Source organism: Amaricoccus macauensis (assembly GCF_014201905.1).
Taxonomy (GTDB): Bacteria; Pseudomonadota; Alphaproteobacteria; order Rhodobacterales; family Rhodobacteraceae; genus Amaricoccus; species Amaricoccus macauensis.
The window spans coordinates 109,210-224,552 of record NZ_JACHFM010000003.1 but is presented as its reverse complement, the minus strand read 5'-3'; the positions used below and the strand labels follow the sequence as shown (position 1 = coordinate 224,552).

Genomic DNA, 115,343 nt, shown 5'->3' with positions numbered 1-115,343 from the left:
CTATGGCGGCGACGGTAGCGACACGATCTACGGCGACTACGGTGCGCTTGACTTTGCGAACGTTTCGCTCGGTTCGTTCCGGTTCGGTGATGACTATGTCAACGGCGGGAACGGCAACGACCTGATCTATGGCGACTACGGCGACGTCCTGATCGGCGACTACGCTTCGTCGCTCGGACTCACGGCCGCCAGCCTGCTCGCGTTCGGCAACGACTCGATCTCGGGCGACGCCGGCAACGACACGATCTACGGCGACAGCTCGAACAACTCGCTCGCCGGTCTCGGCGCGGGGCAAGACACGATCAACGGCGGCGCCGGGAATGACGAGCTGTGGGGTGACTATCCCGCGCTGCTCGCGACCGGCACGAGGGACTTCTTCGTCTTCGCTCCGGGCGGCGGCGCGGACACGATCAAGGACTTCCACCAGGACAATCTGGCGTCGTCGCTCGCGGGCTACAACGACAAGATTGACCTCACTGCCTATGCCGCTTCTGGCATCCACAATATAGGCGATCTCTCGATTACGTACAGTGGTGGGGATGCGACGATCAACCTCGGTGGCGGTGACACCATTCGGGTTGAAGGTCCGGACAATCTGACTGCCCCCGGCATCCTGGGCAATCCGCTTCATTCAACTGACTTCATCTTCGGTTGAGCCGCACCTCGGCGAAGTACGCCGTAACTGCTAACACAGCGTGGGAATGAAAATGACGCAACACTCGGGTAATGACCGCGACACCCTCGAAGTCGCGGCCGAGATCAGCGAAGCGGACGCGGAGATCAAGGCGCGGCGCGCGGTAGTGAAGCGGGTGCTGACGGTCGCCGCGGCTGCGCCGATGGCCGCACTGCTGTTCGATCCGCGCAAGGCTCGCGCGGACGGCACTGGTGTCCTGGGCCAGGCCGACGGCATCCGCAAGACCACTGACGTCGGATAAACCCGACGCCGTGGGGATAGCCGTCTCGTCTGCACGTCGCTTCCGGTTCGACCAAGGCGTGGTCGTCCACGACAGTGAAAGCGGCCGCATCTGGTTCCTTGAAAGGGAGTTGGCGGCCGCTTCGTCCGAACTGAGTGACGCAGATCTTCTCGGCCTGCTGAACGAGCAGGCCGAGGGAACTGACGAGCCGCAGGTAGAGCGAATTGGCGAAAATTGGACGGCGCCCCACGGGGCGCCGTCCTTCGATTGCGTGCTTGCCGGCGACGGTGTCGCGCCGCGCGTGCGGGTCTGGGGCGACCTGCTGGCGGGAGTCCTCCGCCGGATGCTTGCCCCCCTCGTCATCCCGGGTCCCCCCGCGGGCCCGACGATCGACCTCTTCACGACGGACGACGACCGATCCGCCGTCGCACTTGACGGGCGCGTCGTGCAGGAGGGCCTCGGCATCGGCTGGTGGCTGCTGGTGCGCCAGCTCGCCCGTTCCCTGAACCCGGATCGCGAATGGCTCGGGATCCTGCACGCCGCCACTGTCGCGGCACCCGGAGGCGGAGCCGTTGCGATCGCCGGCGTCTCTGGATCGGGCAAGACGACCCTCTCGGGCGCACTGCTGGCCCGGGGAGCGATCCTCGTTTCCGACGACGCGACGCCGATCGAAGCCGGAACCCGGCTCGCCTGGCCTTGCCCTCTCGCGATGGGGGTGAAGGAAGGCAGCTGGCCGGTCTTCTCGTCGTTGTTCAACGATTTCCTGAAGACCGAGCCCGTCAGCGTCGGGGGTCTGTCGATCCGCTACTATCCGGCTCCCCGGGTGGCGTGCAGCGGGTACCCGGTGGCGGCGCTGCTGTTTCCCACGTGGACGCCGGGGGCCGGGCATCACGCCGAGCGGCTGGCACCTCGGGAAGCCCTCGCGCTTCTCGCAAAGAGCGGGATGCTGCCACCTGCCTCTGGCCACCATATCTCCGAGCTTCTCGCTTGGCTTGAGTGCGTTCCCGCCTGGCGCCTCACCTACTCCGATCATGACGAGGCAGCGTCCTTCGCATGGCAGCTTTGTGCCGACGCTCCCGCACTCGTTTCCCCATGACGGCTTTCGCTGACCTCTGCCTGCTGACCCGCATCGCGCTTGGAACCGAAGCTGATCCGGCAGCAGCGATTCGGGCAGCACGCCTCGATCCGGACGCGACGATCCTGCTCGCTTTCCAGCATCGCGTTGCGGCGTTCCTCGGTCGACTGACCCACGATCCGGCGGCCGCGCCACTCCTGCCGGCGACGCTTTTCGACGCGTTCTCGCTGGCGGAAGAGGCGAATGGCGCGCGAAATGCGATGATCCGCGAACAACTCGCTGAAACGCTGGCGCGACTCAATGCGGCGGGGATCGTGCCGATCGTGCTCAAGGGCGGAGCTCGGCTCGTCGATGGTACGTTCACGCTGTCGGAGCGTTTCATGGAGGACCTCGACCTCCTGATCCCGGAGCCGCAGATAACGGAAGCGATGGCGATACTCGAAGCGGCGGGCTACGCGCCCTTCGGAGACGAAAGCCGCCTCGCCGAAGAGCATCACCATCTACCCGCTCTCTGGCACGACGAATGGCCTGTGGGCCTCGAGATTCACCGGATCGTGACGCACGACTGGTATCCGGCGCTGCTTTCTGCCTCCGGAATCTTCGAACATGCGAGCCCCGTTGCCTTTGGCGGGGCCACCGCGCGGATCGCCTCCCCCTCTGACAGTCTGCTTCATCTCGTCGTGCACGCGCAGGTGAACCACAAGCGCCTGCTCAGCGGGAGCGTGCTTCTGTCGGAAGTGGTGGAATTCGCCATGCTCGCGCGCCGCCACGGAATGGCGGATGTCATTGCCGCAGATGCCGAGGCCCGGGCCGGCGGGGTCGGGCTCGGCTTCGCCACCTTCGCGCATGTCTGTGAAAGATCGGTCGGCACGCCTCCCCTTCCCCGAGTTTCACGCATGGCGCGAGGACTGGGACACCGCACGCTCTGGCAGCAGGAACACCCCTGGGCACAACGCTCGGGCGAAGCGCTTGCCTTTGTGGCGGAACATGCCCTCTCACTGCGACACCGCCCCTCGGTGCGGCGGCGGTTTCCCGGCCGCTTCGGCGAGCGTGCGTTCTACCAATCCCGCTGGCGCGAGATCCGGCGCATTCTGGCGCGGTAGACCTCCGGCTCACCATTGTGACAAGGCACGCCCGGGGCTCGGAGCAGGTCAGGGAGACTCCGCCCAAGGGTCCGACATGGCTTTGGCGCGGAAAACGCCGACGTTCAGCGGGGGACGACCGCGAACGTCACTCGTTCGCTCTCGGGCGCGGCCGGGTCAATCAGCGCATAGCTCAGCTTGCCCGTCGCATATGCACCGGTATCGAGCGCCAGTCGGCCAGCACGCATGTGCGCATGGTCGACCACAGTATGGCCATAGGCGACACAGATCCCATCGCTCCGGGAGTGCGTCGTAAAGTCGCGGTGGCCCCAGACATGGTTGCGACGATCCTGCCCTTCAGGCGGACGGTCCGGATCGAGGCCCGCGTGTACGGCAACAAGATTGCCACTTCGCCAGAAAGGCGGGAGCGCCCGCAGCCAGGCCTCGGTCTCCGATCCCATCTGGACGCGCAGCGCATCTCGCGCCTTCTCCCGCGCGCCCGCATCCGAAGGCAGGCCGCGCAGATCAAAGCTCGCCAGCGTGCTCAGTCCGCCGTGGACCAGCCAACGCCGACCCTGATCAGCGGGATCGTCCAGAAACTCGATCAGCATCTCCTCATGGTTGCCCATGAGGCAGATCGCACCCAGATCGCTCTCAGCGCGCAGAAGCCGCAGGGCATCGGCACTCGCCTCACCGCGATCGATCGAATCCCCGAGCGAGATCAGCCGATGCTCGGGAAAGTGGCGTCGTCGAAGTGCCAGAAACCGCTCAAGCAAATCGGCGCGGCCGTGCAGATCGCCGAGCAGACAAACCGGCTCCTCTGGTGCCGGAAACAGTCGCGGCCCTTCGGCCGCTGGCCGAGGTGATGAGGCACCGAGGAACTCAGACAGAAATCGGCGAAGGGAGTACGAGGCGCTCATGATACCGACCATTCAGACGACAAGCCGATCCCCCATCCGAAAAAGTGAAGATCGAGCTCTACGCGGAGAACGGACATATTTTCTGGTTGGGGCCTTCAGGTCAAGCTGGCATGCGTCGTTTAAGGCGAGTGAACCAGCGCGTCTGTGGGTCATCCGTCAGTTGATCCTGCCGTCGCGGATCAGGCTGCAATCCGGAAGAAGGACGTCCCGCCCGCCCCACGAAATCCGGCGCATGATCATCGTCCGGTACACGACCATCGTCGGCTCTCCAGCGCTAAAACCGCGCTCAATCCAAGGCCTTCCGGGCAATCCCGTGGGCGAAGCGACGACGGCCCTCTTGCAACAGACATGAGTTCTCCATAATCTCATTGCGATCGATAAAAGCTAAAAAGGAGATCTCGATCATCGAAATGCGATATGCTAAAGGAAGCAAAGTCCTGTAGGAGGAACACCCATGATGCAGAAGCTTCTGGCTGCGGCATTGGTCCTGGCCGCCACGTCCGCCCTGCCCTTGACTGCCGCAGCTGCAGCGCAGGAAAAGCAAGAGGCCGGCTTTGAGCCGATCGCGCGCAACTCCGCTGCGGAAACGGTGGCCGAGGTCCTGCTGAACAGCATCGCCACGACCTCCACCAGTACCACTTCTACGACTAATACCACCTCCTCGACCGGGCACCACTGCGGTTGCGGCCATCACTGAGGGTGCAGTCGCTGCGCGCCGGACAGAACCACACCTCCGCCGCGGAGAGGGCGGAGCATGCGTGGTTCTGTGATGCCTCCCACTATCACCGCATCTTGCCCAGTCGGCCGTCCGCGGCCGGCGGCGAGAATGCGGCCTTTCGAGCCCTTCCCCCCCCGGGGGGGAGGAAAAACACCTCTGCGCACGCAGCTAGATAGCTAGTAACTGAGTGTTAGGTCGACATGAAGAATAAGATGAGCTCTATGGCCGTGCCAGATTCCGATGACGCTTCGGTCGACATTCTGAAAACTATAAATATTCTTTTACGAAAAAAGTACTACATCATTCTTACCTGCGCAGCATTCATCGCACTGGCATTTGCATATGTGGAGTTCCTGGCAACTCCGACCTATCGGGCCACAGCCACAGTCGTCATGGAATCCCGAGAGGCCCAGGTCATGGGCCTCGATGTGGAAAGCATTCTCGGGAGCCTTTCCAGCGACAGCAGCGTCGTGAACACGGAAGTGCAGGTCCTCCGCGGCCGCGTTCTGATGGGACGGGTGGTCGATGAACTGAATCTCGTCGAGAATCCGGAATTCAACACGCGGCTCAAGCCCAAGGGGCTTCTGTCGCGAATCAAGACTTTCGTACGGGGTCCCGCCCCCGAGCTTTCAGAGGCCGAAATCCGCGACGCCGTCGTGACCGCCCTCCTCGAACAGGTTACGACCTCGAACATTGCGCAAAGCCTCGCGTTCCAGATTCAGGTCGAGACTGAATCTGCGGCGCAATCCGCGCTCATCGCCGATACGATCGCGCGGCTCTATATCGATGACCAGGTGCGGGTGAAATTCGAGGCCACCAAACGCGCCGCGGACTGGCTCACCGGCCAGGTGGCGGATCTCAAGGCAGAGCTTGAGACGGCCGAGGAGAAGATGCGCGAATTCCAGAGCAACATGAGCATCGCGAGCGGCGTCGAACTCGCGGCGCTCGATCGTCAGCTCAAGGATACACGCGACCGCCGGGCAGCGAGCATCGATCAGGTCAGCGGTCTCGTCGCGCGGCAGGAGGCTTCCCGGAACGCAATCGGCCGCGCCGCCCAGGCGTCCGCGCTGGCAGATCCGCAGCTTATCGAACTCGCCGTCGCTGCCGATCGCGAGGGCAGCACTGCGGTCCACGCGTTCGACGCTCGCCGGACCCTGCTGGGGCAGCAGATGGAGCAGGATCTCCTGCGCCTGCGCAGCCAGATCTCGTCCTATGATCTGGCCGAGACGAACTTGCTCGACACGATCAACCGCGCATCTCAGGAGTTGACCCAACTCGAGCAGATGACGCGCGAGGCCGAGGCAAGCAAGCTGCTCTACGAACACTTCCAGACGCGATTGAAAGAAGCTGTGGCCCAGCAGGGCATTCAGCAACCTGACAGCAGGGTCCTCTCCCAGGCAGTGCGCCCCCTCTTTGCATCAACGCCGCGAAAGGGATTGACCCTCGCCATGGCAGCGATCTTCGGAGCTATGCTCGGGGCGGGACTGGCCCTGCTGCGCGAGGCCGCCGCCTCCGGCATCCGGACCTCCAACGAACTCGAAAGCCTGTCCGGTCGGGTCGTGCTCGGGCAGATCCCGCTCCTGCCGGTGGGGCAGCGTACCAAGGTCATCGAATACCTCGCCAAGAACCCGACCTCGGCGCTTGCGGAAGCGGTGCGGAATCTGCGCACCTCGATACTCCTGTCGAACATCGACCGGGTGCCCCAGATCATCGCCCTCACCTCGCCGGTTCCCGGCGAGGGCAAGACAATGCTCAGCCTCGCGCTTGCCCAGAACCTCACGCAGATGGGCAAGAAGGTGCTGCTGATCGAGGGCGACATCCGTCGCCGCACGTTCAAGCGCTACTTCGAGGCGCCTCACGGCAACGGCCTGGTCAGCGTCCTTTCAGGCGATGTCAGTCTCGCTGAAGCCGCATGGCCCTCAGAGTCCATGGGCGACGTCCTCTTCGGCGAAAAGTCCCTGGTCAACGCAGCGGACATCTTCTCGTCCCAGGCTTTCCCGCGCCTCCTCGACGAGGCACGCAAGCACTACGACGTCATCCTGATCGACACGCCGCCGGTGCTGGTGGTGCCCGACACCCGGATCATTGCGCAGCATGCCGACACGGTCGTGTTCATCGTCCGCTGGGACAACACGTCCGAGACTCAGGTGCAGGATGCCCTGCACATGCTCGATACGACCAATGCGCGGGTCGCCGGCATGGTCCTGAGCCAGATCGATCCCAAGGGCATGCGTCGCTATGGCTATGGCGAGCGCTACGGCGCGTATGCGGCATACGGAAAGAAATACTACAATTCAATATCTTAACCTGGCGGAAACCGGAACTCAACACCGCACGGTGCCAGATGGGGAATGTAAACATCTCGTCGCAGCGCATGTTGTCGTTTGCTGTCGGAAACGACCCCAATAGCGGGAACGGTGGCCGCTCACTGCTTCTCAGCCGGGCGACGCCAGGCGCATTCTTCGCGGACGCGACCCTCGGATATCGAGGGTCCGGGGCCTCGGTCGGTCCGGGGACGTGGTTTCGTGCCGGCGACCACATGTTCGAGATCGCAGATCCGGATGCGACGGATCACCAACAGGCCACGGCAATCACAGTCAGGCCCGAGCCTCGAGGCCGTCCTACGGGGCCTCCTGCCGTCCGCTACCGTGGCATGAAGTCTGGACATCGCCCAACAATACCGTACGATAGTGCAACACTTCGCATTCAATGGGACCGTGGGCCGCAAGGTACTGCCCGACAGGGGTAGGCCTACAGACGAAATCCAGAACGCCATCCGCGCTGGCCCAGGAAGAATATCCGGCACTGTGAAGTGACCGGCAGCGCCGCCTCGTCCGAATGATGGTTCCTTGCTGACTTATATCAGGAGGATCAGGAACTTCATGACTGCTTCAGCCCCCTGGCCCCTAACAGTTCGAGTTGTCCCGATGAGTAATCCTGTTCGCGTCGCTGTTATCGTCAATCAGTTTCAAGGGTATGAAAAACTGATCCCCAAGGCGATCGAGGACCTCGGATTCGAAGCAAAGTGGATCGATGCGCGTATAGGGAACGGGTTTCTCGTAAAGCTTCTGACCCGGCTCGGGATCCTGCAAAGCATCGGTGGAATTACGAAATCGTATGTCGAGAGGCTTGCGCGGGATATCCTTGCATATGGAGCCGACAAGGTTCTCATCATCAGTCCGGAAATGCTGCGCGGCCGCGAACTTGAGCAGCTGAGGGATCACCTCAAGAAGAAAGCTCCGGATACAAGAATTGTTCTGTATCTGTGGGATTCCTCATCGAACCGGCGGCTGGATCAGCGGATGATCGACGCGGCAGATGCGGCATACAGCTTCGATATGGTCGACTGCGACAACTTCAACGGACTGCACCACACGCCGCTGTTTCACTTTCATTCCGTCGACACTCCTGAACCGCCCGAGAGACATCCCTCAAAATATGACTACTGCTTCGTCGGCACCGGACGGGTGCGACGAGTGAAGATTTTGGCAGAAATCATTCGCAGGCTGAAGTCCGACAAGAAGAGCTTCTATATATACCTTTATGCTCCAAGCTTTTTACAATACGTAATGTTCAGGATTTGCGCGATACGTTATCGTTTCGACGCGCCGATTTCCCGGGTGCGCGTGCCCTACGAGACCTATCTCGACATCATGACGCACTCGGCTTGCGTCATCGACGTCGAGCAGGAGAACCAGAACGGCCTGACGATCCGCACGATCGACGCGATCTTCTCCGGGCTGCCGTTGGCGACGTCGAATCGTCACGTCTTCGAACATGACTTCTATGGCTACGTTCCAGTCAAAGTGTTCGACCCAGAGAATCCGGTCCTCTCGATCCCGGCTGCACCGAATACCGAGAAATGGAGGGATCTCCTGAAGAAATATCATGTGGGAACTTGGGCAACTACTATTCTTGACGAGAGGCGCGAGAACTACCGCGCGAAATTTGGCAAGATATATAGTTAGCTCCATGGGCACAGTATCGCGACACTTGCCAGAGCCTCGCCCTTCAACCGCAGCGGACCGCCAGGGCGGGGAGCGTCCGGTATCGAGGGCTCCCGGCGTAGGCATTATTGCCACGCTCCCAAGGGAAAAGCCCGAGTGCCGAAACTGATGACGTTTCCCGCCTTGGCTTAATGCGAATGAAGCATTTAAACCTTTTGCGAGAGCAGATACTCGTTATAAGGGCAGCAAAAGTTCGGCTTGGGTGATATGCGTTCTAGATCGCTCCTCTTTTGGATAACAAGCTTCGGGGTTCTTGCGGCGTGCCCGACGGCATGGAGTCAGGACCGGGTCGGACTGTCACACTATGGCGCGCCCGGCTATCTTGAGATGCCCTCCGGCTTCGCGCTGCCGGATGGCACGCTGGCCTTCTCCGCGAACTACATGACCCAAGGTGCCCTCAGGACCGTGGGGACCTTCCAGATCACGCCGCGGCTGCAGGGAAGCTTCCGGTACTCGTACCTCAGGGACTACGTGCCCTTCGAGGACGGGCGGCACGATTCCCTCTACGACCGCAGTTTCGACGTCCGCGTGCTGCTCTCGCAGGAGGACTACACCGGGTGGTGGCCGGCCATGACGGTCGGCTTGCAGGACTTCGGCGGCACCGGAATCTTCAGCTCGGAGTACATCGCGGCGTCGAAGCACATCGGGCCGGATGTTACCGCGACGCTCGGCATCGGATGGGGGCGGTACGGGACCCACAACGGCTTCAAGAACCCGTTGGGACTGATCTCCGACCGCTTCAACCATCGCGATACCGACCGCACCATCGAGGACACCGGTCAGGTCGCCTTCGGCAGCTTCTTCCACGGACCCGCGGCGATCTTCGCAGCTGCGGACTGGAAGGCGACCGACCATTTGCGGCTGATGGCGGAGTACTCGTCGGACTCCATGGATGCCGAGGTCCTGCGGATGGGGTACAAGTACCGGATCCCGCTCAATTTCGGCGCGCAGTATCAGTTCGACAATGGCGGGACCATCGGGGTCTCCCTGCTGAGCGGCTCCTCCGTCGCGGTCAGCGCGAGCTTCATGTTCAATCCGAAGGATCCGCCTGCGCCTTCAGGACGCGAGGCCGGCCCCCCTGCGATCTCTCACGGCTCAGGTGAAAGCCTGGCGCTCTGGACCCCCCGGCCAGACGCGGCGCGCCACGCGCGGCTCGAGGCGGCGCTGAACGATCAAGGTGTCGCCCTGGAGGGCTTCGAGGTCACAGGCACGACCGCGATCGTCTCGATCACCAACAACGGCTGGCCGGCGATGGCGCAGGCCTACGGCCGTACCGCGGCGGTGCTGAGCGCCCAGTTGCCCGCCGAGGTCAGGAGCTTCCGGATCCGCAGCCATGTCCTGGGCATGGAGGTCACGGAGGTCACGCTGAAGCGGAGCGACCTCGAGGAAACCCAGTACGCCCCCGACGGCGCGTGGCAGAGCTACACCCGGGCGGGCATCATCGATGCCGCGCGGACGCCGGCACCAGCGGGGACCTGGGATCCGTACTTTACCGCCGGGGTCGGGCTCTACGCGACGCCATTCCTCTTCGACCCGGACAATCCTGTGCGGATAGACATCGGCGCCGAAGCGAGTGCCTCGTGGTCGCCGTGGCGGGGAACCTATTTCTCCGGCGCCCTGCGGCACAGCATCATCGGCAATCTCGACGAGGGCAATCGGCCGTCGAACTCGACGCTGCCTCACGTGCGCTCCGATGCATGGCTCTATGCGAGGGACGCCGGCGAGATCACGATCCCCTATCTGACCGCGGCGCAGTTCGAGCGCCTCGGTCCGGACCTCTACGGCCAGGCGCAAGCGGGGCTGCTTGAGCCGATGTTCGGCGGGGTCTTCAGCGAAGTGCTCTGGGCCCCTCCCGGTCAACGCCTCGCCCTTGGCGGGAACCTCGCCTATGCGAGGCAGCGCGCCTTCGACGGCGGGCTCGACTTCCAGGACTACGACGTCGTCACGGGCTTCCTCTCGGGCTACTATGATTTCGGAGAAGGCTATTTCGGTCAGGTCGACGTCGGACGGTATCTGGCGAAGGACTGGGGCTCGACGTTCACGATGAGCCGTCGCTTCGGCAACGGCTTCGAGCTCAGCGCGTTCTTCACCCTGACCGACGTCAGCTTCGACGACTTCGGCGAAGGCTCCTTCGACAAGGGCTTCTCCTTCAGCGTTCCGCTCACCTGGTTTCTCGGCAAGCCATCGCCCAATCAGATCGGCATGGTGATCCGACCAATCCTGCGGGATGGCGGCGCGCAGCTCTGGGCGCAGAACCGGCTCTATCCGATGACCCGACCCAGCCGTCAGGAAGAGCTCGGCGCGCGTTGGGAAAGGTTCTGGCGATGAGCTCTGGCCTTCGTCGCCTCGGCCGCGTTCTGACCTTGCTCTGCCTGGGGCTTGCGGGCTGCAGCGTGAGCACCGAGCGGGCCCGCAACGGCCAGCAGCTCATGCCGCCCGCGCCCGGCGTCGACACCGCCGCGGCAGAGCGGCTGATCGCCGCAGGGGCGCCGAGGCTTCGGATCACGCTGCTCGACGACGGCCCCTCGGTGCTCATGGTCCAGACCAACGCGCGCAACGGAGTTACCCGCTGGCGCACGATCGACAACGCACAAATCTTTCTGCGCGACGGGGTGCTCATCGGCACGCGCGGTCTTTCGTTCGACCTGATGACCGCGGACACGCCTGGTCTCGCCGGCGCGATCCATCAGATGCGGCCCGCCCGGATCACCCGGATCCACACCTATCTCAACGGGCAGGACCAGATCCGCATTCGGGCCTTCGTCTGCGACGTGCGCCCCGCCGGACAAGAAACCATCCAGCTGCTCAATGACGTGACGACACGAAGCCAGCGGATCGAGGAAACCTGTCAGGGCGCGGACGACAGCTTCACCAATCTCTACTGGCTGAGTGGCGATCGCATCCTGCAGTCAGTCCAGTTCATCAGTGAGGGCGCGGGACGCGCCCAACTTCTGTTCCCCAATTCCTGAAGCGCGAGATGGGAGAGGCCATGCGGCAACTGTACACTCTGGGTCTTGCCCTCCTCATAGGCGGCTGCGGCGTCGCCTATCATAGCCCCGTCATCCGGGATGGCGTGGTCGACGGAGGCAAGGTGAGGGTGATCGACGTGACGCCCGAGACCGTCTTCGCGGCCAATCGTGACCCCTATCAGCCGCGCGCCCTGCCGGCGGCCTTCCATCAGACTGCCGGCAGCGGCGGCGGGTCGCCCGTCGCCGAGGCCGGGCCGGAAACCGCGTTCCAGCCCGAGACCCGGCCCGAGGAGCTTGTCGCGCGTCTGCCACCCCCGGTGCCGCCGGAGCCCTATCGGATCGGAGTCGGCGACGTCGTCCTGCTGGCGACCAAGACCCCCGGCACCTCGGTCGAGGAACTGACCGGCCTGCTCGCGGCGGAGAACCGGCGTCAGGGCTATACGGTGCAGGACGACGGCTCCATCGCGATCCCGGACGTGGGCCGCGTGCGCATCGCGGAGATGACGCTCGAGGAAGCGGAAGCAGTGCTGTTCCAACGGCTGCTGGAGCGCCAGATCGACCCGTCGTTCAGTCTCGAGATCGCTGACTTCAACGCGCGCAAGGTGTCGATCGGCGGCGCGGTCGCCCAGCCCGGCGTGGCGCGGATCACGCTGATCCCGCTCACCCTCGACAACGCGCTGGCCGCCGTTGGCGGCATCACCGCCGCCGACCGCGACGCCGCGGTGATCCGGATCTACCGGGACGGGTCGCTCTATGAGATCCCGGTGCGGGATTTCCTGGTGTCGCCGCGCTACCAGAAGCTGCGCCTGATCGACCGCGACTCCGTCTTCGTCGACACGGAATACGATCTGGGCAAGGCGCAGGCCTACTTTGCCGAGCAGATCCAGCTTCGCGAGTTCGAGCAGGGCTCGCGCCAGAACGAGATGCAGATCCTGACGCAGGCCACCGAGCTCCGGCGCGGCGAGCTGGCGGAGGAGCGCGAGAACTTCTCCGCGCGCGTCGAGATGGGCGCGGAGCCGCAGGATTACGTCTATCTCAGCGGCGAGATGTTCAAGCAGGGCCGCTGGTCCCTGCCCTACGGCCAGGTCGCGACCCTCGCCGACGCCCTCTATCAGGGCGGCGGGGGCGCTCCCAACCGGACGGCCGATCCCCGGCAGATCTATGTGCTGCGCAGCTCCACCAATCCGCTCGAGTTCAGCGGGATCACCGCCTGGCACGTGGACGGCAGCTCCGCCGTGGGAATGATGATGCTGACGCGCCTCGAACTCCGGCCGCGTGACATCGTCTTCGTCTCCGAGCAACCGGTGACCCGCTGGAGCCGGGTGATCGAGCAACTCTCCCCGAACTTCCTCCAGCTTCCGGGGGCGTACTCAAACTAGGGACCGGCATCAGGGGCGAGCGATGCCCGCCCCTGATCCCCCATGGAAATTGGCGCAGAAAAAGGAGTTCAGAATGGGACGGAAGCTTACGACGATCCTCGCCGCAGGTGCGATGCTGGGAAGCATGGCGCTGCTCCCCGGCATGGCCCGGGCGCAGGACGTCTACATGAAGCTCCTCGGTGGCTGGACCATTCCCCAGGACCAGGATTTCGATCTCCGCGACGAGACGAGTGGCGTGAGCGCGCCGAACGGTCTCGATTTCGACAGCGGCTATGCGATCGGTGCTGCCGTCGGCTTCACCTACTCCCCGAACGTGGCCATCGAGGCCGAATATCTCTACCGCAAGTCCGACGCGGATTGGAAAGAGACGGACAACAACGACAGCGGCGATGTGGTCTCCAACGCCTTCATGCTGAACGCGTTCTACAAGTTCGTTCCTGACGGTTCCGCGACCCCGTTCCGTCCCTACGTGGGCGCTGGCCTCGGAGTTGGTGACTTCAGCGTGAAGCAGGACGACCTCAAGCTCGAGTCCGACTATTCCTTCGCCTATCAGGCGATGCTCGGCCTCAGCTACGAAGTCTCGCTCCAGGGCAGCCTCTTCGCCGAAGTTCGCTACTTCGGGGCGTCAAGCCAGACCGTCGAGGACGACGACTTCAGTTTCAGCAGCGGGTACGACGCGATCAACGTGCTGGTCGGCTACACCTACACATTCTGATCGCAAAGCGACGGCCCGCCCCGCGGGTTGATTTTCGGGGCGGACCGGATGCATTGTGTCCTATAATATACCACTCTAAATACGAGTGAACTGCGGCTGCGATCTTTAATCGTATTGCGCATCTCTGATTGCAAGAGGTATAAGCCGCCAAGGGAAGTGACCCCAGCGGCTGCAATACTCTCCCGACGAGGGAGATGATTGCTCAGGTATGATAAGCGGTAAGAGTTGGCATGTCGCTTTTGAAGAGGTCTGCCGGCGCGATCGCCATCAAGTTCGTCAGTCTCCTTGCCGGATTCATATCGGTCGCCATCCTGGCGCGGGTCCTGCAGGCCGAGGAGTATGGCGTCTATTCCGTCGTCTTCGCGACGGTCACGATCCTTGCGGTTCCTTCCCAGCTCGGTCTGCCCAACTTCGTCGTCCGGGAGGTCTCGCGTGCTGTCGTGGATGGCAGCCCCGGGCGCATCCACCGGATCGTTCGCGCGGCAACGCAGCTGGTGCTGATCTCCTCCGGCGGCGTGGTCGCTCTGGCTTTCGTCTGGACCTACCTCACCAATGCATCACCGACCTACGCCGAGACCCTGATCATCGGCTTCCTCATCGTCCCGGTGATGGCGATGACCGCGGTGCTGGGCAGCGTGCTGCGTGGCCTTGGCTACCCGGTCTCCGGCCTGCTGCCCGACCAGGTGCTCCGGCAAGCGGTGTTCTGCGTGTTCATCCTTGGCTGGGTCCTGCTCGTCGGCAGCTTGACTTCGCTCAGCGCGATGTCGCTGCACCTTGCCGGCGCGTTCGTCGCCCTGGCGATTGGCGCGGGTGGCTGGCTCTGGTTGCGGCCACGAGGCGAGGATCGGAGCCCTCCCACCGATCTCAGCATGAGGACGATGATCCTCTCGACGGGGGTCCTCGGCATCGTCGCCGGAGCGCAGGTGATCAGCTCCAACCTTGATGTCATCATGCTGGGTGTCCTGAGCGACGCCCGGGCCGCCGGCCTCTACAAGGTCGCCTCGTCAGTGGCGCTGCTACCCGTGGCAGGGCTTCAGGCGATCAACATGGTGATGATGCCGACGTTCGCCCGCCTGCACAAAGAAGGTAACCGGGAGAATCTGGAGAACGTCGCGATCCGCACCGCGCAACTCACCTTCGGGATCGGCGCGCCGGTTTCGCTGGTGCTGATCCTGCTCGGGCCATGGATTCTCGAGCTTGGCTTCGGCGCCGAATACGCCGTCAGCTATGGCCCGATGGTCATTCTGGTGATCGGGCAACTGGTCCACGCCTGGTTTGGTTCAGTCATGGTCATCCTGAACATGACGGGCCATGAACTCGACACCCTGAAGGGGGTTCTGGTCGCGTTCGTGATCAACATCGTCCTGAACGCAGTCCTGATCCCCTTCTTCGGGGCCTGGGGCGCGGCGATCGCCTCATCGGCCACGGTCATCGCGTGGAACATCATCCTCTTCCAGTACGTGCGACGGCGGCTGTCGATCACGTCACTTCCCTTTCGCTTCTGAGTAAAGCGGTGCAAGAAGGAACGACTTCATGAAGAATACCCTGATCATTGGTGGCGCAGGCTTCATCGGCAGCCGATACATGAACGATTTCGGCACGAAAGACGTCACGGTCTTCGACTCGTTGTCTCCGATCGTGCACAACAGGAAGTCGATCGCGGACTTCGTCTCCCTCGGTGTGGACTTCGTCCCCGGAGATGTATCCCAGCCGGACGACGTCCGAGCGCTGTTCGAAAACGGCGTGCCGGAGAACCTGATCCTGCTGGCTGCGGAAACCGGCACCGGGCGCTCGCTGCACAACTGCGCGCTCAACACCCGGATCAACGCCATGGGCACCGCGCTCGTCCTCGATACCCTGTCGGGCATGGGCGTCTTGCCAAAGCGCATCGTGCTGACCTCGAGCCGCGCGGTCTACGGCGAGGGCCCCTTCCGTTCCGCCTCCGGCGAGACGGTCTATCCCGAGCAACGCGACGAGGCGGACCTGAAGGCGGGCAAGTTCGAGTTCGAGGCGCTCGAGCCGCTCGCCATGTCGGCGGCGGCCCACCTGCCCAATCCTTCCAACATCTATGGCGCCACCAAGCTCTGTCAGGAAAACCTCGTGCGGAACTGGGCGCGGTCGTTCGGCGTCTCGGCCTACGTGCTGCGGCTGCAGAACGTCTATGGCGCGGGCCAGTCGCTGACCAATCCCTACACCGGCGTGCTGATCCACTTCCTGCGCAACCTGAGCCGGAAGGAGCCGGTGAAGATCTACGAGCAGGGCGGGATCACGCGGGACTTCGTGCATGTGGCCGACATCGCGAGCGCAATCAATCTCGCGCTCACCGGGAACGCCCCGGCCGGCACCTACGACATCGGTTCGGGCGAACGGCTCACGCTGGAGGCGGTCGCGCGCGAGATCTGCGTGCTGACCGGCGGGCCGGAGCCGGAGTTCTGCGATCTCTACCGCCTCGGCGACGTGCGCCATGCCGCCGCCGACATCGGACGCGCCCGCGCGGTGCTGGGCTACGAGCCGAAGGTTTCCCTGCAGGAGGGACTGGGTGGGCTCATCAAGTTCTTCGAGGCCTAGAGGCATGGCCGCAGACCATCCGATGGAGCGTGACTTCTTCTTCAACCTCGGGGGAAGCCGTCCAGCCCTGACCTGGGCCCGGTACAAGTTGAAGGAATGCTGGACACTGACCCTGTGTGTGGCGAAGCAGCGTCACCGCCGGGGACCTTACGTCGCGCACAACTGGCTTGCGGGACGCCAGATCCGCTTCAGCCGCGAGTTCCTCGCCCGCCGCGCCGTCGCGGTTGATCCGCGGCTCGCGGCCGCCGGGCTGGTCGAGCCGCACGTGACCCCCATCGTCTTGCGCCTGCTGGCGCTGGTGCCGGCGGCGCTGCTCGCACTGCTGCCAGTGCCCTGGATCATTGCCTGCGTCGCCGCGCTTTCCCGGAAGGACGGCGAGCCGCTCGTGGTCTATTGCGACGGCCACCTGTCGGGCTTCGCGCTGGCCCTCGCGGCCCGACGCAACGGGTCCGCTACCTGCACGCTGCATCACGGCCTCTACCGGATGGATGACCCGGGTTCTCTCATGGGCATCCGCAACTTCGTCTCCGACAGGATCTGCCTCTGGGACCGCTGCACCGAGAAGGCATTCCTCGCCGCGGGCTTCGCCCCGGAGCGGCTGGCTCTGGTGGGCGAGTACGGCTTCGGCGCCCTTTCAGCGGACGGCCCGGTTGATGAAGGCCTCGCGATCCTCTGCCCGCCCTACGACGCGCGGCAATTGCCGCTCTTCAGGCATCTCCTCACCGTCCTGCCGCAGGGCTTGCGCGCCGTCTGGTCGCTGCACCCGTCCCTCCGCGGCGGACATCCGGAACTCGCCCTGACCAGCGTCGCCGAGGCCAGCCCGCGCCCGGGCCTGGCGATCTGCGGTGACAGTGGCGCGTTGATGGATGCCCTCGCACGCGGCATTCCGGTCGTGACGATCTCCGATCGCCCACTGGCCACTGCCCATCTGACCCTCGAACAAGCGGCCGCGGTCGACACGGATACCCTGATCAAGCTGGCTCAGCTTGCCAAGGCCTCGCTAGATGGTGATCGGGCCTGCTTCGGCTTCGATCAGGCGTTCGAGGCAGCGACCCCGGAAAGAGACACCTGATGCGGCTGGACCGAAAAATCCTCTGGGCGGTCAACGCGGTCGGCCTCTTCCTGCGCGGGACGTCGATCAAGTTTCCCGGCTTCGTCGGCCCGACTCTCTTCATGCTGGGCCGGCGCAACATCAGGATCGGCAAGCGCGTCCGGATATGGCCCGGATTGCGGGTCGAGGTCTTCGACGGCGCGACGCTGACCATCGAGGAGGATGTCGTCATCGGCGCCAACTGCCACATCACGATCGCCGCGGACCTGACCATCGGCGCACAGTCGAACTTCACCGGCGCCAACGTCATCACGAACATCACCCATGCGCCGCGCGACCTCGACAAGCACAGCCTTGATCGGCCCTGGGACATCGCCGAGGTAACCCTCGGGAAACGTCTCTTCGTCGGACACGGCGCAAAGATCCTTCCGGGCGCCTCCCTCGGAGACGGGTGCATTGTCGGCGCCAACGCCGTGGTCGCGAACCTGACGGCCCCGCGAAATGCGGTGGTCGTCGGAATCCCGGGCCGGGTTACCAGGGTTATCGAATGATGAGCACCACCTGCAGACAACAGGACAGGCGTGGCCGATTCAGCTCGGTTTCATGATAACTTGTCGCTGCCGTTCGGTGTATCAAAGAGGGATGCCAACCTGCGGGAGCAGGACGAACACGTCACTACGATACGGCAGCGCAGATCTCTGCGGCCGCGCAGGTTGCCCGGCTCAGGTGCTGACGCGCTCTGTGATTCACCGTCGAAGTGGCGGGAACGGTACTTGATGTCCTGATCCGCTCAGACGGCCCAATGAAACTGGCCGCGATCGCGGCAGAACTCGGGTTCCCGTCCGCGAAGGTCCACAGGTATCTGGTGAGCCTGATCAGGACCGGCCTTGTGCAACAGAACAAGGAATCATCGAAATACGATCTGGGACATGTCGCATTCCAGCTTGGATTGAAGAGCTTCGCTCGATTCGAACCGCTGCAGCTCGCCGAATCGATCCTGACGGAGCTGGTCGAGCAGGTCGGCGAAACCTCCGCCCTCGCGATGTGGACCGACAAGGGGCCGACCATGATCCGGGTCATGGAGGCCCGACACGACTTCGCCACGACGATCGCCCCGACCCACCACTGCCCGCTGACGTTCTCCGCGACCGGCCTCGTCTTCAGCAGCTTCGAGGAGCCTGCACGCACCGAGGGACCGATCGAGCGCGAGCTGGAACAGAACCGCGCCACGGGACGCGTCAACACCCCGAAGGAGCGCGCGGCACTGGCGGAACTGATCCGCGAGACGAGAGGTCTCGGCTTTGCGTGTGTCAGGGACGGCGGCGGCGATGGCTTCGGAGCCGTCAGCGCCCCGGTCTTCGACGCGACCGGACGGCTCTTCATGGCTCTGACAGTGTTTGGTCGGACGAGCCGCGTGGACAGCGGCCCAGACAGCGCGCTGGCACGAATCGTGACTTCTTCGGCGAGGCGGCTCTCCGAGGCTTTCGGCTATCACGCCTGAACACCGAGGACGCCGCTCGCGTGCGGAGCGATCGCGCCAGCGTCGCGACCGGCGGTCGGGGAAAAAAGTTGAACGGTTCTCTGGATACCCATAGCCTGGGAGTGCCGACTAGCGGGGGGAGCGCGTGAATTCCAGTCCGTCGAGAAATACAATAGATCCTGATACTTCGCGACTTGTTCTCGTCGATGTGCAGGAACGTCTCGCACCGGCGATGAGCGAACCCGCGTCGCTGATCCGGAATTGCACGATTCTGCTGACCGCGGCCCGCGAGCTTGGCATTCCGGTCACGATCTCCGAGCAATATCCCCGGGGACTGGGACCAACCCTCCCGGAACTCGCCGGCCTGACGGAAAGCCACCCTCTGCCGAAGCTCGATTTCTCCTGCCTCCGCAATCAGGCGCTGCGCGACGAACTCGGGAGCCGGCCGGATGACGCGTTGATCATTGCCGGGATCGAGGCCCATGTCTGCGTTCTCCAGACGGCGCTGGAGGCCGTCGGGTCGGGTCATGCCGTGTACGTGGTCGCCGACGCCGTCGACTCGCGGCGGGAAGAGAACAGGGACCGCGCCCTTCGACGCGCCGAGAGGGCGGGCTGCGTCATCGTCACGACCGAGATGGTCGTCTTCGAGTGGCTCGGGTCCGCGGACGCCGCAGCCTTCAGGAGCCTGAGCAAGCTCGTGCGGTGATGCCCGCGCCCCTATGACGCCACGCCGCCTCCCTCAGCGGAGCCCGCCGACGGCTCATCCCCGCGCGTGCGGGGAACAGGGACGGCGCCGGTCGTGCGTGGAGCACCATTGTGGCGCTGGACTACCGGGGCGCGGCGAAAAAGTGGGTGGTTACTCACCATCGCCGCCGGAAGGGAGATGCCCGGCGGTCGCAGTCAGTCGACGGGCCGACCTCCAGCGCGCCACCGCGGGTTCCTGGCGCGACCGGGCGCCCCATAGATAGCACCGGCGGGGCAGCGGGCCAAGAGGGCGCCGGGCTTTCGATTGACGGGCCGCCGGTTCATCCCCGCGCGTGCGGGGAACAGGGATTCGTGAACTGTTGTGACCAAAACTGTCACGGTTCATCCCCGCGCGTGCGGGGAACAGTCGGAGTGGCGCAACACTTACGGCGGCAAAGACGGTTCATCCCCGCGCGTGCGGGGAACAGCACTCCCATTCCCAATCGGGATCGGCGGGGAGCGGTTCATCCCCGCGCGTGCGGGGAACAGGACGAGCCTCCCGGCTACGATGCCGTGCAGCGCGGTTCATCCCCGCGCGTGCGGGGAACAGTGCTTCTCGCCGTAGACCTTCTGGTTGCGCACCGGTTCATCCCCGCGCGTGCGGGGAACAGGCTGAGGGCGTCCCGGCCTACACCTACTTCTCCGGTTCATCCCCGCGCGTGCGGGGAACAGTAATTTGCCATAAGATAATTATGAAAATCACCCGGTTCATCCCCGCGCGTGCGGGGAACAGAACTCCGGGATCATGTGCTCGGCGTGCGCGAGCGGTTCATCCCCGCGCGTGCGGGGAACAGTGCCTTGCCTCGCTTTCGAGCGATGTACACCGCGGTTCATCCCCGCGCGTGCGGGGAACAGTCATGGCCTGCCTGACGGGCGCTCAGGCCGAGCGGTTCATCCCCGCGCGTGCGGGGAACAGTGCGGCGAGGTGGCTCGCAGGCGTTCGATCAGCGGTTCATCCCCGCGCGTGCGGGGAACAGAGCCGCTCGTCCAGCCCGGCCTCTCGGGCGTACGGTTCATCCCCGCGCGTGCGGGGAACAGCAAGCCGGAACGGAAGTTGCGCCGCCGCGCGGCGGTTCATCCCCGCGCGTGCGGGGAACAGAGAGCTGGTCGAAGAAGCGGCTCAGTCCGATGCGGTTCATCCCCGCGCGTGCGGGGAACAGTCTGGCTGGAAGGTATTGAATCCCTGTGGTTTCGGTCGCGTTGAAGAACCTACCGACTTTGGAGCGGTTCCTGATCGCGGGTCAATCCTTCGCGATGCTCGCAATGAGGACCACCGCCCGGAGGACGCTCGTCCCGGTGGCATCGTGGCAGACGAAGCGCGCGGCTGGCCCTGCGGACATTCGAAAGGCTCAGCAAGGCCGACATCCGCGACAGACGCGCGGGCGGGCACCGCTTTCTGCCACGTCAGCGGGACAGGCGGGGCGAGCGTCGTCTTCAGCCCGCCTGCATCGACGATGCCCCGGGGCCGGGAGCGGGCAGCGCGAGTACCGGGAGGCACCCCGACGGTCGCGAGGACGAGCGCCCGAACAGGAGAGCTCCGGCCCCGTGTTCGCGGCATCTCTCGCCGCGGGCAGAGGGGCCGGGGACGGCAGGAATGGACGCCGACGCCTCGCCTCGGCTGCGTCCATTCCGGACGACGCGGCCTATGGGTTCGCGAGGTGGGGCGGCCGGAACAGGTATTCGGTTCCGTTGGCGTAGACCATTTGCGGCGCCAGACCGGGATTCCAGTAGATCCCGTATTTCTCCTGACAATCCGCCCATGCCGACTTGAGTTCGGTGATCTTGTCCGGGTTCCCGGCGGAGACGTCGGACAGCTCGGTGGGATCGGACGCGAGATCGTAGAGTTCGAAATCGCCCGTTCCCCACGGCTGGTTGGTGTGGACGAGCTTCCAGCCGTCCTTCCAGACAGCAACCCGACCGAAGAGCTCCAGGCACACAGGCTCGGCTTGCGGCCGCGCGGCCTGCTGCCGGCCTTCGAGCCAGGGAAGGATCGAATGGCCGGTCAGCGGCGCCAGCGCAACGTCCCCGCGCCTCTCGGGCCATTGGGCGCCGGCGATCTCGATGAGGGTCGGGGCGATGTCCGTGACGTGGATGAAGTCATCCGCCTGTCGACCACCCTGCCATCCCGCGTAGGTGATGAACGCCGGAGCCCTGGTGCCGCCCTCGTAGGGATGCCCCTTGAACATCCGGAACGGCGTCTGGCTCACCTGTGCCCAGCTCGGGCCGTAGCCGGCGTACGACCCCTTCTTCCCGAGGTTGTCGAAAGAGTTGTCGAAGTTCTGAGCGATCCAGTCCCGATTGCGGCCGCCCATGATGTTTTCGGGGAGCTCACCCTCGGCACCGTTGTCCGAGAAGAAGATGAAGATCGTGTCGTCGAGCTCTCCGATCGCCTCGAGGTGCTCCACGAGGCGGCCGACATTCTCGTCGATCTTGTGGACCATTGCCGCGTAGATCTCCATCTTCCGCGCCTCGGTCTTCTTCTGGTCGGCGTCAAGCTCGTCCCAGTGCGGCCAGAGGTCCGGCACCGGATTGGGCGCGACGCCGGGCACCAGGAGGCCGAGGTCCCGCATGCGCTCCGTGCGCGCCTGCCGGATCGCCTCATAGCCTCCGTCGTATTTCCCGGTGTACTGGCGGATCGTCTCCTCCGGCGCCTGCAGAGGCCAGTGCGGCGCCGTGTAGGCGAGATAGCCGAAGAACGGCGCCCCATCCTGAACCGAGTCGATCTGCTCGATCATCGCCGTGGTGAAGTAGTCAGTGGTGTAGAAATCTTCCGGCAACGTGATAGCCACGTCATCGCGCGTGTAGCTCGCCTTCGCAGCCTTCTCGATCATCCCGGTGTCGTCGAAGTGATGCGCGGCCGCGTTCAGCAGCGCGACGGAATGCTCGAACCCGCGTGCCTTCGGACGCTGACCCTCCTGCATGCCGAGGTGCCATTTGCCCGACATCAGCGTGTGATAGCCGTTGTTGCGGAGAACCTCGGGCAACGTCGCAACACGATCGGTGAGAAAACCCTCATAGCCGGGACGGCCCCGCTGCTCTTCCAACACCTCCTCGGCCATGTTGCCGAGGCCGGCAACATGGTTGTCAGTGCCTGACATCAGCATCGACCTGGTGGGAGAACAGGTCGGTGCCACGTGATAGTTGGTGAGCTGCAGCCCGCCTTGCACGAGACGGTCGAGGTTCGGCGTGTCAATTTCGCCGCCGAACGCGCCCAGGTCGGAAAATCCCAGATCATCGACGACAATCACGAGCATGTTCGGGCGCGCGTCCTGAGCGTAACTTGCGCCGGCAAGCATGGCTAAAGAGGCACTCAGGCCGGCGGTCAGTCCGGCAATTGTCACCAATGCTGATGTCATCATGTTCCCCCGTATTTTTTGCAATATTTTTACTTGCAACAGAACTCTTCGACGCACCGGAGCCAATGCGCGCGGCGCGATTCACCTGTCGATCGAATTGCATTCAACATCGCGCGCGCTCGAAATGCACGCACCATCTTATCTGTCAGCCTTGAGTTCTACAGTCGCGAAGGTATCCCGTGTTCCAGTCCGTCCGGATTGCCCCACGGGACGTCGTTCTTCTTCGGTCTCAGGCGTCAATCTGAACACTGCGCGCCAGAACAAGATGCTGGATTTCTCACTTTTGGTCATCACCCGGACCCGTGCGCAGGGCGCCCCCCGGCAATCCGGCACAAAGCCGAGCCCTCCCGGATTCGGATCAGACATCCGCGATCCTCGCAACGGACATTGCACAACACGGTTGACTTGCAATGTTGCGAATGAGATATCTTCGCAATAACCATTGCATTCAATGGCCGGAGGCTCACCTCGGGGGGAAATCAATGCCGTGCCATCCGCGACCCGGACCATATGCGAGGGATTGGTGCGACCGAGGTCGTCGCGTCGCCGCGGGCCCCTCTCTTCCGATTCCTCAGCGATGAATCACCGTGTGTTGCGGCATCCGGGCAGCTGGCGCCGCCCCGATTGAATGCCCCGGCGGGCTCACCGAATGCCGGCTGTCGGTAACGAAGCAGAGCAGCGTCGTCCGCTTCCGGGCGGCAGCCGCGGGCGGATCCCTTCGCCGGGATCACGCCACAGTTGGCGGGATACGAAACACCAACGTGGAGGAAGACAATTGAGGACCTTTCTGACCGGCGCCGTTCTCGCGGCGCTTCTGGGAACGGCCGCCCACGCCGAGACCTTCGGCGTCAGCATGGCGCTGTTCGATGACAACTGGCAGACGGTGCTCCGGAACAACATGCTCGACCACGCTGCGAGCCTGCCGGACGTGACCCTGCAGATCGAGGATGCCGGCGGCGACATCTCGCGCCAGCAGAGTCAGATCGAGAACTTCATCGCCTCCGGGGTCGACGGGATGATTGTCCTGCTGGTCGACTCGGATTCCGGCGGCGCCATGTCGGCGACCGCCAACGCTGCGGGCGTTCCGCTGATCTTCGTCAACCTGATGCCGCCGAACGGCGACAGCCTGCCCGACAAGCAGGCCTGGGTCGGCTCGGACGAGGTTCTTGCGGGCACGCTTCAGGCGACCGAGATCTGCAAGGAACTCGGCGGCAAGGGCGACGCGGTGATGCTGCTCGGCCAGCTTGGCACCTCGGGCCAGCGCGGCCGGACCGAAGGCGTGCACAATGTGCTTGCGACGCCGGAATGCTCCGGCATCAAGCTCGTCGACGAGCAGACAGCGAACTACATGCGCACGCCGGGCCTCGATCTCATGTCGAACTGGCTGACGAGCGGCATTCAGCCGAAGGCGGTCTTCGCCAACAACGACGAGATGGCGCTCGGGGCGATCCGGGCGCTGAAGGCCGCTGGCGTGCCGATGGATCAGGTGATCGTCGGCGGGGTCGATGCGACCAAGGACGCCCTCGCGGCGATGAAGGCCGGCGATCTCGACGTCACCGTCTTCCAGAACGCCAAGGGCCAGGGCGTCGCCGCGATCGACACCATGCTCGAGATCACCAAGGGTGAGCCCTACGAGAAGAAGACCGTCGTTCCGTTCGAACTGGTCACGCCGGCCAACCTCGCGGACTACGAAGCGCTGAACTGAACCACGGCGGGGGCCGAGTTGATCCGGCCCCCGCACCCGCCAGGCCCCTGTTCACCGGGCCCCCTGATCACCGGGTCTCTCCCGAGGCAGACCCGCGCCACGCTCCGCCGGTGGCTGCGTGACGGCCTCAGATGCTGGTGTAGCCGGCATCCGCCGAGACGATCGAGCCGGTCATCAGGCTGGATGCGTCCGAGGCAAGGAATTGCACGATCGACGCGATCTCGTAGGGCTTGCCCATGCGACCCGCCGGGGTGAGGTCGAGCCAGCGCTCGATCAGGCCACCCGCGCCTTCGACGCCGTCGAGGAGCGGGGTTTCAACGTAGGTCGGGGCAACCGCGTTCACCCGGACCCCGCGCTTCGCCCACTCCACCGCCAGCGAGCGCGTAAGATGGTGAACGCCAGCCTTCGAGGCGTTGTAGTGACACTGCGGTTGCGGCACGTTGACGATATCGGCCGACATCGAGCCGATGTTGACGATGCTTCCCCGACCGGCTTCGAGCATGCGGCGACCAAAGCCGCGGCAGCAGCGGAAGACCCCCGTGAGGTTCACCGAGATCACCCGGTCCCACTCGTCATCACTCATCTCTTCGGCGAGGACGTTGCTGACGACCCCGGCGTTGCAGACGAGAATGTCGAGGGGCGGCAGGCGTTCGGCCAGAGCATCGATTGCCGCCGTGTCGGTGACATCGAGCGTCGCGGCCCGTGTGACGTAGCTCCGGGAAGCCAGAGCAGCGGCCGTCGCCTCGGCCAGATCACCACGCCGATCGGTGCAGATCACTTCGGCTCCGGTGGCGGCGAGCGCCTCGGCAACGGCCGCGCCGATCCCCTGCCCGGCGCCCGTGACGAGAGCGAGCCGTCCTGTCAGGTCCAGCCGCGCGCGATAGTCCATGATACCCCCCGGTCTTCCTGTTAGTAGCTAAACTACATCAGAACCACCTGCCCGATCAAGAGCGCAGCGTCGCCCGCGCCAAATGTGCCTCACGACTTTGAGCCGCGACATATTACTGATATTACTGTTATAATCTCTATCGGAAATGGGGGAAACAACCCCCTTCCGCCAGCTCGCTGAAGGCGCCCTGGAGAAATATTGCAGCGACGGCTTGCGGTGATGTAGTTATGCTATATCATGCGCGGCGACTCGCTGCCCGGAAGTGCGAGAGGGGGAACGGATGGACGACGCAGCGGTTGCGCCGAATAAATTGCTCGACGGCGTGCATTTCATCGCCGGTAGTTTTCGCGACGGGGCGGGCGAGCGCCTGCCTGTCCAGGACCCCGCAACCGGCGAGGTGATCGGCCACATCGCGGCGGCGACGCTGGAGGAAGTCGACGCCGCCGTTGCCGCGGCACGCGCGGCCTTCCGCCCGTGGGCCGCCCTGCCCCCGAAGGCCCGCGCAGCGGCTCTGCACCGGCTTGGCGATCGGATCGCATCCGACGCACTCGCCATGGCGCGGCTGATGACGCGGGAACAGGGCAAGCCGGTCAACGAGGCGAAAGGTGAAATCCTGAAACTCGCCGAGGCCTGCCACTTCTACGCGGAAGAGGCGACGCGGGTTCACGGCGAGATCATCCCGAACGACCAGCCTGGCTTCCAGAGCCTCGTCGTCCGCGAGCCGGTGGGCGTCGTCGGCGCGATCACGCCGTGGAACTATCCGGCCGAGCTCGTGGGATGGAAGCTCTGCGCCAGCCTCGCGGCCGGCTGCACCATCATCATCAAGCCCGCCGAACTCACCCCCTTCACCGCCCTCGCGATCGCCGCCAAGGCGGCGGAGGCCGGCATCCCCTCCGGGGTGGTGAACGTCGTCACCGGCAAGGGCTCGGTGGTCGGTCAGGCGCTGGTCGATCATCCCGACGTCGACAAGATCGCCTTCACCGGCTCGAGCGCCGTTGGCCTGCACATCCAGCAGACCTGCCCGCGCATCAAGCGGCTGTCGCTGGAACTGGGTGGCAACTGCCCGATGATCGTCACCGCCAGCGCCGACATTGCCGCCGCGGTCAAGGGCGCCGTCCGGCGGGGCTTCCGCAACTGCGGCCAGATCTGCATCGCGATCAACCGCATCTACGTTGCCCGCCCGGTCTACGACGCCTTCGTGGAACAGCTTGGCGCTGGCGCCGACGCGCTGAGCGTTGCGAACGGCCTTGTGCAGCCCGACGCGGATCTGGGCGCCATGGCCTCGGGCGAGCCGCTTGCCAAGACCGAGGCACATCTCGCCGACGCGCTCGGCAAGGGCGCCCGGCTGGTGGCGGGGGGAGCGGCACCCGAGGGGGCGGAGTACGCCGACGGCCACTTCTTCCGCCCGACCGTCGTCGCCGACTGCACCCACGCCATGCAGGTGATGACCGAGGAAACCTTCGGCCCGCTCGTCGGCGTCGCGCCCTTCGACGATCTCGACGAGGCGATCCGGCTCGCCAACGACACGCCTTACGGCCTCGCGTCCTACGTCTACGCGCGTGACCTCGTGGAGGTGCAGACCCTCTCGGCCGGTCTCGACTACGGCAACGTCGCCATCAACAACGTCGACGCCGGGATCATGAACGCGCCTTACGGCGGGCGGAAGCAGAGCGGCGTCGGCTACGAGCACGGGCGCGAGGGGCTGCTCGAATACTTCAACTTCAAGCATGTGCGCCTTCACCACGGCGTCGGTGCCTGACATGACCGCGGCGCTCCTCGGGATCGATATCGGCACGTCCGGGTGCAAGGCACTGCTCCTCGCCACCGACGGCAAGGTGATCGCGACCGACACGGCGAGCTATCCGCTCTCCCGCCCCCGACCGGGCTGGACCGAGCAGGACCCCGCGCTCTGGATCGAGGGGGTCCGGGCTTCCGTCGCCGGCGCACTGGCGAAGGCCGGAGCGGTGGAGGTGCTCGCCATCGGCCTCTCCGGGCAGATGCACGGCCTGACGCCGCTCGACGCCAGCCACCGCGTGCTGCGCCCGGCGATCCTGTGGAACGACCAGCGCAACGGGCCTGAGTGCGCGGCGATGACAGAGGCGGCGGGCGGACTGCCGGCGCTGCTCGCTGCCACGAACAACCGGATGCTGCCCGGCTACACCGGCGGCAAGATCGTCTGGATGCAGCGCCACGAGCCCGACCTCTTCGGGCGGATGACGCTGATGCTGAACCCGAAGGACTATCTTCGGCTCGTCCTGACCGGCGAGGTCGCGACCGAGGTGAGCGACGCCTCGGGCACCGGGCTCTTCGACACCCGCGCCCGCGTCTGGGCGACCGGGCTCGCGGAGCGGCTGGGGATCGACCCGGGCCTCCTGCCGCCCGTCTTCGAGTCGCCGGAGGTGACGGGCCGCCTGTCGACCGACGGCGCCGCCCTCCTCGGGCTGCCGGCCGGCATTCCCGTGGTCGGCGGCGGCGGTGACAGCGTCATCCAGACGATCGGCTCCGGTGTGATCGCGCCCGGCGAACTCCAGACCACGATCGGCACCGCCGGCATCCTCGCCGCGGCCCTCGACGCGCCGCAGGACAACCCCGATGGGCGCTTGCAGGTCTTCTGCAACGTGGTCCCCGGCAAGTGGCACTGCATGGGCGTCTCGCTCAACGCCGGTGGCGCGTTCTCCTGGCTGCGCGACACGGTGCTGTCCGCTGCCGGCGGCGCGCCCGTTCCGTTCGCCACGCTGGTCGACGAGGCGGCGGAGTCCGTACCCGGCGCCCGGGGCCTCCTGTTCCTGCCGTACCTCTACGGCGAGCGCTGCCCGCACCCCGACCCGGGCGCGCGCGGTGCCTTCGTCGGATTGACCGCGCGCCACCGCCGCGGTGACATCGTCCGCTCGGTCATGGAGGGCGTCGTCCATGCCTTTGGCGACATGCACGCACTGATGGCGACGATGGGCATCGACGGCCGCGTCATCAAGGCCTCGGGCGGCGGCGCCCGCTCGCCGCTCTGGCGCCAGATGCAGGCGGATCTCTTCGGCTGCGAGGTCGTCACGACCGAAGGCGCGGCCGAGGGTGCGGCCTTCGGCGCGGCGCTCGTGGCCGGCATCGGCCTCGGAGTCTGGCCCGACGGCGACGCAGCGGCCGCCTGCTGCCGCCCGCTTACCCGCGAGACGCCCGACGCAGCGGCCGGCGCGATCTATCGGCGCGCCCATGCGATCTACCGCACGCTCTATCCATCGCTCGCCCCCGCCATCGCCGAGCTTGGCGATCCCGCCTTCGACAGCTGACAGGAACACCGGTGCCCCAGCTTTCCGCTTTCGTCTTCGATCTCGACGGCACGCTGATCGACAGCGCCCCGGACATTGCCGCGGCCCTCAACGTCGGCTTCGCCCGGCACGGATGGCCGGAAGTCGGGGCGGACGAGGTGGGCCGCTTCATGGGCGGCGGTCCGATGCGGCTCATCCTCGATCTCCTTGCCGAGCGCGGCATCGCCGGATCGGCCGAAGAGGTCGCACGCGCCCACGCGCTCTACCGCGAGGCCTACGCGGCCAGCCCGGCGGAGCGCACGCGCATCTACCCGAACGTCCGCGAGGATCTCGCCGCGCTGCGTCGCTCCGGCGCACGGCTCGGCGTCTGCACCAACAAGCTCCAGTCGCTCGCGGACCTGGTCATTCGCTCGCTCGGGCTCGACTCGAGCATCGAGATCGCGGTCGGCGCCGACGCGGTTCCCGCCTGCAAGCCCGATCCGGGCCACCTGCTGGCGGTCGCGGAGCGCATGGGCCTCGCGGAAGGCACCTGGGGCTATGTCGGCGACACCGACATCGACCGCGCGACGGCCGAGGCAGCCGGCGTTCCCTTCTTTCTCGTGCCGTGGGGCGCGAGTGCGGAGGTGAACGTCGCACCCGAGCGGCGGCTGACGCGGCTCGGCGACCTTCTGGCATACCGCGGCGTGGAGGCCGGATGATGGATGGCGCGAGAGACGCGACCAGCATCCTGCAAAAGGTGCTGGCCACCATGCCGGAGATGGGCGCCGCCGAGCGCCGCGTCGCCGACTTCGTGCGGACCTCGCCGTCGGACGTGATCCGCATGAGCATGGCCCGGCTGGCGGAGGAGTGCTCGGTCAGCGATCCGACGATCATCCGGTTCTGCCGGCGGCTCGGCTTCGAGGGTTATCAGGAGTTCAAGCTTCAGCTTGCCCAGAGCCTCGTCCCCTCGGCACCCTTCGCCTATGAGCAGATCATTCCGGGCGACAGCATCGACAACGTCGTCCGCAAGACCTGCCGCAACTCGCTGAACGCCGTGCAGCGCCTGCTCGAGGATCTCGATCCGCGGCAGGTGGAGGAAGGCGCGGCGCTTCTGCGCAATGCGACGTGGACCGGGATCTACGCCACCGGCATCTCGGAGGTGACGGCGGTCGACGCGGAGCACAAGTTCCAGCGGCTCGGCCTGCGCTGCCAGGCGCTGCTCGGACCGAAGCGCCAGTGGATGCATGCCGAGAGCGCCCGCCCGGGCGAAGTCTCGCTGATCTTCTCCCAGTCCGGCCACACCAAGCAGATGGTCGAGGTCGCCGTCGCCACCCGCTCGCGCGGCGCCCGCGTGGTCTCGGTCGCCGCCGGTGACAGCCCGCTGGCGCGGGTCTCGGACGTCGTCGTCGCCGTCCTGCCCTACGACCGCACCGAGCTGATGACCCCGCTCGCGTCGCGCTTCAACCACCACCTCGTCATCAACATGCTGGTGACCGCGATCGCCATGGCCTCGGGGAGCGAATTCCCCGACCAGCTGCCGGCGCTCGACTCCTGGCAGACCGACAAGATCTGAGCCCGGCTCCGGCCCGGGATGCACCGAAAAGGAGGCTTTGAATGAACTCGCAGGACGAGGCCAAGAAGGTTGCCGCACGCCGCGTGATCGCGGATTTCGTCCGTGACGGCATGACGCTCGGACTCGGTTCGGGCACGACGTCGCACTTCTTCGTGCGCGAGCTCGGACAGCATGTGGCGAACGGCATGCGCCTGACCTGCACCGCGACCTCGCGCTCGACCATCGACGTGGCGCGCGAGGTCGGCATCGAGATCACCGACCCGAACGACATGGGCGAGATCGACCTGACGATCGACGGTCCCGACGAGATCGACCGGGCGATGAACATGATCAAGGGCGGCGGCGCGTGCCTGCTCTGGGAGAAGATCATCGCCCACGCCTCGAAGCGGATGATCTGCATCTGCGACGAGACCAAGATCGTCGACCGGCTCGGGGCCTTTCCGCTGCCCGTCGAGGTCGTCCAGTTCGGCTGGAAGCAGACCGAGCGGCTGGTGGCGCGGACCCTCGCCGAGGCCGGCATCCCGGACGCCGCCATCACCCGGCGGCTGCGGGACGGCCAGCCGGTGGTCACCGACAGCGGCAACTTCATCCTCGACTGCGCGTGCGGGGTGGTGCCGGACGCGGCGCTGCTCGAGACCGAGCTCAACCGCATTCCGGGCGTCGTCGAGAACGGCCTCTTCACCCGCGAGGCGGCGGGAATGGTGGTGGGATGCTTCAACGGTTCCTCCTACGTCGCCATGCGGCAGGCGTAGTTAAACAACACTATCCCGCCAGCGCGTCATCCACGGGATATATGCGCACACCATCCTGAAATATCTTAGATAAACTCCTGAATCGCGCGCAGCCGGCAAGATGCGCCGCGCCGCGACTCAGTTGACGCTCGTTCCTATCATCTAGTATAACTACGCAAACCAGCCAGGGAGGCAACTCAATGAACAGCAAGGTGAAAATGGACCGCCGCAGCGTGCTGGCAGGCGGCGCGGCCCTCGGCATCGGGGCGCTGGCCACGGGGATGTCGGGGCGCATGGCGATGGCGGCCGACCGGCTCTTCATTCCCTATTCCAACAAGAGCCTCGACTACTATTTCTTCGTCATCCAGGAAGAGGCGGTGAAGCGGGCGGTCGAAGCCGCCAGTGGCGAGTTCGCGGCAACGAACGCCAACTTCGACAATACCCGCCAGCTCGAGCAGTGGCAGAGCCAGCTCCTTAAGCAGCCCTCCGCCATCGTCTCCGATCCGATCGACAGCCAGGCGATCGTCAGCGCGATCAAGCGCTACAACCAGAAGAACATCCCCGTCGCGATCATCGACACCCCGGCCGACGGCGGTGACGTGGCGATCACCGTCAGCTTCGACAACCGCGAAGGCGGCGTGATGGCGGCGAAGGAGATCATCAAGCGGCTGGAAGCCAGATACGGCAGCCCGAAGGGAACCGTCCTCAACTGCTACGGCGCGCTGGCCTCGTCGGCCTGGCGGGCCCGCAAGGAGGGCATGGACGCCACCTTCGCCCAGTACCCGGACATCAACTACCTCGCCCGCCCGACCGAGGGCCAGCTCGACCAGATGCTCGCTGTCACCCTCTCGACGCTCTCGGAGTACCCCGACCTCGACGCGGTCCACGCGCCCTCGGACTCCCCGTCCCGCGGCATCGCCACGGCGCTCCAGCAGAAGGACCGCTGGAAGAAGGTCGGCGAGGAAGGCCACGTCATCTTCATCAACATCGACGGCGAGCCGGTGGCGGTGAACTGGATCAACGAAGGCTACATGGACGCCTGCGTCTCGCAGGACCCGATCGCCTACGGCGAGATCGCGGTCGAGATGCTGACGACCCATGCCCTGAAGGGCAATGCGGTGCCGCTCGGCGTCTATGAGAACAAGAAGTACTTCTGGGAGAAGGGCGAGATCGTGCAGGGCACGACCGGCCCGACCCTCGTCATCCCGCCGTTCGTCATCGACGGCGACAACGCCAAGGACGAGCGTCACTGGGGCTACATCTCCGAAAAGGTCTGGAACATCCCCTACGCCTGAGTTTTCGCCCGGGGCCCAGATCAGGAGGCTAGCCGCATGCCCGAGCCAATTCCGCACGCCCAGCCGGCGCCCAGGGGCACCGGAGACGTCATCCTCCGCGTCGAGAACGTCACGCGCATCTACGGAGCGGTGACAGCGCTCCGCGACGTGACCGTGGAGATCCGCCGTGGCGACATCCACGGCCTGCTCGGGGAAAACGGCGCCGGCAAGTCGACGCTTGTCGGCATCATCTCCGGCCAGCGCTCGCCAAGCTCTGGCCGGATCGTCATGGACGGGCGCGAGCTCGACCATGTCGACGTGCGCTCCATGGAGGAGGCAGGCGTCTTCCTCGTCACCCAGGAGCCAATGATCATCGACAGCATGACCGCGGCGGAAAACCTCCTCCTCGGCATCTGGCCGAACCGCGGCGGCTTCGTGAACTGGAAGACCCTGCACGCGCAGGCGAGGCGCATGGTCGAGGGCACGGGCATCGACCCGATGGCCCTCGCCGGCAAGCTCGACGCCGTCACCCGCCGCAAGCTCAACATCCTGCGCGCCATGTTCTCTGGCGGCCGGGTCATCATCCTCGATGAGCCGACCGCGGCGCTGACCGTCGCCGACCGCCGGCAGCTCTTCGACTTCATGCGCCGCCTCAAGGCGGAGGGCGTGACCTTCATCTTCATCTCGCACTACAATGACGAGATCCTCGAAATCTGCGACGCGGTCTCCGTGCTGCGCGACGGCCGCCTCGCCGGCGGCTCCGACGACGTGGGAAGCCTCACCTCCGAGCGGCTGACCGAGCTCGTGCTCGGCCGCGGGCTCGCGCTCTTCCAGCGGGAGCGTCGCGACCACACCGGGGTGGCCCCGGCCGTCTCGCTCCGCAACGTGCGCGCGAGGGACGTCGACATCGCCGCCCTCGACATCGCCCCCGGCGAGGTTGTCGGCTTCACCGGACTGCCCGGCGCCGGCGCCAAGGAACTCGCCAAGGCGGTCTTCGGCCTCAACCACGGCTCCGGCTCGCTGTCGCTCGGCGGCGTCGCGCAATCGCTTCCCGCTAGCCCGGCCGAGGCCATTGCCGCCGGCATCGCCTACCTCTCCGACGACCGGCGCCGCGAAGGCTCGGTCGGGCAGATGTCGATCGGCGCCAACATCTCGCTCTCCTCCCTCGGAGATCGCAGCCGCGCCGGCTTCATCGACCGCGCCGCCGAGAGCGGCGTCGTCCAGCACTACTTCAAGGCCATGGGCATCAAGGCCCCGACCCCCGACTACGCGGTCGACACCCTGTCCGGCGGCAACCAGCAGAAGGTCTGCCTCGGGCGGGTGCTCGCGACGAAGCCGCGTCTCCTTATCGTCGACGAACCGACGCGCGGCATCGACATCGGGGTCAAGCAGGATGTCCTCGCCATCATTGACGCCCTCAGCCGCGAGGGCGTCGCAGTCATCATCGTCTCGACCGACACGGACGAGCTGGTGCGCGCCGTCGATCGCGTGTGCATCTTCGAGCACGGCCGCGTCCGCGAGACGCTCTTCGGCAACGAGATCACCGTCGAGCGCGTGCGCGCCACGGTCCAGGCCTGACAGGAGACGAGGCGAATGAACGAAGGTACCCTCACCGCCGCGACTCCCGCAGCGCCCGCCAAAACCGGCCCGAGCCCGTTGCTCGGCTGGCTGCTGCACAACGTCGTCTGGATCTGGCTCGTCGCGCTCGTGATCTTCTTCGGCGCGTTTAACGAGTATTTCCTCACGCTCTTCAATCTTCAGAACGTGCTGGTCCAGGCCACCGTCCTCGGGATGCTCGCCCTTGCCATCTCGCTGCCGCTCCTCGTCGCCGAGATCGACCTCTCGATCCCGGCGAGCGCCGGGTTCTCGGCCGCGATCGGTGTCCTTGCCTATTCGTCGCTCGGGCTGCCGTGGCTGCCGGCGATGCTCTGCGGCGTCGGCGCCGCGACCGCCATCGGCTTCTTCAACGGCCTCTGCATCACCCGTCTCCGCATGGTCTCGCTCATCGAGACGCTGGCGATGATGATCATCCTGCAAGGCGCGCTTCTCGCGATCACCCAGGGCAAGACCCTGACGACGATGGCCGACGGCTATACGTGGATCGGCCAGGCGGCGTTCTTCGGCGGCTGGCCGGTCATGCCGCTCGTCTTCCTCGCCGCGCTGATCGCCATGGGCGTGATGCTCCGCCGGACCGTGCTCGGCCGCAGCATCTACGCCGTCGGCGGCAATCCTGTCGCGTCCAACTCCGCCGGTATCCGCGTCGATCGCATCAAGATCGCGGCCTTCACGATCTCGGGGTTCCTCGCCGGAGTCGCCGGGTATCTGCTCGCCTCGTGGCAGATGGCCGTGACCTCGAACCAGGGGTCGAGCTACCTGCTCTACGCCATCGCCGCGCCGATCATCGGCGGGGTCTCCGTCTTCGGTGGCCGCGGCAACGCCGTCGGCGTTCTCGGCGGCGTCCTGCTCCTCACCGTGATCCAGGTCGGCCTTGCGATCATCTCGGTCCCGTCGTTCTACGTCGGCATGATCGGGGGCGTGATGATCTTCATCGCCGTCGCCATCGACGCCTTCCGCGTCCGCTACTTCGGCTGAAAGACCCCTCCCCGATGCTGCATGACACCCAGACGGCGGAGGGTGCGCGAAACGCCTGCCTCTCCGCCCTCGCGTCCCGCTTCTCCGCCTCTGCCCTGCTGGCGGGAGAGGAGATCCCGGAGCGCAACCTTCAGGACTCGAGCTTTCTTCCCCCGGTCCGTCCGCTCGCCGTGGTGCGGCCGGACACCGCCGAGGGCGTCGCCGACGCCATGCGGATCTGTGCGGAACACGGCGTTCCGGTCGTGCCGCAGGGCGGGCTCACCGGCCTCGCGGGCGGTGCGCGGCCGATCGAGGGCGCGGTCGTCGTCTCGCTCGAACGGTTCACCGGCATCGAGGAGATCGACCCGGACTCGGCGACCATCACCGTCCGCGCCGGGACGCCACTCGAAACCGTGCAGCGCGCCGCCGACGAGGCGGGCTTCCTGATCGCCCTCGATCTCGGGGCGCGCGGCTCCTGCCAGATCGGCGGCAACCTCGCGACCAACGCCGGCGGCAACCGCGTCATCCGCTACGGCATGGCGAAAGAGATGGTGCTCGGCCTCGAATACGTCCTCCCCGATGGCACGCTGGTCACCGGGCTCAACAAGATGCTGAAGAACAACGCGGGGTTCGATCTGAAGCAGCTGTTCCTCGGCTCCGAGGGCACGCTCGGGATCATCACCCGCGCGGTGTTGCGGCTCTATCCCAAACCCGGCTGCACCCATGCGGCGATCTGCGGCCTCGCGAGCTACGCCGACGTCACCGAACTCCTCTCCCGGGCGCGCCGCGGCCTCGGGCCGATGCTCTCGGCCTTCGAGGTGATGTGGCCGGACTACTGGGAAGCGGCGACGGTTCGCGTCAGGGGCGTGCGCGCGCCGATCAACGGGCCGCATGGCTTCTACGTGCTGGTGGAGATGCAGGGGCTCGACGCGGAGATCGACGGCGCGCGCTTCGAGCGCTGGATCGAGACGGCGTTCGAGGATGGCGTGATCGAGGACGCGGCCGTCGCCCAGAGCACCGCCGACATCACCGCCTTCTGGCGGACCCGCGACGCGGCCGGCGAGTTCGTCACCTTCCTCGGGGCGCACGCGGCCTTCGACATCGGCTTGCCGGTGCCGGTCATGGACATCTTCGCCGCCGCCTGCCGGGAGAAGCTCGCAACCGCCCTGCCCGACGTGCTGTCGCTCTTCTACGGCCACATCGCCGACGGAAACATGCATGTGGTCGCGCTGATCCCCGGTGCGGCGTCGCAACCGATGTCGGAAATCGACGCCATCGTCTACGATCAGGTCCGCGCCTTTGGCGGAACGGTCTCCGCCGAGCACGGCATCGGCCTCAAGAAGCGCAAGTACCTCCGCTACACCCGCACCGAGGCCGAGATGTCGCTCATGGCACGCCTGAAGCGTGCCCTCGACCCCGCGAACCTGCTCAACCCGGGCAAGGTGCTGGAAGCGGAGCCAGAGTAGAAATGGTCTGCGCCCACGGAGCCGGGAAGCTCCGTGGGCGCGCCTGCCTGCGATTGCTGGCCGTTACCTGCGGACTTACTTGCGGCGATCCATCTCGTCGACGCTGACCGGTCCCGCGCCCGCGACTGAAAGGTAGAGGAAGATGAAGGAGAACAGGATCGCGGCCACGCCGCCATTCTGTGCCGGGAAGAAGTTCTGCGGCGCGTGGGCCAGGAAATAGGCGAACGCCATGACGCCGGAGAGGACGAAGGCGGCGATCCGGGTCTTGAGGCCGATCAGGACCAGGAAGCCCAGGACCAGTTCGAAGACGCCGGCGATCCACGGCAGCGAGCCCACGGGCGGGCCTTGGACCGCCGGAAAGCCGACGATCTTCTGAAGACCGTAGCTGAAGATGACCAATGCGGTCACGATCCTCAGCGCGCTCAGGGCCAGCGGCCGGTAGTTTTCAACAGGTTGCATTTTCGGTTACCTCGTTTACTCGGTTTCTCAGAGATTTGGATTGGTCGTTGTTGATTTGGCCGCAGGCGGCCGCAGTCAGCGAGGCCGCAGCAGGTGGCGGACCACCGGCGGCTGTTCGTCCAGATGGAACTCGTGCAGTTCGGCTTGCCGAAGCTTGTCGGTTCCGGTCGTGCGCTGGTGCTGGCGCTGATGTTCGAGCCAGCTTTCGACGATGAAGGCCTCGACCACCCTGCCCGGCTCGGCCACGTCCTCCCACACGTCCCAGCGCAGCGCGCCGTCGCGCAGGCGCGTCAGGCTGAACTTGCGCAGCAGGGCCACGAACTCGGCCTCCCGGTCCGGGTCGACGCGATACTCGATCTCGATCAGCACCGGCCCGCGATCGTCCACGTCCGGCAGGGCGACGACTGGCTCGGCCCAGTGGTTCGAGGGCGCGAGATCGGCCGGCTGTTTCGGCAGCCGCCAGAAGGCCGCGAGCCCGAGCGCGACGAGCTGTCCGACCGCGGCCGACACCAGCGCCACCTCGATCGACGTGCGGGAGGCGAGCGTGCCCCAGATCATGCTGCCGAGCGCCATCGAGCCCTGAAACACCAGCAGATAGATCGCCAGCGCCCGCGCCTTGACCCAACCCGCCGAAGCCATCTGAGCCGCGACGTTCAGCGAGGTCATCATGCCGATCCAGGCAAGGCCCGCGACGAACATCACCGCACCGCCGACCCAGGGATTGGGGACCAGCGCCAGCGTCAGCGTGACGCCCGCGAACAGCGCCGTCGCCACGATGGAAATCAGGTTCGACGAGACTTTCGCCCGCACCCGCTTCAGGAGAATCGCGCCGACGACAGCGCCGATGCCCATCGCGCCGAGCAGTGCCCCGTAGCCCGCCGCATGCAGACCGAGGGTGTTCCGCGCGATCAGCGGCAGCATCGCCCACATGGCACTGCCGAAGACGAAGAAGCCGGCGGCGCGGATCAGGACCACATGCATGGCGGGCGAGTGGCGGGCATAGCGCAGGCCGGCCTTCATCGCCCCCCAGAAATGTTCCGGCGGCAGGGTGCTCTCGGCCGGCTTGCGATCCCAGCGCCAGACCACGAAGATCACCGCCAGAACCGAGACCGCGTTCAGCGCGAAGACCGCCGGGATCCCGGCCACGGCAACGATGATCCCGCCGAGCGCCGGGCCGATGGCGCGGGAGATGTTGATTCCGAGGCTGTTGAGCGCGATCGCGTCGGGCAGCGCCTGCTTGTCGATCAGTTCCGGCACGATCGCCTGAAAGATCGGCGCACTCAGCGCGGCCGAGACGCCGAGCCCGAAGGTCGCGACCAGCAGCACCCAGGGCGTCGTCAGCTCGAAGAACGTGAGCAGCGACAGCGTGCCCGCCACGACGACGGCCAGCAACTGCGCGACGAGGAGCATCCTGCGCCGGTCGACGATGTCGGCCATCGCGCCCGCCGGCAACGACAGCAGGAACATCGGCAGCGTCGTCGCCGCCTGCACCAGTGCCACCATCAGCGGGCTTGGCGACAGCGACGTCATCAGCCAGCCCGAGCCGACGTCATTCATCCACGTCCCGATGTTCGAGACGATCGTGGCGATCCAAAGGGCGCGAAAGACCGGATAGGCCAGCGGACCCTTCGAGGTTTCGGCTGACGTACTCATGTCCCGGCACTCCACAATATGGCAATGACGATGAGCCCCCCGATCAGGCCGACATTCGTCATGAATATATTCCGCGCGGAGAGGCGGGCGGCCGCGTCGGCGAGCCGCCAGAACCGGTGCGCGATCAGGGTGGCAGTGGCGGTGAAGACCGCGAGCGCCCCTGCCCCGAGCCACGCCATGGCGCCCGATATCACCAGTGCCGAGCCGCCGACCTGTACGAGCACCGTCGCCGCGACGACGAGCCACTCCGGCCGAAGCCCGAGTTGGCGCGCTTCCTCGCGCGCCCCACGCAGATCGGCGAGCTTCGCGATGCCGCTAAGCCAGAACGGACACGTCAGCAGGATGGCCCCGACGCGCGCCAGCCAGCGCGCGTCGAGAAGGTCGGCGATCAGCACCGGCGTCATGTCAGGCCATCCAGCACGAGCAGCCGAACGAACCCCAGAACGTCCCGGCATCACGAGCGGGGACGCTGGCGCCGAGCGCGGCGGCGTGGTTGTGCCCATGGACACCACAGCTCGAGCCGCAACCGCAGGCGGCGGCGAAGCGGGTGGCGTTGTCCGCGCTCTGGTAGTAGCCGCCGAACTGACGCACCGGCGACCAGTCGGGCATCGGCGCGGGCAGGTCAGGCGCCATCGGGCGATAGTCGCCATCCCCGTGCACCACCTTGCCGCCAAGCACGGTCAGCACCGCGCGGAGATGCGGGATCTGCGTCTCGGGCACCGAGAAGTAGTCGTCCGACAGAAGCGCCAGGTCCGCAAGCTGGCCCTCCCTGATCTGCCCCTTCTTGCCGATCTCGTTCGAGAACCAGGTGTTCGCCTCGGTCCAGAGGCGAAGCGCGGTCTCGCGGTCAAGGCGATTGGCGGTCGGGTAGAGCTTCAGCCCGCCCACGGTCGAGGACGTGACCAGCCACGAGAGCGACACCCACGGATTATAGCTCGCGACCCGCGTCGCGTCGGTGCCGGCACCGACCGGCAAGCCTGCCTCCATCATGCGCCGGATCGGCGGCGTACGCTCGGCCTGCTTCGCGCCATAGCGCTCGACGAAGTACTCTCCCTGATAGGCCATGCGGTGCTGAACCGCGATACCGCCGCCCAGCGCCGCGATACGGTCGATATTGCGATCGCTGATGGTCTCCGCGTGGTCGAAGAACCAGTTGATCCCGGTGAAGGGGATGTCCTTGTTCACCTTCTCGAAGACATCGAGCGCCCGGTCGATCGTCTGGTCATAGGTCGCGTGCAGACGCCAGGGCCAACGGTTCTCGGCCAGCAGGCGCACCACGGGCTCCAGATCACTTTCCATGTTCGGCGGCATGTCCGGGCGCTCGACCCGGAAGTCCTCGAAGTCGGCGGCGGAATAGACCAGCATCTCGCCCGCGCCATTGTGACGATAGGTGTCGTCGCCGGTGCCCGGCGAGATCATCTTGACCCAGTTCGAGAAGTCCTGAAGCTCTTCCTTGGGCTTCTGGGTAAAGAGATTGTAGTTGATGCGGACAGTCATCTCGCCGTCATCATGCAGCTTCTGGATGACCTCGTAGTCGTCGGGATAGTTCTGGAAGCCGCCGCCCGCGTCGATGACCGAGGTAACGCCGAGCCCGTTCAGCTCGCGCATGAAATGCCGCGTCGAGTTCAGGGCATAGTCCTGTTCCAGCTTCGGCCCCTTGGCGAGCGTCGCGTAGAGGATCGTGGCATTCGGCTGCGCCAGCAGCAGACCGGTCGGGTTGCCCTTCGCGTCGCGCTGGATCTCGCCGCCCGGAGGGTTCGGCGTGTCCTTCGTATACCCCACGACCCGCAGTGCGGCGGCGTTGAGCAGCGCCCGGTCGTAGAGATGCAGGATGAACACCGGCGTGTCCGGCGCGATGGCGTTGAGCTCGTCGAGCGTCGGAAGGCGCTTCTCGGCGAACTGATGCTCGGTGAAGCCGCCGACCACGCGCACCCACTGCGGCGCCGGGGTCTTGTCGACCTGCGCCTTCAGCATCCGCATCGCCTCCGCAAGGCTCGGCACGCCGTCCCAGCGCAGTTCCATGTTGTAGTTGAGCCCGCCCCGGATGATGTGGGTGTGGCTGTCGATCAGGCCGGGGATCATGCGGCGGCCGCCGGCATCGATGATGTCGGCCTCCGGCGCGGCCGCGCGAACCTCGGCTTCGGAACCGACGGCGAGGAACTTGCCGTCCCGGATCGCCACGGCTTCCGCGACCGGGTTCTGCCGGTCCAGGGTCGTGACATTGGCATTCACGATGATCAGGTCGTTCTGAGCGGTCTTCTGGGGCATCGAGGCCTCCTGAGCGCGTGTTCCGTTCGGCATGAGAAGTGAGGTGGCGGCACCGGCCAGTGCCTGTCGTCTCGACAGTCTCATCGGTTCTCTCCCGTTTCAGTGGGCGGTCTGGTCAAGGCCGGGGGGTCTTGGCAGGGTCTGGTGCATGATCAGGACCGCGAGCGCGACCAGCGGCGGGATGACATAGCTCCAGAGGCCCAGGGCGACGTAGCCGAGCGCCGCGAGGGCACAGCCCGCCGCGAAGACGACGACGGCGATCAGGAAGCGGTGCATCCGCGCCCTGACCACGGCAGGATCCTCGCTGGACTGCGGATAGAGCAGCTGAGCCAGATCCAGCATGATCTGCGTTGTCGTGCCGGTCATCAGGGTCGTCGGCGGTGCGTCCTTCAGGTGGACGCGGTGGATGCCGTTCTGGATCGCCATGGCGGCGACCAGCACCATGCCGGTCAGGATCAGCCCGGGGCTGTCCGGCACGTCGAACGGCCCGTGCCAGATCGCAAACGCGGCGGCCACCGCAAAGAGCGCCACCTTGACGAGCAGCATGGCGCGCAGCGCGCGATGATCGGAAGGGGCCAGCCGCAGCATGATGGAGCGGCTGATCAGGATGGTGATGCAGAACACGGGCAGCGCCAGAAGCTTGGCGTAGATCCCGGAACTCCCGTTGGCCAGCGCGTCCCCGATCATGACGAAGTTGCCGGTGACATGGGCGGTGAAGAGGTTCTGCAACGTCAGGAAGCCCATCGTATCGACGTAGCCGCCATTGAAGCTGAGGAGGGTCGGCACCGAGTTTTTCATCGTGTACGGCTTCCCATGGCTTTCGGTAATGCGTGAGGGCATCCCCGGGCAGGCCCGGGGATGCTGGCCGGGACGCTGACCGGATCAGGCGTTCTTCGCCGGGTTCGGATCCATCCGCTTGCCCTTGTGCAGGCTGCGCGAGGCGATCTTGTGAACCATGGTCGCGGCGTAATCGACACCCATGCCGTAGGCGCCCGCGTGCTCGGCGACGACGGCGATCGTGCCGTCATACGTGTCCTTGCGGGCCCAGTCGCGCTGCCACTCCAGCAGGACCTGCAGCCAGGTCACCGGCACGACGCCGGCCTGGACCATCCGTTCCATCGCCCACTGATGCGCCTCGACCGAGGTGCCGCCCGAGGCGTCGGCGACCATGTAGATCTCGTAGTCGGTGTCCTTCATCGCCGAGAGCGCGAAGGTCAGGTTGCAGACCTCGGTCCAGAGGCCGGCGACGACGATCTTCTTGCGGCCCTCGGCGGCGTTCTTCGCCAGCGAGTCGCGGACGTTCTGATCGTCCCACGAGTTCATGGACGTCCGCTCGAGGATCGGCGCTTCCGGCAGGACGTTCAGGATCTCCGGGAAGGTCTCACCGGAGAAGCTCGAAGTTTCGACGGTGGTGATCGTGGTGGGAATATCGAAGATCTTCGCGGCCTTCGCGAGGCCGACGACGTTGTTCTTCAGTGCCTGCCGGTCCATCGACTGCACGCCAAACGCCATCTGCGGCTGGTGGTCGATGATGATGAGCTGGCTGTTCTCGGGGGTGAGGACTTCGAGCTTCGACATGGGGATTGTCTTTCCGTTGGGGAGGGTTGAGGCATCCGCGTGGGCCGTCGGGGCGTTCGGCGAATCCCGGTTTTCGGAGGCAATCGGCGAAGTCTTCTCGTGCTGGCACGATAAGACGACGTTCATGTGACCCTGCGCGCCTGCATTCCGGCCGGACACACGGGGAAATCTCGGGCCATGCCGGCGCGTCCCGCCGGCATGGTCCCCGTGGCCGGTTCACCGGCCCACGGAGCGAGCGAGATCCACGCCGGCTCAGCCCGCGAGCGGCGTCAGGTTCTTCTCGATCTGACTGCGATAGGGTTCGTACTTCGTGGGCAGCTTCAGCGCCTCGCCGAGATGCGCGCTGTCCTCGTCCCGGTCGAAGCCGGGCTCGTTGGTGGCGACCTCGAACAGCACGCCGCCCGGCGTGCGGAAGTAGATCGCCCAGAAGTAGTCACGGTCGATGACCGGGGTCACCTGATAGCCGGTGTCCATCAGCGCCTTGCGCACTTCGAGCTGAGCGGCGCGATTCTCGACGGCGAAGGCGATGTGGTGGACCGACCCCGCACCCTGACGGGCAACCTGCGCATCGGGCAGCGCCTCGAGGTCGATGGTGTCGGCGCCGTTGCCGCCGGGCATGATCAGCCGCGTGGTGTTGCCACGCTTCTCGGCCTCCTCGTAGCCCATGTACTTCAGAAGCTCCGCCGTCGCCCCCGCATCGTGCAGCCGCAGGTTCGCGCCGGTGAAGCCGCGGATCGCCTCGTCCTCGCCGACCCCATTGCCGGTCCAGCCGTCGCGTGCGTCGCCGTCAGTCTCGATCAGCGCAAAGCCGTCGCCGTCCGGCCCGCGGAAGCGCAGGCGGTTCGCGCCGAAGCTCTGGTCAGCCTCGATGCCCGTCACGCCCTGTGCCGTGAGACGATCCTGCCAGAAGCCGAGCGATCCCTTCGGGACGGAGAACTGCGTCTCGGCCACCTCACCCACGCCCGGACGGCCCTGGATGATGTTCGGGAACGGGAAATAGGTCATCACCGTGCCCGGGGTGCCGATCTCGTCACCGTAGTAGAGGTGATAGACGCTCGGCTCATCGAAATTGACGGTCTGCTTCACACGACGCAGGCCCAGCGTGTCGGTGAAGAAGTGGTTGTTCTGGCGGGCATCGGCGGCCATCGACGTGACGTGATGCAGGCCTTTGATCTGATTAAGCATCTCATTCACCTTTCTTCGGGCGCATCGCCCAAATTTGCTGTGGTGAAGATAGGCCGATTGATCATTGCGGAGAATTGCCTTAAAAGTTGTGAGTGCGTTGCACGAGGCGCAATAATCCATGCATGAGCTGAAAGCCCTTCACACCTTCCTGCTTGCGGCAGAACGCAAGAGCTTTGCGCAGGTCGCCCGTGAGCTCGGCGTCACCCCGGCGTCCGTCACCCGCACCATCGCCGCGCTCGAAGAGGAACTCGGCGTTCAGCTGTTCGTCCGAACGACGCGGACCGTCTCCCTGACCAGCGACGGGGCCAGCTTCGCGGCGCGGATCGCCCCCGCGGTCCGCTCCCTTCAGGAAGCCCGCGCCGACATCCTGAACGCACATAGGGCAGATGAGGGGCTGTTGCGCATCAACGCCCCCATGTCGCTGGGCCAGAAGGTCCTGCCGCAGATCATCGGGTGGTTTCGCAAGCTCTACCCGAAGATCGACGTACAGATCGTGCTCACCGACCATTTTCTGGACGTGGTCGAGGAGGACTTCGACCTGGCGGTGCGCGTGTCCGGGCCGCCTTCGGACAAGTTCACGATCTGGCGCAAGATCTGCGTCGTTCGCCGGATCCTCGTGGCTGCGCCGGGCACACCCTGGGCACGAGTCACTCATCCGTCCGAGCTTCCCGCGGACGCCTGTCTCGCGTTCAGCGGCGACAGCCGCAGCGAGCAGTGGCAGCTCAGTGACGGCAAGTCGAGGTACACCGTCGATGCCGGACAGTGCATCAGCGCCAACAATGGCGAGGTGCTGGGACGTTTCGCGGCGGACGGATCGGGCGTGGCCCTGCTGCCGACCTTCATCGTGGCCGAACTGATTCGCCAGGGACGGCTGGTGCGGGTGCTGCCGCAGTGGCACCCGCCCGAATTGTGGCTGACGCTGTTCTACCCGCCCTACCACGCGCTGCCGCCCCGCATCGCGACGTTCTCGTCCTTCTTCGAGGCCCACATCGGCCGGCTGGTCACGGAACTGGAGTGAAGGCGGCCGCGGCGTCGGGCTGTCCGGCCGGCTCCGGGCAATCCCCGCCGGCCGGTTCGCGCCTCAGGCTTTCCGTTCGACCCGCAGGCTCGCCGGATTGATCTTGCCACCGCTGATCGGGGTCAGGTCCTGCGGGCAGGAGGAGAAGGCGACGATGCAGTCGCGGAGCGCGCGCAGCGTCACGAGGTCGCCGGCCTTGCCGCTCGGGCTGCCGTTCTCCAGCGTCAGGTCGCCGTGGACCGGGATGTTCATGAAGAGGTTGAGCGGCTCGGGCACCCGGGAGAACGGGAAGTCGATGGCCGCGAGCGCCTCGCGCAGGTTCTCCGCACACGACCGGTGCGGCCCGGTGCAGCCGAGCGCGGCGTAGCGCTCGGGATCGCAGGCGGCCAGCAGCGTGTCGTGGGTGCCGGGCGAGGTGTCGCGCTCCACCCGCAGGATGGGCTCGCGCCGGTCGGTGACATAGCTTCCGCCCTCCGGCGCGCAGACCCGGCCGTTGTGCACGCGGCTGTGCGACATCGACATGAAGTGGCTCGGATCCTCGGCACAGAACGCCCAGGTGTCGACGACTTGCGTGCCGGAGTCGTTGATCACCGTGACCGCGTCGCCTTCCGCGAGGCGAATGGCAAATCCATGGGCGGCGGGGATGACGTGTTCTTCCATCTCGGGGGGGCCTCTGCGGTTGCGCGGGGCTCGGCCCGCTGTGGTCGGTGAAAGGTTTAGCCGACGAACCCGAGCCGGAGCAATCAGGTCGGGCGCCGGGACTTGCGGAACCAGAACGGGCTCACGAAGCTGAGGCCGATGATCCTGAGCAGGTGGTGCCCGCCGACGAACGCCGGCTCGAGGTTCAGCACCAGCGCCATCGCCGACATCGCCTCCACGCCACCGGGCGCATAGGCGAGCCAGATCTGGCCAAACGGCGCGTCGAGCACCCATGCCCCGAACGCGGCAATCCCCGCCGAGATGACGAGCGCGATCAGCACGCTGGCGATCGCGCCGGGCATGGTGCGGGCAATGGTGGCGAGCGTCGTGCCGCGAAACCGCGCCCCGATCACCGCCCCGGTCGCCACGAAGCCGAAGATCAGCAGCGGCTGCGGAAAGCGGCCGTGCACGACGCCTGTGGCGTGGAGGGTGGCGCTCGCCAGCATCGCCCCGAGCAGGCTGCCGGCCGGGACACCGAGTCGGTTCAGGAGGAGCGCCAGCACGAGACCGCTGGCGGAGATCACGAGAACCTCCGTGAGGCTGTTCGAGACACCGCTGCCCGGCGCCGCCGAAGTGGTCAGGCCGCCGTTGACGAGGGAGATGACAAGCGGCATCAGCGCCACGAGGATGAAGATGCGGCTGCTCTGCGCGAGCATCACCCGGGGGATGTCGGCGCGGCTCGTCGAGGCGATCGCCGCCACCGAGGAGAAGGCCCCCGGCATCGAGGCGAAGCGCGCCGTAGCGTCATCCCAGCCGTGAACCCGCCGCAGGTAGCTGGACGAGGCGTACATCGTCGCCGCCACGGAGATGAAGAGCAGCGCGAGGCTCACCGGCCAGTCCAGCATCGCGCGCACGCTCTCGGGGGTCACGCTCGATCCGATCGAGATGCCGAGAAAGAGAAAGGCGACCTCCCTGAGCCGCGGCGGCAGATCGAGCGGCAGGCCCGCAAGCGCCCCGACCGCCGTGGCGAACATCGCCCCCATGAGCCACGATGTCGGCATGCCGAGCGCCGTGAAGATCGCCCCGCCGCAGGTGGCGATCGCCGCCGTCAGCAACGGCCAGACCAGCGACTTCGGCGTCAAGGCAGGCGGCATGGGCCAAAGCGCCTTTCGGTCATGGCTCGGCGTGCGACGCTCCGCGAGCAGCGGCATCACGCGGCTCCCGGATCAGCCTTGGAATATCGGGAGGATGCCGCCCGAAGTCGAGCCCGGCAATGGCCGCGCTGCCCGGCACGCCCGGGTGCCTCCCCTGCGGCCGGCAGGTGACGCCGTGCCGCCGCGCCGCTATGCCGAGTCTGACAATGCAAGACACTCTGGGCCTGACACTCTGGGCCTGACACGCTGGCGAAATTCCCGCAGGGAGGGACCGACTTGACCGCATCAGACCCCGTCGCGCTGCTCCGGCGCCTGTTCGACACCGCGGTGGCCGCCGCCCTTCCCGCCGGCATCGTCGCCCGCCACCTGCCGGAGCGCCCGCAGGGGCGCACGATCGTGCTCGGCGCCGGCAAGGCGTCCGCCGCCATGGCCGCCGCAGTCGAAGCCGCCTGGGACGGCCCGCTCGAGGGTCTCGTCATCACCCGCTACGGCCACGCCGTGCCCTGCGAGCGCATCGAGATCGTCGAGGCGGCGCACCCGGTCCCCGACGAGGCGGGTCGCGCGGCGGCTGCACGCATGCTGGCGATGGCAGAGGGCGCGGGGCCGGACGATCTGGTGCTCTGCCTGATCTCGGGCGGTGGTTCGGCGCTCATGGCGCTGCCGGCCGAGGGCATCCCGTTCGCCGACAAGCAGGCGGTGAACACCGCCCTCCTCCGAAGCGGCGCCGACATCGCCCAGATGAACACCGTTCGCCGCCACCTCTCGGCGATCAAGGGCGGCCGGCTCGCCGCGGCCGCCTACCCCGCCCGGGTGGTGAGCCTCATCATCTCCGACGTCCCCGGCGACGATCTCGCGGCCATCGCCTCCGGCCCGACGGTTGCCGACCCGACGACCTTCGCGGACGCGCAAGCGATCCTCGCGCGCTACCGGATCGAGGCTCCGGCCTCGGTCAGGGCGCATCTGGCCGCCGCCCGGGACGAGACCCCGAAGCCCGGCGACCGGCGCCTTGCGACCGCCGAAACGCTGATGATCGCCACGCCACGGATGTCGCTCGATGCCGCGGCGGAAGTCGCGCGGGTCGAGGGCGTCACGCCGCTGATCCTCGGCGACGCGCTCGAGGGCGAGGCCGCCGAGGTCGGCAAGGTCATGGCCGGGATCGCGCGCTCGGCCGCCACCACCGGCCACCCCCTGCCCGGCCCCTGTGTCCTGCTCTCGGGCGGCGAGACCACGGTCACGGTTCGCGGCGCGGGACGCGGCGGGCGCAACGTCGAGCTGCTCCTCGCCCTCGCCGTGGCCCTGAACGGCGCGCCCGGCGTCTTTGCCCTCGCCGGCGACACCGATGGCATCGACGGGGGCGGCCCCGCCGCCGGTGCTCTCGTCACCCCCGACACCCTCGCCCGCGCCCGCGAGCGCGGCCTCGACCCGCGAAAGATGCTGGCGGAGAACGACGCGCATCCGCTCTTCGAGGCCTTGGGCGATGCCATCGTGACCGGCCCGACGCTGACCAATGTCAACGACTTCCGCGCCATTCTGGTGGCCGCGCCGGGAACGCGCGACATCCCGGCGTGACCGCCGCGCGCTCCGGTGGAAGCCGTGATAACCGCTTGACCTCTGGCTCGGGAAAACCTAAGGCAACCCACGCTGTAGGGGTGTAGCTCAGTCGGTAGAGCATCGGTCTCCAAAACCGAGGGTCGTAGGTTCGAGTCCTATCGCCCCTGCCAGCGTAAGAGGCGGCTTTCAGGTCCGCCTCACCGCCTCTCCCTTTGCCCGAGCCCGCCGTGACAGACGCAGCCCGCTGAGAAGCGCGGCGGCAATCGCGAGCCCCGTGCCGATCGCGAGCCCGACAGGCTCCGCCCGCTCCGGCGTGAGCAGAAAGACCAGCGCCACGACCGTTGCGCCGATCGTCATGCCGAGCAGCCGGGCCGTCGCAAGCATGCCGCTCGCCGCCCCGGCCCTTGAACGCGGCGCCGACGACAGGAGCTGCCGGTTGTTGGGCGCCTGAAAGAAGCCGAACCCGAAGCCGCAGACCGCCATCCGCCAGCTGATCCCGAAGGCGCCAGTCTCCGGCCCCGCGAACGTCAGCAGCGCGAGGCCCACGGCGAGGAGCACCATCCCAAAGGCCCCGAGCCCGCCGGCAGAGACCCGGTCCGAAAGCCATCCGGCCAGCGGTGCGGCGAACCCGAGCGCCACCGGCCACGGCGTCATCAGGAGCCCGCTCGTCACCTGATCGAGGCCGAGAACCGACTGGAAGTAGAAGGGCAGCGCGACGAAGGCGATGGTGAACGCCGCGAACGCGCAGATCGACGCCGAGACCGACAGCGCGAACACCGGATCACGGAAGAGATCGACCGGAATGAGCGGCGCCGTCTGCCGGCTGCCGCGCCGCACCAGCAGCACAGCCAGCCCGATGGAGACGACGATACCGATCGCCGCCGGTACCGCAGCGGCGGCGCCCCGGATGACGGCGTCCGCGCCGATGAAGAAGAGCCCGAGCATCACCGCGCTCAGGACCGCGCTCGTCCAGTCGAACGGCTGAGTCGATTCCTCGGAGCGCGGCAGGAAGCGCAGTGCCAGCCAGAGGTTCAGGAGTCCGAACGGCACATTGACCGCGAAGAGCCAGGGCCAGTTTCCCACGGCGAGAATCCCCGCCGCGAGCGACGGCGCCACCGCCGCCGACAGGGACACCACGAGGCCGTTCAGCCCGACGCCACGGCCGAGAAGCGCGTCGGGATAGGTGTGGCGCACCAGCGCCCCGTTCACGCTCATGATTGCCGCGCCGCCGACGCCCTGCACGACCCGCGCAGCAATCAGCGCCGGCAGTGTGCCGGAGAACGCGCAGACGAGCGAGCCGAGCGTAAAGAGCGCGATGCCGACCTGATAGACCCGCCGGTAGCCCACCCGCTCGCCCAGCGAGGCGAGCGGCATCAGCAGCGCGACGATCACCAGCTGATAGGCATTGATCACCCAGACGCCGGCGGCCGGGGTGGTTCCGAGCTCGGCGACGATGCTCGGGAGCGCCACGTTCACCACCGTGCCGTCGAGCACCGCCATCGCGATGCCGATGGCAATCGCGAGCACGGCGAAGTGACGGCGCGGCGTTGGCAGGCCGTTCGAATGGATCTCGTCGGTCATGGGCGTCCCTTGTCCCTGCCGCCGGACGATGAGGCTCGAAGCCGCAACGTCAAGGGCAGGTCACCCGGCGATGTGCCAGGTCGCGTCTCAGCCAGCCACGGAAGACCCGGCCAGATCGGGTTCGGGATCAGGATCGGGATCGGATCGCGACAGCGCGACGAGATCGGAGCGCAGACGCCCGGGCTCGGGCAGTCCCGCCTCAAGCGCCATCTGCACGCTCCGCCAGATCGGCAGCGCCCGGGCGAGAAGCGCCCGGCCATCCGGCGTCAGCCGCAGCAGCCGCGCGCGCCGGTCCTTCGGATCGGCCTGTGTCTCGACGAGACCCCGCCGCTCCAGCGGCTTCAGGTTGGCGGTGAGCGTCGTGCGGTCCATCGCCAGCAGCTCCGCGACGCTGCCGAGGCCGGGCGGCTCCGGGCGATTGAGCGACATGAGCAGCGAGAACTGCCCGCTGGTGAGGCCGACGGGCTTCAGGGCCACGTCGAAGCGCCGAGCGATCACCCGCGCCGCCCGCTGGGCATGCAGGCACAGACAGCTGTCGCGCACCAGAAGGGTGGTCTCGAAAGTGGCCTCCAGGGCACACGGCATTGCAGGGGTTGACATGCTCAGGCCTTCTATGTTGATATCAACCTATCACGACGCAGCGAATTTGGAAAGGGCCGGCCACATTGAGGCGGCCAACCCAACGATCAGCGGCAGATACTCCCCCGACAGCCGCTACGACCCCAGGGCGACGGCGATCGACCGCCGCCACCTGCAACCCTTGTCGGGGATGGAGGATACGACCATGAAGATCGTGACCAGCCTGAGCTTCCAGGGCCAGTGCCGGAAGGCGTTCGAGTTCTACGCCGACGCGCTCGGCGGCAAGATCACCGCCGCCATGCCCTACTCCGACGCGCCGCCGGACATGCCGGTCTCCGGCGAGAAGTACAAGGACTGGCTGATGCACTGCTGGCTCGAGGTCGGCGACCAGGCGCTGATGGGCGCCGACATGGACACCCAGTGGGCGCCGAACGTCGACAAGCCGAAGAACGGTTTCGACGTGACGTTGCACACCACCGACATGGACGAGGCAAGGCGCTGGTACGACCGCCTCTCCGAGGGCGGCAAGCCGGGGATGCCCTTCGGCGAGACCTTCTGGTCGCCCGGCTTCGGCACGCTCACCGACAGGTTCGGCATTCCGTGGATGGTCAACGTCATCCCGACCGGCGACTGGAAGCCCGCCGCCTGACAGCCCGCTGTCCGGCCTCGACGGGTCGGGCCTTGCAAACTTCGGACGGTTGTCCTAGGTGGCAGCCGTCCGAACGAGAGAGACCGATGGCCCGCACCAATCCCCTGCAGTTCATCCAGCAGGTTCGCGCCGAGACGGCCAAGATCGTCTGGCCGACGCGGCGCGAGACCGTCCTGACCACCATCATGGTGATGATCATGGCGACCGTCTTCGCCATCTTCTTCTTCACCGTGGATCTCATCATCCGGTTCGGGCTCGAGGCGGTTCTCAAGATCGCCTCTTGAACCCCGCCCCGCGCGGGGGTATGTGCGCGCTTCCCCAACGAGCGCTGGCGAGTGGCGATTCGGCCGCACGCCAGCATTTGCTTGGGCGCCGCGCGTGGGAAACAACCGCAGGCTGAAACCGCGGCCAAGGATTGAGGACGAGAGAACGGATGGCGATGCGCTGGTATTCGGTGAGCGTGCTGTCGAACTTCGAGGAGAAGGTCGCCGAGGCCATCCGCGAGGCGACCGCGCAGCATCATCTGGAAGACGAGATCGCCGAGGTGATCGTCCCGACCGAGGACGTCATCGAGATCCGTCGCGGCAAGAAGGTCCAGACCAAGAAGCGCTTCATGCCCGGCTACGTGCTGGTCAAGATGGAGATGTCGGACCGCACGTATCACGTCGTCACCTCGATCAACCGCGTGACCGGCTTCCTCGGGCCGCAGGGCAAGCCGACGCCCATGCGCGACGAAGAGGTCGCCCGCATCCAGAACCAGGTGGTCGAGGGCAAGGAACGCCCGCGCTCGATCATCACCTTCCAGACCGGCGAGCAGGTGAACGTGACCGACGGACCGTTCGAGGGCTTCTCCGGCATGGTCGAGGAAGTCGACCAGTCGAACAGCCGGCTCAAGGTGTCCGTGTCGATCTTCGGCCGCGCGACACCGGTCGAGCTTGAATTCGCCCAGGTCGCCAAGGCGAGCTGAGCACCGGGGCACGACTGGGAAAGGTCATCGCCTGTCCCGATCGTGCCCTTCCGAGAAGCGGACCGGAATCCCCGAGATTTCGGCCCGTGGTGGGAGGTGACCCGGGCGCGCCCGGAAATCCGTACCACCCCATGTAACGCCCCAGGGTCGCGACCCGCGGGCATGGAAGCAAGGAGGCCATCATGGCCAAGAAGGTGGCGGGGCAGCTCAAGCTGCAGGTTCCCGCCGGCAAGGCGAACCCGTCCCCGCCCGTGGGCCCGGCGCTCGGTCAGCGCGGCATCAACATCATGGAGTTCTGCAAGGCGTTCAACGCCCGGACCCAGGAGTTGGAAGTCGGTCAGCCGACCCCGGTCATCATCACCTACTACACCGACAAGTCCTTCACGATGGAAGTGAAGACGCCGCCGGCGTCCTACCTCCTGAAGCAGGCGGCGGGCGTGAAGTCGGCGTCGAAGACGCCCGGCAAGGCGACCGCGGGCACGGTGACGCTGGCGCAGGTTCGCCAGATCGCCGAAGCCAAGATGAAGGACCTGAACGCCAACGACGTCGACGCCGCGATGCAGATCATCGCCGGCTCCGCGCGCTCGATGGGCATCGAGGTGAAGGGGTAAGGCGATGGCGAAGATCGGTAAGCGCACCACCGCCGCTCGCAAGGCATTCGAGGGCAAGACTGACCTCAGCGTCACCGAGGCGGTCGAACTCATCAAGGCGAACGCCTCGGCGAAGTTCGACGAGACCCTCGAGATCGCCATGAACCTCGGCGTCGATCCGCGTCACGCGGACCAGATGGTCCGTGGCGTGGTCAACCTGCCGAACGGCACGGGCAAGACCGTCCGCGTCGCCGTCTTCGCCCGCGGGGCGAAGGCCGAGGAGGCGCAGGCCGCCGGGGCCGACATCGTCGGCGCCGAAGACCTGATGGAGACCATCCAGGGCGGCAAGATCGAGTTCGATCGCTGCATCGCCACCCCGGACATGATGCCGATCGTCGGCCGGCTCGGAAAGATCCTCGGGCCGCGCAACCTGATGCCGAACCCGAAGGTCGGCACGGTGACGATGGACGTTGCGACCGCGGTGAAGAACGCCAAGGGCGGCGAAGTCCAGTTCAAGGTCGAGAAGGCCGGCGTGATCCACGGCGGCGTCGGCAAGGCGTCGTTCGACGCGCCGAAGCTCGTCGAGAACGTGAAGGCTTTCGTGCAGGCGGTGAACCGGGCGAAGCCCGCGGGCGCCAAGGGCACCTACCTGAAGAAGATTTCGCTCTCCTCCACCATGGGGCCGGGCGTGTCGGTCGACGTGTCGAACGCGACCGCCGAGTAACAAGAGATTCCCTCCGGGCAACCGGAGGGATGTTCCGGGCCAGTAGCTTCCCGAGGGAAGCGACCGCCCGAACTGTCCGAGACGGTGGGTGGAGGGAAACCTCGGAAATCCTGCCTGAGACGGGGAACGATCAGGATCCATCGGAGGCGACCCCTCCGGGCGATGTTGGCGGGACCCGGGTTAAGGACCCCGAGCGCCGGGGAGACCCGGCGGAAAACTGAGCGGGTGCCGGAGGGAGAGACCCCGAAGGTGCCAAACTTGGAGCAATACCGTGGATAGAGGCCAGAAAGAGATCGTGGTCGCCGAGCTCGGCCAGATCTTTACTGACTCTGGTGTCGTCGTGGTCGCGCACTACGAGGGCATGTCGGTTGCAGAGATGACGGATTTCCGTCTCCGGCTGAAGCAGGCCGGGGGCAGCGTCCGCGTCGCCAAGAACAAGCTCGCCAAGATCGCTCTGAAGGGAACCGCCGGCGAAAGCATGGGCGGTCTTCTCAAGGGCATGACGGTAATCGCCTTCTCCGAAGACCCCGTCGCCGCGGCCAAGGCCGTCGACGATTTCACCAAGACCAACAAGAAGCTTGTTGTGCTTGGCGGGGCCATGGGGGCGACGCCGCTCGATGAGGCCGGTGTGAAGGCCGTGGCACAGATGCCGTCGCGCGAGGAGCTTATCGCTTCCGTCGTGGCTTGCATCGGCGCTCCGGCCGGCGAGCTGGTTTCGGCGATCGGCGCTCCGGCATCGAACATCGCGGCGATCCTCACGACCCTCGAGGAACGTGAGGCGGCTTGACGCAACCGACTGGCCCGCGTGGTGGCGACCCCTTGTCACACCGGACCTGACACCTTATGTGATGGAACCTGAAAATGGCTGACCTGAAGAAGCTGGCGGAAGAGATCGTGGGGCTCACCCTCCTCGAGGCCGCTGAACTGAAGAAGATCCTGAAGGACGAGTACGGCATCGAGCCCGCAGCGGGCGGTGCCGTGATGATGGCTGCGGGTCCCGCGGCCGGCGCTCCGGCGGAAGCCGCCGAGGAGCAGACCGAATTCGACGTCATCCTGAAGTCGGCCGGCGCCCAGAAGATCAACGTCATCAAGGAAGTCCGTGCCATCACCGGCCTGGGCCTCAAGGAGGCGAAGGATCTGGTCGAGGCTGGCGGCAAGGCCGTCAAGGAAGGCGTCTCCAAGACCGAGGCCGAGGAGATCCAGAAGAAGCTCGTTGCCGCTGGTGCGGAAGTCGAGCTGAAGTGATTTCGGTGGGCGCCGTCCGGCGCCACTGACCCAAGTTCAGGCTGGAGCCGCGGCAACGCGGGTCCAGCCCTCATGCGTCTCTGCGGGCACCTGCGAGCGGGTTTCGGCAAAGACGCAAGATCGGTCCGGGTGTGCGAGGTGGGAATTCGCACAAGCATAGGGCCAACGCGTCTGGCACAGCCGAGGCATCCGTTACCCACCGGATGTCTCGCGATGCAAAGAGGTTCGAGCATGGCTCAGCGGTATTCAGGTCACAAGCGCATTCGGCGATTCTACGGCAAGATCCGCGAGGTCGCGGAAATGCCGAACCTCATCGAGGTTCAGAAGTCGAGCTACGACCTGTTTCTCGCATCCGGCGACGGCCCGGAGCCCCGCGACGGCGAGGGGCTGAAGGGCACGTTCCAGTCGGTCTTTCCGATCAAGGACTTCAACGAGACTGCGGTTCTCGAATTCGTGAAGTACGAACTCGAGTCCCCGAAGTACGACGTCCAGGAGTGCATGCAGCGCGACATGACCTATGCCGCGCCGCTGAAGGTCACCCTGCGCCTGATCGTCTTCGAAGTCGACGAGGAGACCGGTGCGCGGTCCGTGAAGGACATCAAGGAGCAGGACGTCTACATGGGCGACATGCCGCTCATGACGCCGCACGGCACCTTCGTCGTGAACGGCACCGAGCGCGTCATTGTGTCGCAGATGCACCGCAGCCCCGGCGTGTTCTTCGACCATGACCGCGGCAAGACCCATTCGTCGGGCAAGCTGCTCTTCACCTCCCGCGTCATTCCCTACCGCGGCTCCTGGCTCGACTTCGAGTTCGACGCCAAGGACATCGTCTTCGCCCGCATCGACCGCCGCCGGAAGCTGCCGGTGACGACGCTGCTCTATGCCCTCGGCATGGATCAGGACGCGATCATGGCGTCCTATTACGACACCGTGACCTATCGTCGCGAAGGCAACGGCTGGGCCACCCGCTTCTTCCCGGAGCGGCTGCGCGGCTCCAAGCCGACCTATGACCTGATCGACGCGGCCTCCGGCGAGGTGATCGCGCCGGCGGGCAAGAAGGTCACGCCGCGCATGGTCAAGGAGTGGCAGGAGAAGGGCGACATCGCCGAAGTGCTGGTGCCCTTCGACGCCATCGTCGGCCGCTTCGCGTCGCGCGACATCATCAACGAGGACACCGGCCTCATCTGGGCCGAGGCGGGCGACGAACTCACCTGGGACATCGACGCGCGCTCCGGCGACGTGACCGGCGGCGTGCTGAAGACGCTGCTCGACAACGGCGTCACCGAGATCCCGACCCTCGACGTCGATAACATCACCGTGGGTGCGTACATCCGCAACACGATGCAGGTCGACAAGAACATGAACCGCGACCAGGCTCTCATGGACATCTACCGGGTCATGCGCCCGGGCGAGCCGCCGACGGTCGAGGCCGCCGACGTCATGTTCCAGAGCCTGTTCTTCGATCCCGAGCGCTACGACCTCTCGGCCGTGGGCCGGGTGAAGATGAACATGCGCCTCGACCTCGACGCCGAGGACACCGTCCGCACGCTCAGGAACGAGGACATCATCGCCTGCATCAAGGCGCTGGTGGACCTGCGCGACGGCCGCGGCGAGATCGACGACATCGACCACCTCGGCAACCGGCGCGTGCGCTCGGTCGGCGAGCTCATGGAGAACCAGTATCGCGTCGGCCTGCTCCGCATGGAGCGCGCCATCCGCGAGCGCATGTCCTCCGTCGAGATCGACACGGTCATGCCGCAGGATCTCATCAACGCGAAGCCCGCGGCGGCGGCGGTGCGCGAGTTCTTCGGCTCGTCGCAGCTCAGCCAGTTCATGGACCAGACCAACCCGCTCTCCGAGGTCACGCACAAGCGTCGTCTCTCGGCGCTCGGGCCGGGCGGTCTCACCCGCGAGCGCGCCGGCTTCGAGGTCCGCGACGTTCACCCGACCCACTACGGCCGGATGTGCCCGATCGAGACGCCGGAAGGCCCGAACATCGGTCTCATCAACTCGCTCGCCAGTTTCGCGCGGGTGAACAAGTACGGCTTCATCGAAACCCCGTACCGCCGGGTGAAGGACAGCACGGTCACTGACGAAGTGGTCTACATGTCCGCCACCGAGGAGATGCGCCACACCGTTGCGCAGGCGAACGCCGACCTCGACGCGGAAGGCCGCTTCACCAACGACCTCGTCTCGACCCGCAAGGCCGGCGACTTCATGCTGAACCCGCCGTCGAACGTCGATCTCATCGACGTCTCGCCGAAGCAGCTCGTCTCCGTGGCCGCCTCGCTCATCCCGTTCCTCGAGAACGACGACGCGAACCGCGCGCTCATGGGCTCGAACATGCAGCGGCAGGCGGTGCCGCTCCTCCGTGCCGAGGCGCCGTTCGTCGGTACCGGCATCGAGGAAATCGTGGCGCGCGACTCCGGTGCGGCCCACACCGCGCGGCGCGCGGGCGTGGTCGACCAGGTCGACGCCATGCGCATCGTCATCCGCGCCACCGAGGACGTGGCGCCGGGCGATCCGGGCGTGGACATCTACCGTCTGCGCAAGTTCCAGCGCTCGAACCAGAACACCTGCATCAACCAGCGCCCGCTGGTGAAGGTGGGTGACACGGTCAACCGCGGCGAGTTCATCGCCGACGGCCCCTCGACCGATCTCGGCGAGCTCGCCCTCGGCAAGAACGTGCTCGTCGCGTTCATGCCGTGGAACGGCTACAACTACGAGGACTCGATCCTCATCTCCGAGCGCGTGGCGAAGGACGACGTCTTCACCTCGATCCACATCGAGGAATTCGAAGTGGCGGCCCGTGACACCAAGCTCGGGCCGGAGGAGATCACCCGCGACATCCCTAACGTCGGCGAGGAAGCCCTGCGCAACCTCGACGAGGCCGGCATCGTCTACATCGGCGCCGAAGTCGGGCCGGCGGACATTCTCGTGGGCAAGATCACGCCCAAGGGCGAAAGCCCGATGACGCCGGAGGAAAAGCTCCTGCGCGCCATCTTCGGCGAGAAGGCGTCCGACGTCCGCGACACCTCGCTCCGGCTGCCGCCGGGCGACTACGGCACCGTCGTCGAGGTCCGGGTGTTCAACCGGCACGGCGTCGACAAGGACGAGCGCGCGCTGCAGATCGAGCGCGAGGAAGTCGAGCGTCACAGCCGCGACCGCGACGACGAGCTCGCCATCCTCGAGCGCAACATCTACGCCCGCCTGAAGGACCTGATCCTCGGCAAGACCGCGATGAAGGGCCCGAAGGGCATCAAGGCCGGCTCCGAGATCAACGAGGAGCTCCTCGGCACCCTCAGCCGTGGCCAGTGGTGGCAGCTTGCCCTCGGCGACGACGCGGATGCCCAGTCGCAGGAGGCCCTGCACCAGCAGTTCGAGATCCAGAAGAAGGCTCTCGACCGCCGGTTCGAGGACAAGGTCGAGAAGGTCCGCCGCGGCGACGACCTGCCCCCCGGCGTGATGAAGATGGTCAAGGTCTTCATCGCGGTGAAGCGCAAGCTTCAGCCCGGCGACAAGATGGCCGGCCGTCACGGCAACAAGGGCGTCGTCAGCCGCGTGGTGCCCGAGGAAGACATGCCGTTCCTCGCGGACGGCACGCCGGTCGATCTCGTGCTGAACCCGCTCGGCGTGCCGAGCCGCATGAACGTCGGCCAGATCCTCGAGACGCATATGGGCTGGGCCGCCCGTGGTCTCGGCCGCTCCATCGAGGCCGGGCTGCAGGACTATCGCCTGAAGGGTGACATGACGCCGCTCAAGGAGGCGATGAAGATCGCCTACGGCCCGGACGTCTACAACGAGGCCATCGCCGACATGCCCGAGGAGCAGTTCCTCGAGGCGGCGGGCAACGTCACCCGCGGCGTGCCGATCGCGACCCCGGTCTTCGACGGTGCCAAGGAAGCGGACGTGAACGACGCGCTGGAGCGCGCCGGCTTCGACACCTCGGGCCAGTCTGTCGTCTTCGACGGCCGCACCGGCGAGCAGTTCGCCCGCCCCGTGACCGTCGGCGTGAAGTACCTCCTGAAGCTCCACCACCTCGTGGACGACAAGATCCACGCGCGGAGCACCGGCCCGTACAGCCTCGTGACCCAGCAGCCGCTGGGCGGCAAGGCGCAGTTCGGCGGCCAGCGCTTCGGTGAGATGGAGGTGTGGGCGCTCGAAGCCTACGGCGCCGCCTACACGCTGCAGGAGATGCTCACGGTGAAGTCGGACGACGTCGCCGGCCGGACGAAGGTCTACGAGTCGATCGTCAAGGGCGAGGACAATTTCGAAGCCGGCGTGCCGGAGTCGTTCAACGTTCTCGTCAAGGAAATCCGCTCGCTCGGCCTGAATATCGAGCTTCTGGACTCGGAAGCGGAGTGAGGGCGGCCGCCGCCCCCACTTTCCCGCAACACGGATAGGGATTCGAAATGAATCAGGAACTCACCAACCCGTTCCAGCCAGTCGCTCCGGTCCGCACGTTCGACGAGATCAAGATCTCGCTGGCGTCGCCGGAAAGGATTCTGAGCTGGTCCTACGGCGAGATCAAGAAGCCGGAAACCATCAACTACCGCACGTTCAAGCCCGAGCGTGACGGTCTCTTCTGTGCGCGCATCTTTGGTCCGATCAAGGACTACGAGTGCCTGTGCGGCAAGTACAAGCGGATGAAGTATCGCGGCGTCGTCTGCGAGAAGTGCGGCGTCGAGGTGACGCTCCAGAAGGTCCGGCGCGAGCGCATGGGCCACATCGAGCTGGCCTCGCCCGTCGCGCACATCTGGTTCCTGAAGTCGCTGCCCTCCCGCATCGGCCTGATGCTCGACATGACGCTGCGCGATCTCGAGCGCATCCTCTACTTCGAGCAGTACGTCGTGGTCGAGCCGGGCCTCACCGACCTGAAGCCGAACCAGCTCCTGACCGAGGAAGAGTACCTCGACGCGCAGGACCGCTTCGGCGAGGACGCCTTCCGTGCCGGCATCGGCGCGGAGGCGATCCGCGAGATGCTGGCCGCGATCGACCTCGACCAGGAGGCCGAGCAGCTGCGCGCCGATCTGGCCGAAGCCACCGGCGAGCTGAAGCCCAAGAAGATCATCAAGCGGCTGAAGCTCGTGGAGTCGTTCCGCGAGTCCGGCAACCGTCCGGAGTGGATGGTGCTGACCGTCATTCCGGTGATCCCGCCGGAGCTGCGCCCGCTCGTCCCGCTGGACGGCGGCCGCTTCGCCACGTCCGACCTCAACGACCTCTACCGCCGGGTCATCAACCGCAACAACCGCCTGAAGCGCCTCATCGAGCTGCGCGCGCCCGACATCATCATCCGCAACGAGAAGCGGATGCTGCAGGAGTCGGTGGACGCGCTCTTCGACAACGGTCGCCGGGGCCGCGTCATCACGGGCACCAACAAGCGCCCGCTGAAGTCGCTCTCCGACATGCTGAAGGGCAAGCAGGGCCGGTTCCGTCAGAACCTGCTCGGCAAGCGCGTGGACTTCTCCGGCCGTTCGGTCATCGTGACCGGCCCGGAGCTGAAGCTGCACCAGTGCGGCCTGCCAAAGAAGATGGCGCTCGAACTGTTCAAGCCGTTCATCTACTCGCGGCTTGACGCCAAGGGTCTGTCCTCGACCGTGAAGCAGGCGAAGAAGCTCGTCGAGAAGGAGCGTCCCGAGGTCTGGGACATCCTCGACGAGGTGATCCGCGAGCATCCCGTGCTGCTGAACCGTGCGCCGACCCTGCACCGTCTCGGCATCCAGGCGTTCGAGCCCGTGCTGATCGAAGGCAAGGCGATCCAGCTGCACCCGCTCGTGTGCTCGGCGTTCAACGCCGACTTCGACGGCGACCAGATGGCCGTGCACGTGCCCCTTTCGCTGGAAGCCCAGCTCGAGGCGCGCGTCCTGATGATGTCCACGAACAACGTGCTGTCGCCGGCCAACGGCAAGCCGATCATCGTGCCGTCGCAGGACATGATCCTTGGCCTCTACTACCTCTCGATCGCGCGTGAGGGGCAGCCGGGCGAAGGCATGGTGTTCGGCTCCATCGAGGAAGTCGATCACGCCCTGCATGCCGGCGTCGTCAACCTGCACACGAAGATCACGGCCCGCATCGAGCAGTACGACGAGAACGGCGAGGCTGTCCTCCGGCGTTTCGAGACCACGCCCGGCCGCCTGCGGCTCGGCCAGCTCCTGCCGAAGAACTTCAAGACGCCGTTCGACATCGTCAACCGGCTCCTGCGCAAGAAGGAAGTCGGCGAGGTCATCGACACCGTCTACCGCTACTGCGGCCAGAAGGAATCGGTGATCTTCTGCGATCAGATCATGGGTCTCGGCTTCACCGAGGCGTTCAAGGCCGGCATCTCGTTCGGCAAGGACGACATGGTGATCCCGGATGAGAAGTGGCCGATCGTCGAAGAGACCCGGAGCCTCGTGAAGGACTTCGAGCAGCAGTACATGGACGGCCTCATCACCTCGGGTGAGAAGTACAACAAGGTCGTCGATGCCTGGTCGAAGTGCAACGACCGTGTCACGGACGCGATGATGAAGGCCATTTCCGCCACCCGGCGGAACGAGGCCGGCGCCGAAATGGAGCCGAACTCGGTCTACATGATGGCCCACTCCGGCGCCCGCGGCTCGGTCACGCAGATGAAGCAGCTTGGCGGCATGCGCGGCCTGATGGCCAAGCCCTCGGGCGAGATCATCGAGACTCCGATCGTGTCGAACTTCAAGGAAGGCCTGACCGTGCTCGAGTACTTCAACTCGACCCACGGCGCGCGGAAGGGTCTCTCCGACACGGCGCTCAAGACCGCGAACTCGGGCTATCTCACCCGGCGTCTCGTCGACGTGGCGCAGGACTGCATCGTCAAGATGGACGACTGCGGCACCGAGCGCTCGATCACCGCGCGTGCGGCGATCTCCGACGGCGAGGTGGTGTCGTCGCTCGCCGAGCGTATCCTCGGCCGCGTCGCGGCGGAGGACGTGCTCGACCCGAAGACCGGCGAGGTGATCTTCCGGCGCAACGATCTCATCGACGAGCGCGATGCCGACCGCATCGAGGCGTCCGGCGTGCTCGAGATGCAGATCCGCTCGCCCCTCACCTGCGAGGCCGACGACGGCATCTGCGCCCAGTGCTACGGGCGTGATCTTGCCCGCGGCACCAGGGTGAACCCGGGCGAGGCCGTGGGCATCATCGCGGCACAGTCGATCGGCGAGCCGGGCACCCAGCTCACCATGCGCACGTTCCACATCGGCGGCATCGCCCAGGGCGGCTCCCAGAGCTTCCTCGAAGCGAGCCAGGGCGGTCAGGTGGAGTTCCGCAGCTCCAATCTGCTCACCAACATGGAAGGTGAGCAGATCGCCATGGCGCGCAACATGGAGATCGCCATCATCGACGGCAACGGCGTCGAGCGGATGGTCTCCAAGCTCGGCTACGGCACCAAGCTGCTGGTGAAGGAGGGCGCGGAGGTGAAGCGCGGCGACAAGCTCGCCGAGTGGGACCCCTACACCCTGCCGATCATCGCCGAGAAGGCCGGGGTGGCGAAGTTCGTCGATCTCGTGCCGGGCCTCTCGGTCCGCGAGGAGATGGACGACGCCACCGGCATCAGCCAGAAGATCGTCTCCGACTGGCGCGCGGCCCCGCGCGGCAGCGACCTCAAGCCCGAGGTCATCGTCATGGACGCCGAGACCGGCGAGCCGGTTCGCCTCTCGAACGGCAACCCGGAAGTCCATGCCATGTCGGTCGACGCCATCCTCTCGGTCGAGGACGGCCAGCAGCTGAACCCCGGCGACGTCATCGCGCGTATCCCGCGCGAAGGCGCGAAGACCAAGGACATCACCGGTGGTCTGCCGCGGGTGGCCGAGCTCTTCGAGGCGCGCCGGCCGAAGGATCACGCGATCATCTCGGAGATCTCGGGCCGGGTGAAGTTCGGCAAGGACTTCAAGAACAAGCGCCGCATCATCATCGAACCGGCCGAGGAAGGCGCCGAGCCGGTCGAGTACATGGTGCCGAAGGGCAAGCACATCCCGGTGCAGGAGGGCGACCTCATCCAGAAGGGCGAGTACATCATGGACGGCAACCCTGCCCCCCATGACATCCTCGCCATCATGGGTGTCGAGGCGCTCGCCGACTACCTGATCGAGGAGGTCCAGGAGGTCTACCGGCTGCAGGGCGTGAAGATCAACGACAAGCACATCGAGGTGATCGTCCGCCAGATGCTGCAGAAGTGGGAGATCGCGGAGTCCGGCGGCACGACCCTTCTGAAGGGCGAGCAGGTCGACAAGCAGGAGTTCGACGAGGAGAACGAGAAGGCGATCGCCGCCGGCCGCGAACCGGCCAAGGGCGCACCGATCCTGCTCGGCATCACCAAGGCGAGCCTGCAGACCAGGTCGTTCATCTCGGCCGCGTCGTTCCAGGAAACCACGCGGGTGCTGACCGAGGCGGCGACCCAGGGCAAGCGTGACAAGCTCGTGGGCCTGAAGGAGAACGTCATCGTCGGCCGCCTGATCCCGGCCGGCACCGGTGGCGCGACCCACATGATCAAGAAGATCGCCACCGATCGTGACGCGGCGATCATCGCCGACCGCCAGGAGCAGGCGATGGATGCGCTGACCGTCGAAGAGACGTCCGAGCCGATCGGGTTCGACGTCGAATAACTGTCCTCTCGACAGGAAGGCCCGCCGATCTCCAATCGGCGGGCCTTCACATTTGCGGCGCCCGAATTGGCAATCGTGCGCAGGAACAAGACCCTACGAGGTCCACGCGGCCAGTGCCTCACGCCCCCGTGACGGGGTTTAACCCTCGTTGGCTTGCGAAATGGCACCCGTTGTGTTGACCATGCCCCGCGCCCGGGCAGGGGAACGGTCTGAAGGTGGGGGTTGAGGGCTGCACATCCTCGATCAACCATAGGAGGTGATTGATGCCACGCTTTATTGGAACGCCAGGTCCCGACAATCTCGCCGGCGGGCCGGTCAACGACTTCATCAGCGGTCTCGGCGGCGACGACACGATCGCCGGCCGCTTCGGCAATGACCGGCTGGTCGGCGGCGTGGGAAACGATTCAATCCACGGCGATCAGGGCAACGACTTCCTGAACGGCGGCTACGGCGACGACCAGCTGTTCGGTGACGATGGCACCGACCGGATCTATGGCTGGCAAGGCAACGACCTGCTGCGCGGCGGCAACGACGCCGACCTGCTCGACGGCGGCGAAGGCAACGACACGATCTTCGGTGACGGCGGCAACGACACGATCTCCGGCGGCGCCCACCACGACCGGATCAGCGGCGGCTGGGGCAACGACTGGATCGACGGCGGCGTCGGGAACGACACGATCTACGGCAATGACCACAACGACCGCCTGCTCGGTGGCGCCGGTGCGGACTACCTCTACGGTGGCTCCGGCCGCGACTTCCTTCTGGGCGGCACGGGCCGCGACGTCCTCGAGGGCGGCACCGACAACGACCGGCTGGTCGGCGGCATGCTCGCAGACACGTTCGTCTTCAGGACGGGCAGCGGGACCGACCTCATCGTCGACTACGGCCGCGGCAACGACAAGATCGACCTGACCCACTTCGGTTTTGCGACCGCCGACGACGTTCTGGCCACCGCATATCAAAATGACACAGAAGTCGTGTTTAATCTCGGGTCGGGAACACGCATGGTCGTGGCCGATCACCTCCTGGCGGACTTCACCGCCGATGACTTCATCCTGTAAAAGTAAAGAGGAGCAGTACTATGCCCGTCATAGTTGGAACCGCGCGCGGCGATAACCTCGTCGGCGGACCCCGTCAGGACATCATCTTCGGCCTTGAGGGCAACGACACCCTCTCGGGCCGCTTCGCGAACGACAAGCTCGTCGGCTACTCGGGCCACGACGTTCTCTACGGCGATCAGGGTCTCGACACACTGCTCGGCGGCGTCGGCAACGACTCGCTCTATGGCGGCAACCTGCAGGACTCGCTCGACGGCGGCGCCGGCGACGACTACCTCTCCGGCGGCAACCGGGAAGACCTCCTGATCGGCGGCGCCGGCAACGACACCGTCCAGGGTGACGGCTGGAATGACACCATCTTCGGTGGCACCGGCGACGACTGGCTGAACGGCGGTACCGGCGACGACATCGTGAACGGCGAGCAGGGCAACGACGACATGCGCGGCGGCGGCGGCAGGGATCGGCTGGTCGGCGGCGTCGGCAACGACTCGCTGCAGGGCGGCGGCGACAACGACGTGCTGCTCGGCGGCGCCGGACGTGACGTGCTCTCCGGTGGCACCGGCAACGATCGGCTGTCCGGTGGCGCGCTCGCGGACGTCTTCGTCTTCTCGCTGCGCCACGGCACGGACCTCATCCGCGACTTCGGCACCGGCAACGACAAGATCGACGTGACCGACTTCGACTTCGCCGATGCCCAGGCCGTGCTCGCCACCGGCTACCAGAATGGCGACGAGGTGGTGTTCAACCTCGGCCTCGGCACCCGCATCGTCATCGAGCATGGCGTTCTGACCGACTTCGACGGCACCGAGTTCATCCTCGCCTGATCCGTCTCGCGGCAGACCGGGCGCATCGCCGCCCGGTCTGCCGCGATCCGCTCACATCTCCGGAAAGACCCGCGGCCCGCGCGCCGTGCGCTCGACGGCAATAGGGGTTGCGTAGACGCCGCTCAGGCGCTTCGCGTCGAGAGCATCCTCCGGCACCCCCTCGGCCACGATCCGGCCCGCCTGCATCAGCACCACCCGATCCGCGAAGGCGGCCGCAAGGTTCAGGTCGTGCAGGACGCAGAGCACGCCCGCTCCCGCCCCGGCCTCCACACGCGCCGCGCGCATCACCGCAAGCTGGTGCGCGATGTCGAGGCTCGCCGTCGGCTCGTCGAGCAGCAGATAGCGCCCGCCACCCGTGGCACGACCCGCCCAGAGCTGCACCAGGACCCGCGCCAGATGCGCCCGCGCCCGTTCGCCGCCCGAGAGCCGGTCCACGGCCCGCGTGGCCAGCCCCTCGACTCCAGCCGCGCGCAACGCCCGCTCCCGGAGCGCGCCTGCGTCGATATCCGCCCGCGGCACCAGTGACAGTCCGAGGTCCACCAGCGCCGCGACGGTGAACGCCGCCGCGAGGCTCGGCACCTGTTCCAGAACCGCCCGCTCCGCCGCGAGCGCCGCCGCGGGCAAGCGTGAAAGCGGCCGGCCATCGAGGCTCGCCTCCCCCATCCCGGGCCGCAGCTCACCGGCAAGCACCGCCAGCAGGCTCGACTTGCCCGCCCCGTTCGGCCCGCAAAGCGCGACGAACTCGCCCGGGGTCACCTTGAGCGAGACATCCTCCAGCACCCGGCGCCCACCGCGCACCACTGAAACCCCGCGCGCCTCAAGCATCGCGCCGCATCCGGGCAAGCAGCAGCCACAGGAAGAATGGTCCGCCGATCAGCGCCGTCGCGAGCCCGACCGGCGGCTCTGCCGGTGGTACCACCAGTCGCACGCCGAGGTCAGCCGCGAGCAGCAGCCCCGCGCCGATCAGCGCCGCCGCAGGCGCCACCAGCCGGTGCGACGGCCCGACGCAAAGCCGGGCAATATGCGGCGCCACCAGCCCGACGAAGCCGATCGGCCCGGCGACCGCCGTTCCCGCGCCGACCGCGAGCGCCGACCAGAAGCCCGCCCGCCGCTTCAGCCGCTCGACCTCGAGCCCCGCGTGCCACGCCGCCCGCTCGCCGAGTTGCAGCAGATCGAGACCAGCGGCGAGGCGCCAGAGCCCGAAGGCCGCCACCAGCATCGCCCCGGCAGCGAGCTCGGCGGCCCGCCAGCTCGCGCCACCGAGCCCGCCCATGCTCCAGAACGTCAGGTCACGCAGCTGCTGGTCATCGCTCATGTAGGTCATCAGCCCGACGCCCGCGCCGGCGATGGCGTTGATCGCGACGCCTGCGAGGATCAGCGTTGCCGCGTGGGTCGTGCCGCCCCGGCGGGAGATCGCGAAGACGCAAGCCGTGGTGGCAAGCGAGCCACCGAAGGCGGCAACCGGCAGGAGCCACGGCCGAAGGGCATCCGGCACCGCGCCCATCAGCGCGCCCGCAAAGACGATCGAGGCGATCGCCCCCAGCGCGGCGCCGGCGGTGACGCCGATCAGGCCGGGATCGGCCAGGGGGTTTCTGAGCACCCCCTGCAACGTCGTACCGGACAGCGCGAGCCCCGCGCCGACGGCGGCGCCAAGCGCAACCCGCGGCGCGCGGATCTCCGCCACGATCGTCTGCGCGCTCGCGCTTCCCTGCCCCGAGAGCGCGCCCAGCACCTCACCGAGACCGAGCGGCACCGGCCCGAGGGCGATCCCGGCCAGCGCCAGCATCAGCGCCACCAGAGCGAAGCCGGCGAGGGCTGCGGCCGGCCGCATCAGAGCCTGAGTTCAGCGCCGGGATGCAGCGCCCGGGCCAGCTCCGCCACCGCCTCGGGCGTGCGCGGACCAAAGCCCAGCAGCTTTTGCCCATCCATCACCACGACGCGCCCCGCCCGCCCGGCCGGAGTCTCGGCCAGCCCGGCAAGAGCCAGCGCCCTCTCCGGCCCGCCAGCGGGACCGGCCACGTGATCGGGCAACAGCACCACGTCGGGCGCAAACCCCACCGCCGCTTCCGCCGACAAGGGCTTGTAGCCCGCAAAGCCGCCCGCGGCATTGCGGGCATGGGCGAGGCGGATCATCGCGTCGGCCGCGGTATCGCTGCCCCCCGCCATCGGCGCGCCACGGCCGACCGAGATCAGGAACAGCACCGACGGCGTCGCCTGAAGCGGCACCAGCGCCGCCTCGACCTTCGCGAGATCGGCTTTCACCGTCACCGCGAGCCGGTCCGCCTCGATGGAACGCCCAAGGCTTTCGCCAACAAACCCGATCTTCGCCGTCACCGCCGCCATGTCGTGCCCCTCTGGCCCGATCTCCACCCGGAGCCCGGCGGCGCGCAGTTGCTCCAGCACCGCAGGCGGCCCGGCATCGGCGCTCGCCAGCACCAGATCCGGCGCCAGCCCGAGGATGCCCTCCGCCGCGAGCCGGCGCATGTACCCGACCTTGGGCAGCGCCGCCGCCTCGGGCGGCCACTTCGCCGTGTCGTCGGTGGCGATCACTTCGTCGCCGGCCCCGAGCGCGAAGACGATCTCCACGAGATCGCCGCCGACCACCAGCACGCGGCCCGCCCCCACCGCGCGCGCCCGCGGCGCGAGCAGCAGAACCCCGCCCGCGACCAGCACAGCCCGCCGCGTGACGCGCCCCGCCTCAGAGACCCTCGACACTGGCAAAGCCTTCAAACTCAGGATGCCCGAGGTAGAGCGGCTTGTGCGCCCCCGCGCTCTTGTGCGCATCGCGGAACTGTTCCGATTTCGTCCAGGCCTCGAAGGCGTCCCGATCCCGCCAGACAGTGTGCGAGGCGTAAAGCGTGTGGTCCTCCCGCTCCGGCCCGCGCAGCAGGTGGAACTCCACGAAGCCGTCCATCTCGTCGAGCCGCCCCTTGCGGTTGCGCCACACGTCCTCGAAAGCCCCCTCGGAGCCGAGCTGCACCCGGAAGCGGTTCATCGCCACATACATCGTTCGTCCCTCGCGTCTGTGCGGTTCAATCGCGGTGTGACGTTCCAAAGCGATTCAGTCAAGATTGCGCGTCGGAATAGTTGACTGGTCGACTCGGGAATGCTACCCCCCGGTGCAGAGTAGGAAGCCCGCCGCGGTCCCCAATACCGCACTGGAGCCCGGACCCCGCCCGGGCGCCGGCCTCCGCGCCAGTCATGCCCTATTTCGCGCCGGCCCTCCCTCAGGGGGAGCCGCGCGCTGAAATCAACTCCGACCAGCGGGACGGGACATGACGACCACACCGGTGCTTTCCATCGACGCGACCGCCCTCAGCGGCATCGACTTCGCCAGCCACTTCACCACGCTCTTCGCCAGCGTCGGCGCCGGCGACTACAGCTTCTACGGCGGCACGCCCGACCGGGTGTTCGGCGCCATCTACTACCTGAACGGCAGCCAGATCGTCGCGAGCTACGCAGGCTCGTCCATCGTCACGATGATGGAGGGCGAAGCGCTCGCCTACGACTACCTCCACTACGGCGCCTCCTTCGGCCACGGCATCTCGGGCACGCTCGACTCGGTCATCGTCGGCGAGTGGGTCGACGGCGTCACCACCGGCACGCAAGGCACCGGCGCTCCGGGCCGCGTCACCGGCCTCGACAACCTCCTCGTCCTCGACGGCTTCGATCTCACCGCCGCGCCGGGCGCCGGCCACGATCCCGCGACCAACACGGTCTACGCCATGCAGGCGGCGCTCAACGCGAAGAACGCCACCGCGATCTACGACATCGTCTCCGGCTACGCCCTCGACGTCACCGGCTCGGGCGGCCGGGACAAGCTCAACGGCTACACCCACGACGACACCCTGAGCGGCGGCGCCGGCAACGACCAGCTCGCCGGCAAGGCGGGCGCCGACGTGCTCCACGGCAACGGCGGCGCCGACGCGCTGCTGGGCGGCGCCGGCAAGGACGCGCTCTTCGGCGGCAGCGGCACCGACGCGCTCTTCGGCGATGGCGGCGCCGACACGCTGACCGGCGGCACCGGGGCCGACAAGCTCGTGGGCGGCCTCGGCGCGGACACCTTCGTCTTTGCCGCCGGTGACGGCGCCGACCGCATCCTCGACTTCAGCCTCGCACAGGACCGGATCGACCTCGCCGCCTTCGATCTCGGCGGCCTCGGTGACATCGGCATCGCGGATCGCGGCTACGGCGCCCACATCTCGGTCGATGGCGTGACGATCGACCTGCGCGGGATCGAGGCGGCCGACCTCGGCGCGGACCACTTCCTGCTCTGATCCCGTGGCCTGCCGCCTGCCCCCCGCGCTCTCGCCCGCTGTCGCGGCGCTCTGGGCAACGGCCGCCGTTGCGCAAGGGACGCCCGACGACGGCGCCGGGACGACGGTGCTCGACACCGTGGTCGTGTCGGCGATCCGAAGCGGCGAGGGCGCGGACGCGCGCGGACAGGTCGATGGCGAGACCCTGGCCGGCGCCTATCAGGGCGCCGGGCTCGAGAGCGTGCTGAACTCCATCGCCGGCGTCACCACCGCGACGACCGCCGGCGACCCGGCGATCGCCGTCAGCGTTCGCGGCCTGAGTGGCGAGGGCCGCACCGTTGTCACCATCGACAGCGCCCGGCAGAACTTCGCGCGCAGCGACCATGGCGTGAGCGGCACCTTCTATCTCGACACGGAGATGCTGCGCTCCGTCGAGGTGGTGCGCGGCACCACCGGCACCGACGCGGCCCCCGGCGCGATCGGCGGCACGGTGGCGCTGCGCACCATCGAGGCGGCCGACCTCCTCGGCCCCGGCGCGGCCCAAGGCGGGGAGGCACGCATCCGCGCCGGCACGCTGACCGACGAGCCCACCCTGCACGCCGCCCACGCCCGCCGCCTCGGCGAGCACGCCACCGGCCTCATTGCCTTTACCCGCGCCGAGGGCTCGGACTACGACGCCGGCAACGGCCAGACCGTGCAGGCGGCCGAAAGCCTGCGCTCGGGCCTCGCGAAGGTCGGCCTGACCTTCGACGGTGGCCAGACGCTCACCTTGGGCTATTCCGCCCTCGGCTCGGACTTCCAGACCGGCCGCGCGTCCGGCTACCCACGCCGAACCGAGGCCGATGTCACCAACGCCACCCTCGCCTACGCGGACGGGCCGGCCGACCTCACGCTCTACCGCACCACCACCCGGGTCGCCCAGCAGCGCCTCGACGACCTCTTCGCCCCCACCGGCCCGTGGCGCTCCTACGACACGACGACCGACGGCCTCCGCGCGACCAGCACCTCAGACCTCTCCCTTGGTCCCACCGAACACACCTTGGGCTTCGCCGCTGAGGCGTTCCGCGACAAGGTGACAACGGACGATCCCGGCGCAGCCCTCACCGGCGGCAGCCTGACTCCCTCCGGCGAGCGCCGCATCGCCTCGCTTCTGATCGAGGACAGCCTGCACCTCGGGACCGACACCCGTCTGGCGCTCTCGCTCCGCTATCTCGACTACCGCCTCGAAAGCCCGGACGGCGACGTCTCCGACACCTCGTTCTCCCCCGCGGTCACGCTGGAGCATCGCGTCCTCGGCCCGCTCGTCATCTACGGCACCGTCGCGCGCGCCAGCCGGCCGCCGACGCTCTCCGAAACACTGGTGAACGGCACGCACCCGCCGCCCGCGAGCTTCGAGATCCGACCCAACCCCGGCCTCAAACCGGAACGCGCGCTCACCACCGAGATCGGCGCGACGCTCTCGCTCGGCGACCTCCTCACCCCGGGCCATCAGCTCGACGCCCGCCTCGCCGTCTACCGCAACGACGTCGACGACTTCATCGGGCTCGTGCAGCAGGGCTCGCTCTTCGACGCGTGGTTCCAGTACGAGAACATCGACAAGGTCCGCATCGACGGCGTCGAGCTCGAAATAGCCTACGACGCGGAGCGCATGTTCGGCAGCCTCTCCGGCCAGATCATGGACGGCGTGAACCGCACGACCGGCGGCCCGGCCTCCGGCGTGCCGCCGAGCCGGCTGGTCCTGACCGGTGGCCTGCGCACCCGCGACCAGAGCCTCGAGGCCGGCGCCCGGCTCTCGCTCACCAGTGCGCGCAACGACGCCACGCTCTCGAGCGAAAGCTGGGGCACGCTCGATCTCTTCCTGACCCGCGACCTCGGCCCGCACGCGAGCTTCGGCCTCGCGCTCAACAACATCACCGGCGAGACCTACACGCCCTACCTCACCACCGAGCCTGCGCCGGGGTTCAACGCGCTCGCCTCGCTCTCCCTCACCTTCTGATCCCGGACCCACGAGAGGACCCCCACCATGACCCTGACGATCCGGCTGACCGCGCAGAGCGGCCAAGGCGTGAATTTCAACACCGGCTATGACGCCTTCTTCAACGGCTTCACGCCCCACAGCTTCCCGCTGATGTACGGGCCGACCGCGAACCGCGTCACGCAGGTCGTCCACCTCGACACGCCGGTGGCGGGTCAGGAGGCACGGACCAAGGCGATCCTCGTGAACGGCGACAAGTTCCAGTACACCTTTTCCAATCACTCGGTCAGCGGCGAGATCGGCTCGATCGACCTCGTGCGTCTGGGCGCGGCCTACAACTCCGGCACCGGCGATCTCAACCTGAGGAACGGCACGGTCCAGACCGCCAGCAAATACATCTCCATCGCCGGCCTCGACCTGACGAACCCCGTCGGGGTGAAGGGCGATGTTCACGAGATCATCTCCGGCTTCATGGGGGGCGGCCCGTCGGGCACCAGCGCCGACCCGAGCGCGCTTTCCAGTCACCTCTGGGCGGAAGGTCACACCCTGATCGGCTCTACCGGCAGCGACTCCTATGTCGGTACCCGCTTCGCCGACACCGCGCGCGGCCTCGCCGGCAATGACACGCTCTCGGGCCAGCAGGGCAACGACCGCCTTGAAGGCGGCACCGGCAAGGACGTGCTGCTCGGCGGCGTCGGCAACGACGTGCTCGTCGGCGGCGCTGGCGCCGATCGCATGACCGGCGGCGCCGGTGCCGACACCTTCGCCTTCAACACCGTCGCCGAGCCCGCGACCGATCTCATCACCGACTTCAGCCGCGCCCAGAAGGACCGGATCCAGCTGAACGCGATTGATGCCGACACCACCACCGCCGGCAATCAGGCGTTTCACTGGATCGCCAAGGCAGGCTTCTCCGGCGACGCGGGCGAACTCCGCTACGTCACCACCGGGGCGAAGACCGTGGTCTATGGCGACGACGACGGCGACCGGGTGGCGGATTTCCACATCGACCTCACGGGCAACCTCACGCTCGGCGCTGGTGACTTCATCCTCTGAACGAGGTGCGGCGACCGCCCTCCCTCAGGCTGAAGAAGCGGCAAGCGCCGGAATGATTTATCGAGTGATTCCGAGTACATGGTAAGGGTGCGCACTTGCGCACCCTAGCCCTCGAAGCGTCTCGGCTTGTGCTTGTCGAGCGACGTCACGTTCTGCTTCCGCCGGTTCGCATAGGGGTTGTCCCCCGAGCGCAGGTAGAGACGGATCGGCGTCCCCGGCATGTCGAAGTCCCGCCGGAGCCCGTTCACCAGGAACCGCTTGTAGTCCTCCGGCACCGCGTCCGGGATCGACGCGAACAGCACGAACGTCGGCGGCCGGGTCTTCACCTGCGTCATGTAGCGCAGCCGGATCCGCCGCCCCGCGGGCGCCGGCGGCGGATGATCCGCCGTCTGCGCCGCCAGCCACCGGTTCAGCCGCGCCGTCGAGATCCGGGTGTTCCAGACCGCATAGGCCTTCACGATCGCCGTATGCAGCCGGTCAAGCCCCTTGCCGGTCAACGCCGACACCATGACCATCGGCGCGCCCCGAAGCTGCGGCAGGAGCCGCCCGAACGCCTCGCGCAACTCGTTCAGCTTCTGCGGCTTCTCTTCCTCGAGGTCCCACTTGTTGACCGCGACAACCACCGCCCGCCCCTCACGCTCGGCAAGGTCGGCGATCCTCAGGTCCTGACTCTCGAACGGCACCTGCACATCGAGAAGTACGACGACCACCTCGGCGAACTTCACCGCCCTGAGGCCGTCCGAGACCGAGAGCTTCTCGAGCTTCGCCTGCACCTTCGCCTTCTTCCGCATGCCCGCGGTGTCGAAGATGCGGAACGGCGTGCCCATCCAGTCGACGGTGACCGCGATGGCATCGCGGGTGATCCCGGCCTCCGGCCCGGTCAGCAGCCGATCCTCGCCGAGGATCGCGTTGACCAGCGTCGACTTGCCGGCATTCGGCCGCCCGACGACCGCGATCTGGATCGGCCGGCCCGCCGGCAACGCCGCGCCGCCGCCTTCCTCGTCGACGTTGTCGTCCACCTCGTCGCCGACATCGACCTCGAAGATCGCGGCCGCATCGGGAAACTCCGCCGCAATCGGCTCCAGCGCGCGCAGGAGGTCATCCATGCCGATGCCATGCTCGGCCGAGAGCGCCAGCGGCTCGCCGAGGCCGAGCTCCCATGCCTCGATCAGCCCCGCCTCCGCCGCGCGCCCCTCGGCCTTGTTGGCCGCGAGGATCACCCGCGGCGCCCGCTTGCGCAGCAGCTCGGCCAGCGTCCGGTCCACCGGCGTGACCCCGACCCGCGCGTCGATGAGAAACAGGCAGACGTCGGCCGAGTCCACCGCCCGCTCGGTCAGCGCCCGCATCCGTCCGGGCAGGCTCGCGTCGGTCACTTCCTCGAGCCCGGCGGTATCGATCACCGTAAAGCGCACCGGCCCGATCCGGCCCTCGCCCTCGCGCAGATCCCGCGTCACACCCGGCTGATCGTCCACGAGCGCCAGCTTCCGGCCGACGAGCCGGTTGAAAAGCGTCGACTTGCCCACATTGGGGCGCCCGACAATAGCAAGAGTGAAGGACATCAGAGCGGCTTTCCCGGCGAGCGGCCCCCGGAACCGCGCAGACCCGATCCTTACCCGTCCGCTCGATCATTGAAAAGCCGGAAGCTTGGGGCAGGCGACCCCGGCCCCGCCCTCGACCTCTCCCCGCCTCCGGCCAATGGACCGTCGTGGGTCAGGCAAGGTCGAAGTCCGCCGCCGTCAGGGAACCCTGGAAACCATCAAGCGTAACCTGCGGAAGGCCCTCAAGCGGCGGAGAGTCCCTTGGGGTTCAGCGACTGGCGGCGCTACTGGAAAGCGAGAAGCTTCCCGTCCGTGGTGACGATGTACATGACGCCGCCCGCCACCGCGGGCTGGGCGGCGGCGCCGCCGGGGATCGCGATCTCCACGAGCCGTGAGCCATCGACCGGCGAGAATGCCCGCAGCACGCCGTCGCCGCTCGCCACCCAGATACGGCCACCGGCGAGGACCGGCCCGAAGTAGGGCACCGCCCGGCTCGGCTTGCCGCGACCGAAGAGGCCACCGTAGGGGAACCACTCGGGCAGGCTCACCTGCCAGATGTAGTCGCCGGTCGCGGCGTCGGCGCGCACCAGCGCACCCTCGTCGGAGAGCAGGAAGATCGAGCCGCCGACCGGCCACGCCGGCCCGTAGGACCCTTCGTCCATGGTCCACGCGCGCTCGCCGGTCGCGGCGTCGATGCGCGTGGTCCGGCCCGCCTGGTTCGAGGCGAAGATCGCGTCGCCATCGACCACCGGCGCGCCGCTGACGTCGATGATCGCGCTCCGCACGTTCTGCGGCCGGCCACCGGTGATTGCGGTGCCCCAGATCGTCAGGCCGTTGCGCGCGAGGACGCCTAGCACCTCGCCGGAGGCGAAGGGAATGACCGCGAGCTGGCCGTTCACCGCCGGGCTCGACCCGCCCATGATGCCCGTGCCGCCGGTGCCCTGCACCTGCCACAGAATCTCGCCGGACCGCGCGTCGAGGGCGAAGCCGTTGTCGTCACGCTGCACGACGATCACCCGACCGTCCGCCACCGCCGGCGCGGCCTGCACCGGCGCGGAGAGCGTGCGCTGCCAGATCGTTGCACCGGTCGCCGGCTGCAGCGCGAAGACGTCACCAAAACCGGTCGTGACGTAGAGCACGCCGTCCGCCTCGGCAAAGCCGCCGCCGGGGCCGTTGTCCTCCATCTGACCCGGCGGGACCAGGCTCTTCGTCCAGGCGATCTGTCCGGAGCGGGAGACCGCCGTCAGCTGGCCGCCGGCGTCGAGGGTGAAGATCAGGCCTTGCGCCGCGATCGGTCCGGTCAGGATCCGGCGGCGTCTCGCGTCGCCTTCGCCGATTGGCACCGACCAGATGAGTTCCGGCACGGGGCGGAGCGCCGGATTGACCAGCCGCCCGGCCGAGGCACCGTTGCGATGGGTCCACTCGGCGTTCATCACCGCCGCGGGGATGGCGATCGGCTTCGCCTGATCCGGGCCGGCCGTGGGCGCCACGACTTCCTCGCGGACCGGAAGCCGAACTCCCGGCAGCGGCCCATTGGACTGGCTGCACGCGGCGAGGCCAAGCAGGAGCATCGCGGCAGCGGGGAGAACACGGGGCATTGTCATTGGCGCTCCGCGCTCAGCCGTCGGCGAGGGTGGGCAGCAGGGCGACGGTGCCACCCGCGGCGATGACGAGCTGGCGCGCCCGCGCCCGCATGGCCTCGGTGGCGCTTGCGTCGGTGATCACCGCGTTCAGGTCCTCGACGGCAGCCGGCTTGTCGCCCTGATCGAGATGCATGAGCGCCCGCTGTTCAAGAGCGAGCGGCCGGAAGAAAGAGTCCGGGGACGAGAGCGTCTCGAGGGTGGCGGCGCGCTCGGACGGGTCCATGGTCTTGCCGAGCAGCATCACCCGCTGAAGCGAGGCGAGCTGACGGTAGACCGGAAGGATAGAATTGTCGTCGGCAAGCGCGAGCAGCACCGCCGCCGCCTTGTCCGGCTGGCCGGCGGCAGTCAGGGCACCAGCCTCGCCAAGGCGTGCGATGATCGCGTGGGGCGCGTCCTTCGCCACGTCGCCAAAAAGCCCGGCGCGGGTCGCGGGATCAGTCTCGGTGAAGGCGGCGTGGAGCGTCGCACCGGCGCCTTCCGCCTGATCCGAGTGGCGCAACTTCATGATCTCGTTCGCCGCCGCACCACCGACGATCAGCAGCACGATGGCCATGAGGATCCAGCCGTACCGACGCAGCGTGGCGTAGAGCCGGTCGCGGCGAACTTCCTCGCTCACCTCGTGGATGAAGGAATCGCTGTTGTGCAAGGCCCGAAGTCTCCGATCCGCTCGCGCTTGTCTTACCCGCCGGCCCGCGTGGTGCCAAGGGCCTCGGGCCAGTGCTTCACCAGTGCTTCACTCGACCGTGGTCCCATCGGTGCCGGTTGTCACGGTCCCGTCCGGCATCCGGAAGATCTGGCCCGGGTATATCAGGTCGGGATCACGGATCAGGTCGCGGTTGGCGGTGAAGATCTTCGTGTACTCGACGCCCGAGCCGTAGTGATTGCGCGCAATGGTCCAGAGGTTGTTGCCGGGCTGGACGGTCAGCTCAATCCGCGCCACGGGGCCGGTGCCACTGTCCACCGGCGGACTGACCGATCCGGGGCGCGGCGGCGGCGGCAGGTCCCGCTGGAACGGGGTCTCGATCCGGCTCGCCACCGTGCCGTCGGGACCGAGCTGGTCGACCCGCAGTCGGTAGAGGCCTTGCGCCACATCGCCGAGGCCCGCCTGCCAGCGGCCATCCGCCGCGACGTGCACCTCCTGCGCGAAGCGGTCGTCCACGTAGATGCGGATCACCGAGCCGGCGGTACCGACGCCCGAGAGACGCACATCACCCGCCGCGCCATAGGAGATCGATCCGAGCGTGACCGGCCGCTTCGCCGCGGGATCACCCGGCGGCGGCAGGACTTCGACGCCCGCGTCCCGCACGATCGCGGTCGCCGCCACGGTGGGCGAGGCCAGTGCGGGCGAGGCGAGTGCGCGCGGGGCCGCAGGTTCGGCCGCCGCGATGTCGGCGGATGCCACCTCGGACGTCTGCGGCAGCAGCATCACCACATCCTTCGAGGTTACCTGGCCGTCGGCGGTCTCGGCCCCGAGAGTGAGTGCCCGCGGGGCGGCGCTCGGCTCGACCGAGAAGAGCGCCACAAAGTTCCCCTGGCTGTCCGCCTCGGCCGTGGAGACCGGCTTGCCATCGGCAAAGATCGTGACCTTCGCGCCCGGCTCCGCCTTCCCGACCACAGCGGCCTTGCCATCCGGCTCGACGCGCACAACGTCGAATGCCGGCGCCTGCAACTCGGGAGGAGCGGCTTCGGCGGGATCGGTACCGGGCGTTGCAGCGGTCTCGGCGCCCGCCGGCGCGTCGGACGGCGCCTGCCCGAACGGATCGGCCGTCGCGGGCCCGGCGTTCGGGGTGTCCGTTGGGGTGCCCGTTGAGGTGGCCGTCGGGGTGATGGTCTCGTGAGGCGCAGTCGCATCCGGGCGCTTCGCGAGCCACGCGGCAGTGGTGCCCGCGACCACCATGATCGCGGTTGCGGCGAGCACCATGCCCGGGCGCGACGATCGCTCGCCCATATCCGTCTTCCTCCCAACCCGCGCCTCGCCTCCGGCGCGGCAGTTTGCTAGCTAGCAGGTTGTCACAGATTACTCACCCAGCAAAGTCCGAGAAAGATCAGGAGCCTGTTCATGCCAGTTGAATTAGCGCGATCCGTCTGCGTGTTCTGCGGGTCGCAGGCCGGCCGAAGGCCGATCTACGCCGAAGCGGCCCGAAACCTCGGCCGGGCGCTGGCCGAAGATGGCTACCGTCTCGTCTATGGCGCCGGCGATGTCGGGCTGATGGGCGAGGTCGCGCGCGCGGCGCTCGATGTCGGCGGCAAGACCTTCGGGGTGGTGCCGAAGCACCTCATCGACCGGGAAAAGGGCAAGCGCGACCTCGGGCACCTCGTCGTCACCGAGACGATGCACGAGCGCAAGAAGGTCATGTTCATGAACGCCCACGCCATCGTCGCCCTGCCCGGCGGCCCGGGCACGCTCGACGAGCTCTTCGAGGTGCTGACCTGGCGCCAGCTCGGCCTTCACGCGAAGCCGGTCTTCCTGCTCAACGTCGGCGGCTATTGGGATCCGCTGCTCGCGCTCATCGAGCACATCCTGCAGGAGGGCTTCGCCGAGCGGGCGTTCGGCGCCTACCTCGAGCCGGTCGCCACTGTCCCCGCGCTGATGGAGCGGCTCGCCAGGAGCCTCACGGCCCGGCCTGACTGACCACCATCCGCTGCTGGCGCAGGGTCTCGCTGGAATAGAGCGCGAGCGCCGTCCAGATCAGCGCGAACGTGACGCCGTGCCAGAGCGTGAAGTGTTCGCCGAAGACGGCGACCGCCACGAGGAACTGCAGCGTCGGATTGAGGTACTGCACCAGCCCGAGCGTGGCGTAGGGAATGCGCCGCGCGGCGTAGGAGAAGAGAATGAGCGGCCCGCCGGTCAGGATGCCGGAGAAGACGAGCATCGCGCTGGTCAGGAAATCCTTGCCGAACATCCCCCCGATCCGCCCGCCGAGGTCCGTCCATGACCCGCTGTGCATTCCCCAGAGCCAGATGAGCGCCAGCGGCGTCAGGAGCAGAGTTTCGAGAAAGACGCTGACCACCGGCCCGAGCGGCAGGCGGTTCTTGATGAGGCCGTAGAAGGCGAAGGTCGCGGCGATGGCGATCGCAGTCCACGGCGGGGCACCGAGCCCGTAGGTCAGGAGCACGACGCCAGCCGACGCGAGCCCGATCGCCACCGATTGCAGCCGGGTGAACCGCTCGCCGAGCACGAGATAGCCAAGCGCCACGGCGAAAAGCGGGAAGATGTAGTAGCCGAGGCTCGACTGCAGCGCGTGCCCGGTCTGCACCGCCTGGATGAAGAGCGCCCAGTTCGCCGCGACCATCAATGAACTCGCCGCCAGCATCGCCAGATACCGCCGGCTGCCAAGCGCGGCGCGCACCTCGGTGCCCCGCCCCTGGCTGAAGACGACGATGCCGAAAAACACCGCACTCCAGAGTGTGCGGTGGCTCAGGACCTCGATCGGCGGCACGTTCGACAGTGCCTTGTAGTAGATCGTCGACAGGCCCCAGATCGTCGCCGTCGCGACCATCGCCAGCACGCCTTTCCGCGCCTCCGTCACGCACCCGCTCCCCTTGTCAGAGGCGCGGACCATGGCCGAGACTCCCGGTGCCGACAAGGGCGGCGAATGGCCTCGACGCGCAAGGCCGCCCGAGAGACCCGACCGCCGGCCTCGGCAGTCGGGCAGCCGGTCAGGAGAAGCGAAGCACCGGCTTGATCGCGCGACCCTTTTCGCTGTCCTCGACCGCCTGATTGATGTCCTCGAAGTCGTAGAACGACACCAGCTTGTCGAACGGGAAGCGCCCCTGCCGGTAGAGTTCCACGAGCTTCGGGATGAAGAGGTCGGGCACCGCGTCGCCCTCGCAGATGCCGCGCACCTTGCGGCCGAGCAGGAGGCCCCATGTGTCGAGCGGGATCTCCGAGCCATACGCCGGCGCGCCGATCATGCCGCACTCGCCCATGATGCGGATCGAGTCGACCGCCTGACGCAGCGCCTTGAGGTTGCCGGAGGTCTCGAGCGACCACTGCGCCCCGAGGCCGCCGGTGATCGCCTGTACCGCCTTGACCGGGTCTTCCTTCGACGGGTTGATCGTATGGGTCGCGCCGAGTTCCCTCGCGAGCTTCAGCCGCTCCTCGTTCAGGTCAACCGAGATGCACACCGCGCACCCCGACACCACCGCCGCGAGAAGCGCCGAGAGACCGACCGACCCCGCGCCGTAGATCACGATCGAGTCGCCCGCCTGCGGGTGCAGCGAGTTGATGACCGCGCCGGCGCCGGTCTGGATGCCGCAGCCGAGCGGCCCCATCAGCTCCAGCGGCACGTCCGAGGGGATCTTCACCACGCTGCGCTCGGTGCCGAGCGCATAGGTCGCGAACGACGACTGGCCGAAGAAGGCGCCGTGGATGATCTCCGGTCCCTTGTGCATGGTCGGCGCGCCGTCCATCCGCGCAAAGCCGAAGTTCGCCTTGAAGAAGTCGCGGCAGTACATCGGCATGCCGGTCTGGCAGGTGTCGCAACCGCCGCAGGAATTGCAGCTCATCACCACGTGGTCGCCGACGGCCAGCTTCCTCACCCGCGCGCCGACCTTCTCGACGACGCCCGCGCCCTCATGGCCGTAGACCGCCGGGAAAGGCGCCGGAACCACCTGATCGCGCGGCAGAGTGTCGGTGTGGCAGATGCCGCAGCTCACCATGCGGACCAGCACCTCGTCGTCACGGGGCTCGTCGAGCTCGACAGCCTCGATCGAGAAGCCACCACCCTTCTCGCGCATCACCGCAGCAGAGATCTTCATCGCTATCCTCCCCTTCTTCTTCAGGCCGTCTCTTCTTCAGGCCGTCTCTTCTTCAGGCGTCGGCTTCAGATTTTCGGCGCGAACCACGCGGGCTTCACGCGCGTCTGGATCGTCACCGCCTTCGGATGCGTATACATGTTCAGCGTCTCGTGGCAGAACTCGCTCCCGATGCCGCTCTCCTTGAAACCGCCGAACGGCGATCCGGCGGCGAGATTGAAGTAGTTGTTGATCCAGACGTTTCCGGCCTCCAGCCGCTCGGCCGTGTCCCATGCCGCCTTGAGGTCGTTGGTATAGAGCCCCGCGGCGAGGCCGTAGCGCACACCGTTCGCCTCGCGGATCATTGTCTCGGTGTCACTCCATCGGATGACGGAGAGGACCGGGCCGAAGATCTCTTCCTGGGCGATGCGGCTGTCGTTCGTGGTCTCGAAGACCGTGGGCTCGAAGAACCACCCGGCCCCGCAGTCCGCCACCTCGGCGCGGGCGCCGCCGGTCGCGAGCGAGCCCTGCGCGGCGCCGATCGCGATGTAGTCCTGCACCCGGCGCCCCTGCTTCTCCGAGACGAGGCAGCCGAGCAGCGGGAACGGGTTCGTCGGATCGGCCACCCTGATCCGGCGCATGCTGGCGACGAGCCGCTCCATGAAGTCGTCATAGATCGCGTCGTGCAGGAAGAGCCGCGTCCCCGCGAGGCAGGACTGGCCGTTGCAATACATCGAGGCGAAGGTGACGTTGTCGACGATCGCGTCGATCTCGGCGGGTGCGATGTCGGGAAAGACGATGTTCGGGCTCTTGCCGCCGAGTTCGAGCGAGACCGGCACCAGGCGGTTCGCGCCGGCGAGCGAGACGATGCGGCCGATCTCGCCGCTGCCGGTGAAGGCGAGCTTTGCCACGTCCGGGTGCGCTGTCAGCGCCGCCCCCGCCTCGTCGCCGAAGCCCGGCACGATGTTGATGACGCCGGGGGGGAAGATCCCGGCGATGAGCTTGCCGAGTTCCAGGGTCGAGAGCGAGGCGTTCTCGTCAGGCTTCAGCACCACCGTGTTGCCGGCGGCGACGGCTGGGGCGATCTTGAAGGCCGCCATGATCGCCGGGACGTTCCACGGGATGATCTGGCCGCAGACGCCATAGGGCTCGCGGCGGGCGATCAGGAAGCCGTCGGCGATCGGCCGGTTCCAGCCCTCATGGGTCAGCGCGGCGGCGGCGAAGTAGCGGTACTGCTGTGCGGCGATCGCGTGGTCGATGCCGGTCTCCCAGAGACCGCGCCCGATATCGAGCGTGTCGAGCATCATCAGCCGCGGCGTCTCGCGCTCGACCGCGTCGGCGAGCCGGTTGAGGCAGGCGGCGCGGTCTTCCGGGGTCTTTGCCCGCCAGCCCGGGAAGGCAGCCTTCGCCGAGGCGACGGCGGCGTCGATCTCCGCCGCGCCACACCGCGCGATATCGGCGAGATGCGCACCGGTGGCAGCATTTCGCGCCGGAAAGGTCGCGCCGGAGATCGGGCGGAACGCGTTGTCAATGAAGGCGCCGTAGCTCGCGGACAGGCTCCGCTCGACGATGGAGACGTCGGTCATCGGGGTCGCTCCTGCTTTGGATCGTGTCCCGTTCCGGCCGCGTCTGGCCTGCGGGAGGCGAGCCAAGCCTAGGCGAGGCCGTCGAGCCGCGTCTATCCGCGGACGGCTGACTTGCGACGGGCCGCTATCCGCCCCTTGCGGTTTTGCGGGTCTCGCTCGGGAGTTCGCCGAACCGCTGCCGGTAGAAGCCCGCGAAACGCCCGAGGTGGAAGAAGCCATGCGCCATCGCCAGATCGGCGAGTTCGGCCGCCGGGTCTTCCCGCAGGGCCGCCCGCACTGCGTCGAGCCGGAGCCCGCGCAGCCAGACCAGCGGCGCGTCGCCGAGATGGGCATGACAGAAGGCGTTGAACTGGCGCTCCGAGAGCGCGACAGCCCGGGCGAGGTCACTGAGCGTGATCGGCCGGTCGAGGTTCGCCATGGCGAAGGCCGCGAGCCGTTCGAGCCTGCGCCGATCCCGCTCGGGGGCTGGCCCGGACGCGCGGGCAGCGCACGGTGCGCCGCACGGGGCGCCCGCCTGCACGAGCAGAAACATCGCCATCCCCCGCTCCAGATGCGCGACCCAGGGCGCGAGGGCGGGGTTGATCCGGCTCCGGTCGTCGAGTGCGGCGAAGGTTTCGAGCTGGGCGTGCCACTGAGCGCTTGCCGCGTCGTCGAGCGCAAGGCCCGGGTTGCCGAGGAGTGCTGCATGGAGGTCGGGCCGGCCCATGCTCGCCGCCGTCTCCGAAAGGAGGGCGTGCGATACACGCACGATCAGTTGCTCGCTGCCTTCCGACCAGCGCAGCGCCACGGTGCGCCGCGGCGTGCTGACGATCGCCCGGCCCGTCGGCACCCGGCTCTCCAGCCGGTCGGCACTGATCTCGATGCCGCCGGCGCGCGAGAAATGGACGAGCGAGAAGCCGTCGTATCGGTCCGGCAGGATGCTGACCTCCGCGCCGTAGCGCAGCGCGTAGAGCGAGAGACGCGGCGTGTCGAACTTGCACATCCGCGTATCGACGCGGCCGGCGTGCCAGCGGAGGTGATGGTCGGCAAGTTCGGTCGAGACGAGATCATGGGTCTCGACACGCTCGCTCGATCGAAAGATGCACCGCCGTTCAAGCGCATCGAGTGCCGACATGAGGATTTCCCCGGACGTTACCCGGAATGGGTTCCCTCATATGGAACGCCCTTGTCAACTTCGTTGCCGCGCGAGCGGCCATTGGAGGGGGCCGCTCGCGCGGCCGCCCTTGGGGCCACGGGACCGACCTGTCGGGCAACCCGGGGGAACTCGCGCCCCGAGCCGGCATGTCCTGGCTCGCACGCCGGATCTGGTGCCACCCCCGTCCCTCGGGCAAGCACCGCGCACGCAGATGCGAACGACAATCCCGAACCGGCGATCGCGTCGCACGAAAAACGCCGCCGGCGATGAGGCCGGCGGCGCCAGAACGCAAAGGCTGGGCAGGGATCAGAGCGCCGCGGCGACCTTTTCCCAGTTCACCAGCTTCTCAAGGTAGTTGGTGAGGTAGGCAGGGCGCTTGTTGCGGTAGTCGATGTAATAGGAGTGCTCCCACACGTCGACGCCGAGAAGCGCCTGCTGGTTGAAGCATAGCGGGTTCACGCCGTTCTCGGTCTTGGTGACCTTGAGCGCGCCGGACTCATCCTTCACGAGCCACGCCCAGCCCGAACCGAACTGGCCGGCACCGGCAGCGGCGAACTCTTCCTTGAACTTGTCGACCGAGCCGAACGCGTCGGTCAGCGCCTTCTCGAGGTTGCCGGGGATCTTCACCGGGGTCGGCGTCATCCATTCCCAGAACTTGCAGTGGTTCCAGTGCTGCGACGCATTGTTGAAGATGCCGTTCTGGGCAACGGCGCCTTCCTGATAGGTGCCCTTGACGATCTCTTCGACCGACTTGTTCTCCCACTGCGTGCCGGCGATCAGCTTGTTGCCGTTGTCGACATACGCCTTGTGGTGGATGTCATGGTGGAACTCGAGCGTCTCCTTGGACATGCCCGATGCGGCGAGCGCGTCGTGGGCATAGGGAAGCTCCGGAAGTTCGAAAGCCATCTCGTTTTCCTCGCTGGTTGATCTCGTGGGCAGGGAACCCCGCCGTTGTTATAGTCCGCTACCCCGGCCGCGAAAGGGCAGATGCCGTCAGATCGGCATCAGAGCCGCCGCGACACGTCGTCCCTCTCCAAGGAGTACGTTGTACGTGCGACATGCCGATGGCGTCGCCATGATCTCGACCCCGACGCCGAGCGCCTCGATTGCACTGCGCGCGGCGGCAAAGCCTTCGGGCATCGGCCCCATGCTGGAACCGGCACCCACGAGGAGAACGTCAAAGGCGGTCGCCCGTTCCAGAAACGGCGTCAGATCCGGCAATCCCGCCCACGCGACGACCCCTTCGGGCACGAGACCAAGCGGCCCTGCATGAACCGCGCCCTTCACCCGGAAACCGCCCTCGCCATAGCTGTCGACGGGGATCCGGCCATCGAAATCTACCGCGAAGGTCCGCATCAGACCTTGGCGCCGGAGAAGGTCGTGCCGGCCTTGTTGCCGTCCTGCTTCGAGCTCCAGTCACGCTTGACGCCGAAGTAGATCACCACCGCGGAAGCCACGTAGATCGACGAGTACGTGCCGACCACGACGCCGAAGATCACCGCGAAAGCGAACCCCGACAGCACCTCACCGCCGAAGAAGTAGATGGCGAAGAGCGCGATCAGCGTCGTCACCGACGTCATCACGGTGCGGCTCAGCGTCTCGTTGAGGGCGATGTTCATCACCTCGGGCAGCGGCAGCTTCTTGTATTTTCTCAGGACCTCGCGCACGCGGTCGAAGACCACGACCGTGTCGTTGATCGAATAGCCGAGCACCGTCAGGATCGCCGCGATGATCGTCAGGTCGAACTCGATCTGGAACAGGCAGAAGATGCCCACCGTGACGAGGGCGTCGTGGACCAGCGAGGCGACGGCGCCGAGGGCGAACTGCCACTCGTAGCGCAGCCAGACGTAGATGCCGATGCCGATGAACGACAGCACCACGGCGAGGACGCCGTTGCGCACCAGCTCCGAGGAGACCTTGGCGCCGACGCTGTCGATCTGCAGGAACTGGATGCCCGGGAAGCGCTCGGCGAGCGAGGTGCGGACCTGTGCCACCAGTGCCTGCTGGCTGTCCGGGTCGTCGCCGGAGATGCCGAGCCGCATGAGCAGCAGGTTTCGCCCCTGGCCGCTGTCGTCGGAGATGTTGGTGACGGCCACGTCACCGAGGTTGAGCGTCGTCAATGCCTCGCGAAACTCGCCGACGGTCACGTCTTCCTGGGTCTGCACCGTCGCGATGGTGCCGCCGCGGAAGTCGACGCCGTAGTTGAGCCCCATGGTGAAGTAGAGGACGATCGAGGCAACCATGCCCAGCACGGAGAGCCCCAGCCAGAAGCGCATGGCCGTCCGGCTGAAGAAGTTGATCTTGGTATCGTCCGGAACGAGCCGCAGTCGAAACGCCATGGTCCTTGTCCTCTCAGACCGTGATCGTCTTGGGTCGCCGCCGGTCGAACCAGAAACCGACGGTGATCTGCGTCACGAAAACTGCGGTAAACACGGTGGAGACGATGCCGAGTGCCAGCGTCACCGCGAAGCCACGCACCGGCCCGGTGCCGAGGAAGTAGAGCACGAGTGCCACGATGAGCGTCGTCACGTTGGCGTCGATGATCGAGGACATCGCCCGCTCGAAGCCGGCGTCAATCGCCCGCGCCGGTCCTCGCCCTGCGCGCAACTCCTCGCGGATGCGCTCGTAGATCAGCACGTTCGAGTCGACCGCGACACCGATCGTCAGCACGATGCCGGCGATGCCCGGCAATGTGAGCGTCGCACCGATCAGCCCCATCATCGCCATGATCAGCGTGACGTTGATGACGAGCGCGAACACCGCCATCCAGCCGAACCAGCCGTAGCTCACCACCATGAAGGCCGTCACCGCCGCGAACGCCACGATCGCGGAGATGCCGCCGGCGTTGATCGAGTCCTGCCCGAGCTCCGGGCCGATCGTTCGTTGCTCCAGCACCTTGATCTCCGCCGGCAGCGCGCCGGCACGGAGCAGGATCGCGAGCTGGGAGGACTGATCGACCGTGAAGTTGCCGGTGATGATGCCCGAGCCGCCGGCGATGTGCGACTGGATGACCGGCGCCGAGATCACCTGATTGTCGAGAACGATCGCGAACGGGCTGCCGATGTGCTCGGCGGTGTATTGCCCGAATGCCGCGCCGCCCGTCGGGTTGAAGCGGAAGGTGACGGCGGGGCGGCCGTTCTGGTCGAACGATGGCTGGCTGTCGACGAGTTGCTCGCCGGTCACCACAGAGCGCTTGTCGACCACATAGAAGATGCCCGGCTCGTCCATGGACGGCAGGACCTCCTGTTCGAGCCCCGGCCGCACGTTCGGATCGCTGGTCCGGTTCGCCACCGTATGGAAGGACAGACGCGCGGTCTTGCCGATGATCTGCAGGAGTTCCTCGGCCGACCCGATACCCGGCACCTGCACGAGCACACGGTCGGTGCCCTGACGCTGGATCGACGGCTCGCGCGTGCCGCTCTCGTCAACGCGGCGGCGGATGATCTCGAGGCTCTGCTGCATGGTCCGCTGATCGAGCGCGGTCTTCTGCGCGTCGGTCAGCGTCACCACCAGCTGGTCGCCCTCGGCGCGCGCCTCGAACTCGCGGCCCGCGGTGCCGGTCAGCGAGAAGACCGGCTGCGCCGCCTCCTCCACCGCCTTCAGCGCCGCGTCCATGCCCGCCGCGTTGCCGATGCGGATGCGCAGCTCCTCCGGCGAGCCGTCGAGCCGGCGCACCGTGCCGATCTGGTCGCGCAGGTCGCGAAGCCGGTCGCGCAGGTCAGGCCAGAGGCCCTCGAGCTGCTCGGCATGAACGTCCTGCGTCTGCACCTGCACCAGCACGTGCGCGCCGCCCCGGAGGTCGAGGCCAAGGTTCACGAGCGTATGGGGCATCCAGGCCGGCCAGCGGCTCTCGGCCGCCGCCATCTCGGGGGTCAGCGTCGCGCCGCGCTCCACCGCCTTGCGGGCGTCGTTCGCCCCCTCGACGCGCGGATAGAACAGGTTCGGCAGCACCACGACGAAGGCGATCACGCAGACCGCGAGGATCAGGAGCTTCTTCCAGGTAGGGGTATGCAGCATGAAACGGGACGTCTCCAGGCGGCGGCCTTTTCAGCCGCCGCGGGCGGGATCAGGCGTCGTTGGCCGCCGGCTCGGTCTTGCTCACCACCTGGGCGATCGTCGACTTCACCACGCGGACCTTCACGTTCGGCGCGACCTCGACCTCTACCTCGCCGTCGGCGACCTTGGTCACCTTGCCGAGCAGGCCGCCACCGGTGACCACCTGATCACCGCGGCGCACCGCCTCGATCATCGCCCGGTGCTCTTTCACCTTCTTCTGCTGGGGCCGGATCATCAACACGTACATGATCACGAAGATGAGGATGATCGGCACGAAGCTGATGAGGCTGCTCGCGGCACCACCGGGTGCCGCAGCGGCCTGCGCGAAAGCAGGCGTTGCGAACATGTCGTTTCCTTCCCTGGCCGAGCGGGCGGCCAGTCCACCAGCCCCCTCTGAAAAACGCGCGGACCCTAGCCGTGCGCCCGAGTATTGGCAAGGTGACTTGGCCGACGTTCGATCCTCACCGGGAACAACACCTGCACCGCGCGGGGGTTGAATTTCCGCGAGGAGAGACAGTGGCGGACCCGATGGAACGCCGATCCGCCGGGCTCCCGATGCCGGCCCGTGACTGCCGCGTGACTACCGCGCAACTACCGCGCGACGGTGAGGTGCCGGAGATAGCGCCCTTCCAGCCCGCGGAAGATCAGGACCAGCAGGAGCGTGATCGCCATGTAGAGGAGCGCCGCGGTCACGAAGCCCTCGTAGGCGAGATAGAACTTCGCGTTGAGCGTGCGGCCCGCGCCGAGGATGTCCTGAATGGTGATGACGCTCGCAATGGCCGAGCCGTGCAGCATGAACACCACCTCGTTGCCGTACTGCGGCAGCGCCCGCCGGAGCGACGACGGCACGAGGACGAGCCATGTCACCATCCACGGCCGCAGGCCCAGCGCCTCGGCCGCCTCGATCTCGCCCCGCGGCGTCGTCTCGAACGCACCCCGCATGATCTCGGTCGCATAGGCACCGGAGTTCAGCGAGAAGGCGATGACGGCGCACCACCACGGATTGCGCAGAAGCTCCCACGCCCAGCTCGACCTGATCCAGTCGAACTGCGCCAGACCGTAGTAGATGAGAAACGTCTGCACGAGGAGCGGCGTGCCGCGAAACAGGTAGACATAGACCCCGAGCGCCGGAGCGACCCATGGCATCCGCCGCGCGCGGGCAAGCCCGGCGGGCAGTGCGATCAGGAAGCCGATGGCGACGGCGATCGCCGTCAACTCCAGCGTGATCCAGATCCCCCGGGCGAAGAGCGGCCAGTTGGCGAGGACAAGGTCAACGCGCATGGACGGTCCCCCGCGCCGCCCGCCGCTCGAGCCATTCGAGCGCGAGGTTCGAGACCCAGGTGATCGCGAGGTAGACCACCAGCACAACGATCAGGAACAGAAACGGCTCGCGCAGGGTCTTGCCGACATCGTTCGCCCGCCCGACCAGATCTTCGAGCCCGATCACCGAGACGACAGCCGTGGATTTCACCAGCACCTGCCAGACGTTGGCGTATCCGGGCAGCGCGAGCCGCGCCACCTGCGGCAGCATCACCGCCCAGAGCACGGCAAAGCGGTGCAGCCCGAGCGCGCGGCCGGCGTCACCCTGCCCCCGCGGCACCCCGAGATAGGCGCCGCGGAACGTCTCGGTCAGATAGGCGCCATAGAGAAAGCCGATCGAGAGCACGCCGGCGAGAAACGGCGGCAGGTCGACCGCGGGCAGGCCCACCGCCCCGAGGGTCACGTTCACAAGGCGCTGCCCGCCGAAATAGACGAGCAGCAGCATCACGATGTCCGGCACCCCGCGCACCAGCGTGGTGTAGGCGAGCGCCACGGCCCGGGCGATGCCCGAGGCCGAGAGCTTGCCCGCCGCCCCGAGCACGCCGAGCACCGTGGCGAGCGCCAGCGACGCGAGCGCCAGCGCCACGGTGACGAATGCCCCGCTCAGGAGGATCGGCGCGTAGCGGAGAAGATCCCCCATCGGCGCGACGGATCAGTCGCCGCCGTAGATGTCGAAGGGGAAGTACTTCTTTTCGAGCTCCTGATAGGTGCCGTCAGCCCGGATCGCGGTGATCGCCGCGGTGAACTTGTCGCGCAGCTCGGTGTCTTCCTTGCGCACGCCGATCGCGGCGCCCGTGCCGTGCACCGCCGGGTCGTAGTGATCACCGCCGAGGAAGGCATACCCCTGACCCGCGGGGGTAGAGAGGAAGCCCGCGTCGAGCGCGATGCCGCTCGCCATCACCGCGTCGAGCCGGCCGGCCGCGAGGTCGAGCATCATCTCGTCCTGGGTGCCATAGAGCTGAAGCTGGGTCTCGGGATAGTGCGCTTCCATGTAGGCCTGATGGATGGTGCCGCGCTGCACGCCCACGACCTTGCCCGCGAGGCCCTCGGGCGAGTCGTCGAGCTTGGTGTCGGCCGGGGCCACGAAGCGGTTCGGCTCGCGGTAGTACTTGGCCGAGAAGTCGATCACCTGCTTGCGCTCGTCGGTCGCCGACATGGACGCCATGATCGCGTCGCATTTCTTTTCGAGCAGCGCCGGGATGATGCCGTCCCAGTCGACCTTCCGAAGCTCGCAGGTCTCGCCCATCTGCTTGCAGAGCGCCATGCCGATGTCGATGTCGAAACCGACGATCGAGCCGTCGGCCGAGGTCTCGGAGAACGGCGGATACGCGCCCTCTACGCAGTAGGTGAGGGCGAGCGCCGGCGACGCCGCCGCCAGACCCGCGGCAATTGCCGTCGCGCGAAGGATGCGCTGCATGAGGTGAGCTCCCTGTCCGTTCTTGTGACAGCCGACCCTAGCCGTGGCGCCCTGCGCGTCAAGCGGCGCTGGAGTGTCGTTCAGCTTATCGCGGGCCCGGACGCGGCGAAACGCAGACAAGTACACCGGGCGAAGCCGGCAGTGGCGGGCAGTCGTGGGTGGTCATGAGGCGGACATGGATTGACAGTCCTCCCCCGCATGGTCGCAATCGCGCCCGGCATTTCGGAAGCCGGCATTTCGGAAGAAGGAGACGTTCGTGCTGCCAGGTGGACCCGCAGCGGACGCAGGCCAGCGTATCGGCCTGCTCGGCGGATCATTCGACCCGCCGCATGCCGGCCATGTCCACATCACTCGCTGGGCGCTCCGCGCGTTCGGCCTCGATGCGATCTGGTGGCTGGTGACGCCGGGCAATCCGCTCAAGGCCGACGCGCCCGCCGATCTGGAGCGGCGGATCGCGGCGGCGCGCGCGATCATGCGCCACCCGCGGGTGCGCGTGACCGATCTCGAGCGCCGCCTTGCGACGCGCTACACCGCCGAGACCCTCGCCGGGCTCAGGCGGCACTACCCCGGCACGCGCTTCGTCTGGCTGATGGGGGCCGACAATCTCGCCTCGTTCCACCGCTGGGACCGCTGGGAGGAAATCCTCGATACCGTACCCGTGGGCGTGCTGGCCCGCCCCGGCCAGCAGCTCCGGGCCGGCCTCTCGCCCGCGGCGCGGCGCTTCGCAAGGTGGCGGGTGCCGCAGTCCGAGGCGCGGAGCCTGCCGTTTCGCGAGCCGCCGGCCTGGTGCCTGCTGAACGGCCCGATGCTGGATCTCTCATCGAGCGGTCTGCGCGCGCTCGGAGTCTGGCGACGGTGAGGACGACCCGGCGCGGGTTCCTGATCGCCGGCGCGGCGAGCCTCGTTGCCACCGGCGCGCTCGGCGCTGACGGCGCCCTCCGGCCACGGCCACGCCCCGGCGGGCCCGCCGCCGTCCAGTCGCTCGACGCGATCTTCGCGCGCTCCGGCCTGCGCTCCCTCACCGGCTACGCTCTCATCGACCTCGACAGCGGCGCGGTCATCGAGGCCGAGGCCGCGGATACTGCCCGGCCCCCGGCGTCGGTGCAGAAGATCGTGACCGCGCTCTATGCCCACGAGACGCTTGGCCCGGACTACCGTTTCGAAACCCGGCTCCTCGCCACGGGGCCGTTGCGGGACGGCCGGCTCGCCGGCGATCTCGTGCTCGCGGGCGATGGCGACCCGGTGCTCGACACCGACCGGCTCGGCGCGCTGGCGGCAGCCGTCCGGGCGGGCGGTCTCGCCTCCGTCGAGGGCCGCCTGCTCGTCGCCGACGGCGCGCTGCCGGTCACTGAAGCCATCGACGCCGATCAGCCCGCTGATGCCGCCTACAATCCCGGCGTCTCGGGCATCAACTTGAACTTCAACCGGGCGTTCGCGAGCTGGAAGCCCGGTGGCTCCCCGCTCAGGTTCACCGCCCCGGGCGAGACCTTCGAGTTGCCCGTTACAGGAATCCGGGGTGAGGCGACCGATGCGGCGCTGCCCGTCCGGCGCCTGAGCGACACCGCCGAGATCTGGTCCCTCCCCCGCGCCGGAATGCGCCGCGCCGGAAGCGTCTGGCTGCCGGTGGCGCATCCCGGGCACTACGCCGGAGAAGTCCTCCGCGGGCTCGCCGGCCAGCGCGGCCTGATCCTGCCGCAGGCTGAGGTGGTGTCCGCCGGCCCGCCCGGTGGGCTCGTCGGACTGACGACGAGCCCGGACATGACGACGATCCTGCGCGACATGCTGCGCTTCTCGACGAATCTCACCGCCGAGGTGGTCGGCCTGCGCGCCAGCCAGGCGCGCGGCCATGCGCCGGCCGACTTCGCCGCGTCCGCGGCCGCGATGACCCGCTGGGCCGAGGACCGTGGCCTCGAACGAGCGCATCTCCTCAACCATTCCGGCCTGAGCGGCGATGCCCGCGTCACACCGCGTGCGTTCGTGCGGTTTCTCGGCGCCACGGAGACGGCCGGCCTGCCGGATCTGATGCCGCCGCGCCCGATCGTCGACGACGAGGGGCAGCCGGCCGGCATCGAGGGCGTGTCGACACGGGTCAAGACCGGGACGCTCGACTTCGTGAGCGGGTTCGCCGGCTACATCTTCGGCAAGCGCCGGCTCGCGTTCACGATCCTTGTCGCCGACCTCGACCGTCGGGCCGCATTCGGCTCGACCCGGCAGGAGAACCCACCCGGCAGCATCGCCTGGACGAAACGCGCCCGTCAGCAGGAACAGGCGCTGCTGCGCCGCTGGGCGACGCTCTACGGGGCTTGAGCGGCTACTCTGCCGGCAGGCGGCGATGGCGCGCGGCGCTGCCACGCTCGATCGCCGCAGCGTGCAGCCGGTCGATGTCGAGTTCCTCGCGCAGTTCGAGCAGATAACGCAGCTCGGCCTGGAACGCATGCCCGTCCGCCGCCGCCACATCACAGCAGAGCGCATACGCCGTCTCGCGCAGCGCCGAGGGCAGCGCATCGCGCATCAGGCCGAAGAGCGCGTCAAGTCCGTCCTCCTCGGTCAGGAGATCGAACACCGTCTCGCCGATCACCCGCACCCGATCGACGTCATAGCCGTCGAAGATGGGGAGCGTCTCGATCATGCGGCTGATCGACAGCATCTCACGCGTGGTCGGATTCGCATCCGACGCGGAGACGCCCACCATTGCGGCTATGAGCGCGTCTTGCAGGCTGAAGGAGGGGAACTCTTCGGTTTCGGTCATTTTCCGGATCCGGGGCTGGCGAGAGCCCGGTATAGGGGCGCGGCAAAGACCGGGCAAGGGTCCGCCCATCGTCGCATCCCGGTCGGGGGGTGAACACCCCGCGCCTCGCTTGTGGCCCCTGCGCGCTTCGCCTAGTCTGGCGCTGCATTTCCCGCGGTGGCCCACCGCCACACGGACACACGGATCGGGGACGGAAATCGATGCCAAGACGGAAATCCGACGGGGCCGGGAGCCGCGACGACGAGGCGACGCAGGACTCGACACAGGACTCCCCGTCGCCCGAGACCACCTCTGACGAGCATTCGCAGCTGCCCCCGGCGGGCGCCGAGTCGGCCCCTGCTCCGGCTTCAGGGACCGATCGGCCCTTCGAGGGCGGGCCCGTCAGCGACTCCGGCACGCCGGCGACGGTGGCGGCCGACACAATGGGCGCCGATACGGCGGCGGGTGAAATCGGTGATCCCGACCTCGCCGCGACCCCCGGGCGCAAGGCGTTCGAAGAGGTCGAAGACCTGGTGCCGCCCGACCTGACGGCGCCGGCCGAACCCGCGTCGCCCGAAGCCGAGCCGTCGCTGCTCGCCACGGCGGTCGAGGCGGAGCTGTCGGCGCTCAGGACTGAAGCCAAAGCCGATGCCGATGAGCTCACCCGGCCGTGGGGCAGAAGTGGCTCCACCCTCAGCGAGGCGGTGCAGAGCGAGCCCGTGCAGGCTGAGCCCGTGCAGACTGAGCCCGTGCAGACAGAGCCCGTGCAGACTGAGCCCGTGCAGACAGATCCCGTTCTGACCGAGCCCCCGCGAACCGAGGCTGTGCAGACCGAGGCGACTCACACCGACTTCGCGCGCAGCGAGGCCACCGCTTCCGCCCCTCCGCCCCCGATCCCGCCGGTGGTGCCCCACGTCGAGGCCCACGACGACGAGGACGAAGGCGGCACGTCGGTCGCGGCATGGGCGCTCGGCATCCTGCTGCTGCTTCTCGCGGGCGCGGCGCTCGGCACCTGGGCCGGTCCGAAGATCGCCCCGCAGCTTCCCGCCGGCATGAAGCCCGTCGCTGACTGGCTCGCGCCGGGGATGGCAAACACCGAGGCCGAGCTTGCCGCGCTCCACAATGAGATCGACGGCATCGAAGCCAGGGTCGGGGCCGTCCCGTCGTCGGAGGATCTCGACGCGCGGATCAGCGCGGCGGTGTCACCCGTCTCGGAGCGGATCGACGCCGACATTGCGACCCTGCGCCAGTCGCTCGACCAGACCGGCGGCACGGACGCGCGCCAGCAACTCGAATCGCTGGCAGCCGAACTCAAGAATCAGGCGGCACAGCTCGAGTCGCTGAAGTCCGATTTCACCGGAACCTCCGGCCAGGTCTCCGGTGATGTGAGCGTGTTCAAGGCTGATATCGACGGCCTGCAGGCAGAGCTTGCCAGCCTGCGCGATCAGGTGAGCGCACAGGCTGCGCGGCTCGACGAGGTGGCAAGCAGTTCCGAAGCCCGGGTTCAGGCTGCCGAGAAGCAGTTGGTGGAAACCGAGGAAAAGGCCGCGACCGCGCTCGACACCTCCGAGGCCAACGCCCAGCAGGCACTGATTCGCGCCGCGGTCGCGAGCGGCGCGCCGTATGGCGAAGCGGTCACGGCGCTTGAGGGTCGCGGCGTCGCCGTGCCGCCTGCCCTCGCCGCCGGCGCCGAGGCAGGTATTCCGACCCTCGCGTCGCTGCGCGAAGGCTTCCCCAACGCCGCACATGCGGCGATCCAGGCGAGCATCCTCGCCGGGGCCGGCGACGGCATCCTCGCGCGCGCCAACGCCTTCATCAAGGCGCAGGTCGCGAGCCGGTCGCTGACGCCGAAGCCCGGGCCGGGCACCGACGCCGTGCTGTCGCGGATGGAAGACAAGCTCCGCCATGACGACCTCGCGGGCGCGCTCACCGAATCGCAGGCGCTGCCCTCGGAGGCGGCCGCGGCAATGAGCGGCTGGCTCGACAGCGCAAAGCTGCGGCTCGGTGCCACCGACGGGCTTGCGGCGCTCGTCTCGTCCATCCCCGCCACCAACTGAAGGCGCCCGCGATGCTCTGGTCCATCCTGAAGATCCTCGCGTTTCTCGCCGTCGCGGCGGCCCTCGCCTTCGGCGCGAGCTGGATTCTCGCGACCCCCGGCGAAGTGATCATCGCCTTTGGCGGCCGCGAGTTCACACTGACGCCAATCGGCGCCATCGTCGGGCTCGTCGTCCTGCTCGTGGCGGTACTCGTGGTGCTGAAGCTCCTCGGGTTGCTCGTCGCGGTGATCCGCTTCCTGCTCGGCGACGAGACGGCCATCAGCCGCTACTTCTCGCGCAACCGCGAGCGGAAGGGCTTCTCGGCCTATTCCGACGGCATGCTCGCTCTCGCCTCCGGCGACAGCAAGGGCGCGCTCCGCAAGGCGCAGCGCGCCGACAAGCTCCTCGACCGGCCGGAACTCACCAAGCTGCTGACCGCGCAGGCGGCCGAGCTCGGCGGCGATCGGGGCAAGGCCTTCGACGCCTACAAGAACCTGTTGCCGAACGACCGGACCCGTGCCGCCGGCATCGAGGGCCTCGCGCGCCTGAAGCGCGACGAGGGTGACAACGACACGGCAATGGCCCTCGCCAAGAAGGCCGTGGCCCTGCGCCCGGACAACGAGCGCATGCTCCGGATGCTCTTCGAGCTGCAGACGCGGCAGCGCGACTGGGCCGGAGCCCGCGAGACCCTGAACGCCGCGATGCATGCCCGCCTGCTGCCGCGCGACGTCGGCACCCGCCGCGACGCGGTGCTCTCGCTCGCCGACGCTCAGGCCGCGACGGCGGCCGGCGAGCAGGCGCGCGCCGACGAGGCCGCGAACCAGGCCAACCGGCTGGCGCCGACCCTGATCCCGGCGGCGGTGCTCGCCGCGCGGGCGCAGACCCGCGCCGGCAACAAGCGCAAGGCGACCCGGATCCTCACCACGGCCTGGGCCACCGCGCCGCACCCGGACATCGCCGAGGCATTTGCCGCGATCGAGCCGGACGAGACCCCGGCGCAGCGGCGCAAGCGGTTCGCAACGCTGGTCTCTGCCGCTCCGGGCCGGGCCGAGAGCCGCATGGTCGAGACCGCGCTCGCGATCAAGGCCGAGGACTTCCCCGGCGCGCGCCGATCGCTCGGCAGCCTCGCCGAGGACGAGCCGACCGCGCGCAACCTGACGCTCCTCGCCGCCATCGAGCGCGGACAGGGGGCGCCGGACGCCGTTGTCTCCGGCTGGCTCGCCAAGGCGATCACCGCCTCGCGCGGCCCGCGCTGGGTCTGCACCAACTGCACCGGGGTGCAGGGGGCGTGGACGCCGGTCTGCGAGCATTGCGGCGCGTTCGACACCCTCGACTGGCGCACCCCGCCGCATGCGGAGGATCAGGACCTGGCGGAGGCGGCAATGCTGCCGCTCGTCACCGGGGCACCGGAAGTGCCGCCTGCCGCGACGACGCAGGCTCCGGAGCCCGAGTCGAAGCCTGAACCGAAGCCGGCGGGCCGCACCCCGGAAGTCGAGGATGCCGTCCTCGCCAGCGCCGCCGACAATGCCCGTGCAGCCGGCGCCGGCTGAGCCGGTCAGCGCCGCGGCATGATGCCGCCAAAATCATGACGGCGACCCCCGCCTCGCGGGTCGCCGCCCGCCTCGGCCTCGATCGCGACCGGCTCGGCTACGGGCTTCGCACGGCGGCCGCGGCAAGCCTCGCGCTCATCGTCGCCTGGCTCCTCGGCCTCCAGCACCCGCAGTGGGCCGGGATGACCGTCTGGGCCGCCTCCCAGCCGGTTCGCGCCCACCTCATCGAGAAGAGCCTGTTCCGCGCCTGCGGCACCATCGTCGGCGCGATCTACGGCGTGCTGCTCGCCGCCCTCGCGGCGCACTGGGGCGGGCCGGCGGTGCTCGTCATCGGCGTGGCGCTCTGGCTCGGGCTCTGCGCGGCTGCCGGCAACCTGCTGCGCGGCTTCGCAAGCTACGGCGCCCTCCTCGCAGGCTATTCCGCCGCCATGGTGGCGCTCCTCGACTCCGGCAATCCCGACGCGGTGACGGGCCTCGGGATCGACCGCACCGCCACCGTTCTCGTCGGCGTCGGGGTCGCCCTCATCGTCGGCCTCGCGCTCACGCCGCAGGTCGCGGAAGCCGACCTGCCCCGCCGGCTGCGTCTCGCCTCCGCCGACCTGATCCGGGCCGTCGCTCTGCGCCTGCGGTCGCCCGACACCCCGACCGACCCCACGGCTGTCGGCCGTGTCCTGCGCGACCTCGCCCGCCTCGACGACGAGATCGACGGCGAAGGCGCCGGGTCGCTCGCAGCCCGACGCGAGGCGCGCCACCGGCGCCAGACGGTGATGGCGCAGGTCAGTGCGATCATCTGGCTGCGGACAAGCTCATCGGTCGCCGCCGACCCGGACCTTGCCGATACGCTCGACGCAATCGCCGCCAGCTTTGCGGCCAACGACCCGGTCCCCGAGCGCCGCGTCGCGCTCGCCCGGGCCGCGCGCCGCACCTCGGGCGAGCTTCGCCGCGTGCTGACCGGGCTCGGCTCTGCCCTGCCCCGGACCGCGAGCGAGCCTGCCCCCGACCGACGGCCGGAGCCGCTCCTTCTCCATCGCGACTGGATCGCCGCGCGCGAGGCCGGCGTCCGCTCGGCGGGGACGCTCCTGCTCATCGGACTGGTCTGGATCCTGACCGGCTGGTCGGCCGGGCCGCTGATGATGCTGGGCGCGGCGATCATGACCTCGGTCTTCTCCACCATGGATGCGCCGCTCGCGATCCTGCCCAAGGTCGCGGTCGGTCAGGTGATGGGGGTCGCGGCGGCGCTGGCCTGCCGCTGGCTGGTCTGGCCGCACATGGGAAGCGAGCTCGGCCTCGTCCTGAGCCTGCTGCCCTTCATCCTCGCCGGCGGTATCCTCACGGGCCACCGGAACCTGCAGGTGCAGTCCTTTGACTGCAACATGGTGATGCTGCTGCTCCTGCAGCCGCTCTGGCCACTTCCGGGCAGTCCCGAGCAGTCGATCGTGTCCGGCCTCGCGGTCATCTCCGGGCCGCTCATCGCCATGCTCGCGTTCCGCTATGTCCACCCGCCGAGCGCGGCCCGGCGGCACGACGCACTGGTTCGCACGCTCGTGGGCGAGGTCGAGACGATGGCGTCGCGCCCGGGTGCGCGGGTCCGGGCGGTGATCTGGCGGGCGCGCCTGCACCACCGGCTGCTCCGGCTGGTGCGCTGGAGCGAGCGCGCCGGCCTCGACACCGACGAGGCGGCGGCCGGCGGCATCGCGCTGCTGCGGCTCGGGCAAGCGGTGATCGGGCTCGAAGCCCGCCTTGCCGAGCCCGACCTCTCTCTTTCCGCCCGCCACGACATCATCCTCGCGCTCGCCCGCAGTTCCCGTGTTGGCGCCGAGCCGGAACGGGCGGCAGACGCCCTTGAACTGGTGGCGAACCTCGGTGGCCGCCGGGCCCGACTCTTCCTCTCCGCCGCGGAAGCCGTGCGCGGCGCGGCCGGGTTCCTCGCAACCACCCGCGCCGGCGCGGCCTGAGGGCTTGCCAAAGTCTTGCCCCCACCTGCGAAAACGCTAGGCTGCGCCGCAACAGCAGGAGGCCACCCCATGCAGACCAGACCCCTCGGCAGCACGGGCTTCGACATCGCCCCCCTGGTCTTCGGCGGAAACGTCTTCGGCTGGACCGCGAACGAGGCCGAGAGTTTCCGTCTGCTCGACGCCTTCGTCGACGCCGGCCTCAACGCCATCGACACCGCCGACGCCTATTCCACATGGGTGCCAGGCAACTCGGGCGGCGAATCCGAGACGATCATCGGCAACTGGCTCGCCCGCGATCCCGGCAAGCGCGAGCGGATCGTTCTCATCACCAAGGTCGGCTCGGACATGGGGCAGGGCCACGTGGACCTGTCGGGAAAGTGGGTGATGGAGGCGGTGGAAAACTCGCTCCGCCGCCTGCAGATCGAGGCGATCGACGTCTATCTCTCGCACTGGCCCGATCCACGCACGCCCCACGCCGAGACGCTCGGTGCCTACCAGACGCTGCTCGATCAGGGGAAAATCCGCTCGATCGGCGCCTCGAACCTCGACGCGACGCAGCTCGCCGAGGCGCTGAAGGTCGCGGACGAGACCGGCCTGCCGCGCTACCGGGTGCTCCAGCCGGGATATAACCTGCTCGACCGCAAGACCCTCGAGGGGCCCCTTCTCGACCTCTGCCGGGCGGAGAACCTCGGTGTCATCACCTATTTCTCGCTCGCCAAGGGGTTTCTCTCCGGCAAGTACCGCAGCGAGGCCGACCTCGGGAAGAGCGCACGCGGCGGCGCCGTGAAGGACTATCTGACGCCGCGCGGCTTCTCGATCCTCGGCGCCCTCGACGAGATCGCCGCTCGCACCGGCGCCACCCCGGCCGAGATCTCGCTTGCATGGATCGCCGCACAGCCGGGCATCACCGCGCCGATCGCGAGCGCGACCAACCTCGACCAGCTCGCGAGCCTTGCGCGGGCGGCCGAACTCACCCTCTCACCCGACGATGTCGAGCTCCTGACCAAGGCGAGCGACTGACCCACACCAGCCGCCCGCGCACGACGCCTGGGCCAGAATGAAAGACAGTGACGGATGCGACAGCTCCAGGCGTATGCCCCGACCGTACTCGGGATTCTGCGGATCGTGGCCGCCCTCCTCTTCATCGAGCATGGCGCCGCCAAGCTCCTGAACTTCCCGGTGAGCGAAATGCATCCGCCGGCGTTCTCGCTGCCGTGGATTGCCGGCGTGCTCGAAATTGTCGGCGGCACGCTTGTCCTCATCGGTCTCTGGACGCGTCCCGCCGCCTTCATCCTCTCCGGCCTGATGGCGGCCGCCTACTGGATGGCCCACGCGCCGCAGAGCTTCTTCCCGGTCAACAACGGCGGCGACGCGGCGATCCTGTTCTGCTTCGTCTTCCTCTATCTCGTCTTCGCCGGTCCCGGCGCCTTCGCGCTCGACAACAAGCGGGCGTGACGCGCGCCCACCTCGACAGCCCGCGGCGGAGTGCTTAAGTCTCGCCGCGAGCTTCGAGGAGGACCGAGGATGCATTCGACCCTGACCCGCGACGCCCGCGACCCCGCTGGCGGCGAAGACCTCGGGACCCTTCCCGTCTGGGACCTGACAGATCTCTACACCGCTCCCGATGCGCCCGAGATCACCCGTGACCTCGACTGGCTCGAAGCCGAGGCGAAAGGCTTCGCCGCCGACTACGAGGGCAAGCTCTCGAGCCTCGACGCCGCCGGCCTGCTCGCGGCGATCCAGCGGCACGAACGCATCGACCAGGTGGCGGGACGGCTCGGCAGCTACGCCGGCCTGCGCTACTACCAGCTCACCATCGACCCCGAGCGTGCCAAGGCCTTCGGCGACATCCAGACCCGGCTGACCGATGCGTCGGCGCCGCTCGTGTTCTTCACGCTCGAACTGAACCGGGTCGATGACGCGCATCTCGACGCCCTGCTCGCCGAGAACGCCGAGCTTGCCCGTTACCGGCCGATCCTCGATCGCATCCGCAAGATGAAGCCGCACCAGCTCTCCGACGAGCTCGAGCGTTTCCTGCATGACCAGTCGGTGGTCGGCGCCGCCGCGTGGAATCGACTCTTCGACGAGACGATGGCGGGCCTGCGCTTCGAGATCGACGGCGAGCAGCTCGCCATCGAGGCGACGCTCGACCGGCTCTCGGACACCGATCGCGCCAAGCGGCAGGCCGCCGCCGAGGCGCTGGCGGAAGTCTTCACCGAGAAGCTGCCGTTCTTCGCCCGCGTGACCAACACGCTCGCCAAGGAGAAGGAGGTCGAGGACCGGTGGCGCAAGTTCCCGACCCCGCAGGCCTCGCGGCATCTGGCGAACGATGTGGAGCCCGAGGTGGTGCAGGCGCTGCGCGACGCGGTGGTTGCAGCCTACCCCCGCCTCTCCCACCGCTATTATGCGCTGAAGGCGAAGTGGCTCGGCCTCGACAAGCTCGCGGTCTGGGACCGCAACGCGCCGCTGCCGAAGGACGATGATCGCAAGATCCGCTGGCCTGAAGCGCAGGAGACCGTGCTTGGCGCCTACGGCGCGTTTGATCCGCGCATGGCAGAGCTCGCGCAACCGTTCTTCGACAAGGGCTGGATCGATGCCCCCGCAACACCCGGCAAGGCGCCCGGTGCCTTCGCGCATCCGACGGTGACCGACGCGCACCCCTATGTGCTGCTGAACTACCTCGGCAAGACCCGCGACGTGATGACCCTCGCCCACGAGCTCGGCCACGGCGTCCACCAGCGCCTCGCCGCGAAGCAGGGCGAGTTCCTGTCCTCGACGCCGCTGACCCTCGCCGAGACCGCCAGCGTCTTCGGCGAGATGCTGACCTTCCGCCGCCTGCTCGACAACGCGCCGGACGCGAAGGCGCGCAAGATCCTCCTCGCCTCCAAGGTCGAGGACATGATCAACACGGTGGTGCGCCAGATCGCCTTCTACGACTTCGAATGCCGGGTCCACGCCGCGCGCCGCGAGGGCGAACTCACCCCGGACGACATCAACGCGATCTGGCTCGCGGTACAGCACGAGAGCCTCGGGCCGGTCTTCGACTTCATGCCGGGCTACGAGGCGTTCTGGACCTATATCCCGCACTTCATCCACTCGCCGTTCTACGTCTACGCCTACGCCTTCGGCGATGGCCTCGTGAACGCGCTCTACGCCGTCTACGAGGAAGGCGACCCGGGCTTTCAGGACAAGTACTTCGCCATGCTCGAGGCCGGCGGCTCGAAGCACCACAAGGAGCTGCTGGCGCCGTTCGGCCTCGATGCGAGCGACCCGACCTTCTGGGACAAGGGGCTGTCGCTGATCTCGGGCATGATCGACGAGCTCGAGGCGATGGAGGCCTGAGCGCGCTGACCGACCGGCCACGATGACCGACTTCGCCGCGGGGCCGGGGTTTGTCATCATCCTTCTGGCAGTCGCCGGGCTCTATGCCACGGTGGGCCAGGCCGGGGCGACAGGATACCTCGCCGTCATGGGTATCCTCGGGCTCGATCCCGTGGTGGCGAAGCCGACGGCGCTCGCCCTCAACCTCGTGGTGTCGGGCATCGGCACCTTCCAGTTCGCGCGCCTCGGCAGGCTCTCGTGGCGCGCGATCATGCCCTTCGCCCTGCTCGGCCTGCCGCTCGCCGCGTTCGGCGGCGCAGTGCATCTGCCGGCAGCGACCTTCTACCCCGTGGTTGGCGTCATTCTCATCTTCGCCGCGCTCCAGATGGGGCGGACCGCGCTCCGGCCCCGGGGGAGCGACGGACCCCGCCCGCGCGTGCCGCCATTCTGGCCGGCCGTCGGGCTCGGCGCGGCGGTCGGGCTCGGGGCCGGCATCACCGGCACCGGCGGCGGTGTCTTTCTCGCGCCGGCCGTCCTGGCTCTCGGCTGGCTCGACATCCGGCAGACCGCCGCCCTCGCCGCCGTCTGCAATCTCGTCCTCTCGGCTGCCGCCCTCGCCGGCAACTATGCGGCAATGCCCGTCCTGCCACCCCACCTGCCCATCTGGGCGCTTGCGGTCGCAATCGGCGGGCTCCTCGGCGCGACGCTGGGCGCGCGATATCTGCCGGAGCGCGCGCTCCGCCTCGTCCTTGCCGCCATTCTCCTCGCGTCGGGGGCGCGGCTGATCATGACGTAGGCCAGCGCGTCATACTTTTGCCGCCCGTCGTCATGAAACTGTCGGATAATTGTGACATGGGTAGCGCGCCGCGTCCGCGCGGCCAGCGACAGGAGCAGACCGACCGCCATGGTGCATATCGTCTCGGCCTTCGACGAGGAGCTCGTCCAGATCCAGGCCCGGATCTCGGAGATGGGCGGTCTGAGCGAGGAGCTGCTCGCCCGCGCCCTCGAGTCGATGCAAAGCCGTGACGCCGCCCTCGCCCGCAGCGTGATCGAACGCGACAAGATCCTCGACGCCATGGAGATCGCGGTCGAGGAAAGCGTGGTGAAGCTCATCGCCCAGCGCCAGCCGGTCGCCTCCGACCTGCGTGTGCTCATCGCCGCAATGAAGATCGCCTCGACCCTCGAACGGATCGGCGATCTCGCGAAGAACGTCGCAAAGCGGGCGATCCCGCTGTCGTCCGCCCGGCCGATCAAGCCCACCGCCTCGATCGTCCGCATGGGGCGCCAGACGCTCGCCCAGCTTTCCGACGTCCTGAACGCCCATGCGGCGCGGGACGTGGATCTCGCGATCCAGATCTGGAATCAGGACGTCGAACTCGACGAGATGTACAATGCCATCTTCCGCGAGGTGGTGACCTACATGGTCGAGGACAGCCGTCTGATCGGCGCCGGTGCCCAGCTCATGTTCATCGCCAAGAACCTCGAGCGCATCGGCGACCACAGCACGCATATCGCCGAAATGGTCTACTACATCACCACCGGCAAGTCGCTCGGCGACGACCGCCCGAAGGGCGAGCCGGCGGGCATCGAGTTCGTTCGGGAGTAAAAGGTAGATGGCAGCCAAGGTTCTGGTGATCGAGGACGAAGAGGCGATCGCCCAGCTTCTCGCCTACAACCTCGAAAAGGAGGGCTTCACCGTCAGGGTCGCCGGCGACGGCGACGAGGCGCTCGTCGCCCTCGAGGAGGAACTTCCCGACCTCGTGCTGCTCGACTGGATGCTGCCGAACGTCTCGGGCATCGAGCTCTGCCGGCAGCTCCGCGCCCGTCCGAACACCCGTGAACTACCCGTCATCATGCTCACCGCGCGCGGTGAGGAAGAAGACCGGGTGCGCGGCCTCGACGTCGGCGCCGACGACTACGTGACCAAGCCCTTCTCCATGTCGGAGCTCGTCGCCCGGATGCGCGCCGTGCTGCGGCGCTCGGCCCCCGCCCTCGCCGGCGACGTGGCGACCTTCGCCGACATCGTCCTCGACCGGCAGCAGTGCCGCGTCCGGCGCGGCAAGCGCGACATCCATCTCGGCCCCACCGAATTCCGCCTGCTCGACGCGCTGATGCAGCGCCCGGGCCGGGTCTACTCGCGCGAACAGCTCCTCGACCGGGTCTGGGGACAGGACGTCTACGTGGAGATCCGCACTGTCGACGTCCACATCGGCCGCTTGAGGAAGGCGCTCAATCGCAGCGGCGACCGCGATCCCATCCGAACCGTGCGTTCCTCGGGGTATGCCCTCGACGAGACCTACGGCAACTGAACCCGGGCGCCGTTGCCCGGGGTCTCGCCCGGGCACGTCTCGCCCCGGCGCCGCGCGACATGAGACCGGGAGCCGCCCTGTTCTCCCCCCCCCGTGAAGTCTCCACCGGTACCAACCGGAACCGCGACGGCTTCCACAGAAGCTCGGCCGCCCCCACGCTCATGATCGGGGGGGCGGCTGCGTTAACCACGATTGGCAGCGTGGCCGGGATAGGGACAATGCGCCCCCCCGCCCGAGGAGCGCGCTTCCGCCGCCAGGACCGTTAACCATCGGCAAACGCGGCGGCTTCCCCGGCCGGTCCGCCGCCCCTACGCTCATGATTAGGGGCGCTGCGCCGTTAACCACGATTGTCGAGCCGCACGCCCCTCAGGCAAGCTCACCCGTCGGCGTGAGCCGCGTCCGCCCCCCGAGGTAAGGGTGGAGCGCTTCGGGCAGGCTGATCGAACCGTCCGCCTGCTGCCCGTTCTCCAGCACCGCAATGAGCGTCCGGCCGACCGCGAGGCCCGACCCGTTCAGCGTGTGGACAAACTCCGGTCGCGCGCCCTCCTCGCGGCGGAAACGAGCGTTCATCCGCCGGGCCTGAAAGTCGCCACAGTCCGACACCGACGAGATCTCGCGGTAGGTGTCCTGCCCGGGCAACCAGACCTCGAGGTCGTAGGTCCGCCGCGCGGAAAAGCCCATGTCGCCGGTGCAGAGCATGACCACGCGGTAGGGAAGCCCGAGCCCCTGCAGGATCGCCTCGGCGCAGCCGACCATGCGCTCCTGCTCGTCGCGGCTCTCCTCAGGCCGGGTGATCGAGACCATCTCGACCTTCTCGAACTGATGCTGGCGCAGCATGCCTGCGGTGTCCTTGCCGGCGGACCCTGCCTCGGAGCGGAAGCACTGGGTGTGCGCAGTCATCCGCCGGGGCAGGCTCGCCCCGTCGACGATCTCCCCCGCGAGGAGGTTCGTCAGCGTCACTTCCGATGTCGGCACCAGCCACCAGCCGTTGGTGGTCTGGTAGCTGTCCTCGGCAAATTTCGGAAGCTGGCCGGTGCCGACCATCGCCTCGTCACGCACCAGCACCGGCGTCCACATCTCGGTCAGGCCGTGCTTGTCCACATGGGTATCGAGCATGAACTGGGCGAGCGCGCGATGGACGCGCACCAGCCCGCCACGCAGCACCACGAAGCGCGCGCCGGAGAGCCGGCCCGCCGCCTCGAAGTCGAACCCGGCCTTCGCGCCCGGGATCTCGTAGTGCTCGAGCGGCTTGCCCTCGAAGCTGCGCGGCGTCCCCCAGCGGCGAACCTCGACGTTGCCGCTTTCGTCGGCGCCATCGGGCACGTCGTCATAGGGCAGGTTCGCGATGCCCATCAGCGTCTCGCGGAGCGCGCCGTCGGCGGCGCCCGCTTCGGCCTCGAGACGGGCGATCTCGTCCTTCTTCTCGGCGACGAGGGCGCGCAGGCGCTGAAACTCCGCGTCGTCCCCTTTCGCCTTCGCGGCACCGACCTCGCGGCTCGCGGCGTTGCGCTCGGCGAGCGCAGCCTCGGCGGCGGCGATGCGTGCCCGCCGCCCCTCGTCGATCGCGAGCACTTCCGACGACACGGGCGCGATCCCCCGCCGCGCGAGGGCGGCGTCGAAGGCATCGGGGGTTTCGCGGATCAGTCGGATGTCGTGCATTGCTCGGGCTTTCGTCGGTTCCGGCCGGGTTATCGCCGACAACCGCCGCGATGAAAAGCGCCTTGCCGCGAGGATCGCGGGCGAGGCGCCTCCCACCGCGGCGGCGGGATCACGTCGCCTCGGTGCTTTCGGCGCCGGGGTCGAGAAAGCCGCCTGACTGGCGGGACCAGAGACCGGCGTAGATGCCGCCCATCTCCAGCAGGTCGGCGTGGGTGCCCTCCTCGACGATGCGGCCGTGGTCGAGGACGACGATGCGGTCCATGCGGGCGATGGTGGAAAGGCGGTGCGCGATCGCGATCACCGTCTTGCCCTGCATGACGCCGTAAAGCGTCTCCTGGATCGCCGCCTCGACCTCGGAGTCGAGCGCGCTCGTCGCCTCGTCGAGCACGAGGATCGGCGCGTCCTTCAGGATCACCCGCGCGAGCGCGATGCGCTGGCGCTGGCCGCCCGAGAGCTTCACCCCCCGCTCGCCCACATGCGCGTCGTAGCCGCGCCGCCCCTCCGGGTCTTCGAGCCCGAGGACCACCTCGTGGACGCTCGCGCGCTGCGCCGCCTCGATCATCTCCGCATCCGTGGCGCCGGGGCGCCCGTACTTGATGTTCTCGCGCACGGAGCGGTGCAGGAGCGAGGTGTCCTGACCGACGACGCCCACCACCTTGCGCAGGCTCTGCTGCGTCACCGCGCGGATGTCCTGCCCGTCGATCAGGATCGCGCCGCCACTCACGTCGAACATCCGGAGCGTCAGGTTGACGAGCGTCGACTTGCCGGCACCCGACCGGCCCACGAGGCCGATCTTCTCGCCCGGATGGACCGTCAGGCTGAGCGCATCGACCACCGTGCCGCGATCACCCCGCCAGTAGTCGAAGGACACGGCGTCGTAGACGATCCCGCCCCGGGTCACGGTGAGCGGCGTGGCGTCCGGCGCGTCGACGAGAGTGAGCGGCTGCGCGATCGTCTGCATCGAGTCCCGCGCCGTGCCGATCTGGCGGAAGACGTTGGCGCCGACCTCGAGGATCCAGCCGGAGATGTTGACGATCTGCAGGACGAACGGGATCACCGTCGCCACCATCGCCGTCGTCATCCGCCCCGAACTCCAGCCGGCGAGCGCGAGGCCGGTGACGCTGGTCAGGAGCACCGCGTTCAGCAGGAAGAGCAGCGACCAGCTCGCCGAGAAGATCGCCATGAGCCGGCGGAAGATCCCGACGTGCACGGTGACGGCCTCCGCCACGTAGGCGTCCTCCGCACCATCGTCGGCGAAGGTCTTCAGCGTCTGGATGTTCGAATAGCTGTCGACCATGCGCCCGCTCATCACCGAGCGCGCCTCGCTCATCTCCTCGGAATAGCGGTCGACCCGCGGCATCGCCCAGCGAAAGAGCGCCGCATAGGCCACGAGCCAGAGCGCGATCGGCACGAGCAGCAGCGGGTCCATCCGGCCAAGCACGATCATGGCGACCACGAGAAACACCGCCGTCGACCAGACCGCGTCGATGGTGGTGTTGACCGCCATCTCGATCGCCTCGCCCGCCTGCAGCACCTTGTTGCCGATGCGGCCGGCGAAGTCGTTCTGGAAGAAGGTCCAGCTCTGGCGGATCACATGCCAGTGGCTCTGCCAGCGCACCAGATCGACGAGGTTCGGCGTCAGCGCGTGGTTGCGCATGAGCTGGTCGGCGGCGAAGACCACCGGACGAATGAGCACGACCGCCGCCATCAGCAGGAGTGCCCCCTTGTGCACGCTCCAGAGGTCACCGGGCGCGGTGGTCGCAAGCATCCCGACGATCCAGCCGACGAAGACCGGGAAGCTCGCGTCGATGACCGAGCCGAGCCCGACGAGCGCGAGGCGCGCCCAGAGGACGCCGCGAAACTGGCGGAGGAAGTAGGTGAAGAACGCCCGCGTGCCCATCGGCGGCTGCCGGTCGGCGGCGAGCGCCGTGGGGGAGTAGAGCGTGTCGAAGTAGTGGACGATGCGATCGAGCATGACGAAGTCTCGCTGATCGGCTCGCCTGTCCCGGCGGGATCAGGCTCGGAGCCGGTGAGGAATTTTCGTGACGTGGCCCATGCAGGTGCGGGCGTGCCGGCGAATGCGGGTGCTGTCCCGGTTCGACATCTGGAATATCTCCGTTGCTGGTTTCAGAAGCCGGGCCGTGGCCGTATCACGGCCCGACGAGGTGCGTGTCTGGTTGCGCTCGTCGGGGACAGGCACCGGCCCTGCGGCCGGCGCCCCCCGCAGTTACTCGGCCGCCTCGGTCCCCTGCCCGAGGTCGAGGAACCCCCCGGACTGGCGCGTCCAGAACCGGGCGTAGAGGCCGTCCCTCGCCAGCAGATCGGCGTGGGTGCCCTCCTCGGCGATGCGGCCATCGTCGAGGACGACGATGCGGTCCATCCGGGCGATGGTGGAGAGGCGGTGCGCGATCGCGATCACCGTCTTGCCCTGCATGACGCCGTAAAGCGTCTCCTGGATCGCCGCCTCGACCTCGGAGTCGAGCGCGCTCGTCGCCTCGTCGAGCACGAGGATCGGCGCGTCCTTCAGGATCACCCGGGCGAGCGCGATGCGCTGGCGCTGGCCACCCGAGAGCTTCACGCCCCGCTCGCCCACCTGCGCGTCGTAGCCCGAGCGCCCGCTGCCATCCGCGAGGCCGAGGATGAACGCGTGCGCCTCGGCGCGCCCGGCGGCGGCGATCACCTCGGCCTCCGACGCCTCGGGACGGCCATAGAGGATGTTGGCACTGACCGAGCGGTGCAGGAGCGAGGGGTCCTGCGTCACCATGCCGATCTGGCGCCGGAGCGAGTCCTGCGTGACCGACCGGATGTCCTGCCCGTCGATGCGGATCGCGCCGCCCTCGGTGTCGAAGAAGCGCAGCATCAGGTTGACGAGCGTCGACTTGCCCGCGCCGGAGCGACCGACGAGGCCGACCTTCTCGCCCGGGCGGATCGTCAGCGACACGTCGGCCAGCCCCCCCGACCCGCGGCCGTAGTGGTGGCGCACGTGGTCGAAGACGATCTCACCTTTCGTCACGTCGAGTTCCGCCGCGTCCTTCGCATCGGTCAGATCGAGCGGCTGGCCGATGGTCTCGAGCCCCTCGCGGATCACGCCGACGTTCTGGAACAGCGACGACAGTGACCACATGATCCAGCCGGTCATGGCGTTGAGCCGCAAGGTCAGCGTCGAGGCTGCCGCCACGGCACCGATCGTGGCATGTCCGCCCTGCCAGAGCAGGAGCGCGAGGCCGATGACCGCGACGATCAGGAAGCCGTTCAGCACCGTCAGTCCGAGGTCCATGAGGGTGATGATCCGCATCTGGTCCATGAACGTGCGCCGCGCGTGCTCGATCGCCTCGCCGGCGTAGTCTTCCTCGGTGCTCGTGTGCGCGAAGAGCTTCACCGACTGGATGTTGGTGTAGCTGTCGACGATGCGCCCGGTGATCGCCGAGCGGGCATCCGAGAACGCCTTGGAGGCCCGGCCGACGCGAGGGATCGTCCAGGCGACCAGCCAGATGTAGAGCCCGAGCCAGACGACGAGCGGGACCGCCAGCCGCACGTCGGTGCCCGAGAGCAGCCACAGTGCGCCCGCGAGGTAGACCATCGAGTAGACGATGGCGTCGAAGGTCTGGAACGTCGCCTCGCCCACCGCCGGCGCGGTCTGCATCATCCGGTTGGCGATGCGCCCGGCAAAGTCGCTCTGGAACCAGCCGACCGACTGGCGCAGCACGTGCCGGTGCGCCCGCCAGCGCACGATGGTGCCGACGTTCGGCATCAGCGACTGGTTGAGGAGCGCGGCCGAGACCGTCTGAATCAACGGCCGCGCCACCAGAATGAAGGCGGCAACGCCGAGAAGCTCGAGCCCGTGGCGCGCCCACACCTCGGCCGGCGTCGTGTCGCCCAGAACATCGACGATGCGGCCGGCGTACCAGATCAGCCAGATCTCCACGACCGCCACGGCGAAGACCGAGACGATGGTAAGGGCCATCACCTTGCGCGCCGGCCGCAGGTAGGCGTTCAGGAACGGCCACAGCCGCGAGGGGGGCGTGTCGCGCTCCGCATAGGGCGCGTAGGGGTCGACGAGCGACTCGAAGAAACGGAACATGGGAATATCCGGGGCGTGAGGAAGCCGAGGCAGATGCAGAAGCGCGGGCCGGCGGGCCCGTGGTCAGGGCCGGTCAGATGAACGCGGGGGACCAGACTGGCTTCATGCAAGTGACTCCTCAGGCAGGCGGAATGCGCGGTCCTTACCGCAGAATCACCGCGCTGTCACCCCGGGACTTGCCGGCAGGGCCGAGTCGCTCCTAGGACGGGACACTGCCTGTCGCGAGGACCGCCGATGTACACGCCCCCAGCCTTCCGCGAGGACGACCGCGCCAGCATCCACGCGGCGATGCGCGCGGCGCCTTTCGCGACGCTGGTGACCTGCGGGGCGGAGGGTCTCATCGGCACGCCGCTGCCGCTCTTGCTCGATCCGGGCGAGGGCGAGTTCGGCACGCTGGTTGGCCACGTGGCGCGGGCCAATCCGCAGTGGCGTGGCGGAACGACCGAGGGACTCGCGGTCTTCACCGGGCCGAACGCCTACGTCACGCCGTCGTGGTATGCGACGAAGGCCGAGACCGGCAAGGTGGTCCCGACGTGGAACTACGTCGCCGTTCACGCGAGCGGTCCGGTCGAATTCTTCGAGGACGCCGGTCGCCTGCTCGACGTGGTGACGCGGCTGACCGAACTGCATGAAGCCGCGCGCCCCGAGCCCTGGGCGGTCTCCGACGCGCCGGAGGCGTTCGTGCAGTCGCAACTCCGCGGCATCGTCGGCCTGCGGATGCGGATCGCGCGGCTCGAGGGCAAGCGCAAGCTCAGCCAGAACCGCCCCGCCGCCGACCGGGCCGGGGTGGTGGCGGGGCTCGGTGCGAGTGAGCGCGAGGGCGACCGCGCGGTCGGGCGGCTGATCCCCGACTGACGTCAGACGTCTTCCTCGATGGCCGACTGGGCGATGGCGGTTGCGCCGCCGTTCAGCCGCGAGGCCAGCACATGGCCGAGCGCCACGAAGGCGACGCAGGTGATGACCGAGACCGCGATGTTGAAACCGGCGCGTGCGGGATGGCCGGCGCGCAGCAGGTCGAGCGTCTGCAGGCTGAACGACGAGAAGGTGGTGTAGCCGCCGCAGATGCCGATCATCACGAAGAGGCGCAGGTTCTCCGACGCCGGATAGCGGCCCGACGCGAGCGTCAGCGTGCCGAAGAAGCCGATGAGGAGCGAGCCCGTGACGTTGACGATGATCGTGCCCCACGGCATGTCGCGGCTGATCGGCGCCGCGAGCACCGACACGGCGTAGCGGCCGAGGGTACCGAGCGCGCCGCCCAGCATGACGATGAGGCAGGATGTGAAGGACATGCGCGCTCCCTGACGTGGCGGTGGGAACCTCGACCCCGGGCCGCGGCACTCCCGCAGCGGTGGCTGGCCCCCGGGTCGGGCGCGGGTGCCTCCGCCGGAACGGTAGGACGCGGGTCGGGGTGGTGCAAGCAGGCTTGCGCCGGCTGCCCCGATCCCCGAGAGCTTGCGGGAACAGCCCGCGCCGGGGCCTCGGTGGAGCACGCACATGACGCAGATGGTCGATCTCGCGGGCCTCGCCGCCCGCCTCGTCGCGGAGCAGGGCGCGGCGCGCCGGCTCGTGGCAGTGGCTGGCGCCCCCGGTTCAGGCAAGAGCACCTTCGCCGAGCGGCTGCACGCGGCGCTGGCGGAACAGGTGGCGGCCGAGGTGCTGCCGATGGACGGCTACCACTACGATGACATCGTGCTGAACGCGCGCGGCCACCGGGCGCGCAAGGGGGCGCCGCACACCTTCGACGTGGACGGCTTCGCCGCGATGCTCGCGCGTCTGCGCGCCGACGACGGGCGCGATGTGGCGGTGCCGGTCTTCGACCGCTCGATCGAGATCGCCCGCGCCGGCGCCCGGATCATTCCGGCGGCGACGCGGCTCGTGATCGTCGAGGGCAATTACCTCCTGCTCGATGACCCGGCATGGGCGCAGCTTCGGCCGTTCTTCGACCGCACGGTCTTCCTGCGGGTGCCCGAGGCCGAGCTGACGCGCCGCCTCTCTGCTCGCTGGGAAGGCTACGGCATGGACGCGGGGACAGTGCGGGAGAAGTGCGAAGGCAATGACCTGCCGAACGCGCGTCTGGTCAGTGCAAGCTCGGTGCCGGCGGATTTCGAGGTGGCGAACACCGACGGGTGAGGCAACGCGTCCCGAGTACGCAGGCTCAGATCCCCGCCCACGCGCGATCGGCCGGCCTCGCCATCGCCGTGGGTGAAGCTGTCGCCAAAGAAGCAGATCCGCAGAAGCGGATCCGCATGGCTTTCGTCTTCCCGCCGTTACCGGAAACTCCGCGCCGGAAAGACGGCGAAGGCCGGCACCGCGTCCCCGACCGACGGGAATCCCGGACGAACGCGGTATGCCGGAACGTCACACGGCACAACCGCCGACAACCGTGGCGCCTGCGAGATCCGCTTCCGGGACATCCCTAATCCCGGAGATTACGATTTCTAATTTTACACGGCGTATCACCGACTGTATTCAGATACTTGAACGTCAACCCAAAATCAGACCGAAACGCACATAGGTCGCAAGAAACATTCTTGCGCGCCGTCAGACAGGTCTGTGGTCCTCCGAGGAAACATCATGCTGACAGGACTGGTTTTGCTCTATGTCGGAATCGTTCTGTTTCAGAATGGTCTGTGGTTACACAGCCGGATTACCTCGAAGGAAGTCGTGATCCCCAACATCTTCTCCGGCGCGGTCCTTGCGACCGTCAGCCTGCTGCTTGTCGTCGGCAACGGCGTGACCATCGACGCGGTCCGGTCCTCGGCGGTGATCCTGCTCTTCGGCATCACCTTCCTCTGGGTGGCGCTCAACCAGCGGAGCGAGCACGACGGCCGGGGCCTCGGGTGGTATTGCCTCTCGGTTGCGATCCTGCTGCTGCCGATCGCGGCCGAGGGCTTCGGGGCGGCGACCTCGACCTGGGGGTATTGGTTCGCGATCTGCTGCCTGCTCTGGGCCATCCTCTACGCGATGTTCTTCCTGCTCCTCGTGCGGGGCGCGCCGATCGCCGGCCCGACCGGCTGGATGGCGCTCTTCAACAGCCTCGTGACCGGGTTCCTGCCGGGGTATCTTCTGCTGAACGGCCACGTATCCTGACACGAGCCGGTCCATTTGCAGCGGAGCAAACCATGTCGATCTATCTCGATATTCGCGCACTCCGGGCCTTTGTCCTGACGATCGAGACCGGCAGCGCGACCGAGGCGGCGCGGCGGATGGGCCGGACGCAGTCGGCGGTGACCCAGCAGATCCAGAAGCTCGAGCTGCTCCTCGACAAGAAGCTCTTCCACGACACGCGGCGCGGCACGGAGCTGACCGAGCACGGTACGATCCTGTTGTCTCATGCCCGGCAAATCCTCGCGCAGCATGACGAATGCGTCGGCGCGCTCTCGGCCCGGCAGGGGCGCAAGCCGGTCGTCCTCGGCGTGCCCGACCTCTACGCCGCCTTCCTCCTGCCGCAGATCCTCGGCGGCTTCCGGCGCGAGCATCCCGACATCCGCCTCGAGCTCTGCTGCGCGCTGTCGCGGCCCCTGCTCGGGCGCATCCGCGAGGGCAGCATCGACGTTGCGCTCGTGACCCGGATGGCGGGGTTCAGCGGCGGCGAGGTGGTGGGCCGTCAGCAACTCGTGTGGCTCACCGGATCGACCTCCTTCGCCCATCAGGAGACGCCACTTCCGGTGGCGCTGCTGCCGCCCGGCAACATCTTCCGCGAGCACGCGATCGAGGCGCTCGACCGGGCGGGCCGCGACTGGCAGATCGCCTGCGTCAGCGACAGCATCAGCGGGCTTCAGACCGCGGTGCTTTCGGGCATGGCGGTCACCGTGCTCGTCGAGGACGCGCTGGTGCCGGGGCTCCGGCAGGTGCCGCCCGAGGCGGGACTGCCGCCGCTGCCGTCGGTCGACCTCCTGCTCTACCGCACCCCGGCCGAGCGGCCGTCAGCGGCGGTCGATGTGCTCTACGACTACCTGCGGTCCTGCCTCTGCCCCGGCCGCGACCCGGTCGACGACAGGCCCGATCCGACGACCTGGTCGGATGCGCACAAGGGGAGCCCGTTTCACTAGTGCTCGTTCCGACCCATCGGGGCTGAACCGCTCGCAGATCGCCGGCCCGGCGGGCTTAGGCGGAGCCCCGATCTTTCACGCTGCCTGATCTTTCACGCTAAAGGAGGAAACCTCACATGACCGACCACGAGACCTTCGAGCTCGGAGACATCGTTCTCCAGTCAGGACTGACGCTTCGCGGAGCGCAGCTCGCGTACAAGACCTATGGCACGCTGAACGCCGCCAAGGACAACGTGATCGTCTTTCCCACGTGGTACTCGGCGAACCACAAGGACAACGAGTGGATGATCGGCGAGGATACGGCGATCGATCCGAGCAAGTATTTCATCATCATCCCGAACGCGCTCGGCAACGGCGTGTCGACCTCGCCGAGCAACACGTCCGAACCCTACGACCGGGCGCGCTTCCCGAACGTCACCGTCTACGACAACGTGCAGCTTCAGCATCGACTGGTGACCGAGAAGTTCGGCATTCAGAAGATCCGCCTCGTCACCGGCTGGTCGATGGGCGCGGCGCAGTCCTTCCAGTGGGGCGCGTCCTTCCCCGACATGGTCGAGCGCATCGTGCCGTTCATGGGCGCCGCCCGCTGCTCGCGGCACAACTTCGTCTTCCTCGAAGGGGTGAAGGCGGCCCTGACGGCGGACGGCGCCTTCAAGGACGGCTGGTACGACGAGCCGCCGCGCCGGGGCCTGCGCGCCGCCGCGCGGGTCTATGCCGGCTGGGGCTTCTCGCAGACGTTCTACCGCAAGAAGCTCGACCTCGCGACGATCGAGCGGCCGTTTGGCGGCAAGCCGGCCGACGTGCCGTGGGGCTATTCATCGCTCGAGGATTTCCTCGTCTACTTCTGGGAGGGCTTCTTCCTGCCCAAGGACGCGAACGACCTGCTGGCGATGATCTGGACCTGGCAGAACGCCGACATCTCCGCCGATCCGCAGTACGGCGGCGACTTCGACAAGGCGCTTGCCGGCATCAAGGCCGATGCCATCGTCATCCCCGGATCGAGCGATCTCTACTTCCCGCCGGCGGACAGCGAATACGAGGTTGCCCATATGCCGAACGCGGAGCTGCGCGTCTGTGAAACCGACTGGGGCCACTTCGGCGGCGATCCGCGCGGAACGAGCCCGGACATCAAGATGATCGACGACGCGCTGCGCGAGATCCTCGCCCGCTGACCGGTCGCCGGCCGGCGAGCCCGACGCTCGCCGGCCGGTGCTACCACTTGAAGATCAGCGCCGCGCCGCAGGCGATGAGCGCGAACCCCGCCGCGTGGTTCCAGCCGAGCGGCTCCTTCAGCCAGAGGACCGAGAACCCGGCGAAGACCGCGAGGGTGATCACCTCCTGCATCGTCTTGAGCTGGGCGGCGGAATAGACCGTGTGGCCAATCCGGTTCGCCGGCACCGCCAGCCAGTACTCGAAGAACGCGATGCTCCACGAGACGATGACCGCGATCCAGAGCGGCGACGTCGCGTAGCGCAGGTGGCCGTACCAGGCGAACGTCATGAAGACGTTCGAGGCGATCAGCAGGACGATGGGCAGAACATAGGGAGAGATCGGCATCGGTGTGCGGGGTCTCGCTGAGGGGGGTGTCGGCCGCCCTGGGCCGCATCGTCCGGACGCTAGCCGAGAGCATGTGGCAAGGCGATGGCCACCGTCGCGGCATCGCGCATTTCCGCCGCGTCGTGGCCCCGGCGCTTCAGCCGGCGGTCTGCTGAAACCGGCCCGCACTGCTGGACAACGACCGCCGATGACACTTAAGCCGTGCGGGACAGTGAATTTCCACGGGAAGCGGTGATCGGAATGGCAGCGATCGGCGAGGCCGAGAAGGCGCGGGCGGCGTTCTGGTTCGAGGAACTGCGCGACCGGATCTGCGCGGCCTTCGAGGCGATCGAGGACGCCCGGACGGAGGGACCGTTCTCAGACCTGCCGGCGGGGCGCTTCGAGCGCAAGGCGACCACGCGGGACGGTGGCAAGGGCGGCGGCGGCGTCATGTCGGTGATGCGCGGTGGCCGGGTGTTCGAGAAGGTCGGGGTGAACATCTCGACCGTCTACGGCGAACTCGCGGAGCCCGCACAGCGCAGCCTGACCGCGCGCAAGGAAATCCCCGGCCTCAGCGGGGATCCGCGGTTCTGGGCCTCAGGCATCAGCCTCGTCGCGCACATGCGCTCGCCCC

The 115,343-nt window shown here is 67.6% G+C and carries 101 protein-coding genes, 1 tRNA gene and 1 CRISPR repeat array (2 of these 103 only partly in view); of the genes, 62 read left to right on the top strand and 40 right to left on the bottom strand.

Annotated features, from left to right (window positions below; genetic code table 11):
• From HNP73_RS14940 to HNP73_RS14925, 4 genes are all read left to right on the top strand, one after another.
• Window positions 1-655, top strand: the 3' portion of a protein-coding gene (locus HNP73_RS14940; RefSeq protein WP_184151312.1) for a calcium-binding protein. Its footprint begins 461 nt before the window's first position; the window shows 655 of its 1,116 coding nt (coding positions 462-1,116); its start codon lies off the left edge, out of view; it ends in the stop codon at window positions 653-655.
• 52 nt (window positions 656-707) lie between these two features.
• Window positions 708-935: a hypothetical protein gene (locus HNP73_RS14935; protein ID WP_184151310.1), complete on the top strand. Its 228-nt coding sequence runs from the start codon at window positions 708-710 to the stop codon at window positions 933-935.
• 109 nt (window positions 936-1,044) lie between these two features.
• The gene (locus HNP73_RS14930; RefSeq protein ID WP_184151307.1) at window positions 1,045-2,010 is read left to right on the top strand and encodes a phosphoenolpyruvate carboxykinase (ATP); all 966 of its coding nucleotides are present in this window, start codon (window positions 1,045-1,047) and stop codon (window positions 2,008-2,010) included.
• Window positions 2,007-3,092 carry a nucleotidyltransferase family protein gene (locus tag HNP73_RS14925; protein WP_184151304.1) on the top strand — a complete coding sequence of 362 codons (1,086 nt, stop codon included), beginning with the start codon at window positions 2,007-2,009 and terminating at the stop codon, window positions 3,090-3,092. Before HNP73_RS14930 ends, HNP73_RS14925 begins: the two co-directional genes overlap by 4 nt.
• Before the next feature lie 104 nt (window positions 3,093-3,196).
• On the opposite strand, the gene HNP73_RS14920 is transcribed toward HNP73_RS14925, so the two are convergent.
• On the bottom strand, window positions 3,197-3,991 hold the full coding sequence (locus HNP73_RS14920) for a metallophosphoesterase (protein ID WP_184151301.1): 795 nt from the start codon (window positions 3,989-3,991) through the stop codon (window positions 3,197-3,199).
• 454 nt (window positions 3,992-4,445) lie between these two features.
• Here HNP73_RS14920 and HNP73_RS14915 point away from each other — a divergent pair, with 454 nt between their 5' ends.
• The 13 genes from HNP73_RS14915 (at window position 4,446) to HNP73_RS14855 (ending at window position 19,584) form a co-directional block, all read left to right on the top strand.
• Window positions 4,446-4,688, top strand: coding sequence for a hypothetical protein (locus HNP73_RS14915; RefSeq protein ID WP_184151298.1), 243 nt, complete (start codon window positions 4,446-4,448; stop codon window positions 4,686-4,688).
• 233 nt (window positions 4,689-4,921) lie between these two features.
• Complete coding sequence (locus HNP73_RS14910) at window positions 4,922-7,015, top strand: polysaccharide biosynthesis tyrosine autokinase (protein ID WP_184151295.1); 2,094 nt, start codon at window positions 4,922-4,924, stop codon at window positions 7,013-7,015.
• A gap of 576 nt (window positions 7,016-7,591) precedes the next feature.
• Window positions 7,592-8,677, top strand: a complete 1,086-nt coding sequence (locus HNP73_RS14905) for a WaaS/CpsH family glycosyltransferase (RefSeq protein ID WP_184151292.1) — start codon at window positions 7,592-7,594, stop codon at window positions 8,675-8,677.
• Between the two features lie 246 nt (window positions 8,678-8,923).
• Window positions 8,924-11,044: a YjbH domain-containing protein gene (locus tag HNP73_RS14900; protein WP_281379264.1), complete on the top strand. Its 2,121-nt coding sequence runs from the start codon at window positions 8,924-8,926 to the stop codon at window positions 11,042-11,044.
• Window positions 11,041-11,685, top strand: coding sequence for a YjbF family lipoprotein (locus HNP73_RS14895; protein WP_184151286.1), 645 nt, complete (start codon window positions 11,041-11,043; stop codon window positions 11,683-11,685). Before HNP73_RS14900 ends, HNP73_RS14895 begins: the two co-directional genes overlap by 4 nt.
• A 20-nt stretch (window positions 11,686-11,705) precedes the next feature.
• Window positions 11,706-13,064 (top strand): polysaccharide biosynthesis/export family protein, encoded by a 1,359-nt coding sequence (locus HNP73_RS14890; RefSeq protein WP_184151282.1) that lies wholly within the window; start codon window positions 11,706-11,708, stop codon window positions 13,062-13,064.
• 73 nt (window positions 13,065-13,137) lie between these two features.
• Complete coding sequence (locus HNP73_RS14885; protein WP_184151279.1) at window positions 13,138-13,779, top strand: outer membrane protein; 642 nt, start codon at window positions 13,138-13,140, stop codon at window positions 13,777-13,779.
• Window positions 13,780-14,009: 230 nt separating this feature from the next.
• Complete coding sequence (locus tag HNP73_RS14880) at window positions 14,010-15,284, top strand: flippase (RefSeq protein ID WP_184151276.1); 1,275 nt, start codon at window positions 14,010-14,012, stop codon at window positions 15,282-15,284.
• Between the two features lie 28 nt (window positions 15,285-15,312).
• Window positions 15,313-16,347, top strand: a complete 1,035-nt coding sequence (locus tag HNP73_RS14875) for an NAD-dependent epimerase/dehydratase family protein (RefSeq protein ID WP_184151273.1) — start codon at window positions 15,313-15,315, stop codon at window positions 16,345-16,347.
• A 4-nt stretch (window positions 16,348-16,351) separates the two neighbouring features.
• The gene (locus HNP73_RS14870; protein WP_184151270.1) at window positions 16,352-17,419 is read left to right on the top strand and encodes a hypothetical protein; all 1,068 of its coding nucleotides are present in this window, start codon (window positions 16,352-16,354) and stop codon (window positions 17,417-17,419) included.
• Window positions 17,419-17,949, top strand: coding sequence for an acyltransferase (locus HNP73_RS14865; protein ID WP_184151268.1), 531 nt, complete (start codon window positions 17,419-17,421; stop codon window positions 17,947-17,949). Before HNP73_RS14870 ends, HNP73_RS14865 begins: the two co-directional genes overlap by 1 nt.
• Window positions 17,950-18,155: 206 nt before the next feature.
• A complete protein-coding gene (locus HNP73_RS23935; protein ID WP_184151266.1) occupies window positions 18,156-18,899 on the top strand; it encodes an IclR family transcriptional regulator domain-containing protein in 744 nt (247 codons plus the stop codon).
• A 124-nt stretch (window positions 18,900-19,023) separates the two neighbouring features.
• Entirely contained in the window at window positions 19,024-19,584 is a 561-nt protein-coding gene (locus tag HNP73_RS14855; RefSeq protein ID WP_343063329.1) for a hydrolase, read from the top strand.
• 315 nt (window positions 19,585-19,899) lie between these two features.
• Window positions 19,900-20,782: a CRISPR direct-repeat array (repeat unit 29 nt; unit sequence CGGTTCATCCCCGCGCGTGCGGGGAACAG).
• Between the two features lie 483 nt (window positions 20,783-21,265).
• On the opposite strand, the gene HNP73_RS14850 is transcribed toward HNP73_RS14855, so the two are convergent.
• On the bottom strand, window positions 21,266-22,978 hold the full coding sequence (locus HNP73_RS14850; RefSeq protein WP_246399845.1) for an arylsulfatase: 1,713 nt from the start codon (window positions 22,976-22,978) through the stop codon (window positions 21,266-21,268).
• Between the two features lie 775 nt (window positions 22,979-23,753).
• Between HNP73_RS14850 and HNP73_RS14845 the strand changes: the two genes are divergently transcribed.
• Window positions 23,754-24,683 carry a sugar ABC transporter substrate-binding protein gene (locus HNP73_RS14845; protein WP_184151262.1) on the top strand — a complete coding sequence of 310 codons (930 nt, stop codon included), beginning with the start codon at window positions 23,754-23,756 and terminating at the stop codon, window positions 24,681-24,683.
• Between the two features lie 127 nt (window positions 24,684-24,810).
• On the opposite strand, the gene HNP73_RS14840 is transcribed toward HNP73_RS14845, so the two are convergent.
• Window positions 24,811-25,572, bottom strand: coding sequence for an SDR family NAD(P)-dependent oxidoreductase (locus HNP73_RS14840; RefSeq protein ID WP_184151260.1), 762 nt, complete (start codon window positions 25,570-25,572; stop codon window positions 24,811-24,813).
• 280 nt (window positions 25,573-25,852) lie between these two features.
• On the opposite strand from HNP73_RS14840, the gene HNP73_RS14835 reads away from it, so the two are divergent.
• The 9 genes from HNP73_RS14835 (at window position 25,853) to HNP73_RS14795 (ending at window position 36,426) form a co-directional block, all read left to right on the top strand.
• Window positions 25,853-27,331: an aldehyde dehydrogenase family protein gene (locus HNP73_RS14835; RefSeq protein ID WP_184151258.1), complete on the top strand. Its 1,479-nt coding sequence runs from the start codon at window positions 25,853-25,855 to the stop codon at window positions 27,329-27,331.
• Window position 27,332: 1 nt separating this feature from the next.
• Window positions 27,333-28,853 (top strand): xylulokinase, encoded by a 1,521-nt coding sequence (gene xylB, locus HNP73_RS14830; RefSeq protein WP_184151256.1) that lies wholly within the window; start codon window positions 27,333-27,335, stop codon window positions 28,851-28,853.
• A gap of 11 nt (window positions 28,854-28,864) precedes the next feature.
• A complete protein-coding gene (locus HNP73_RS14825) occupies window positions 28,865-29,530 on the top strand; it encodes an HAD-IA family hydrolase (protein WP_184151254.1) in 666 nt (221 codons plus the stop codon).
• Window positions 29,530-30,384: a MurR/RpiR family transcriptional regulator gene (locus HNP73_RS14820; protein WP_184151252.1), complete on the top strand. Its 855-nt coding sequence runs from the start codon at window positions 29,530-29,532 to the stop codon at window positions 30,382-30,384. The genes HNP73_RS14825 and HNP73_RS14820 overlap by 1 nt, the downstream gene beginning before the upstream one ends.
• 41 nt (window positions 30,385-30,425) lie before the next feature.
• Window positions 30,426-31,136, top strand: a complete 711-nt coding sequence (gene rpiA, locus HNP73_RS14815) for a ribose 5-phosphate isomerase A (RefSeq protein ID WP_184151250.1) — start codon at window positions 30,426-30,428, stop codon at window positions 31,134-31,136.
• Window positions 31,137-31,315: 179 nt separating this feature from the next.
• Window positions 31,316-32,410 carry a sugar ABC transporter substrate-binding protein gene (locus HNP73_RS14810; protein WP_184151248.1) on the top strand — a complete coding sequence of 365 codons (1,095 nt, stop codon included), beginning with the start codon at window positions 31,316-31,318 and terminating at the stop codon, window positions 32,408-32,410.
• Between the two features lie 36 nt (window positions 32,411-32,446).
• Entirely contained in the window at window positions 32,447-33,967 is a 1,521-nt protein-coding gene (locus HNP73_RS14805) for a sugar ABC transporter ATP-binding protein (protein WP_184151246.1), read from the top strand.
• 15 nt (window positions 33,968-33,982) lie between these two features.
• Window positions 33,983-34,981: an ABC transporter permease gene (locus HNP73_RS14800; protein WP_184151244.1), complete on the top strand. Its 999-nt coding sequence runs from the start codon at window positions 33,983-33,985 to the stop codon at window positions 34,979-34,981.
• 14 nt (window positions 34,982-34,995) lie between these two features.
• Window positions 34,996-36,426: an FAD-binding oxidoreductase gene (locus HNP73_RS14795; RefSeq protein ID WP_184151243.1), complete on the top strand. Its 1,431-nt coding sequence runs from the start codon at window positions 34,996-34,998 to the stop codon at window positions 36,424-36,426.
• Window positions 36,427-36,501: 75 nt separating this feature from the next.
• Here HNP73_RS14795 and HNP73_RS14790 read toward each other — a convergent pair whose 3' ends face one another.
• The 7 genes from HNP73_RS14790 to HNP73_RS14760 form a co-directional block, all read right to left on the bottom strand.
• A complete protein-coding gene (locus tag HNP73_RS14790; RefSeq protein WP_184151241.1) occupies window positions 36,502-36,885 on the bottom strand; it encodes a DoxX family protein in 384 nt (127 codons plus the stop codon).
• A 75-nt stretch (window positions 36,886-36,960) separates the two neighbouring features.
• Window positions 36,961-38,538: an MFS transporter gene (locus tag HNP73_RS14785; RefSeq protein ID WP_184151239.1), complete on the bottom strand. Its 1,578-nt coding sequence runs from the start codon at window positions 38,536-38,538 to the stop codon at window positions 36,961-36,963.
• Window positions 38,535-38,942, bottom strand: coding sequence for a DoxX family protein (locus HNP73_RS14780; RefSeq protein WP_184151236.1), 408 nt, complete (start codon window positions 38,940-38,942; stop codon window positions 38,535-38,537). The genes HNP73_RS14785 and HNP73_RS14780 overlap by 4 nt, the downstream gene beginning before the upstream one ends.
• Window position 38,943: 1 nt before the next feature.
• Complete coding sequence (locus HNP73_RS14775) at window positions 38,944-40,806, bottom strand: amidohydrolase (protein ID WP_221288692.1); 1,863 nt, start codon at window positions 40,804-40,806, stop codon at window positions 38,944-38,946.
• Between the two features lie 99 nt (window positions 40,807-40,905).
• Complete coding sequence (locus HNP73_RS14770) at window positions 40,906-41,604, bottom strand: YoaK family protein (protein ID WP_184151230.1); 699 nt, start codon at window positions 41,602-41,604, stop codon at window positions 40,906-40,908.
• An 84-nt stretch (window positions 41,605-41,688) separates the two neighbouring features.
• Window positions 41,689-42,384, bottom strand: a complete 696-nt coding sequence (locus HNP73_RS14765; RefSeq protein ID WP_184151227.1) for a hydrolase — start codon at window positions 42,382-42,384, stop codon at window positions 41,689-41,691.
• Between the two features lie 252 nt (window positions 42,385-42,636).
• Complete coding sequence (locus HNP73_RS14760) at window positions 42,637-43,569, bottom strand: VOC family protein (RefSeq protein WP_184151224.1); 933 nt, start codon at window positions 43,567-43,569, stop codon at window positions 42,637-42,639.
• Between the two features lie 118 nt (window positions 43,570-43,687).
• Between HNP73_RS14760 and HNP73_RS14755 the strand changes: the two genes are divergently transcribed.
• A complete protein-coding gene (locus tag HNP73_RS14755; protein ID WP_184151221.1) occupies window positions 43,688-44,587 on the top strand; it encodes a LysR family transcriptional regulator in 900 nt (299 codons plus the stop codon).
• Between the two features lie 63 nt (window positions 44,588-44,650).
• On the opposite strand, the gene HNP73_RS14750 is transcribed toward HNP73_RS14755, so the two are convergent.
• Complete coding sequence (locus tag HNP73_RS14750; protein WP_184151218.1) at window positions 44,651-45,247, bottom strand: DUF1989 domain-containing protein; 597 nt, start codon at window positions 45,245-45,247, stop codon at window positions 44,651-44,653.
• A gap of 83 nt (window positions 45,248-45,330) precedes the next feature.
• Entirely contained in the window at window positions 45,331-46,380 is a 1,050-nt protein-coding gene (locus tag HNP73_RS14745) for an AbrB family transcriptional regulator (protein WP_184151215.1), read from the bottom strand.
• A gap of 276 nt (window positions 46,381-46,656) precedes the next feature.
• Between HNP73_RS14745 and HNP73_RS14740 the strand changes: the two genes are divergently transcribed.
• Both HNP73_RS14740 and HNP73_RS14735 read left to right on the top strand, forming a co-directional pair.
• Entirely contained in the window at window positions 46,657-47,949 is a 1,293-nt protein-coding gene (locus tag HNP73_RS14740; RefSeq protein WP_184151213.1) for a glycerate kinase type-2 family protein, read from the top strand.
• Between the two features lie 76 nt (window positions 47,950-48,025).
• Window positions 48,026-48,101: transfer RNA gene (locus HNP73_RS14735), tRNA-Trp, on the top strand.
• 16 nt (window positions 48,102-48,117) lie between these two features.
• Here HNP73_RS14735 and HNP73_RS14730 read toward each other — a convergent pair.
• Window positions 48,118-49,512, bottom strand: a complete 1,395-nt coding sequence (locus tag HNP73_RS14730; RefSeq protein ID WP_184151210.1) for an MFS transporter — start codon at window positions 49,510-49,512, stop codon at window positions 48,118-48,120.
• An 87-nt stretch (window positions 49,513-49,599) separates the two neighbouring features.
• The gene (locus HNP73_RS14725) at window positions 49,600-50,112 is read right to left on the bottom strand and encodes a MarR family winged helix-turn-helix transcriptional regulator (RefSeq protein WP_246399843.1); all 513 of its coding nucleotides are present in this window, start codon (window positions 50,110-50,112) and stop codon (window positions 49,600-49,602) included.
• 184 nt (window positions 50,113-50,296) lie between these two features.
• On the opposite strand from HNP73_RS14725, the gene HNP73_RS14720 reads away from it, so the two are divergent.
• The 11 genes from HNP73_RS14720 to HNP73_RS14670 all read left to right on the top strand — a co-directional run bounded on the left by HNP73_RS14720 (window position 50,297) and on the right by HNP73_RS14670 (window position 64,763).
• A complete protein-coding gene (locus HNP73_RS14720; RefSeq protein WP_184151207.1) occupies window positions 50,297-50,740 on the top strand; it encodes a VOC family protein in 444 nt (147 codons plus the stop codon).
• A gap of 86 nt (window positions 50,741-50,826) precedes the next feature.
• Window positions 50,827-51,024: a preprotein translocase subunit SecE gene (gene secE, locus HNP73_RS14715; RefSeq protein ID WP_184151204.1), complete on the top strand. Its 198-nt coding sequence runs from the start codon at window positions 50,827-50,829 to the stop codon at window positions 51,022-51,024.
• Window positions 51,025-51,173: 149 nt separating this feature from the next.
• Window positions 51,174-51,707, top strand: coding sequence for a transcription termination/antitermination protein NusG (nusG, locus tag HNP73_RS14710; RefSeq protein ID WP_184151201.1), 534 nt, complete (start codon window positions 51,174-51,176; stop codon window positions 51,705-51,707).
• 182 nt (window positions 51,708-51,889) lie between these two features.
• The gene (gene rplK / locus HNP73_RS14705; RefSeq protein WP_184151198.1) at window positions 51,890-52,318 is read left to right on the top strand and encodes a 50S ribosomal protein L11; all 429 of its coding nucleotides are present in this window, start codon (window positions 51,890-51,892) and stop codon (window positions 52,316-52,318) included.
• Between the two features lie 4 nt (window positions 52,319-52,322).
• Complete coding sequence (rplA, locus tag HNP73_RS14700; RefSeq protein WP_184151195.1) at window positions 52,323-53,021, top strand: 50S ribosomal protein L1; 699 nt, start codon at window positions 52,323-52,325, stop codon at window positions 53,019-53,021.
• 271 nt (window positions 53,022-53,292) lie between these two features.
• Window positions 53,293-53,808 carry a 50S ribosomal protein L10 gene (gene rplJ, locus HNP73_RS14695; protein WP_184151192.1) on the top strand — a complete coding sequence of 172 codons (516 nt, stop codon included), beginning with the start codon at window positions 53,293-53,295 and terminating at the stop codon, window positions 53,806-53,808.
• 74 nt (window positions 53,809-53,882) lie between these two features.
• Window positions 53,883-54,266: a 50S ribosomal protein L7/L12 gene (gene rplL, locus HNP73_RS14690; protein WP_184151189.1), complete on the top strand. Its 384-nt coding sequence runs from the start codon at window positions 53,883-53,885 to the stop codon at window positions 54,264-54,266.
• Window positions 54,267-54,497: 231 nt separating this feature from the next.
• Entirely contained in the window at window positions 54,498-58,631 is a 4,134-nt protein-coding gene (gene rpoB, locus HNP73_RS14685; protein ID WP_184151186.1) for a DNA-directed RNA polymerase subunit beta, read from the top strand.
• Window positions 58,632-58,678: 47 nt separating this feature from the next.
• On the top strand, window positions 58,679-62,881 hold the full coding sequence (rpoC, locus tag HNP73_RS14680) for a DNA-directed RNA polymerase subunit beta' (protein WP_184151184.1): 4,203 nt from the start codon (window positions 58,679-58,681) through the stop codon (window positions 62,879-62,881).
• Between the two features lie 263 nt (window positions 62,882-63,144).
• Window positions 63,145-63,942 carry a calcium-binding protein gene (locus HNP73_RS14675; protein WP_184151182.1) on the top strand — a complete coding sequence of 266 codons (798 nt, stop codon included), beginning with the start codon at window positions 63,145-63,147 and terminating at the stop codon, window positions 63,940-63,942.
• A gap of 20 nt (window positions 63,943-63,962) precedes the next feature.
• Window positions 63,963-64,763: a calcium-binding protein gene (locus HNP73_RS14670; protein WP_184151180.1), complete on the top strand. Its 801-nt coding sequence runs from the start codon at window positions 63,963-63,965 to the stop codon at window positions 64,761-64,763.
• A gap of 51 nt (window positions 64,764-64,814) precedes the next feature.
• Here the strand turns inward: HNP73_RS14670 and HNP73_RS14665 are convergent, their stop codons facing one another.
• Genes HNP73_RS14665 through hmuQ form a run of 4 tightly spaced genes read right to left on the bottom strand, consistent with a single transcriptional unit; the run spans window position 64,815 to window position 67,770 of the window.
• Window positions 64,815-65,588, bottom strand: a complete 774-nt coding sequence (locus tag HNP73_RS14665; protein WP_184151178.1) for a heme ABC transporter ATP-binding protein — start codon at window positions 65,586-65,588, stop codon at window positions 64,815-64,817.
• On the bottom strand, window positions 65,581-66,594 hold the full coding sequence (locus HNP73_RS14660; protein ID WP_184151176.1) for a FecCD family ABC transporter permease: 1,014 nt from the start codon (window positions 66,592-66,594) through the stop codon (window positions 65,581-65,583). The genes HNP73_RS14665 and HNP73_RS14660 overlap by 8 nt, the downstream gene beginning before the upstream one ends.
• A complete protein-coding gene (locus HNP73_RS14655) occupies window positions 66,594-67,478 on the bottom strand; it encodes an ABC transporter substrate-binding protein (protein WP_184151174.1) in 885 nt (294 codons plus the stop codon). The genes HNP73_RS14660 and HNP73_RS14655 overlap by 1 nt, the downstream gene beginning before the upstream one ends.
• Window positions 67,462-67,770: a heme-degrading protein HmuQ gene (gene hmuQ, locus HNP73_RS14650; RefSeq protein ID WP_184151172.1), complete on the bottom strand. Its 309-nt coding sequence runs from the start codon at window positions 67,768-67,770 to the stop codon at window positions 67,462-67,464. The genes HNP73_RS14655 and hmuQ overlap by 17 nt, the downstream gene beginning before the upstream one ends.
• A 268-nt stretch (window positions 67,771-68,038) precedes the next feature.
• Here hmuQ and HNP73_RS14645 point away from each other — a divergent pair, with 268 nt between their 5' ends.
• The 3 genes from HNP73_RS14645 to HNP73_RS14635 are packed head-to-tail and all read left to right on the top strand — an operon-like array spanning window position 68,039 to window position 72,050.
• The gene (locus HNP73_RS14645; protein WP_184151170.1) at window positions 68,039-69,040 is read left to right on the top strand and encodes a calcium-binding protein; all 1,002 of its coding nucleotides are present in this window, start codon (window positions 68,039-68,041) and stop codon (window positions 69,038-69,040) included.
• Window positions 69,041-69,044: 4 nt separating this feature from the next.
• Window positions 69,045-71,015, top strand: a complete 1,971-nt coding sequence (locus HNP73_RS14640) for a TonB-dependent receptor domain-containing protein (protein WP_184151168.1) — start codon at window positions 69,045-69,047, stop codon at window positions 71,013-71,015.
• 27 nt (window positions 71,016-71,042) lie between these two features.
• Entirely contained in the window at window positions 71,043-72,050 is a 1,008-nt protein-coding gene (locus tag HNP73_RS14635; RefSeq protein WP_184151165.1) for a calcium-binding protein, read from the top strand.
• Between the two features lie 104 nt (window positions 72,051-72,154).
• Here HNP73_RS14635 and der read toward each other — a convergent pair whose 3' ends face one another.
• The 4 genes from der to HNP73_RS14615 all read right to left on the bottom strand — a co-directional run bounded on the left by der (window position 72,155) and on the right by HNP73_RS14615 (window position 77,179).
• The gene (der, locus tag HNP73_RS14630; protein WP_184151163.1) at window positions 72,155-73,609 is read right to left on the bottom strand and encodes a ribosome biogenesis GTPase Der; all 1,455 of its coding nucleotides are present in this window, start codon (window positions 73,607-73,609) and stop codon (window positions 72,155-72,157) included.
• Between the two features lie 263 nt (window positions 73,610-73,872).
• On the bottom strand, window positions 73,873-75,186 hold the full coding sequence (locus HNP73_RS14625; protein WP_184151160.1) for a PQQ-like beta-propeller repeat protein: 1,314 nt from the start codon (window positions 75,184-75,186) through the stop codon (window positions 73,873-73,875).
• Between the two features lie 19 nt (window positions 75,187-75,205).
• Window positions 75,206-75,877 (bottom strand): hypothetical protein, encoded by a 672-nt coding sequence (locus tag HNP73_RS14620; RefSeq protein WP_184151157.1) that lies wholly within the window; start codon window positions 75,875-75,877, stop codon window positions 75,206-75,208.
• An 87-nt stretch (window positions 75,878-75,964) separates the two neighbouring features.
• Window positions 75,965-77,179 (bottom strand): LysM peptidoglycan-binding domain-containing protein, encoded by a 1,215-nt coding sequence (locus tag HNP73_RS14615; RefSeq protein WP_184151154.1) that lies wholly within the window; start codon window positions 77,177-77,179, stop codon window positions 75,965-75,967.
• Between the two features lie 111 nt (window positions 77,180-77,290).
• Between HNP73_RS14615 and HNP73_RS14610 the strand changes: the two genes are divergently transcribed.
• On the top strand, window positions 77,291-77,863 hold the full coding sequence (locus HNP73_RS14610; protein WP_184151151.1) for an LOG family protein: 573 nt from the start codon (window positions 77,291-77,293) through the stop codon (window positions 77,861-77,863).
• Here the strand turns inward: HNP73_RS14610 and rarD are convergent.
• The 12 genes from rarD to HNP73_RS14550 form a co-directional block, all read right to left on the bottom strand.
• Complete coding sequence (gene rarD / locus HNP73_RS14605; RefSeq protein WP_221288690.1) at window positions 77,844-78,794, bottom strand: EamA family transporter RarD; 951 nt, start codon at window positions 78,792-78,794, stop codon at window positions 77,844-77,846. The two genes, HNP73_RS14610 and rarD, sit on opposite strands and share 20 nt — an antisense overlap.
• A gap of 97 nt (window positions 78,795-78,891) precedes the next feature.
• Window positions 78,892-79,992, bottom strand: a complete 1,101-nt coding sequence (locus HNP73_RS14600) for an NAD(P)-dependent alcohol dehydrogenase (protein ID WP_184151149.1) — start codon at window positions 79,990-79,992, stop codon at window positions 78,892-78,894.
• Between the two features lie 65 nt (window positions 79,993-80,057).
• Window positions 80,058-81,554: an aldehyde dehydrogenase family protein gene (locus HNP73_RS14595; RefSeq protein ID WP_184151146.1), complete on the bottom strand. Its 1,497-nt coding sequence runs from the start codon at window positions 81,552-81,554 to the stop codon at window positions 80,058-80,060.
• Between the two features lie 124 nt (window positions 81,555-81,678).
• Window positions 81,679-82,668: an AraC family transcriptional regulator gene (locus HNP73_RS14590; RefSeq protein ID WP_184151143.1), complete on the bottom strand. Its 990-nt coding sequence runs from the start codon at window positions 82,666-82,668 to the stop codon at window positions 81,679-81,681.
• Window positions 82,669-82,995: 327 nt separating this feature from the next.
• Complete coding sequence (locus tag HNP73_RS14585) at window positions 82,996-83,595, bottom strand: superoxide dismutase (protein WP_184151140.1); 600 nt, start codon at window positions 83,593-83,595, stop codon at window positions 82,996-82,998.
• An 87-nt stretch (window positions 83,596-83,682) separates the two neighbouring features.
• Window positions 83,683-84,045: an Mth938-like domain-containing protein gene (locus HNP73_RS14580; RefSeq protein WP_184151137.1), complete on the bottom strand. Its 363-nt coding sequence runs from the start codon at window positions 84,043-84,045 to the stop codon at window positions 83,683-83,685.
• Window positions 84,045-85,028 (bottom strand): protein translocase subunit SecF, encoded by a 984-nt coding sequence (secF, locus tag HNP73_RS14575; RefSeq protein WP_184151134.1) that lies wholly within the window; start codon window positions 85,026-85,028, stop codon window positions 84,045-84,047. Before secF ends, HNP73_RS14580 begins: the two co-directional genes overlap by 1 nt.
• A gap of 13 nt (window positions 85,029-85,041) precedes the next feature.
• Complete coding sequence (gene secD / locus HNP73_RS14570) at window positions 85,042-86,706, bottom strand: protein translocase subunit SecD (protein WP_184151131.1); 1,665 nt, start codon at window positions 86,704-86,706, stop codon at window positions 85,042-85,044.
• A gap of 49 nt (window positions 86,707-86,755) precedes the next feature.
• Window positions 86,756-87,091, bottom strand: coding sequence for a preprotein translocase subunit YajC (gene yajC / locus HNP73_RS14565; RefSeq protein ID WP_184151128.1), 336 nt, complete (start codon window positions 87,089-87,091; stop codon window positions 86,756-86,758).
• 245 nt (window positions 87,092-87,336) lie between these two features.
• Complete coding sequence (locus HNP73_RS14560; RefSeq protein WP_184151125.1) at window positions 87,337-88,026, bottom strand: ABC transporter permease; 690 nt, start codon at window positions 88,024-88,026, stop codon at window positions 87,337-87,339.
• Complete coding sequence (locus HNP73_RS14555; RefSeq protein WP_184151122.1) at window positions 88,016-88,705, bottom strand: ABC transporter permease; 690 nt, start codon at window positions 88,703-88,705, stop codon at window positions 88,016-88,018. The genes HNP73_RS14560 and HNP73_RS14555 overlap by 11 nt, the downstream gene beginning before the upstream one ends.
• A gap of 12 nt (window positions 88,706-88,717) precedes the next feature.
• Window positions 88,718-89,482, bottom strand: coding sequence for a transporter substrate-binding domain-containing protein (locus tag HNP73_RS14550; RefSeq protein WP_184151119.1), 765 nt, complete (start codon window positions 89,480-89,482; stop codon window positions 88,718-88,720).
• A gap of 256 nt (window positions 89,483-89,738) precedes the next feature.
• Between HNP73_RS14550 and HNP73_RS14545 the strand changes: the two genes are divergently transcribed.
• Window positions 89,739-90,341, top strand: coding sequence for a nicotinate-nucleotide adenylyltransferase (locus tag HNP73_RS14545; RefSeq protein WP_425486637.1), 603 nt, complete (start codon window positions 89,739-89,741; stop codon window positions 90,339-90,341).
• Complete coding sequence (gene dacB / locus HNP73_RS14540; protein ID WP_184151116.1) at window positions 90,338-91,789, top strand: D-alanyl-D-alanine carboxypeptidase/D-alanyl-D-alanine endopeptidase; 1,452 nt, start codon at window positions 90,338-90,340, stop codon at window positions 91,787-91,789. Before HNP73_RS14545 ends, dacB begins: the two co-directional genes overlap by 4 nt.
• Before the next feature lie 4 nt (window positions 91,790-91,793).
• Here the strand turns inward: dacB and HNP73_RS14535 are convergent, their stop codons facing one another.
• Window positions 91,794-92,231 (bottom strand): tellurite resistance TerB family protein, encoded by a 438-nt coding sequence (locus HNP73_RS14535; RefSeq protein WP_184151114.1) that lies wholly within the window; start codon window positions 92,229-92,231, stop codon window positions 91,794-91,796.
• Window positions 92,232-92,431: 200 nt separating this feature from the next.
• Here HNP73_RS14535 and HNP73_RS14530 point away from each other — a divergent pair, with 200 nt between their 5' ends.
• The 9 genes from HNP73_RS14530 (at window position 92,432) to phoB (ending at window position 103,381) form a co-directional block, all read left to right on the top strand.
• On the top strand, window positions 92,432-94,267 hold the full coding sequence (locus tag HNP73_RS14530) for a mitofilin family membrane protein (RefSeq protein WP_184151111.1): 1,836 nt from the start codon (window positions 92,432-92,434) through the stop codon (window positions 94,265-94,267).
• Window positions 94,268-94,278: 11 nt separating this feature from the next.
• Window positions 94,279-95,796, top strand: coding sequence for a heme biosynthesis protein HemY (locus HNP73_RS14525; RefSeq protein WP_184151108.1), 1,518 nt, complete (start codon window positions 94,279-94,281; stop codon window positions 95,794-95,796).
• A gap of 35 nt (window positions 95,797-95,831) precedes the next feature.
• The gene (locus HNP73_RS14520; RefSeq protein ID WP_184151104.1) at window positions 95,832-97,751 is read left to right on the top strand and encodes an FUSC family protein; all 1,920 of its coding nucleotides are present in this window, start codon (window positions 95,832-95,834) and stop codon (window positions 97,749-97,751) included.
• Window positions 97,752-97,820: 69 nt separating this feature from the next.
• The gene (locus tag HNP73_RS14515; RefSeq protein WP_184151101.1) at window positions 97,821-98,771 is read left to right on the top strand and encodes an aldo/keto reductase; all 951 of its coding nucleotides are present in this window, start codon (window positions 97,821-97,823) and stop codon (window positions 98,769-98,771) included.
• Between the two features lie 54 nt (window positions 98,772-98,825).
• Window positions 98,826-99,206 carry a DoxX family protein gene (locus HNP73_RS14510; RefSeq protein ID WP_184151098.1) on the top strand — a complete coding sequence of 127 codons (381 nt, stop codon included), beginning with the start codon at window positions 98,826-98,828 and terminating at the stop codon, window positions 99,204-99,206.
• Between the two features lie 69 nt (window positions 99,207-99,275).
• Window positions 99,276-101,093, top strand: a complete 1,818-nt coding sequence (locus HNP73_RS14505) for a M3 family oligoendopeptidase (RefSeq protein WP_184151095.1) — start codon at window positions 99,276-99,278, stop codon at window positions 101,091-101,093.
• 22 nt (window positions 101,094-101,115) lie between these two features.
• The gene (locus HNP73_RS14500) at window positions 101,116-101,868 is read left to right on the top strand and encodes a sulfite exporter TauE/SafE family protein (protein ID WP_184151092.1); all 753 of its coding nucleotides are present in this window, start codon (window positions 101,116-101,118) and stop codon (window positions 101,866-101,868) included.
• Between the two features lie 108 nt (window positions 101,869-101,976).
• Complete coding sequence (gene phoU / locus HNP73_RS14495; protein ID WP_184151089.1) at window positions 101,977-102,678, top strand: phosphate signaling complex protein PhoU; 702 nt, start codon at window positions 101,977-101,979, stop codon at window positions 102,676-102,678.
• Between the two features lie 7 nt (window positions 102,679-102,685).
• The gene (phoB, locus tag HNP73_RS14490) at window positions 102,686-103,381 is read left to right on the top strand and encodes a phosphate regulon transcriptional regulator PhoB (RefSeq protein ID WP_184151086.1); all 696 of its coding nucleotides are present in this window, start codon (window positions 102,686-102,688) and stop codon (window positions 103,379-103,381) included.
• Window positions 103,382-103,747: 366 nt separating this feature from the next.
• Here phoB and serS read toward each other — a convergent pair whose 3' ends face one another.
• The 3 genes from serS to HNP73_RS14475 form a co-directional block, all read right to left on the bottom strand.
• Entirely contained in the window at window positions 103,748-105,040 is a 1,293-nt protein-coding gene (gene serS, locus HNP73_RS14485; protein ID WP_184151083.1) for a serine--tRNA ligase, read from the bottom strand.
• Window positions 105,041-105,149: 109 nt separating this feature from the next.
• Window positions 105,150-107,015: an ABC transporter ATP-binding protein gene (locus tag HNP73_RS14480; RefSeq protein ID WP_184151080.1), complete on the bottom strand. Its 1,866-nt coding sequence runs from the start codon at window positions 107,013-107,015 to the stop codon at window positions 105,150-105,152.
• A gap of 252 nt (window positions 107,016-107,267) precedes the next feature.
• Window positions 107,268-109,121 (bottom strand): ABC transporter ATP-binding protein, encoded by a 1,854-nt coding sequence (locus HNP73_RS14475; protein WP_184151077.1) that lies wholly within the window; start codon window positions 109,119-109,121, stop codon window positions 107,268-107,270.
• 234 nt (window positions 109,122-109,355) lie between these two features.
• Between HNP73_RS14475 and HNP73_RS14470 the strand changes: the two genes are divergently transcribed.
• On the top strand, window positions 109,356-109,976 hold the full coding sequence (locus HNP73_RS14470) for an FMN-binding negative transcriptional regulator (protein WP_184151074.1): 621 nt from the start codon (window positions 109,356-109,358) through the stop codon (window positions 109,974-109,976).
• Window positions 109,977-109,978: 2 nt separating this feature from the next.
• Here HNP73_RS14470 and crcB read toward each other — a convergent pair whose 3' ends face one another.
• Window positions 109,979-110,410 carry a fluoride efflux transporter CrcB gene (crcB, locus tag HNP73_RS14465; protein ID WP_184151071.1) on the bottom strand — a complete coding sequence of 144 codons (432 nt, stop codon included), beginning with the start codon at window positions 110,408-110,410 and terminating at the stop codon, window positions 109,979-109,981.
• Between the two features lie 205 nt (window positions 110,411-110,615).
• Here crcB and HNP73_RS14460 point away from each other — a divergent pair, with 205 nt between their 5' ends.
• From HNP73_RS14460 to HNP73_RS14445, 4 genes are all read left to right on the top strand, one after another.
• Entirely contained in the window at window positions 110,616-111,251 is a 636-nt protein-coding gene (locus tag HNP73_RS14460) for a nucleoside triphosphate hydrolase (protein ID WP_184151068.1), read from the top strand.
• 444 nt (window positions 111,252-111,695) lie between these two features.
• Entirely contained in the window at window positions 111,696-112,211 is a 516-nt protein-coding gene (locus tag HNP73_RS14455) for an AmiS/UreI family transporter (protein ID WP_184151066.1), read from the top strand.
• A gap of 32 nt (window positions 112,212-112,243) precedes the next feature.
• Window positions 112,244-113,173 carry a LysR substrate-binding domain-containing protein gene (locus HNP73_RS14450; protein ID WP_184151063.1) on the top strand — a complete coding sequence of 310 codons (930 nt, stop codon included), beginning with the start codon at window positions 112,244-112,246 and terminating at the stop codon, window positions 113,171-113,173.
• A 116-nt stretch (window positions 113,174-113,289) separates the two neighbouring features.
• Entirely contained in the window at window positions 113,290-114,345 is a 1,056-nt protein-coding gene (locus HNP73_RS14445; RefSeq protein ID WP_184151060.1) for an alpha/beta fold hydrolase, read from the top strand.
• A 40-nt stretch (window positions 114,346-114,385) separates the two neighbouring features.
• On the opposite strand, the gene HNP73_RS14440 is transcribed toward HNP73_RS14445, so the two are convergent.
• The gene (locus HNP73_RS14440) at window positions 114,386-114,730 is read right to left on the bottom strand and encodes a DMT family protein (RefSeq protein WP_184151057.1); all 345 of its coding nucleotides are present in this window, start codon (window positions 114,728-114,730) and stop codon (window positions 114,386-114,388) included.
• Window positions 114,731-114,970: 240 nt separating this feature from the next.
• On the opposite strand from HNP73_RS14440, the gene hemF reads away from it, so the two are divergent.
• Window positions 114,971-115,343, top strand: partial view of an oxygen-dependent coproporphyrinogen oxidase gene (gene hemF, locus HNP73_RS14435; RefSeq protein ID WP_184151054.1) — the 5' end (the start) only. 512 nt of this gene lie beyond the right edge of the window; the window shows 373 of its 885 coding nt (coding positions 1-373); it begins with the start codon at window positions 114,971-114,973; its stop codon lies beyond the right edge, outside the window.

Coding starts and splice junctions, on each gene's coding strand:
- HNP73_RS14935 (WP_184151310.1), top strand. CDS start 708: ATGACGCAACACTCGGGTAATGACCGCGACACCCTCGAAGTCGCGGCC.
- HNP73_RS14925 (WP_184151304.1), top strand. CDS start 2,007: ATGACGGCTTTCGCTGACCTCTGCCTGCTGACCCGCATCGCGCTTGGA.
- HNP73_RS14920 (WP_184151301.1), bottom strand. CDS start 3,991: ATGAGCGCCTCGTACTCCCTTCGCCGATTTCTGTCTGAGTTCCTCGGT.
- HNP73_RS14915 (WP_184151298.1), top strand. CDS start 4,446: ATGATGCAGAAGCTTCTGGCTGCGGCATTGGTCCTGGCCGCCACGTCC.
- HNP73_RS14910 (WP_184151295.1), top strand. CDS start 4,922: ATGAGCTCTATGGCCGTGCCAGATTCCGATGACGCTTCGGTCGACATT.
- HNP73_RS14905 (WP_184151292.1), top strand. CDS start 7,592: ATGACTGCTTCAGCCCCCTGGCCCCTAACAGTTCGAGTTGTCCCGATG.
- HNP73_RS14900 (WP_281379264.1), top strand. CDS start 8,924: ATGCGTTCTAGATCGCTCCTCTTTTGGATAACAAGCTTCGGGGTTCTT.
- HNP73_RS14895 (WP_184151286.1), top strand. CDS start 11,041: ATGAGCTCTGGCCTTCGTCGCCTCGGCCGCGTTCTGACCTTGCTCTGC.
- HNP73_RS14890 (WP_184151282.1), top strand. CDS start 11,706: ATGCGGCAACTGTACACTCTGGGTCTTGCCCTCCTCATAGGCGGCTGC.
- HNP73_RS14885 (WP_184151279.1), top strand. CDS start 13,138: ATGGGACGGAAGCTTACGACGATCCTCGCCGCAGGTGCGATGCTGGGA.
- HNP73_RS14880 (WP_184151276.1), top strand. CDS start 14,010: ATGTCGCTTTTGAAGAGGTCTGCCGGCGCGATCGCCATCAAGTTCGTC.
- HNP73_RS14875 (WP_184151273.1), top strand. CDS start 15,313: ATGAAGAATACCCTGATCATTGGTGGCGCAGGCTTCATCGGCAGCCGA.
- HNP73_RS14870 (WP_184151270.1), top strand. CDS start 16,352: ATGGCCGCAGACCATCCGATGGAGCGTGACTTCTTCTTCAACCTCGGG.
- HNP73_RS14865 (WP_184151268.1), top strand. CDS start 17,419: ATGCGGCTGGACCGAAAAATCCTCTGGGCGGTCAACGCGGTCGGCCTC.
- HNP73_RS14850 (WP_246399845.1), bottom strand. CDS start 22,978: ATGACATCAGCATTGGTGACAATTGCCGGACTGACCGCCGGCCTGAGT.
- HNP73_RS14840 (WP_184151260.1), bottom strand. CDS start 25,572: ATGGACTATCGCGCGCGGCTGGACCTGACAGGACGGCTCGCTCTCGTC.
- HNP73_RS14835 (WP_184151258.1), top strand. CDS start 25,853: ATGGACGACGCAGCGGTTGCGCCGAATAAATTGCTCGACGGCGTGCAT.
- xylB (WP_184151256.1), top strand. CDS start 27,333: ATGACCGCGGCGCTCCTCGGGATCGATATCGGCACGTCCGGGTGCAAG.
- HNP73_RS14820 (WP_184151252.1), top strand. CDS start 29,530: ATGGATGGCGCGAGAGACGCGACCAGCATCCTGCAAAAGGTGCTGGCC.
- rpiA (WP_184151250.1), top strand. CDS start 30,426: ATGAACTCGCAGGACGAGGCCAAGAAGGTTGCCGCACGCCGCGTGATC.
- HNP73_RS14810 (WP_184151248.1), top strand. CDS start 31,316: ATGAACAGCAAGGTGAAAATGGACCGCCGCAGCGTGCTGGCAGGCGGC.
- HNP73_RS14805 (WP_184151246.1), top strand. CDS start 32,447: ATGCCCGAGCCAATTCCGCACGCCCAGCCGGCGCCCAGGGGCACCGGA.
- HNP73_RS14800 (WP_184151244.1), top strand. CDS start 33,983: ATGAACGAAGGTACCCTCACCGCCGCGACTCCCGCAGCGCCCGCCAAA.
- HNP73_RS14795 (WP_184151243.1), top strand. CDS start 34,996: ATGCTGCATGACACCCAGACGGCGGAGGGTGCGCGAAACGCCTGCCTC.
- HNP73_RS14790 (WP_184151241.1), bottom strand. CDS start 36,885: ATGCAACCTGTTGAAAACTACCGGCCGCTGGCCCTGAGCGCGCTGAGG.
- HNP73_RS14785 (WP_184151239.1), bottom strand. CDS start 38,538: ATGAGTACGTCAGCCGAAACCTCGAAGGGTCCGCTGGCCTATCCGGTC.
- HNP73_RS14780 (WP_184151236.1), bottom strand. CDS start 38,942: ATGACGCCGGTGCTGATCGCCGACCTTCTCGACGCGCGCTGGCTGGCG.
- HNP73_RS14775 (WP_221288692.1), bottom strand. CDS start 40,806: ATGCCCCAGAAGACCGCTCAGAACGACCTGATCATCGTGAATGCCAAT.
- HNP73_RS14770 (WP_184151230.1), bottom strand. CDS start 41,604: ATGAAAAACTCGGTGCCGACCCTCCTCAGCTTCAATGGCGGCTACGTC.
- HNP73_RS14765 (WP_184151227.1), bottom strand. CDS start 42,384: ATGTCGAAGCTCGAAGTCCTCACCCCCGAGAACAGCCAGCTCATCATC.
- HNP73_RS14760 (WP_184151224.1), bottom strand. CDS start 43,569: ATGCTTAATCAGATCAAAGGCCTGCATCACGTCACGTCGATGGCCGCC.
- HNP73_RS14755 (WP_184151221.1), top strand. CDS start 43,688: ATGCATGAGCTGAAAGCCCTTCACACCTTCCTGCTTGCGGCAGAACGC.
- HNP73_RS14750 (WP_184151218.1), bottom strand. CDS start 45,247: ATGGAAGAACACGTCATCCCCGCCGCCCATGGATTTGCCATTCGCCTC.
- HNP73_RS14745 (WP_184151215.1), bottom strand. CDS start 46,380: ATGCCGCCTGCCTTGACGCCGAAGTCGCTGGTCTGGCCGTTGCTGACG.
- HNP73_RS14730 (WP_184151210.1), bottom strand. CDS start 49,512: ATGACCGACGAGATCCATTCGAACGGCCTGCCAACGCCGCGCCGTCAC.
- HNP73_RS14725 (WP_246399843.1), bottom strand. CDS start 50,112: ATGTCAACCCCTGCAATGCCGTGTGCCCTGGAGGCCACTTTCGAGACC.
- HNP73_RS14720 (WP_184151207.1), top strand. CDS start 50,297: ATGAAGATCGTGACCAGCCTGAGCTTCCAGGGCCAGTGCCGGAAGGCG.
- secE (WP_184151204.1), top strand. CDS start 50,827: ATGGCCCGCACCAATCCCCTGCAGTTCATCCAGCAGGTTCGCGCCGAG.
- nusG (WP_184151201.1), top strand. CDS start 51,174: ATGGCGATGCGCTGGTATTCGGTGAGCGTGCTGTCGAACTTCGAGGAG.
- rplK (WP_184151198.1), top strand. CDS start 51,890: ATGGCCAAGAAGGTGGCGGGGCAGCTCAAGCTGCAGGTTCCCGCCGGC.
- rplA (WP_184151195.1), top strand. CDS start 52,323: ATGGCGAAGATCGGTAAGCGCACCACCGCCGCTCGCAAGGCATTCGAG.
- rplL (WP_184151189.1), top strand. CDS start 53,883: ATGGCTGACCTGAAGAAGCTGGCGGAAGAGATCGTGGGGCTCACCCTC.
- rpoB (WP_184151186.1), top strand. CDS start 54,498: ATGGCTCAGCGGTATTCAGGTCACAAGCGCATTCGGCGATTCTACGGC.
- rpoC (WP_184151184.1), top strand. CDS start 58,679: ATGAATCAGGAACTCACCAACCCGTTCCAGCCAGTCGCTCCGGTCCGC.
- HNP73_RS14675 (WP_184151182.1), top strand. CDS start 63,145: ATGCCACGCTTTATTGGAACGCCAGGTCCCGACAATCTCGCCGGCGGG.
- HNP73_RS14670 (WP_184151180.1), top strand. CDS start 63,963: ATGCCCGTCATAGTTGGAACCGCGCGCGGCGATAACCTCGTCGGCGGA.
- HNP73_RS14665 (WP_184151178.1), bottom strand. CDS start 65,588: ATGCTTGAGGCGCGCGGGGTTTCAGTGGTGCGCGGTGGGCGCCGGGTG.
- HNP73_RS14660 (WP_184151176.1), bottom strand. CDS start 66,594: ATGCGGCCGGCCGCAGCCCTCGCCGGCTTCGCTCTGGTGGCGCTGATG.
- hmuQ (WP_184151172.1), bottom strand. CDS start 67,770: ATGTATGTGGCGATGAACCGCTTCCGGGTGCAGCTCGGCTCCGAGGGG.
- HNP73_RS14645 (WP_184151170.1), top strand. CDS start 68,039: ATGACGACCACACCGGTGCTTTCCATCGACGCGACCGCCCTCAGCGGC.
- HNP73_RS14635 (WP_184151165.1), top strand. CDS start 71,043: ATGACCCTGACGATCCGGCTGACCGCGCAGAGCGGCCAAGGCGTGAAT.
- der (WP_184151163.1), bottom strand. CDS start 73,609: ATGTCCTTCACTCTTGCTATTGTCGGGCGCCCCAATGTGGGCAAGTCG.
- HNP73_RS14625 (WP_184151160.1), bottom strand. CDS start 75,186: ATGCCCCGTGTTCTCCCCGCTGCCGCGATGCTCCTGCTTGGCCTCGCC.
- HNP73_RS14615 (WP_184151154.1), bottom strand. CDS start 77,179: ATGGGCGAGCGATCGTCGCGCCCGGGCATGGTGCTCGCCGCAACCGCG.
- HNP73_RS14610 (WP_184151151.1), top strand. CDS start 77,291: ATGCCAGTTGAATTAGCGCGATCCGTCTGCGTGTTCTGCGGGTCGCAG.
- rarD (WP_221288690.1), bottom strand. CDS start 78,794: ATGGTCCGCGCCTCTGACAAGGGGAGCGGGTGCGTGACGGAGGCGCGG.
- HNP73_RS14600 (WP_184151149.1), bottom strand. CDS start 79,992: ATGAAGATCTCTGCTGCGGTGATGCGCGAGAAGGGTGGTGGCTTCTCG.
- HNP73_RS14595 (WP_184151146.1), bottom strand. CDS start 81,554: ATGACCGACGTCTCCATCGTCGAGCGGAGCCTGTCCGCGAGCTACGGC.
- HNP73_RS14590 (WP_184151143.1), bottom strand. CDS start 82,668: ATGTCGGCACTCGATGCGCTTGAACGGCGGTGCATCTTTCGATCGAGC.
- HNP73_RS14585 (WP_184151140.1), bottom strand. CDS start 83,595: ATGGCTTTCGAACTTCCGGAGCTTCCCTATGCCCACGACGCGCTCGCC.
- HNP73_RS14580 (WP_184151137.1), bottom strand. CDS start 84,045: ATGCGGACCTTCGCGGTAGATTTCGATGGCCGGATCCCCGTCGACAGC.
- secF (WP_184151134.1), bottom strand. CDS start 85,028: ATGGCGTTTCGACTGCGGCTCGTTCCGGACGATACCAAGATCAACTTC.
- secD (WP_184151131.1), bottom strand. CDS start 86,706: ATGCTGCATACCCCTACCTGGAAGAAGCTCCTGATCCTCGCGGTCTGC.
- yajC (WP_184151128.1), bottom strand. CDS start 87,091: ATGTTCGCAACGCCTGCTTTCGCGCAGGCCGCTGCGGCACCCGGTGGT.
- HNP73_RS14560 (WP_184151125.1), bottom strand. CDS start 88,026: ATGCGCGTTGACCTTGTCCTCGCCAACTGGCCGCTCTTCGCCCGGGGG.
- HNP73_RS14555 (WP_184151122.1), bottom strand. CDS start 88,705: ATGGGGGATCTTCTCCGCTACGCGCCGATCCTCCTGAGCGGGGCATTC.
- HNP73_RS14550 (WP_184151119.1), bottom strand. CDS start 89,482: ATGCAGCGCATCCTTCGCGCGACGGCAATTGCCGCGGGTCTGGCGGCG.
- HNP73_RS14535 (WP_184151114.1), bottom strand. CDS start 92,231: ATGACCGAAACCGAAGAGTTCCCCTCCTTCAGCCTGCAAGACGCGCTC.
- HNP73_RS14530 (WP_184151111.1), top strand. CDS start 92,432: ATGCCAAGACGGAAATCCGACGGGGCCGGGAGCCGCGACGACGAGGCG.
- HNP73_RS14525 (WP_184151108.1), top strand. CDS start 94,279: ATGCTCTGGTCCATCCTGAAGATCCTCGCGTTTCTCGCCGTCGCGGCG.
- HNP73_RS14520 (WP_184151104.1), top strand. CDS start 95,832: ATGACGGCGACCCCCGCCTCGCGGGTCGCCGCCCGCCTCGGCCTCGAT.
- HNP73_RS14515 (WP_184151101.1), top strand. CDS start 97,821: ATGCAGACCAGACCCCTCGGCAGCACGGGCTTCGACATCGCCCCCCTG.
- HNP73_RS14510 (WP_184151098.1), top strand. CDS start 98,826: ATGCGACAGCTCCAGGCGTATGCCCCGACCGTACTCGGGATTCTGCGG.
- HNP73_RS14505 (WP_184151095.1), top strand. CDS start 99,276: ATGCATTCGACCCTGACCCGCGACGCCCGCGACCCCGCTGGCGGCGAA.
- HNP73_RS14500 (WP_184151092.1), top strand. CDS start 101,116: ATGACCGACTTCGCCGCGGGGCCGGGGTTTGTCATCATCCTTCTGGCA.
- phoU (WP_184151089.1), top strand. CDS start 101,977: ATGGTGCATATCGTCTCGGCCTTCGACGAGGAGCTCGTCCAGATCCAG.
- phoB (WP_184151086.1), top strand. CDS start 102,686: ATGGCAGCCAAGGTTCTGGTGATCGAGGACGAAGAGGCGATCGCCCAG.
- serS (WP_184151083.1), bottom strand. CDS start 105,040: ATGCACGACATCCGACTGATCCGCGAAACCCCCGATGCCTTCGACGCC.
- HNP73_RS14480 (WP_184151080.1), bottom strand. CDS start 107,015: ATGCTCGATCGCATCGTCCACTACTTCGACACGCTCTACTCCCCCACG.
- HNP73_RS14475 (WP_184151077.1), bottom strand. CDS start 109,121: ATGTTCCGTTTCTTCGAGTCGCTCGTCGACCCCTACGCGCCCTATGCG.
- HNP73_RS14470 (WP_184151074.1), top strand. CDS start 109,356: ATGTACACGCCCCCAGCCTTCCGCGAGGACGACCGCGCCAGCATCCAC.
- crcB (WP_184151071.1), bottom strand. CDS start 110,410: ATGTCCTTCACATCCTGCCTCATCGTCATGCTGGGCGGCGCGCTCGGT.
- HNP73_RS14460 (WP_184151068.1), top strand. CDS start 110,616: ATGACGCAGATGGTCGATCTCGCGGGCCTCGCCGCCCGCCTCGTCGCG.
- HNP73_RS14455 (WP_184151066.1), top strand. CDS start 111,696: ATGCTGACAGGACTGGTTTTGCTCTATGTCGGAATCGTTCTGTTTCAG.
- HNP73_RS14450 (WP_184151063.1), top strand. CDS start 112,244: ATGTCGATCTATCTCGATATTCGCGCACTCCGGGCCTTTGTCCTGACG.
- HNP73_RS14445 (WP_184151060.1), top strand. CDS start 113,290: ATGACCGACCACGAGACCTTCGAGCTCGGAGACATCGTTCTCCAGTCA.
- HNP73_RS14440 (WP_184151057.1), bottom strand. CDS start 114,730: ATGCCGATCTCTCCCTATGTTCTGCCCATCGTCCTGCTGATCGCCTCG.